79 protein-coding genes and 3 CRISPR repeat arrays (1 of these 82 running past the window's edge) are annotated in these 115343 nt (G+C 68.7%); of the genes, 31 read left to right on the plus strand and 48 right to left on the minus strand.

The window, feature by feature from the left end; genetic code table 11:
- Positions 1-57: 57 nt before the first annotated feature.
- Entirely contained in the window at positions 58-945 is an 888-nt protein-coding gene (locus ACYQ02_RS06515; protein ID WP_460039635.1) for an AAA family ATPase, read from the minus strand.
- Positions 946-1392: 447 nt separating this feature from the next.
- Here ACYQ02_RS06515 and ACYQ02_RS06520 point away from each other — a divergent pair, with 447 nt between their 5' ends.
- From ACYQ02_RS06520 to ACYQ02_RS06545, 6 genes are all read left to right on the plus strand, one after another.
- Positions 1393-2676: an ROK family transcriptional regulator gene (locus tag ACYQ02_RS06520; RefSeq protein WP_460039636.1), complete on the plus strand. Its 1284-nt coding sequence runs from the start codon at positions 1393-1395 to the stop codon at positions 2674-2676.
- Positions 2677-3067: 391 nt separating this feature from the next.
- Positions 3068-4420, plus strand: coding sequence for an ABC transporter substrate-binding protein (locus ACYQ02_RS06525; protein WP_460039637.1), 1353 nt, complete (start codon positions 3068-3070; stop codon positions 4418-4420).
- Positions 4421-4507: 87 nt separating this feature from the next.
- Positions 4508-5611, plus strand: coding sequence for a carbohydrate ABC transporter permease (locus ACYQ02_RS06530; RefSeq protein ID WP_460039638.1), 1104 nt, complete (start codon positions 4508-4510; stop codon positions 5609-5611).
- Entirely contained in the window at positions 5499-6353 is an 855-nt protein-coding gene (locus tag ACYQ02_RS06535) for a carbohydrate ABC transporter permease (RefSeq protein ID WP_460039639.1), read from the plus strand. Before ACYQ02_RS06530 ends, ACYQ02_RS06535 begins: the two co-directional genes overlap by 113 nt.
- A gap of 174 nt (positions 6354-6527) precedes the next feature.
- Positions 6528-7550: a glycoside hydrolase family 130 protein gene (locus tag ACYQ02_RS06540; RefSeq protein ID WP_460039640.1), complete on the plus strand. Its 1023-nt coding sequence runs from the start codon at positions 6528-6530 to the stop codon at positions 7548-7550.
- A gap of 10 nt (positions 7551-7560) precedes the next feature.
- Complete coding sequence (locus ACYQ02_RS06545; protein ID WP_460039641.1) at positions 7561-10704, plus strand: beta-galactosidase trimerization domain-containing protein; 3144 nt, start codon at positions 7561-7563, stop codon at positions 10702-10704.
- An 83-nt stretch (positions 10705-10787) separates the two neighbouring features.
- On the opposite strand, the gene ACYQ02_RS06550 is transcribed toward ACYQ02_RS06545, so the two are convergent.
- Positions 10788-12347: a vWA domain-containing protein gene (locus ACYQ02_RS06550; RefSeq protein WP_460039642.1), complete on the minus strand. Its 1560-nt coding sequence runs from the start codon at positions 12345-12347 to the stop codon at positions 10788-10790.
- A 690-nt stretch (positions 12348-13037) separates the two neighbouring features.
- Positions 13038-15717: a CRISPR direct-repeat array (repeat unit 30 nt; unit sequence GTTTGTAGGGTACCTATGAGGGATCGAAAT).
- A gap of 151 nt (positions 15718-15868) precedes the next feature.
- Here ACYQ02_RS06550 and ACYQ02_RS06555 point away from each other — a divergent pair.
- Positions 15869-17272, plus strand: a complete 1404-nt coding sequence (locus tag ACYQ02_RS06555) for an IS1182 family transposase (protein ID WP_460039643.1) — start codon at positions 15869-15871, stop codon at positions 17270-17272.
- Positions 17273-17444: 172 nt separating this feature from the next.
- A CRISPR array of direct repeats spans positions 17445-24600; the repeat unit is 30 nt; unit sequence GTTTGTAGGGTACCTATGAGGGATCGAAAT.
- 170 nt (positions 24601-24770) lie between these two features.
- Here ACYQ02_RS06555 and ACYQ02_RS06560 read toward each other — a convergent pair.
- Positions 24771-26174, minus strand: a complete 1404-nt coding sequence (locus ACYQ02_RS06560; protein WP_460039644.1) for an IS1182 family transposase — start codon at positions 26172-26174, stop codon at positions 24771-24773.
- Positions 26175-26345: 171 nt separating this feature from the next.
- Between ACYQ02_RS06560 and istA the strand changes: the two genes are divergently transcribed.
- Complete coding sequence (gene istA / locus ACYQ02_RS06565) at positions 26346-27581, plus strand: IS21 family transposase (RefSeq protein WP_460039645.1); 1236 nt, start codon at positions 26346-26348, stop codon at positions 27579-27581.
- A gap of 5 nt (positions 27582-27586) precedes the next feature.
- The gene (gene istB / locus ACYQ02_RS06570; RefSeq protein ID WP_460039770.1) at positions 27587-28357 is read left to right on the plus strand and encodes an IS21-like element helper ATPase IstB; all 771 of its coding nucleotides are present in this window, start codon (positions 27587-27589) and stop codon (positions 28355-28357) included.
- 49 nt (positions 28358-28406) lie between these two features.
- Here the strand turns inward: istB and ACYQ02_RS06575 are convergent, their stop codons facing one another.
- From ACYQ02_RS06575 to ACYQ02_RS06650, 16 genes are all read right to left on the minus strand, one after another.
- The gene (locus ACYQ02_RS06575) at positions 28407-29885 is read right to left on the minus strand and encodes a transposase (RefSeq protein ID WP_460039646.1); all 1479 of its coding nucleotides are present in this window, start codon (positions 29883-29885) and stop codon (positions 28407-28409) included.
- Positions 29886-30017: 132 nt separating this feature from the next.
- Positions 30018-30375: a CRISPR direct-repeat array (repeat unit 30 nt; unit sequence GTTTGTAGGGTACCTATGAGGGATCGAAAT).
- Positions 30376-30543: 168 nt separating this feature from the next.
- On the minus strand, positions 30544-31212 hold the full coding sequence (locus tag ACYQ02_RS06580; protein ID WP_460039771.1) for an ATP-binding protein: 669 nt from the start codon (positions 31210-31212) through the stop codon (positions 30544-30546).
- Positions 31098-31658, minus strand: a complete 561-nt coding sequence (locus tag ACYQ02_RS06585; protein ID WP_460039647.1) for a Mu transposase domain-containing protein — start codon at positions 31656-31658, stop codon at positions 31098-31100. Before ACYQ02_RS06585 ends, ACYQ02_RS06580 begins: the two co-directional genes overlap by 115 nt.
- 421 nt (positions 31659-32079) lie before the next feature.
- The gene (cas2, locus tag ACYQ02_RS06590) at positions 32080-32343 is read right to left on the minus strand and encodes a CRISPR-associated endonuclease Cas2 (protein ID WP_460039648.1); all 264 of its coding nucleotides are present in this window, start codon (positions 32341-32343) and stop codon (positions 32080-32082) included.
- Between the two features lie 79 nt (positions 32344-32422).
- Positions 32423-33415 carry a type I-B CRISPR-associated endonuclease Cas1b gene (gene cas1b, locus ACYQ02_RS06595; RefSeq protein ID WP_460039649.1) on the minus strand — a complete coding sequence of 331 codons (993 nt, stop codon included), beginning with the start codon at positions 33413-33415 and terminating at the stop codon, positions 32423-32425.
- A gap of 51 nt (positions 33416-33466) precedes the next feature.
- Entirely contained in the window at positions 33467-34006 is a 540-nt protein-coding gene (cas4, locus tag ACYQ02_RS06600) for a CRISPR-associated protein Cas4 (protein WP_460039650.1), read from the minus strand.
- Positions 34000-36591, minus strand: coding sequence for a CRISPR-associated endonuclease Cas3'' (locus tag ACYQ02_RS06605; protein ID WP_460039651.1), 2592 nt, complete (start codon positions 36589-36591; stop codon positions 34000-34002). Before ACYQ02_RS06605 ends, cas4 begins: the two co-directional genes overlap by 7 nt.
- A gap of 133 nt (positions 36592-36724) precedes the next feature.
- Positions 36725-37453 (minus strand): CRISPR-associated protein Cas5, encoded by a 729-nt coding sequence (gene cas5 / locus ACYQ02_RS06610; protein ID WP_460039652.1) that lies wholly within the window; start codon positions 37451-37453, stop codon positions 36725-36727.
- Between the two features lie 11 nt (positions 37454-37464).
- A complete protein-coding gene (locus ACYQ02_RS06615; protein ID WP_460039653.1) occupies positions 37465-38403 on the minus strand; it encodes a CRISPR-associated protein in 939 nt (312 codons plus the stop codon).
- 58 nt (positions 38404-38461) lie between these two features.
- A complete protein-coding gene (locus ACYQ02_RS06620) occupies positions 38462-40585 on the minus strand; it encodes a hypothetical protein (protein WP_460039654.1) in 2124 nt (707 codons plus the stop codon).
- The gene (cas6, locus tag ACYQ02_RS06625) at positions 40575-41933 is read right to left on the minus strand and encodes a CRISPR-associated endoribonuclease Cas6 (protein WP_460039655.1); all 1359 of its coding nucleotides are present in this window, start codon (positions 41931-41933) and stop codon (positions 40575-40577) included. Before cas6 ends, ACYQ02_RS06620 begins: the two co-directional genes overlap by 11 nt.
- Positions 41934-42538: 605 nt before the next feature.
- On the minus strand, positions 42539-43543 hold the full coding sequence (locus tag ACYQ02_RS06630) for a helix-turn-helix transcriptional regulator (RefSeq protein ID WP_460039656.1): 1005 nt from the start codon (positions 43541-43543) through the stop codon (positions 42539-42541).
- Between the two features lie 439 nt (positions 43544-43982).
- Positions 43983-45575 (minus strand): dipeptidase PepV, encoded by a 1593-nt coding sequence (pepV, locus tag ACYQ02_RS06635; protein ID WP_460039657.1) that lies wholly within the window; start codon positions 45573-45575, stop codon positions 43983-43985.
- A gap of 96 nt (positions 45576-45671) precedes the next feature.
- Entirely contained in the window at positions 45672-46466 is a 795-nt protein-coding gene (locus ACYQ02_RS06640; protein ID WP_460039658.1) for an amino acid ABC transporter ATP-binding protein, read from the minus strand.
- A complete protein-coding gene (locus tag ACYQ02_RS06645; RefSeq protein WP_460039659.1) occupies positions 46459-47136 on the minus strand; it encodes an amino acid ABC transporter permease in 678 nt (225 codons plus the stop codon). The genes ACYQ02_RS06640 and ACYQ02_RS06645 overlap by 8 nt, the downstream gene beginning before the upstream one ends.
- Before the next feature lie 194 nt (positions 47137-47330).
- Positions 47331-48215, minus strand: a complete 885-nt coding sequence (locus ACYQ02_RS06650; protein WP_460039772.1) for a basic amino acid ABC transporter substrate-binding protein — start codon at positions 48213-48215, stop codon at positions 47331-47333.
- A gap of 335 nt (positions 48216-48550) precedes the next feature.
- Here ACYQ02_RS06650 and ACYQ02_RS06655 point away from each other — a divergent pair, with 335 nt between their 5' ends.
- The 6 genes from ACYQ02_RS06655 to ACYQ02_RS06680 all read left to right on the plus strand — a co-directional run bounded on the left by ACYQ02_RS06655 (position 48551) and on the right by ACYQ02_RS06680 (position 58001).
- Positions 48551-49975: an NAD(P)/FAD-dependent oxidoreductase gene (locus ACYQ02_RS06655; RefSeq protein ID WP_460039660.1), complete on the plus strand. Its 1425-nt coding sequence runs from the start codon at positions 48551-48553 to the stop codon at positions 49973-49975.
- Between the two features lie 76 nt (positions 49976-50051).
- Complete coding sequence (locus tag ACYQ02_RS06660) at positions 50052-51371, plus strand: cysteine desulfurase-like protein (RefSeq protein ID WP_460039661.1); 1320 nt, start codon at positions 50052-50054, stop codon at positions 51369-51371.
- Between the two features lie 5 nt (positions 51372-51376).
- A complete protein-coding gene (locus tag ACYQ02_RS06665) occupies positions 51377-52042 on the plus strand; it encodes a metallopeptidase family protein (RefSeq protein ID WP_460039662.1) in 666 nt (221 codons plus the stop codon).
- A 175-nt stretch (positions 52043-52217) separates the two neighbouring features.
- A complete protein-coding gene (locus ACYQ02_RS06670; RefSeq protein WP_460039663.1) occupies positions 52218-53417 on the plus strand; it encodes a CaiB/BaiF CoA transferase family protein in 1200 nt (399 codons plus the stop codon).
- Positions 53418-53546: 129 nt separating this feature from the next.
- Entirely contained in the window at positions 53547-57122 is a 3576-nt protein-coding gene (locus ACYQ02_RS06675; protein ID WP_460039664.1) for a DEAD/DEAH box helicase, read from the plus strand.
- 213 nt (positions 57123-57335) lie between these two features.
- Entirely contained in the window at positions 57336-58001 is a 666-nt protein-coding gene (locus ACYQ02_RS06680; protein WP_006903541.1) for a TlpA family protein disulfide reductase, read from the plus strand.
- Positions 58002-58013: 12 nt separating this feature from the next.
- Here ACYQ02_RS06680 and ACYQ02_RS06685 read toward each other — a convergent pair whose 3' ends face one another.
- Positions 58014-58256, minus strand: coding sequence for a zinc ribbon domain-containing protein (locus ACYQ02_RS06685; protein WP_460039665.1), 243 nt, complete (start codon positions 58254-58256; stop codon positions 58014-58016).
- Positions 58257-58542: 286 nt separating this feature from the next.
- Positions 58543-58746 carry a heavy-metal-associated domain-containing protein gene (locus tag ACYQ02_RS06690; RefSeq protein ID WP_006903539.1) on the minus strand — a complete coding sequence of 68 codons (204 nt, stop codon included), beginning with the start codon at positions 58744-58746 and terminating at the stop codon, positions 58543-58545.
- A 307-nt stretch (positions 58747-59053) separates the two neighbouring features.
- On the opposite strand from ACYQ02_RS06690, the gene ACYQ02_RS06695 reads away from it, so the two are divergent.
- The 4 genes from ACYQ02_RS06695 (at position 59054) to ACYQ02_RS06710 (ending at position 65036) form a co-directional block, all read left to right on the plus strand.
- On the plus strand, positions 59054-59587 hold the full coding sequence (locus ACYQ02_RS06695; RefSeq protein ID WP_460039666.1) for a metal-sensitive transcriptional regulator: 534 nt from the start codon (positions 59054-59056) through the stop codon (positions 59585-59587).
- A gap of 61 nt (positions 59588-59648) precedes the next feature.
- Positions 59649-62483, plus strand: a complete 2835-nt coding sequence (locus ACYQ02_RS06700) for a heavy metal translocating P-type ATPase (protein ID WP_460039667.1) — start codon at positions 59649-59651, stop codon at positions 62481-62483.
- Positions 62484-62632: 149 nt separating this feature from the next.
- Positions 62633-63652 carry a F510_1955 family glycosylhydrolase gene (locus ACYQ02_RS06705; RefSeq protein ID WP_460039668.1) on the plus strand — a complete coding sequence of 340 codons (1020 nt, stop codon included), beginning with the start codon at positions 62633-62635 and terminating at the stop codon, positions 63650-63652.
- Positions 63653-63797: 145 nt separating this feature from the next.
- Positions 63798-65036 (plus strand): cell wall-binding repeat-containing protein, encoded by a 1239-nt coding sequence (locus ACYQ02_RS06710; RefSeq protein WP_460039669.1) that lies wholly within the window; start codon positions 63798-63800, stop codon positions 65034-65036.
- A 103-nt stretch (positions 65037-65139) separates the two neighbouring features.
- On the opposite strand, the gene ACYQ02_RS06715 is transcribed toward ACYQ02_RS06710, so the two are convergent.
- Positions 65140-67074, minus strand: coding sequence for a heavy metal translocating P-type ATPase (locus tag ACYQ02_RS06715; protein WP_460039670.1), 1935 nt, complete (start codon positions 67072-67074; stop codon positions 65140-65142).
- An 18-nt stretch (positions 67075-67092) separates the two neighbouring features.
- On the opposite strand from ACYQ02_RS06715, the gene ACYQ02_RS06720 reads away from it, so the two are divergent.
- Positions 67093-67416, plus strand: coding sequence for a hypothetical protein (locus ACYQ02_RS06720; protein WP_242823239.1), 324 nt, complete (start codon positions 67093-67095; stop codon positions 67414-67416).
- 372 nt (positions 67417-67788) lie between these two features.
- Here ACYQ02_RS06720 and ACYQ02_RS12285 read toward each other — a convergent pair whose 3' ends face one another.
- The 7 genes from ACYQ02_RS12285 to ACYQ02_RS06750 all read right to left on the minus strand — a co-directional run bounded on the left by ACYQ02_RS12285 (position 67789) and on the right by ACYQ02_RS06750 (position 74594).
- Positions 67789-68166 carry a four-helix bundle copper-binding protein gene (locus ACYQ02_RS12285; protein ID WP_487248083.1) on the minus strand — a complete coding sequence of 126 codons (378 nt, stop codon included), beginning with the start codon at positions 68164-68166 and terminating at the stop codon, positions 67789-67791.
- Positions 68087-69487: a sensor histidine kinase gene (locus tag ACYQ02_RS06725; protein ID WP_460039671.1), complete on the minus strand. Its 1401-nt coding sequence runs from the start codon at positions 69485-69487 to the stop codon at positions 68087-68089. Before ACYQ02_RS06725 ends, ACYQ02_RS12285 begins: the two co-directional genes overlap by 80 nt.
- Positions 69484-70191 (minus strand): response regulator transcription factor, encoded by a 708-nt coding sequence (locus ACYQ02_RS06730; RefSeq protein ID WP_135225746.1) that lies wholly within the window; start codon positions 70189-70191, stop codon positions 69484-69486. Before ACYQ02_RS06730 ends, ACYQ02_RS06725 begins: the two co-directional genes overlap by 4 nt.
- A gap of 217 nt (positions 70192-70408) precedes the next feature.
- Entirely contained in the window at positions 70409-72085 is a 1677-nt protein-coding gene (locus ACYQ02_RS06735) for a multicopper oxidase family protein (RefSeq protein WP_460039672.1), read from the minus strand.
- A gap of 267 nt (positions 72086-72352) precedes the next feature.
- Positions 72353-73150, minus strand: a complete 798-nt coding sequence (locus tag ACYQ02_RS06740) for a hypothetical protein (protein WP_006903529.1) — start codon at positions 73148-73150, stop codon at positions 72353-72355.
- Between the two features lie 49 nt (positions 73151-73199).
- Complete coding sequence (locus ACYQ02_RS06745) at positions 73200-73811, minus strand: TlpA family protein disulfide reductase (RefSeq protein ID WP_460039673.1); 612 nt, start codon at positions 73809-73811, stop codon at positions 73200-73202.
- A 162-nt stretch (positions 73812-73973) separates the two neighbouring features.
- Entirely contained in the window at positions 73974-74594 is a 621-nt protein-coding gene (locus ACYQ02_RS06750; RefSeq protein ID WP_460039674.1) for a class I SAM-dependent methyltransferase, read from the minus strand.
- A gap of 402 nt (positions 74595-74996) precedes the next feature.
- Between ACYQ02_RS06750 and ACYQ02_RS06755 the strand changes: the two genes are divergently transcribed.
- Positions 74997-75341 carry a hypothetical protein gene (locus ACYQ02_RS06755; RefSeq protein WP_460039675.1) on the plus strand — a complete coding sequence of 115 codons (345 nt, stop codon included), beginning with the start codon at positions 74997-74999 and terminating at the stop codon, positions 75339-75341.
- Between the two features lie 307 nt (positions 75342-75648).
- On the opposite strand, the gene ACYQ02_RS06760 is transcribed toward ACYQ02_RS06755, so the two are convergent.
- The 7 genes from ACYQ02_RS06760 to ACYQ02_RS06790 form a co-directional block, all read right to left on the minus strand.
- The gene (locus tag ACYQ02_RS06760) at positions 75649-78891 is read right to left on the minus strand and encodes an efflux RND transporter permease subunit (protein WP_460039676.1); all 3243 of its coding nucleotides are present in this window, start codon (positions 78889-78891) and stop codon (positions 75649-75651) included.
- 185 nt (positions 78892-79076) lie between these two features.
- Complete coding sequence (locus tag ACYQ02_RS06765) at positions 79077-79649, minus strand: hypothetical protein (RefSeq protein ID WP_460039677.1); 573 nt, start codon at positions 79647-79649, stop codon at positions 79077-79079.
- Between the two features lie 19 nt (positions 79650-79668).
- Positions 79669-80883: a glycosyltransferase gene (locus ACYQ02_RS06770; RefSeq protein ID WP_460039773.1), complete on the minus strand. Its 1215-nt coding sequence runs from the start codon at positions 80881-80883 to the stop codon at positions 79669-79671.
- 31 nt (positions 80884-80914) lie between these two features.
- Positions 80915-81868, minus strand: coding sequence for a patatin-like phospholipase family protein (locus tag ACYQ02_RS06775; protein ID WP_460039678.1), 954 nt, complete (start codon positions 81866-81868; stop codon positions 80915-80917).
- Positions 81869-82075: 207 nt separating this feature from the next.
- Positions 82076-82774: a LexA family protein gene (locus tag ACYQ02_RS06780; protein ID WP_460039679.1), complete on the minus strand. Its 699-nt coding sequence runs from the start codon at positions 82772-82774 to the stop codon at positions 82076-82078.
- A gap of 479 nt (positions 82775-83253) precedes the next feature.
- On the minus strand, positions 83254-83754 hold the full coding sequence (locus ACYQ02_RS06785) for a luciferase domain-containing protein (protein WP_460039680.1): 501 nt from the start codon (positions 83752-83754) through the stop codon (positions 83254-83256).
- 171 nt (positions 83755-83925) lie between these two features.
- A complete protein-coding gene (locus ACYQ02_RS06790; protein WP_460039681.1) occupies positions 83926-84699 on the minus strand; it encodes a thioredoxin family protein in 774 nt (257 codons plus the stop codon).
- A gap of 538 nt (positions 84700-85237) precedes the next feature.
- Between ACYQ02_RS06790 and ACYQ02_RS06795 the strand changes: the two genes are divergently transcribed.
- Positions 85238-87538: a heavy metal translocating P-type ATPase gene (locus ACYQ02_RS06795; protein WP_460039682.1), complete on the plus strand. Its 2301-nt coding sequence runs from the start codon at positions 85238-85240 to the stop codon at positions 87536-87538.
- Positions 87539-87611: 73 nt separating this feature from the next.
- Here ACYQ02_RS06795 and ACYQ02_RS06800 read toward each other — a convergent pair whose 3' ends face one another.
- The 3 genes from ACYQ02_RS06800 to ACYQ02_RS06810 all read right to left on the minus strand — a co-directional run bounded on the left by ACYQ02_RS06800 (position 87612) and on the right by ACYQ02_RS06810 (position 92183).
- Entirely contained in the window at positions 87612-88220 is a 609-nt protein-coding gene (locus tag ACYQ02_RS06800) for a hypothetical protein (RefSeq protein WP_460039683.1), read from the minus strand.
- Positions 88221-90243: 2023 nt separating this feature from the next.
- Positions 90244-91461, minus strand: coding sequence for an IS110 family RNA-guided transposase (locus ACYQ02_RS06805; protein WP_460039684.1), 1218 nt, complete (start codon positions 91459-91461; stop codon positions 90244-90246).
- A gap of 287 nt (positions 91462-91748) precedes the next feature.
- Positions 91749-92183: a hypothetical protein gene (locus tag ACYQ02_RS06810; protein ID WP_460039685.1), complete on the minus strand. Its 435-nt coding sequence runs from the start codon at positions 92181-92183 to the stop codon at positions 91749-91751.
- Positions 92184-92472: 289 nt separating this feature from the next.
- Here ACYQ02_RS06810 and ACYQ02_RS06815 point away from each other — a divergent pair, with 289 nt between their 5' ends.
- The 3 genes from ACYQ02_RS06815 to merA all read left to right on the plus strand — a co-directional run bounded on the left by ACYQ02_RS06815 (position 92473) and on the right by merA (position 95711).
- On the plus strand, positions 92473-92862 hold the full coding sequence (locus tag ACYQ02_RS06815) for an ArsR/SmtB family transcription factor (protein WP_460039686.1): 390 nt from the start codon (positions 92473-92475) through the stop codon (positions 92860-92862).
- A 54-nt stretch (positions 92863-92916) separates the two neighbouring features.
- Positions 92917-93717 (plus strand): hypothetical protein, encoded by an 801-nt coding sequence (locus tag ACYQ02_RS06820; RefSeq protein ID WP_460039687.1) that lies wholly within the window; start codon positions 92917-92919, stop codon positions 93715-93717.
- 152 nt (positions 93718-93869) lie between these two features.
- Positions 93870-95711: a mercury(II) reductase gene (gene merA / locus ACYQ02_RS06825; protein ID WP_460039688.1), complete on the plus strand. Its 1842-nt coding sequence runs from the start codon at positions 93870-93872 to the stop codon at positions 95709-95711.
- On the opposite strand, the gene ACYQ02_RS06830 is transcribed toward merA, so the two are convergent.
- Both ACYQ02_RS06830 and ACYQ02_RS06835 read right to left on the minus strand, forming a co-directional pair.
- Positions 95708-96331: a class I SAM-dependent methyltransferase gene (locus ACYQ02_RS06830; RefSeq protein ID WP_460039689.1), complete on the minus strand. Its 624-nt coding sequence runs from the start codon at positions 96329-96331 to the stop codon at positions 95708-95710. The two genes, merA and ACYQ02_RS06830, sit on opposite strands and share 4 nt — an antisense overlap.
- A 58-nt stretch (positions 96332-96389) precedes the next feature.
- On the minus strand, positions 96390-96731 hold the full coding sequence (locus tag ACYQ02_RS06835) for a hypothetical protein (RefSeq protein ID WP_460039690.1): 342 nt from the start codon (positions 96729-96731) through the stop codon (positions 96390-96392).
- 369 nt (positions 96732-97100) lie between these two features.
- Here ACYQ02_RS06835 and ACYQ02_RS06840 point away from each other — a divergent pair, with 369 nt between their 5' ends.
- The 3 genes from ACYQ02_RS06840 to ACYQ02_RS06850 are packed head-to-tail and all read left to right on the plus strand — an operon-like array spanning position 97101 to position 99693.
- Positions 97101-98600 (plus strand): sensor histidine kinase, encoded by a 1500-nt coding sequence (locus tag ACYQ02_RS06840; RefSeq protein ID WP_460039691.1) that lies wholly within the window; start codon positions 97101-97103, stop codon positions 98598-98600.
- The gene (locus ACYQ02_RS06845; protein ID WP_460039774.1) at positions 98600-98869 is read left to right on the plus strand and encodes an SHOCT domain-containing protein; all 270 of its coding nucleotides are present in this window, start codon (positions 98600-98602) and stop codon (positions 98867-98869) included. Before ACYQ02_RS06840 ends, ACYQ02_RS06845 begins: the two co-directional genes overlap by 1 nt.
- 47 nt (positions 98870-98916) lie before the next feature.
- Positions 98917-99693 carry a response regulator transcription factor gene (locus tag ACYQ02_RS06850; protein ID WP_460039692.1) on the plus strand — a complete coding sequence of 259 codons (777 nt, stop codon included), beginning with the start codon at positions 98917-98919 and terminating at the stop codon, positions 99691-99693.
- A 226-nt stretch (positions 99694-99919) separates the two neighbouring features.
- On the opposite strand, the gene menE is transcribed toward ACYQ02_RS06850, so the two are convergent.
- A complete protein-coding gene (gene menE, locus ACYQ02_RS06855; RefSeq protein WP_460039693.1) occupies positions 99920-101755 on the minus strand; it encodes an o-succinylbenzoate--CoA ligase in 1836 nt (611 codons plus the stop codon).
- Positions 101756-102102: 347 nt separating this feature from the next.
- Here menE and ACYQ02_RS06860 point away from each other — a divergent pair, with 347 nt between their 5' ends.
- Together ACYQ02_RS06860 and ACYQ02_RS06865 are read left to right on the plus strand one after the other, a co-directional pair.
- Positions 102103-103380, plus strand: coding sequence for an MFS transporter (locus ACYQ02_RS06860; protein ID WP_460039694.1), 1278 nt, complete (start codon positions 102103-102105; stop codon positions 103378-103380).
- Between the two features lie 196 nt (positions 103381-103576).
- Positions 103577-104539: an acetamidase/formamidase family protein gene (locus ACYQ02_RS06865; protein WP_460039695.1), complete on the plus strand. Its 963-nt coding sequence runs from the start codon at positions 103577-103579 to the stop codon at positions 104537-104539.
- 75 nt (positions 104540-104614) lie between these two features.
- Here ACYQ02_RS06865 and ACYQ02_RS06870 read toward each other — a convergent pair whose 3' ends face one another.
- Positions 104615-106000: an MFS transporter gene (locus ACYQ02_RS06870; protein ID WP_460039696.1), complete on the minus strand. Its 1386-nt coding sequence runs from the start codon at positions 105998-106000 to the stop codon at positions 104615-104617.
- Between the two features lie 99 nt (positions 106001-106099).
- Here ACYQ02_RS06870 and ACYQ02_RS06875 point away from each other — a divergent pair, with 99 nt between their 5' ends.
- Positions 106100-106216 carry a histidine kinase gene (locus tag ACYQ02_RS06875; RefSeq protein WP_460039697.1) on the plus strand — a complete coding sequence of 39 codons (117 nt, stop codon included), beginning with the start codon at positions 106100-106102 and terminating at the stop codon, positions 106214-106216.
- 142 nt (positions 106217-106358) lie between these two features.
- On the opposite strand, the gene ACYQ02_RS06880 is transcribed toward ACYQ02_RS06875, so the two are convergent.
- The 5 genes from ACYQ02_RS06880 to menD form a co-directional block, all read right to left on the minus strand.
- A complete protein-coding gene (locus ACYQ02_RS06880; RefSeq protein ID WP_460039698.1) occupies positions 106359-106565 on the minus strand; it encodes a hypothetical protein in 207 nt (68 codons plus the stop codon).
- Positions 106562-108202, minus strand: a complete 1641-nt coding sequence (locus tag ACYQ02_RS06885) for an FAD-binding oxidoreductase (RefSeq protein WP_460039699.1) — start codon at positions 108200-108202, stop codon at positions 106562-106564. The genes ACYQ02_RS06880 and ACYQ02_RS06885 overlap by 4 nt, the downstream gene beginning before the upstream one ends.
- A 766-nt stretch (positions 108203-108968) precedes the next feature.
- Positions 108969-110393: an L-cystine transporter gene (locus tag ACYQ02_RS06890; protein ID WP_460039700.1), complete on the minus strand. Its 1425-nt coding sequence runs from the start codon at positions 110391-110393 to the stop codon at positions 108969-108971.
- Between the two features lie 532 nt (positions 110394-110925).
- Positions 110926-111762, minus strand: coding sequence for a 1,4-dihydroxy-2-naphthoyl-CoA synthase (gene menB / locus ACYQ02_RS06895; RefSeq protein WP_460039701.1), 837 nt, complete (start codon positions 111760-111762; stop codon positions 110926-110928).
- A 140-nt stretch (positions 111763-111902) separates the two neighbouring features.
- Positions 111903-115343: the 3' portion of a 2-succinyl-5-enolpyruvyl-6-hydroxy-3-cyclohexene-1-carboxylic-acid synthase gene (menD, locus tag ACYQ02_RS06900; RefSeq protein WP_460039702.1), read on the minus strand. 120 nt of this gene lie beyond the right edge of the window; 3441 of the gene's 3561 nt are visible here — the last part of the coding sequence; its start codon lies off the right edge, out of view; it ends in the stop codon at positions 111903-111905.

A 115343-nucleotide genomic window follows, 5' to 3' on the forward strand; every position in this document is an offset into this window, starting at 1 on the left:
CCCAGAGCCCCCCGCGGCGTTTTCCCGCGGCTTCCCCGGCCCGCGGTTCCGCGCCCGTCACGCCCCGCCGCGGACGGCGGCCAGGATCCGCTGGAGCTCGCCCCGGCCCAGGCGCTCCACGTCCTCCACGTGCTTGAGGACGCAGCCCATGGTGGCCTCCACCGTCTCCTCGTCCAGCTCGTCCCGGTGCAGGGCAACCAGGGCCCGGGCCCAGTCCAGGGTCTCGGCGACCCCCGGCGGCTTGTTCAGGCCCAGGGTGCGAAGCTGCTGGATGAACCGGACGATCTGCTCCGCCAGCCGCCGGTTGATGCCCGGCAGCCGCGCCTCCACGATCCGCGTCTCCTTGGCGAAGTCGGGGTAGCCGATCCAGAGGTACAGGCACCGCCGCCGCAGGGCTTCGGAGAGCTCCCGCACCCGGTTGGAGGTGAGCACGACGAAGGGCCGGTGGCGGGCCCGAATGGTGCCCAGCTCGGGGATCGTGACCTGGAAGTCGGCCAGCACCTCCAGCAGGAAGGCCTCGAACTCCTCGTCGGCCCGGTCCACCTCGTCGATCAGCAGCACCGGGGCCCGGTCCTCCCGGGTGATGGCATCGAGCAGTGGCCGCTTGAGCAGGAACTCCGGCGAGAAGATCTCCGCCTCCCGCTCCCCCACGTCCCGCCGGTCGCCCTCCTGCATCCGGATCCGCAGCAGCTGGCGGGGATAGTTCCATTCGTAGAGGGCGGCTGCCGCGTCCAGGCCCTCGTAGCACTGCAGGCGGATCAGGTCGGTGCTGAGCACGTCGGCCATCACCCGGGCGATCTCCGTCTTGCCCACGCCGGCGTGCCCTTCGATCAGCAGGGGCTTCTCCAGGCGGATCGCCAGGTGGATCGCCGTGGCGATGGAGCGATCGCCGATGTAGCCGCGTTCTTCCAGCTTGGCCAGGATCTCCTGGACGGCCTCGTGCACCCCCGCGTCCCTCCCGCGATGTCAGCCTTCCCAGACCGCCGCACCTATGGGGAGGCGATTCGCCGCCGGCGGCCGGATTCCCCCCGATCCGGGACCGCCGGTGCGGGACCTCCAGTCCAGGCCCCTCAGTGCGGCACCCTTGGCGGGGAGTCGCCCTGCGGGCCCCCGGGTCGGGGCCTGCGGTGCACGCCCTGGGCGGGGGGCCCCGGTGCGGCCCCCCGGCCGAACACCCCCGATGCCCCCCCTGCCGGGCCACCCCTGGCGCGGAACCGGACGGATCGGGTTCTTCAGCAGGAAACCGGCGCCGGCCGCAATAACTTATTAACTGTAACTAACTATCTTGCCCCATCCCCCACCCGCCGGGCGGGCGGGGACGAGGGCGTCCCGGGAGGCGCCATCCCAGGCACCATGGCACGCAGGCCGGGAAGACAACCCAGGGAGGCGGGGTTGCCGGCCCCTTCGGGCCGGCCGGAGCTTCTGCGCCTGCACAACCGCACCCTGATCCTCTCCTTGCTGCGCCAGCAGTCCCTCTCCCGGGCCGAACTGTCCCGCCAGGCGGGGCTGGCCCTCCCCACCGTGTCGCGCCTGGTCGACCAGCTGATCCAGGACGGGCTGGTGGAGGAAGGCCCCAAGCAGGCCACCGGCGGCCGCCATGCCGTGCGGCTGCGCCTCCGGGCCGAAGCCGGGTTCGTCCTGGGTGCCGAGCTCGGCCGGGACCGCATCGCCGTGGTGCTCAACGACCTCCAGGGGAACGTCCGGGCCCAGGCCGAACGGCCACGGGGCGAGACGGCGGACCACGACGTCAGCCGCCTTGCCGCCATGGCCGACGGGCTGCTGCGGGAAGCGGGGGTCGAGCCCGGGCGCCTGCGCGGGATCGGCGTGGGCGTTCCCGGCCCCCTGGACGTCACCGCAGGCACCGTGATCCAGCCGCCCAACTTCCGCGGCTGGTCCTACGTGCCCCTCCGGGACCTGCTGGCGGAGCGGTTCCACGTTCCCGTGTGGGTCGAGAACGACGCCAACGCCGGGGCCCTGGCGGAGTCGGTGCTGTCCCATCCCCAATGCCGCAACCTGGTCTTCGTCCTGGCCGACGCCGGGGTGGGGGCGGGCCTCATCCTCGATCGCCAGCTCTACCGCGGCGAGGGCGGCGCCGGCGAGCTGGGCCACTGCCCCGTTCAACTGGGCGGCCCTCCCTGTCCCTGCGGGCGCCGGGGGTGCGTGGAGGCCATCGCCTCCACCGACGCCATGGTGGCGTGGTTCCAGGCCCACCGGACGCGGCGGCCGGCGGCACCGCCGGTGGACGACTTTGCTGCCTTGCTGGCGGCCGAAGCCGCCGGCGACCCCCTGGCCCGCCAGGCCCTGGCCCGCGGCGGCCGGGCGCTGGGGGCCGGGCTGGCCATCCTGGCCAATCTCATCAGCCCCGAGGTGGTGGTGCTGGGCGGGCGGTCCATCCAGAGCCCGGCCTTTCTGGCGGCCGCCCGCCGGGAGCTGGCGCGCCGCCGCTTCGGCGCGGGGGAGGTGAGGGTGACCACGACCCAGCTGGGCCGCTCCAGCGTGGCCCGCGGGGCCGCCCTGCTCGCCTTGCAGGGCCTGTTCCAATCGCCTTTCATGACGGGGGCTGAGCCGCCCTTCGCCCCGGGGGCCGTCACGGCCGCCGGCACGCCGGGAGGAACGGCACCCCCCGGCGGGGCGGTGGAAGCCGGCGGGGCCCGTCAAGGGGGTGGAACCGGCTGAGCCGGCGGGACCGGCCGCCGGAAGCCGCCGGGGGGCGCCGGGGGAGGGGTCGGCGAAGCCCGTGCCAGGCCCCGCTTCCCCCGCCCGGCCCGCATCGGAGAGGAGCGGGGCCCCCGCCCCCGCCCGTGCCCAAGAGGGGCGTGGTTCCCGCCCGGCCCCCGCACGGCCCGCACCGGAGAGGCCACGTGGCCCCGACCCGGCCCCTGGCTCAGCGCCACGTGGCCCCGACCCAGCCCTGGCCCGGTGCCGCGTGGCCCCGGCCCCTGGCCCGTCACCGGGTGGCCCCGGTGCCCCGGCCGGGACCAGGCACGAGGTGGCACCAACGACAGATCGCGCAAGCACGCTGAGGCCAGAAGATGCCCCGGGAGGAGAACCGGAAGGAGGAGCCGCGATGGGCATCTTGACCTGGTGGAACCGGCGGGCCCGCAGCCGCTGGGCCCGGACCCTGTCCCTGCTGATCGCCGTGGCCGTGCTGGCCACCGGCTGCTCCTTGCCGTCGGCCGGCGGCGGCCAGCCGGCCGGTTCGTCGGACGCCAGCAACGCCTCCGGTGAGGGCTCCGGCGGCGAGAAGGTGACCATCCGCCTGGCCACCTGGGCCCATGCCGAGGAGGCCAAGGAGCTGCAGGCCATCCTGGACCGGATCAACGCCGAGAGCGACCGCTGGCAGATCGTCCACGAGCCCATCCCCAGCGACTACGCCACCAAGATCCAGACCATGCTGGCGGGCAACACGGCCCCCGACCTCTTCTGGCTCGCCCAGGAGGACGTGATCCCCTTCGCCGCCACGGGCGTGCTGCTGAAGCTGGACGAGCACCTGCAGGGCGATAGCCGCCCGGCCGCCAACCTGGGCGACTACTTCGAACCCATCCTGGGCGCCTTTACCTACGAGGGCGGCGTCTACGGCCTGCCCTGGATCGCCCAGCCGGTGGTCCTCTACTACAACAAGACGCTGTTCGACGAGGCCGGCGTGTCCTACCCCGACGAGACCTGGACCTGGGAGACCTTCAAGGAGGCCGCGGCCAAGCTCACCCGGGACACCAACGGCGACGGCGAGCCCGACGTGTACGGGTTCACGATGAACGGCTGGCCGCCCTTCGCCATGTTCGTCTGGCAGGCCGGCGGCGACATCGTGGGCGAAGACGGCCGGACGGCGCCCATCGACTCGCCGGAGGCCCTGGAGGCCGCCCGCTTCTACCAGGAGCTGATCTACAACCCCAAGTACACCGTCCCGGAGGAGGTCATCGCCGAGCAGGGCTTCGCCGACATGTTCAAGGCCGGCAAGGTGGCCATGTTCATGGGCGGCGCCTCCGACGACCTGGACCGGGTGCCGGACCTGGACGTCGGCGTGGCTCCCGTGCCGAGCGGCCCCAAGGGCCGGGTGACCTTCGCCTGGACGGCGGCCACCGTGGTCAACGCCAAGTCGCCCCACGTGGAGGAAGCCGTCGACGCCCTGGTCGCGCTGACCGAGGGCATCCACCACTGGAAGATCGTCGCCCCGCGCAAGTCCCTGGCGACCCGGGAACACCTGCTGCAGTCCGAGCCGCGCAAGGAGAAGGCGGCCGACGTGATCCTCCAGTCGCTGGAGTTCATGCGCCCGCTGCGCATCGTGCCCCAGTACAAGGCCTTCGATCAGGCCCTGTGGGAGCAGTACCTGGATCCCCTCTTCCACAAGCAGGGGACGCCGGACGAACTGGCCCCCAAGGTGCGGCCCGAGCTGGAGAAGATCCTGCAGCAGTCCTCCTGATGGACGAACCCGGCGGGCGCGGAGCCGGCCCCAACCGGCCGGCTCCGCGCCCCGTTGGGGCGGGCCGCCGGAAAGGAGGGGGTGGCGGTGTGGTCCTGGTATACCGATGCCTTGCGGGATTACGCGGCCACGGTGGTCCTGCTGGGTGCCCTGATGCTCCTGGTGTACGCGGGCCTGCGGGCCCTGGGGCGTAACCGCGACACGGCCCTGGGTTGGACCTTCGTGCTGCCGTGGCTGGTGGGCTTCTTGGCCTTCCAGCTCTTCCCCTTCGTCGCCTCGCTGTATCTGGCCTTCACCGACTACGACGTGCTGACCCCGCCCCGCTGGGTGGGCCTGGCCAACTTCGCCCGGCTCCTCGACGACCCGAAGTTTGCCGCATCGTTGAAGTTCACGGCCCTCTACGCCCTCTTCAGCGTGCCCCTGGGGATCGCCGGGTCCCTGGCCTGTGCCCTTCTGCTCAACCGCAACATCAAGGGCGTCGGGTTCTGGCGGACCCTCTACTACGTGCCGGCCGTGATCCCGGCCGTGGCGACGGCGGTGCTCTGGCGCTGGCTCCTTTCCACCGACGGCCTGGTCAACTCGATCCTGGGGCCGGTCTACGCGCTGCTTGGTCTGGACAAGCCGCGCTGGTTCCTCGACCCCGAGACCGTGTTGCCCGGGTTCGTCCTGATGAGCTTGTGGGGCGTCTTCGGCGCCAACACGGTCATCCTGCTGGCCGGGTTGAAGAACATCCCCCGCGAGCTGTACGACGCCGCGGCGGTGGACGGCGCCTCGGGCTGGGCCCGGTTCCGCCACGTCACGGTGCCGATGCTGAGCCCCACCTTGTTCTACGTCCTGGTGACGGGCTTGATCGGCGCCCTGCAGATGTTCACCCAGGCCTTCTTCGTCGAGATCCCGCGGACGACCCCCACGTTCCTGCAGGTGTACATCTACCAAGAGGCCTTCGGGCTCCGGCACATGGGGTACGCCTCCGCCATGGCCTGGGTCTTCCTGCTGGTGATCCTGGCCCTGACCCTGCTGGTGTTCCGCTCGTCGCCCCTGTGGGTCTACTACGAGAGCGAGGTGCGAGGTGAGGACCGTGCCGCGCGAGGTGCAAAGGCGCCTGGCCGATACCTTGACCTACTTCGTCCTGGCCTTCGGCGGCGCCTTCGTGCTGGTGCCCCTGCTGTGGATGATCAGCACGTCGCTTAAGGGGCGGGACCAGCTCTACGTCTACCCGCCGCAGTGGATCCCCTCGCCGGTGCGGTGGGAGAACTACGTGGAGGTCTGGACGACCCTGCCCTTTGCCCGGTTCTTCCTGAACAGCCTGTTCATCACGATTCTGGCCACGGTGGCCGAAGTGGCCAGCGTGGCCGTGGTCGCCTACGGGTTTGCGCGCTTTAACTTCCGCGGGCGCCACTTCCTCTTCATGCTGATGCTGAGTACCATGATGCTGCCCAGCGTGATCGGGATGATCCCCACGTTCCTGATCTGGCGGGAGCTGGGGCGGCTCGACACCTTCACCCCGCTGACGGCCCCCGCCTGGTTCGCGTGGGGTCCCGCTAGCGTCTTCATGCTGCGGCAGTTTTTGCTCAGCCTGCCGCGGGACTTCGAAGACGCGGCCGTCCTGGACGGCGCCGGGCCGCTGCAGGTGCTGCGCCACGTGGTCCTGCCCATGGTGCGGCCGGCCCTTCTGGTCATCGCCCTGCTGGCCTTCCAGGGCAACTGGACCAACTTCATGGCGCCCTTGCTCTACCTCAACACCCCGGACAAGTTCCCGGTCACCCTGGGACTCAAGTTCCTGGAGACGTCGCTGGGACCCGGTAGCGAGGCGCCCATGTGGAACCTGATGATGGTCGTCTCCCTGCTGGTCGCCCTGCCGATCCTGGTGCTCTACGCCCTGGCCCAGCGGGCCTTCATCGAGGGCATCCGCCTGGGCGGCACCAAGGGCTGAGCAGTGAAACCGCCCCACGGGACGACCCACAGGGGCCAGGGGCCGATCCATGGGGAACCCGGGGGCGGGGGCCGGGGCCGGCCCGGGCCAGCCGGTCCCCCAGCGGGTCCCGAAGGAAAAGCCCGAAGGCGAACGTCAATGGCAACGTCAATGGCAAGGAAAGGAGATCACCCGGTGCTCCGCGTGGCCGATCCGCAGCACGCCACCTCGTATCTGCTGGGGCCCTTCACCAAGCACCCCGGCAACCCGATCCTCGCCCCCCGGGGCGACACCTGGGAGGCGAAGGACGTGTTCAACCCCGCCGCGGTGGTCAAGGACGGGCGGGTCTACCTGCTGTATCGCGCCGAGGACCACACGGGCCCCGGCCAGTGGAACGGCACGTCCCGCATCGGGCTGGCCGTCAGCGACGACGGCATCCACTTCGAGCGCTGGCCCGAGCCGGTGCTGGTGCCCACGGAGCCCTACGAGCTGCCGGGCGGGTGCGAGGACCCGCGCCTGACCTGCATCGACGGGCGCTATTTCCTGACCTATACCGCCTTTGACGGGATCACCGCCCGCCTCTGCCTGGCGACGTCCACGGACCTGGTCCACTGGGAGAAGCACGGCATCCTGTTCCCCGACTGGCAGGGGGACACGGGCCGCATCTGGTCCAAGTCCGGCGCCATCTGCCCCGTGAAGATCGGCGGCCGCTACGTCATGTACTTCGGCGACACGTCCATTTGGATCGCCACCTCCGACGACGGCTTCCGCTGGGTCCCCGAGCCCGAGCCCGTGCTGCGGATCCGGCCCGAGGCGGGGAACTTCGACACCCTGCTGGTGGAACCCGGCCCGGCGCCCCTGGTCACCAACCAGGGCATCCTGCTCATCTACAACGCCGCCCACCGGCTGGCCGAAGCCAGGCGCGGTGGAGGCGGTGACCATGGCGGCGATGTCCCACCGCCGGCCTACGGCGGCCCCGCCGGCTCGGGCTATGTCCGCTACGCCGCCGGGCAGGCCCTGTTCGACCTGCGGGATCCACGCAAGCTGATCTGGCGCTCGACCCACCCCTTCTTCGAGCCCGAGACCGACGACGAGGTCCGCGGCCAGGTGGATCACGTGGTCTTCGTGGAGGGCCTGGTGGAGCACCGGGGGACGTGGTTCCTCTACTACGGCATGGCCGACTCCCGGATCGGCGTGGCCACGTACCGGCCGGCGTGAGGTGACGCCCGTGGAACGCGAAGCCTCGCCCCTTGCCAAGCCGCCGGCCGGCGCCGGGTCCCCGGTGCCGGCCCCCGCCTTTTCCCCCGCCGGCTCGGCCACCGGGACCACCAGCCGTGCCGGCGTACCGTCCGGCCCCGCGGTGCCCGCCATGCCCGCGGGGCGCCCCCGGCCGGCTGGCGCCGTCCGGCCGGCCGGGGTCGGCCAGCAGGCGCGAACCAGCTGGACCTGGCGGGCCGGGCCGGCTTTCCTGCTGGGGGTCAACTACTGGCCCAGCCGCCAGGGCGTCGAGATGTGGCGGGACTGGCAACCCGAGGCCATCGCCGCCGAGCTCCAGGCCCTAGCCGCTACGGGGTGCCGGGTGGTCCGGTTCTTCCTCCGGTGGTCCCACTTCCAGCCGGAGGAGGACCGCGTCGATCCCGTCGCCCTGGCCCGCCTGCGGCAATTCTGCGATCTCGCCCACGGCGCGGGCCTGGGCGTCATCCCCACCTTCTTCACCGGCCACATGAGCGGCGAGAACTGGGACGTCCCGTGGCGCCGGGGCCGCTGCCCCTATACCGACCCCGGCATGCTGCGAGCCCAGGTGCGGCTGGTGCAGGCGGTGGCGGCGGCCATCGGCGACCACCCGGCCCTCGTGGCGTGGGACCTGGCCAACGAGCCCGACATCTTCGTGCGGCCGCCGTCACCCGACGCGGGGTGGCTGTGGTGCCGGCTGCTCTACCGAGAGCTCAAGGCGGCGACCCCCACCGTCCCCGTCACCCTGGGGATCCACGTGGCCTCCCTGGTGGACGACTGCGGCTTCCGGCCGGAGGACGTGGCCGAGGCCGCCGACTTCCTGTGCATGCACCTGTACCCGATCTACTCCCCCTGGTGCCCCGATCCGGTCGGGACGATCCGGCCCAACCTGCTGGTCCCCTTCGGCGACCGGCTGGTGGCCGCCATGGGCCGGCGGCCGGCGCTGGCCGAGGAGTTCGGCGGCACCACCCTGATGATGGCGCCCGAGCGGCACGGCCGGTACGTCAACGCGGTGCTGGGGAGCCTGTTCCTCCACGGCAGCCTGGGCGCCGTGGCCTGGTGCGGGCTGGATTTCACCTGCGCCGAAGACCTGCCCTACGACAGCACGCCCTACGAGGTGGCCTTTGGCATCCTGGACCCCGACGGCCGGCCCAAGCCCGCCGGGGAGGCCTTCGCCCGCTTCGCCCGGCTGCTGGAAAAGTTGCCGACACCGCTCCACCCTCTGCCCCCCCGGGCGGCCATCCTGCTGCCCGAACGCTACTACGACAACGCCGACGCGGACATCACGCCCGAGCGCAACTTCGCCGTCCTGTTCAACGCCTTCGTGCTGGCCCGGCGGGCGGGGCTCGCCGTCAACCTGGTGCGCCCGGACGACGACTGGTCGGGTTACCGGCTCTTGATCGCCCCCTGCGTTCCCCGCCGCAACAGCCTCTCGAATCGCACCTGGAACCGGTTGCGCCGGTGGGTCGAAGCCGGCGGCACCCTGTACCTGTCCTACGACGGGGTTGCCCTGCCCGGCATGGAGGCGGTCTTCGGCGTGGCGATCCAGGATGCCTATCCCCGGGAGGCCGTGGATCCCGCCGGTGGGGCGCCGGGCGCCGGCCTGTGGGAGCTGGTTCTGGACGAACACGGCGCCGCCGGGGGCCTCGGCATAGGCCCCACGCCTGGCGGCTCCGGCAACGTCCCCGGCAACTCGGGCCCTGCCCCTGGGGGATGGCAGGCCACCGGCCCGCAGGCCGCCGGGGCGTGGCAGGCCACCGGCCCGCAGGCCGCTGGGGCGCAGGCCGCCGGGGTGCAGGCCACCGGCGCGCCGGCCGCCGGGGCGTCCCGGATCGCCGCACCCGCCGGCCGCGTCGTGGGTCGCTACCGGCCGGCCTTTACTTCGATTCTCTCTCCGAACGCCGGAACGGCGGGGTCGGGCGTCCGCAAGCGGCTTGTGGCCCAGGCCCGCGGCGCTGCCGTGGTGGGGTGGATCCGGCCCGCCCTGGCGTCCCCCCGGGCCGAGGCCGAACAACCGGCAGCGCCGGAGGCCCGGGCCGCCGGGGCCGAGCCGGCCGTGTTCGTCCACCGTTGGGGCCGCGGGTGGGCCATGCTGGTGACCGACCCCCTGGAGTGGATGCTGGCCGGCATGCCCGGTGTCTACCGGGACGACGCCACCCACCAGCTCTACCGGCTGGCTGCCCGGCTGGCGGGGCTCGACGGCTCGTGGCAGGTGGACCACCCCGACGTGGAGGCCGGAATCCTGATGGCACCGGGGGGCGCGGCCCGGCCTGGCGCCACCGATTCCCCTGCATCCCCCGTGGCCGCCCCCTTCCCCGCAACGACCGGCGACGCCGACGGCGATGCCTACCTGGTGGTCGTCAGCCACCACCCGGCCCCCTTGCGGGTGACCGTGACGACGGCGGCGGCACGGTCCGCCACGGAGCCGGCCACGGCGGCGCCGGCCACGATGGTGCCGGCCGCGGCGCCACCGACCGCGACGGCGCCGGGCACAGCGGCACCTACCGCCACGGCGGCCACGGCGGCATCGGCCACGAGGCCACCGACCGCGACGGCACCGGCCACGGCAGCGCCGGCCACCACGACGCCGGCCACAGCGGCACCGCCCGCGACGGAACCGGCCCTCACGGCACCGGCCATGCCCGCCGCGGCCATGACGGCGCCAGCGCAAGACCGCGGCCACCCTCAGGCGGGTTCGTCCCCCGCGGCCCCCGAAGCCGCCCCCCAGGTCGCCAGCGGCGCCTTGAGGGCGGCCGGCGAAAGCCCGGCGACCCGTGCCGGGACCCTGGCGGCGCGGGCGGAGGGGGAAACCCCTCAAGAGCCCGGTCGGGAGGCGAAGGCCAGTGCGACGCCCCTGGGTACGCCAGCCTCAGGACCGAACGAACCGGCCCCGACCGGGGGGCTTACCGGCATCGCCCTGGTCGACGTGGTCACCGGGGAGCGGTACGTGGTCTCGGGGGAAAGGTCCCTGGGGCACCGGGTCGCCGGGCCGGGAGAGCCGGGAGATCGAGACCCTGCGTGCTGTTCCTCCGGCACCGGTGCCGTGGGTGCCGCAGGTGCCGTGTGGTATTTCGGCCCCATCGATCTTGAACCCGGCGGCTGGCGCGTCTTCCGGCTGGAAGGCATGGCGGCGCCGTGACACCGCGTCCCGGCGCCGCTGGCCCCGCAGGCCCGAGCCGCTCCAGCGCAGGAACGCACCGGCCCCCCAAGGCCGCGGGACGCTCAGGCTCCGCCCGCCGGCCCTGTCGAACGGGGCCGGCGGCGGCCGAGCCGAGGGCGACGCGCCAGCAGGTCGACCAGGCGAACCAAACTGTCGACACTGTGGGCCGGCGCCAGGACGTCGATGTAGGGCAAAGCCACCTGCATCCCTTGCGCCCGCGGCTCGTACCGAGGATCGCCAGCCAGCGGGTTCATCCAGACCAGGCCCCGCACCCGCCGCCGGCACTCCCGCAAGCACCGGCCGAGAAGATCCAAATCCCCCCGGTCCAGCCCGTCGCTGACCACCACCAGTACCGTGTCCCCGTCCAGGAGCCCCCGGTACCGCTGCAGGAGCGTCCAGAGGCAGTCACCCAGCCGCGTTCCTCCCGACCAGTCGGCGGTGACCGCCGCCGCCAGGGCCATGGCCCGGTCGACCCGCGGCAGCCGTAACACGGGCGTCAGCCGCGTCAGCCGCGTCCCCATGGCGAAGGTCTCAACCCGGCCCCCCGCTTGCTGGAGCCCATAGAGGAAGTGGAGGAAGAGCTGGCTGTAGACGTCCATCGAACCCGAGACGTCGAGCAGGCACACCAGGCGCGGCCGGTCGGGCCTGCGCCGGCGGCGTGGCCAGCGGGTGAGGTCCCCCGCCTTGCGGGCCGCCTCGCGGAGGGCCCGGCGCCCGTCGATGGCCCCCTTCCTGGTCCGGACGAACCGGCGGGACGGCCGCGTGGCCAGCCAGCGCCCGAGCCGCCGGGCGGCCCTGAGGACGAGGGTGCGTTCCTGGGGCCTGAGGAGCTGGAGATCCCGGCGGGTCAGGACGGCCAGCGGGCTGTAGCCTCCAGGGCTGCCCCCTGCCCGGGCCAGCCAGGGGCCGGGTTCGTCCGCCGGGGTCGATGGATCGTGGGAACCGTCCCGACGGCCTGAACCCTCCCGGTCTCCCGTCGCCTCACCGGCCGGACCAGCCGGTTGAGCAACCGGCACCCGGTCGAGCCTGGCCGGGCGGGGCATGCTTGGCGTGGCCAAACGGATCAGATCGGTCGGGTCGGCCTCTTCCACCGGGTCGAACAGGCGGAGCCCATCGTCGTCGCCGCCGCCCGCGGGACGGGCCCTGGGATCGATGCCCTCGCGGGGCTCCGCCCGGGCGGCATGTGGCGGTTCGTTGTCGGATTCCGGGGGGGCATGGTCCGGGTCGTCCTGCGGCGGATCGTCTGCCTGGCCGGTTCCGGCGGGACCACCGGCGCCGCCGGGACCGATCGTGGGAAGGGCGTTTGTGTCCAGGAAGGTGTCGCCAGCGGCTTGCCGGTGGAAACGAACCACGTCCCCCCAGAAGAAGGCGTCGAGGGCCCGGTCGACGACCGGGACGTCTTCCGGGTGGCGGGCAAGGACCGCCCGCAACGCCGCCCGCACCTCTGCTGGGTCGGCCAGGTCCACGTGGGTCAGGGCGGCCAGGGCCGTCACCGCGTCGCCCGGACTGGTCTTCAAGCCGGCCCGGCGCAGCCGCCGGACCAGGTCAACGACCCGGTCCCGCAGGTTGGCAGGGGGAGCGTTCTGAACTTTGTTGGTCGTGGTACGGCCCGGTTCGGACACGGATGGTCACCTTCTGCGACGGTCTTATGACGGCGCGTGTCAGCTCCGGCGAGTTCTGTGACGACCCTGCACCGTTCATGAAAGCCCTGCAACGGTCCCTTGACGGTTCTGCGCACCCTCTACGAGCCACCCACCGTGAACGTGTGGCGGCCCTGCAACGGCCCCTTGACGGTTCTGCGCAGCCCGCGGTGGGGCAACGGTGCTTCGAAACGGGCATATCTTCCGTGAGTGCTTCGTCTTTCGATCCCTCGTAGGGACCGACGGGGCGGCGGGCCGGGCAGAGCGGTAGTCTAGGTCGTTCAGCACCTCGCCTCCCCTTTCCTCTGGCTAGGCCGACGCCGAGGGCTTCGGCGAGACGCATGTCGTTCAGCACCCCCAGCCCCGGACCCAGCCCCGGCCTCTGCCCCGCGCTTCGGCGACACGCATGTCGTTCAGCGCCCAGCCGCCCGTTCCTCCCCGAGGTTTCCGTCCACGCTGACCGGCCGCCGTTATATCGTTTTTTTCTGTCGACCTCCGGTTGGCCCAAATCCCCGGGAGGTCGACAGACGCTTCCATTTTACCCCACCCCGTGTCCCACAAGGGTTTCTTGGCCTTGCGCACCCAATCCTGTCCAGATACCCACTTTCCGGATCGACAGCCCACCCGGCCAGGGGGTTAGGAGGGATATGGGTTTGTTGTCGCGAAGGTAGGGTTTGTAGGGTACCTATGAGGGATCGAAATTCGTCGGGCGGTAGGGCGATGGGGTGCGGGTTGTCCGGCCGGTTTGTAGGGTACCTATGAGGGATCGAAATCGTGAAGTGGCGATGGGTCGAGGATGACGGGCGATAGTTTGTAGGGTACCTATGAGGGATCGAAATTGCTCCCGGACACTGCGGATGATCTCCTGCTGCCGCGTTTGTAGGGTACCTATGAGGGATCGAAATTGAAGGGCGGCTTCCAACAACTCGATGGTCTTGTCGTTTGTAGGGTACCTATGAGGGATCGAAATCGTCGAGTAGCGGCCGTGCTCGATAGGGCGCCCGCGCGTTTGTAGGGTACCTATGAGGGATCGAAATCACTACCACCAGTACGGCGGCAGCTGGACCAGCGTGTTTGTAGGGTACCTATGAGGGATCGAAATTCCATCGAAAAAGCGCAGATAACGGGGGTTTGCCCAGTTTGTAGGGTACCTATGAGGGATCGAAATACGAAGGATCGCTTCGTCATGGTCCTGCCACGTATGCGTTTGTAGGGTACCTATGAGGGATCGAAATTGGGCACCAGGTGGGATGCCGCCGCCCGTGGCACCCGGTTTGTAGGGTACCTATGAGGGATCGAAATCCGTGTGAATAGCAGGAGCAACATCATCCCTATCGCGTTTGTAGGGTACCTATGAGGGATCGAAATTCATCCCAGACCTCGCCGTCCAGCACGAGGTCGATGGTTTGTAGGGTACCTATGAGGGATCGAAATCGACGCGGCAGCGGAGATGCTCGCGGATGCGCTGCGTTTGTAGGGTACCTATGAGGGATCGAAATCCTCGCCCCACCCGGCCGGTTGGACCAGCCGGTCGACGTTTGTAGGGTACCTATGAGGGATCGAAATGAAGAGATCGTCTCCGTCGGCAAGGGCACGCTGACGGTTTGTAGGGTACCTATGAGGGATCGAAATCCGCCTCGTTCGCTCATAGACGACCCTCCCGTGGTGTTTGTAGGGTACCTATGAGGGATCGAAATATCCGGGCGCCGGGGCGGCGGCCCTGGCCCTGGCCGTGTTTGTAGGGTACCTATGAGGGATCGAAATGGTGTCCAGCGGCGTTCGTTCAGCGCCGCCTCGATGCGTTTGTAGGGTACCTATGAGGGATCGAAATCATGGGAACCATCCTCCCTATGTGTGATTCCGGCACGGTTTGTAGGGTACCTATGAGGGATCGAAATACGTACGATCAAGCGGTCCAGTTGGTCCGAGCCTAGTTTGTAGGGTACCTATGAGGGATCGAAATTGATACAATTCCAGCGGAGGAGGCGCGGGAACCGTGTTTGTAGGGTACCTATGAGGGATCGAAATATGTCAGCCCCGGGAGGTGAGGGAATGGGGTCCTTGGTTTGTAGGGTACCTATGAGGGATCGAAATCGGGTACTGGGCGGACGTAGACGAGGTGCCGGCGGGTTTGTAGGGTACCTATGAGGGATCGAAATAGCGGACCACCCGCGCCAGCACGGGCCAGACCATTGTTTGTAGGGTACCTATGAGGGATCGAAATTGGCCATCGGCGGAATCGCCGATATCAGGAAGCAGGTTTGTAGGGTACCTATGAGGGATCGAAATGAGGTTTCCGCTGACCGGTCAGAGGAATGCACCGTAGTTTGTAGGGTACCTATGAGGGATCGAAATCCGATACGAGAATAGCCATGGCCACATAATCCGAATCGTTTGTAGGGTACCTATGAGGGATCGAAATCGGCGTACTCTTCTTCGGTCATCCGCAGATCATACACGTTTGTAGGGTACCTATGAGGGATCGAAATCAAACAACGAACCAGTCCAGACAACGAACCAGTCCAGTTTGTAGGGTACCTATGAGGGATCGAAATCGCACTCCACTACTTCGGTATAGACTTCTCCGCATTGTTTGTAGGGTACCTATGAGGGATCGAAATGCAACTTCAACTGCCCAGTGAAGGAATTCCTCTTCGGGTTTGTAGGGTACCTATGAGGGATCGAAATCGTGATCCGGGAGCTGCCGGAGCGGGCGCAGGAGCCGAGTTTGTAGGGTACCTATGAGGGATCGAAATGCAACAGCCTGGGGAGCAACGGCCTGCGTAGCGAGTTTGTAGGGTACCTATGAGGGATCGAAATACCGGTCAGCGGAAATTTCCAGTTCGATCCCTACGGAGTTTGTAGGGTACCTATGAGGGATCGAAATAAGTCCGTGCGCCGCTCATGGTGGCCCGGCAGTGGTGGTTTGTAGGGTACCTATGAGGGATCGAAATCTCTCAAGATGGGCCGGCTCCTAGTTTAGAGCGGCTAGTTTGTAGGGTACCTATGAGGGATCGAAATGATACTTCGCACTCAATGCCTATGGATACGGTCGAAGTTTGTAGGGTACCTATGAGGGATCGAAATTGTGTTGGGTTGCCGGGCCGGTGGCGACATGGTATAGTTTGTAGGGTACCTATGAGGGATCGAAATGTGACGGCTGCCGCTGGTGCGATGGCACCGGCCAGGGTTTGTAGGGTACCTATGAGGGATCGAAATGGACCGAACCTTCCGGATACGTTCGACCAACTCCTGAGTTTGTAGGGTACCTATGAGGGATCGAAATTTCGGCGTCGTCGGGTTCGACCCGCGCCGCCTCCACGTTTGTAGGGTACCTATGAGGGATCGAAATTCGACGGCCACGGTGACGCCCTCTTCCACCAGGTAGGTTTGTAGGGTACCTATGAGCCTGTTTCACGAACCCAGGTATTTCCGCAGGATTGCAGCCACGGGAGGTTAAGTGAAGGCATCGGTTGGAATTCGCCATCGCCTGAGGTGTTCCTATGGCCTACCACTTCCGCCCGGTGAACCGCGACCAACTGTACCTGCTCCCACCGAGTCTCCGCGACTGGCTGCCCGAGGACCATCTGGCCTGGTTTCTAATCGACGCCGTCGAGCAGATGGACCTGCGGGCGTTTCGGAGCAAGTACCGCGCCGACGGATGGGGCGGGGAGAGCTACGACCCCGCCATGATGGTGACGCTCCTGCTGTACGCCTACTGCGTCGGCGAGCGGTCCAGCCGGCGGATCGAGCGACTGTGCCTCGAGGACGTGGCCTTCCGGGTGATCACCGCCAACCAGAAGCCGGATCACGTGACCATTGCCCGCTTCCGCCAGCGCCACGAGCGGGAACTGGCCGAGCTGTTCACGCAGGTGCTGCGGCTGTGCCGCGAGGCGGGGCTCGTGAAGGTCGGCGTGGTGGCACTGGACGGGACGAAAGTCAAGGCCAACGCCTCGCTGGCGGCCAACCGAACCGACGATGCGATTCGCCAGGAAGTGGAGAAGATGCTCCGGGAGGCGGAGGCCACGGACCGGGAAGAAGAGGAGCGGTACGGCCCCGGGCGCCGTGGGGATGAGTTGCCGGAGGAACTGCGCTCCCGCCAGAGCCGGCTGGAGCGGCTGAAGGCATGCAAGCGGTGGCTGGAGGAAGAGGCGGCCCGGGAAGCGGCCCGGCAGCAGGCCCGCATCGAGGAGCGGAAAGCCCAGGAGCAGGCGACCGGCAAGAAGCGGCGGGGGCGGAAGCCGAAGGCGCCGGATGCCTCGGTGGATCCGGCGGCCAAGGCCAACGTGACGGATCCGGACAGCCGGATCCTCAAGACCCGGCAGGGCTTTGTGCAAGGGTACAACGCCCAGGCGGTGGTGAGCGAAGACCAGCTCATCGTGGCCGCGGCGGTGACGCAGGACGCCAACGACGTCGGCCAACTGCACCCGATGCTCCAGCAGGCGCAAGCCAACCTGCGGGCCGCGGGCGTCAACAAGCCCATCCGGGCCGTGGTGGCCGACGCGGGGTACTGGAGCGAGGCGAACGTGAAGCAGGCGCCGGCCGAGGGGCCGGAGCTGTTCCTGGCGACGAGCAAGGAGTGGAAGCATCGTCAGGCGGTGAAGGATGCACCCCCTCCGCGGGGCCGGATCCCCAAGGGGCTGAGCCTGCGGGAGCGGATGGAACGCAAGCTGCGGACCCGGCGAGGGCAGGCGATCTACGCCAAGCGCAGCCAGACCGTGGAGCCGGTGTTCGGGCAGATCAAGGCCGTGCGAGGGGCCGACCGGTTCCTGCGTCGCAGTCTGGCGGCGTGTGACAGCGAGTGGAAGCTGCTCTGCCTGACCCATAACTCGCTGAAGCTCTGGCGAAGGGTCACGGAGGCGTCCTCATCCTCGCCCTTGGGTTGGATGGCGGCGGGGTTGGCGTAGATAGGGTAACGACCGGGCCGCCGGCCTACCCCGTCCTGACCGTCAGCCCACGGGACATAGCCGAATCGACCCGGTACGTTCCCCCAGTTCTGATCTCGTCAGGATCAGTGAAACAGGCTCCTATGAGGGATCGAAATCGTCATCGGTGACCGCCCACCGGCCATCCGCGAGCGTTTGTAGGGTACCTATGAGGGATCGAAATTCGCTTCCACCCACACTTACCCAGAAGTCATCAGAGTTTGTAGGGTACCTATGAGGGATCGAAATCGTCCGCCGTCACTTCCACCGCGCCGACCGCCTGGGTTTGTAGGGTACCTATGAGGGATCGAAATACCCACCGACCCGACCCACCCGCTCGGCACCACCGAGTTTGTAGGGTACCTATGAGGGATCGAAATGCCGAGAACGGGCGGAACGGATGGGGTGCGTAGGGTGTTTGTAGGGTACCTATGAGGGATCGAAATCCAAGGCATGCACTGCACCGGCCCCGGCGGCCGGCCCGTTTGTAGGGTACCTATGAGGGATCGAAATTCTGGCCGCAGTACCGGCACCCTTTGCCAAGGCATGGTTTGTAGGGTACCTATGAGGGATCGAAATGAGCGTCTACAAACAACGAACCAGTCCAAACAAGGAGTTTGTAGGGTACCTATGAGGGATCGAAATGCACCCTTCACCAAGACACGCGCTGCACTGGCCACGGTTTGTAGGGTACCTATGAGGGATCGAAATACCGGCTCAATCTCCTGCTGGCGAGCGAAACATTTTGTTTGTAGGGTACCTATGAGGGATCGAAATCGCCCTAGGAGCGGCGGAACGGATGGGGCGCGTAGGGGTTTGTAGGGTACCTATGAGGGATCGAAATACGATGATCCGGAACCACTCCTTGCGCATTCTGCATTGTTTGTAGGGTACCTATGAGGGATCGAAATCGAATTCGGCGATGACGAAGAGTGCCCAGAATGCCGGGGTTTGTAGGGTACCTATGAGGGATCGAAATCTGGCCAACGTGAATGTGTAACCCACATGCGCCGTCGTTTGTAGGGTACCTATGAGGGATCGAAATACGATGATCCGGAACCACTCCTTGCGCATTCTGCATGTTTGTAGGGTACCTATGAGGGATCGAAATCACCGGGGGCAGAGTTCGTCATGATCTTCGGGGCATTCGTTTGTAGGGTACCTATGAGGGATCGAAATACAACAGAATATCGCGCCAAACCTCCCAAACCTCCCGTTTGTAGGGTACCTATGAGGGATCGAAATCATATCCATGTCGGTCGGCAGGAACGTCCTGGCCAGTTTGTAGGGTACCTATGAGGGATCGAAATTACTGGCACCCTCCGCCAAGGCATGCGCTGCACCGGGTTTGTAGGGTACCTATGAGGGATCGAAATCCTAGCCGTGCCGAATTCGCGGCTGATCGGTGTCTCGGTTTGTAGGGTACCTATGAGGGATCGAAATCTGCTCGAATGCGTACTGCATGGGGAACCACCCTCCCGTTTGTAGGGTACCTATGAGGGATCGAAATGTAAGCGCCGGCCGGTGCAGGACAAACAAAACGGCGGTTTGTAGGGTACCTATGAGGGATCGAAATCTTTCAAAAATAGGGGAGGATTTTTTCGCATAACAGGTTTGTAGGGTACCTATGAGGGATCGAAATAGCGCATTCAGCGCCATCATCATATCATCACGGAAGGTTTGTAGGGTACCTATGAGGGATCGAAATCAGGTCCCGGCCGAGTGGGATAAGTACGGTCGCGCCGGTTTGTAGGGTACCTATGAGGGATCGAAATCTCCCTACCATGCGCCGGAGGTATCTCAGGTGCGCCAGCGCCGTTTGTAGGGTACCTATGAGGGATCGAAATTTCCCCTCCCTTCCTGCGCAGCCTGTTGCGGCCTGCGTTTGTAGGGTACCTATGAGGGATCGAAATACAGAACAGGAGTGTGATTAGCATGGTGGTTCGCAAGTTTGTAGGGTACCTATGAGGGATCGAAATAGCCGGTCAATCGAAAACACTACACAAGGATGCCTGTTTGTAGGGTACCTATGAGGGATCGAAATTCTACACACCGCCTGGACTGGTTCTTTGTCTGGACGTTTGTAGGGTACCTATGAGGGATCGAAATTGTGTTCAGGGTCATGGCCGGTGCCATGGCATCGGGTTTGTAGGGTACCTATGAGGGATCGAAATGCGGCCTGCTCGCAAGGCCGTAGTAGCAAGGCCTGGAGTTTGTAGGGTACCTATGAGGGATCGAAATCTCATGCTCCCTCATGCTCATGGTTCCTCCCTTTTTGTTTGTAGGGTACCTATGAGGGATCGAAATACGGATTCCGGTCGCAGGCGGACGCCAGCGGGAAGGTGTTTGTAGGGTACCTATGAGGGATCGAAATAAAAAGCGGGCTACGAGACACCGATCAGCCGCGAATGTTTGTAGGGTACCTATGAGGGATCGAAATACAACCGACGAAATCCCTCCCAAACCTCCCAACGTGTTTGTAGGGTACCTATGAGGGATCGAAATCCGTGCCGCCATCGCCGGAATGTCCATGTACCACGTGACGTTTGTAGGGTACCTATGAGGGATCGAAATCGTGACAGAGGAGCCGGAGTTCTACGTTCCGAAGGTGTTTGTAGGGTACCTATGAGGGATCGAAATTGCCCAATTATGTGCAAAATTCCCCCAAACGCCGAGTTTGTAGGGTACCTATGAGGGATCGAAATCATGGGCCCGCATGGCCCTTACTCACGCCACCCGAGTTTGTAGGGTACCTATGAGGGATCGAAATTGACCGGCCATCCTGGCGCGGGAGGAATCACCGCGCGTTTGTAGGGTACCTATGAGGGATCGAAATCCGGTGGCGCGCATCCATTCGCGCGCCGCCCGGACGGTTTGTAGGGTACCTATGAGGGATCGAAATCATGAAATCGTCGACCGGTTGAACGAACTGGTCGACGTTTGTAGGGTACCTATGAGGGATCGAAATTTCCGCGGCCTGGGCCCTCCGCCGCTTCGCCTTCGGGTTTGTAGGGTACCTATGAGGGATCGAAATGCGCCTTCGTGGACCGCGCTGGGCGCACCTGGGACAGTTTGTAGGGTACCTATGAGGGATCGAAATCTGGCGATGGGGTTCAACCTGGCCATTGTCAGTGACGTTTGTAGGGTACCTATGAGGGATCGAAATCCAATCAACATTCCCAGTCAATATCGCATTTCCAAGTGTTTGTAGGGTACCTATGAGGGATCGAAATGGTGAGCCGTTCGATGGCGGAGCGCTCCCCCGGCCGGTTTGTAGGGTACCTATGAGGGATCGAAATTCCGTGGGAAATTCTTCCAACCTTTCATGGCGGTCCACCGTTTGTAGGGTACCTATGAGGGATCGAAATGGCGGAAGAAGTCCTCTCCTGCTCCCGCTCCCGCTCGTTTGTAGGGTACCTATGATGGATCGAAATCTTCGCCACGTTCGTCGCGATCTGCTGGGCGAGGAGGTTTGTAGGGTACCTATGAGGGATCGAAATACGCCGTTTTCAAAGATGAACATCCTATGCATCCTCCGTTTGTAGGGTACCTATGAGGGATCGAAATAGGTTCAGCGGGCGGAAGTCCAGGATGGTGCCATCAGTTTGTAGGGTACCTATGAGGGATCGAAATCTCAGTCAATATCGCATTTCACAGTAGACATTTCTGTTTGTAGGGTACCTATGAGGGATCGAAATCCACGAAGGCCACCACGAAGGCCACGTTTGTAGGGTACCTATGAGGGATCGAAATGGCGCAAAATGCGAAAAACCAGAATGTAAAGCAGAAGTTTGTAGGGTACCTATGAGGGATCGAAATCTGTTCCGCGGAAGTGTCCGAAGTGTCCGCGGAAGCAGTTTGTAGGGTACCTATGAGGGATCGAAATGAGAGAGAAAAACTCATTGAGATGCTTAAGGATTTAGAGTTTGTAGGGTACCTATGAGGGATCGAAATCGAATACACGTAGTAGGAGCGCAGAAGTGGGGTTTGTAGGGTACCTATGAGGGATCGAAATTCCTGGGCAGGAGTGTTCCCTACTTCGGGATTCTATGTTTGTAGGGTACCTATGAGGGATCGAAATAAAATGGTGTAAAGGTCGAGGTTCAGAAGGCAGAAGGTTTGTAGGGTACCTATGAGGGATCGAAATCTCCCAGATTTTTCAAATCCGCTAGCAATGCCAGCGTTTGTAGGGTACCTATGAGGGATCGAAATCCGCCCATGGCGAGGCTGAGCCGGGTGATCCCGCCTGGGAGTTTGTAGGGTACCTATGAGGGATCGAAATATAATCTCTATGATGCTGTCGAGGGCCAGGAGAACGGTTTGTAGGGTACCTATGAGGGATCGAAATCGAAGGCTACGAAGGCTACGAAGGTTGCCACGAAGAGTTTGTAGGGTACCTATGAGGGATCGAAATGGGACTTGGAGACCACCTCTTTGGCAATCGAGACGCGTTTGTAGGGTACCTATGAGGGATCGAAATCGGCGGAGCGCCGTCCTCGGCCGACACCGGGAGCGGGGTTTGTAGGGTACCTATGAGGGATCGAAATATGCCATCCCAGATCGCGCCTATGCCGGCCTTGATAGTTTGTAGGGTACCTATGAGGGATCGAAATCTGAAGCCAAGCAGGAGGAAGTCCAGGAGGAAGCCGTGAAGGGTTTGTAGGGTACCTATGAGGGATGGAAATCCACTTCTGGGCCGCCCATGCCTTGATTTGGTCCCAGTGTTTGTAGGGTACCTATGAGGGATCGAAATCGGAACCGCCGCAGGCCGGTCTCGGGATGGACCCAGGTTTGTAGGGTACCTATGAGGGATCGAAATCAAGGAGAGATTGAATAAGGGATCGAAATACATCCACATCCTCCGGGATGTCCCGCCCGTGGAACGTTTGTAGGGTACCTATGAGGGATCGAAATCCCAAAATCATCTGGCCATATCGGAAGAACCTACACGTTTGTAGGGTACCTATGAGGGATCGAAATCCACGCTTTCATGGAAGTCCACCACACACAACGATGAGTTTGTAGGGTACCTATGAGGGATCGAAATTCACGTCGCCGAGGTACCAGCGGTGGTGCTGCCGGTGTTTGTAGGGTACCTATGAGGGATCGAAATGCCCCGCTCGGAGCCCTCGGCTCCCTCGGAGCCCCGTTTGTAGGGTACCTATGAGGGATCGAAATCTGAGTGCGCCCGCGCCCAGTTCGCAGTTCGTAACGGTTTGTAGGGTACCTATGAGGGATCGAAATCGCCCAGGACGCCCTTTCTCCCTGATGACTACTGTGAGTTTGTAGGGTACCTATGAGGGATCGAAATGAGCGATGGGAAGTCTTCCCACCGCTCCAGGCCCTCGTTTGTAGGGTACCTATGAGGGATCGAAATAGGAAGTCGCGAAGGCTCCTGCGAAGGCTACCACCGTTTGTAGGGTACCTATGAGGGATCGAAATCCACGGCTCCAGCTCGATCGGCTGGCCGGCGAGCGGGTTTGTAGGGTACCTATGAGGGATCGAAATATGACGATCACCATCGCCGGCCGGCGGTACCGGTGGGTGTTTGTAGGGTACCTATGAGGGATCGAAATCGGAACCGCCGCAGGCCGGTCTCGGGATGGACCCAGGTTTGTAGGGTACCTATGAGGGATCGAAATCAGGTCACCCGCCAGGACCTTGGTCAGGTAGGTGTAGTTTGTAGGGTACCTATGAGGGATCGAAATCGGGTCGAACACGTAGGGGAAGTCGTCGCTTCCGGCGTTTGTAGGGTACCTATGAGGGATCGAAATCGTGATCTCCACGACGATGTAGCCCCGCCGCTGCGCGCTTGTAGGGTACCTATGAGGGATCGAAATCACGGGCCCCACGCCCTGCACGGGCCCTACACGGGGTTTGTAGGGTACCTATGAGGGATCGAAATGCCTCGTAACGTTCGATCCACCACTGAAGATCGTCTTGTTTGTAGGGTACCTATGAGGGATCGAAATCGGCTCTCTCGCCGCATTCGGCGGGCGCTGGACAGTTTGTAGGGTACCTATGAGGGATCGAAATCTCCCGGAGCGGTTCCCCGTCCGCGTCGGCGTGACGCGGGTTTGTAGGGTACCTATGAGGGATCGAAATCCACATCGCCACCTGCGCCGTGCCGGAGCCTTGACCCGTTTGTAGGGTACCTATGAGGGATCGAAATCTTCTTCCGCGGCCGCGTGTCAATCCAGGCATCGTGCGTTTGTAGGGTACCTATGAGGGATCGAAATCTAAGCCGGTCGGAACAGTTCCTTCGGGAACCGAAAGTTTGTAGGGTACCTATGAGGGATCGAAATCTATGCTGATTATGGACGCTGACTGCCACCACTGCGGGTTTGTAGGGTACCTATGAGGGATCGAAATTCGCCGACACCAGCAGGTCATACATCTCGCGCGTCGGGTTTGTAGGGTACCTATGAGGGATCGAAATCACGATCTCAGGCATGGTATCACGCCGCCCCCTGCTGTTTGTAGGGTACCTATGAGGGATCGAAATGGCGGCGTCCGGCTGGACCGGCTTTCCCGCGCGCAGGTTTGTAGGGTACCTATGAGGGATCGAAATACTGTGAAATGGGATGTTGGTTGGGATGTTGATTGGGTTTGTAGGGTACCTATGAGGGATCGAAATGGAGGAAGAAGTCCACTCCTGCGCCCGCTCCTGCGCGTTTGTAGGGTACCTATGAGGGATCGAAATCCCAAAGGGGCCGTCCCGGTGGAGCTCATCATCAGCGTTTGTAGGGTACCTATGAGGGATCGAAATCTGGACCGCATGACCTTTGACGATGCGGTGCACCCGGGTTTGTAGGGTACCTATGAGGGATCGAAATGCATGTACCGGCTTCGGCTGCGGCCCGGGGACTGGTGGGTTTGTAGGGTACCTATGAGGGATCGAAATCAGCTTCTTCGCCTCCTCCTTCGCGTGCCCGTAATAGGGTTTGTAGGGTACCTATGAGGGATCGAAATCTGGACCGCATGACCTTTGACGATGCGGTGCACCCGGGTTTGTAGGGTACCTATGAGGGATCGAAATGCATGTACCGGCTTCGGCTGCGGCCCGGGGACTGGTGGGTTTGTAGGGTACCTATGAGGGATCGAAATCTGGACCGCATGACCTTTGACGATGCGGTGCACCCGGGTTTGTAGGGTACCTATGAGGGATCGAAATGCATGTACCGGCTTCGGCTGCGGCCCGGGGACTGGTGGGTTTGTAGGGTACCTATGAGGGATCGAAATCAGCTTCTTCGCCTCCTCCTTCGCGTGCCCGTAATAGGGTTTGTAGGGTACCTATGAGGGATCGAAATCTCCTACACCTGCTCCTGCTGTCACGGCCGGTGCAAAAATGACCCTCTAGGAGCCTGTTTCACTGATCCTGACGAGATCAGAACTGGGGGAACGTACCGGGTCGATTCGGCTATGTCCCGTGGGCTGACGGTCAGGACGGGGTAGGCCGGCGGCCCGGTCGTTACCCTATCTACGCCAACCCCGCCGCCATCCAACCCAAGGGCGAGGATGAGGACGCCTCCGTGACCCTTCGCCAGAGCTTCAGCAAGTTATGGGTCAGGCAGAGCAGCTTCCACTCGCTGTCACACGCCGCCAGACCCCGACGCAGGAACCGGTCGGCCCCTCGCACGGCCTTGATCTGCCCGAACACCGGCTCCACGGTCTGGCTGCGCTTGGCGTAGATCGCCTGCCCTCGCCGGGTCCGCAGCTTACGTTCCATCCGCTCCCGCAGGCTCAGCCCTTTGGGGATCCGGCCCCGCGGAGGGGGTGCATCCTTCCAGGCTTGGCGCTGCTTCCACTCCTTGCTCGTCGCCAGGAACAGTTCCGGCCCATCCGCCGGTGCCTGCTTCACGTTCGCCTCGCTCCAGTACCCCGCGTCGGCGACGACGGCCCGGATGGGCTTGTCCACGCCCGCGGCCCGCAGGTTGGCTTGCGCCTGCTGGAGCATCGGGTGGAGTTGGCCCACGTCGTTGGCGTCCTGCGTCACCGCCGCGGCCACGATGAGCTGGTCTTCGGTCACCACCGCCTGGGCGTTGTACCCTTGCACAAAGCCCTGCCGGGTCTTCATGATCCGGCTGTCCGGGTCCGTGACGTTCGCCTTCGCCGCCGGATCCACCGAGGGATCCGGCGCCTTCGGCTTGCGCCCCCGCCGCTTCTTGCCGGTCGCCTGCTCCTGCGCCTTCCGCTCCTCGATGCGGGCCTGCTGCCGGGCGGCTTCCCGGGCCGCCTCGTCCTCCAGCCGCCGCTTGCATGCCTTCAGCCGCTCCAGCCGGCTCGCACGGTGGCGCAGCTCCTCCGGCAACTCGTCCCCACGACGCCCGGAGCCGTACCGCTCATCTTCTTCCCGGTCCGTGGCCTCCGCCTCCCGGAGCATCTTCTCCACTTCCTGGCGAATCGCATCGTCGGTTCGGTTGGCCGCCAGCGAGGCGTTGGCCTTGACTTTCGTCCCGTCCAGTGCCACCACGCCGACCTTCACGAGCCCCGCCTCGCGGCACAGCCGCAGCACCTGCGTGAACAGCTCGGCCAGTTCCCGCTCGTGGCGCTGGCGGAAGCGGGCAATGGTCACGTGATCCGGCTTCTGGTTGGCGGTGATCACCCGGAAGGCCACGTCCTCGAGGCACAGTCGCTCGATCCGCCGGCTGGACCGCTCGCCGACGCAGTAGGCGTACAGCAGGAGCGTCACCATCATGGCGGGGTCGTAGCTCTCCCCGCCCCATCCGTCGGCGCGGTACTTGCTCCGAAACGCCCGCAGGTCCATCTGCTCGACGGCGTCGATTAGAAACCAGGCCAGATGGTCCTCGGGCAGCCAGTCGCGGAGACTCGGTGGGAGCAGGTACAGTTGGTCGCGGTTCACCGGGCGGAAGTGGTAGGCCATAGGAACACCTCAGGCGATGGCGAATTCCAACCGATGCCTTCACTTAACCTCCCGTGGCTGCAATCCTGCGGAAATACCTGGGTTCGTGAAACAGGCTCATAGGGTCGGATGAATTCTGACCCACCCCGCCGAACCGAGTCCCATTCCCTTCCCAGGAATGGAGGCCGGTTCATGCTGAAAGGTGGGTCGTTGATGGATATTCTGCGGCTGAAGGCCGAAGGCCTGTCTGTTCGGGAAATTGCTCGCCGTACGGGGTTGTCCCGGAATACGGTGCGGAAGTACCTGCGCCAGCCGGAGCCACCTCGGTATAAGCCACGGCCCGCAAAGGCGTCGAAATTGGATCCGTTCAAGCCGTACCTTGAACAAAGAGTGGCCCAAGGGGTTTTCAATGCCAATCGTCTCCTGCGGGAGCTCCGGGCCCACGGCTATACCGGCGGAAAGACGATTCTCAAAGAGTTCCTTCGGCCCCATCGTCCGCCCCGCGTCCCACGCGCCGTGGTGCGCTTCGAGACCGCGGCGGGGGCTCAGGCGCAGGTGGACTGGGGGGAGTTCCCTTACACCGACCCCCGGGGACGGCGCCGCAAGGTCTACGGGTTCGTCATGGTCCTCAGTTACTCGCGGGCGATGTACGTGGAGTTTGTTGAGCAGCAGGATCTCAGTACCCTCTTACGGTGCCACCTCCACGCCTTTGCGGCCCTGGGGGGTGTTCCGAAGGAGATCCTTTACGACAACATGAAGACCGTCGTCCTTCGCCGCCATAGGGCCAAGGTGGATTATCACCCAAGGATGCTTGACTTTGCGTTGCTGGCCGGGTTTGTCCTCCAGGCGTGCAGGCCGTACCGGGCCCAGACCAAGGGCCGGGTGGAGCGCGCCATCGGCTACCTCAAGCAGCACTTCTGGCCGGCCGTCCAGTTCACCGACCTAGCCGATCTCAACCGGCAGGTGCGGGCATGGGTGGCCGAGGTCGCGAATCGTCGCATCCACGGGACCACCGGGCAGCGCCCCGCCGATCGGCTCGTGGAAGAGCAAGCCCATCTGACGCCCCTTCGGCCCTTGGCGGCTTTCACGCCGCTGCTGCACGAAGAACGCCAGGTGAGTCGGGATGGCTACGTCCAGTATGCGGGCAGCCGCTACGGGGTGCCCTGGCGCTATAGCGGCCGGTACGTCACGGTGTTCGCGACCGAAACGGAGGTCGAGATCCGCGATGGGGACCGGGTGATTGCCCGGCACCCTCGGGCCTTGCTGCCCGGGCTGACGATCCCCCTTCCTGGGCAGTACCACGGCCTTGCTTTGGGTGGACCCCAACGTCCCGAACCGCCCCAAGGCGAGCAGGTTGTCGGCCCGGTGGTGCAACGCCGCTCGCTCCAGGTCTACGAAGACCTTCTTCGGGCAGGTGAACGCCGGTGATCACGATCGATAAGGCCCGCCAGCACCTGCTGGCCCTCGGACTGAAGGATGCGGCGGAGGTCCTTGACGCGCGCCTGGAACGGGCCGCGAAGCAAGACGTAACCTATGCCGACTTCCTTGTGGATCTACTGGAAACCGAACTCGTGGTCCGGCGCCGGCGTTACCTGGATACACGGACTAAGCTGGCGCGGCTCCCGTTCCGCAAAACGCTGGAGGACTTCGACTTCGAGGCCCAACCCTCCATCGACCCCCGCCAGATTCGGGAGCTGGCCACGCTCCGCTTTTTGAGCAACGCCGAGAACGTGATCTTTCTGGGACCGCCGGGCGTCGGCAAAACCCATTTGGCCGTATCGCTCGGTCTCGCCGCCATCGACCGGGGGTATGGCGTCTACTTCACACCGATGCACCGCCTCATCGAGGATCTACGCAACGCCTACGAGGAGCGCCGGCTCGAACGACGGATGCGGATCTACCTGGCGCCCAAGCTCCTGATCATCGACGAACTGGGCTATCTTCCCCTGGACAAGGTGGGCGCCACGGTGTTCTTCCAGCTCGTGGCGGCCCGGTATGAGCGCGGCAGCATCGTCCTCACATCGAACCAGACCTTCGCCGACTGGGGGGAGGTGTTCGGTGACCCGGTCATCGCCACGGCCATCCTCGACCGGTTGCTGCATCACAGTCACGTGATTAACATCCGGGGCGAGAGCTACCGACTCCGGGAAAAGCGCCGTTCGGGTGTCCTCCGTAGCGCCGTCGAACCGCAGCAGGATGAGTGAACCAGGTTGCCAAGGTCCGGTGGGTCACTTTTCAACCGGCCGCAGTGGGTCAAAATTCAGGGACTGTTGAAAAAGTGGCTGCTCGGCGCGTTGAGATCCTACCGGGAACCCGCCCGTGCACTGTCGTTCTTTCCACTCGGTGGGTCTGGGCTCCGGTCATGGGGCCCCGCCAGTATCGCAGGACCTTCAGCAGGTTGTGTGCGAAGGCTGCCAAGTAACCTTCGCACTGTACGTCGTCCAGTCCAAAGCGCCTCGCTCGGTGGAACCCTAATCGGTCCAGCCGGGCAAAGACTCCCTCGACGACGGTGCGGCGCCTTCGCGCCAACCGACGATACCGTGCCGTTCGCAACCGCCTCTCAGCTTCCTGGAATTCTCGTTCGTAGACGGAAAGTTGAACGAAGCGCCGTTTGGATCGAGGCGGCAGACACGAAGATCGCAGCGGACACCCTTGGCAGTCCAACACCCGAGCCGCATACAGCCACGTCTCGTCCTTGGCGTAATAGGTGGTTCTTCGCAGCACTTTCCCGGCTGGACAGCGCAAGTTGCCTTCCGGCGTAAGGTCAAATCCGACTCGCTTCTGTCGGTGTTCCCGATGTCGCGTGTGGAGGGGAATGTGGGCCTCAATGCCCCGGCGGGCCAGGTGCCGCCGTAAACGGCCCTGGCTGTAACCGGTGTCGGCTGCCAAAAACCGGACGCGAACGGGTGAATCGTCCAACAGTTCGGGAACCGCCTCGGGGTCCGGTGTCGTGGCGTGGGTGATCCGCTGGGCAAGGATGAAACCATGCCGGTCCACCAGGACGTGCTGCTTGTAGCCGAGCACGGCCGGCCGACCCTTGGACACCTTTCGCCACCGCGCGTCCCGATCCCGCGGATGGAGCGGCAGCCGGCCCCGTGCGTCCTGAAACCACCGACGTACCAACCGACGGCGTGCCAACCGCGCGGTTCCCCGCCGCTTCTCGGACAGTGCCTCACAGGTCGAGAAGACGCCGTTCTCCTCAATGGCCACCCTTGCAAAGGCTTCGGGGGAAAGAGTGGTGGGAGAGAGCCCGCTGGCCTGGGAGGAGACTGCCGCCGGTACCAGGGTCGAGTCCACGAAGGTCTCGTCGCTCAACAGCCCGTTGCGCCGGAGTTGCTCGTTGAGTCGCCGGAGCAGGCCGCGAAATCCGCTTCCCCCCACCCTCCGCAAGAACACGCTGATGGTGGAGTGATCGAAGACCTCGTCCTCCAGACCCAAGAAGACGAACCAACGGAAGCTGATGTTCTCGTGGATGGCGGCGCACAGTTTCCGAAAGGAAGCAATGCCGTAGAGGTATCCAATGGTGAGCGCTCGCACGAGCACCTCTGGAGGGACCGCGGGACGGCCGTGATCGGGATGGTAGCCCTTCGCCAACGGGGCAGCGAGGGAACGGAAATCGATGCAGGCCTCGACGCGACGCAGGAGGTGATCTCGCGGAACCAGCTCATCCAACGACTTCGGGACGAACTCGAACATTCGGTGCCGCTTCGCGTAGTCGGGCTCGATCAGCAAAAGATCGGCCTCCTCGCTTCACGTTCTCACCCGTTCCTTTGGACACTTCTGCCACGGACCCTTTCGCGAACATCCCCCTTTTTCAACAGTCCCATTCAACCGGCCTTGACACTGCTTCCGCTTCCGCTGAAGGTTTGTAGGGTACCTATGAGGGATCGAAATGTGCCGACCTCGAGGCCGTGCTCGATGCCGCCGAGGTTTGTAGGGTACCTATGAGGGATCGAAATCGAGGCCATGCTCGACATGGACGAGGCGGGCGTCGTGTTTGTAGGGTACCTATGAGGGATCGAAATCCCTTCCGCAGCATGAGGACAGGGAAGGATGTAGAGTTTGTAGGGTACCTATGAGGGATCGAAATGCACGGTCCCGCTTTTCTAGCGCAAGGATAGCCTGGGTTTGTAGGGTACCTATGAGGGATCGAAATACGGGTACGACGCACCCGCCGGAGTTCGGCACCCGCGTTTGTAGGGTACCTATGAGGGATCGAAATCATCGTCTACTCCCCGCTCATACCCACGTGCCCAGGTTTGTTGTGCGTGCTAATCGAAAAGTTTACCGCTGTGCTAACCTAATTGTTGACCACCCCGGCGTCGGATTCAGGGGTTCTTCAGGCGGAGACTCCCTCCTTTCGCAGGCGTTGCTGGCTTTCGCGGAACCGTTAGGACTCGCCGTTGAAGAGCAGCACGTGGGACCGGTGGGTGAGCCGGTCGAGCAAGACCGAGGTCAAGGCGGCGTCGCCAAAGACCTCGACCCAGCGCGAGAACTCTAGGTTGGTCGTGATGAGCAGGCTGCCGCGCTTGTAGCGGTGTGCGCAGAACTGGAAGCGCAGCGGGCCTGCAGGTCCCAAGCCGAGGTATCCCAGTTCGTCGAGAACGACCAGGTCGAAGCGATCCCACCCCTTGAGGACCTTAGGCAGGCGGGCCTCGTTGTGGGCCTGCAGCAGCTCTTGTCCCAGGGCCACGGCCGTGGTGAACCGGACCCGCCAGCCGGCATGGATGGCGACCACGCCGAGGGCGATGGCCGTGTGGGTCTTCCCCGTCCCCGTCGGGCCCAGGTAAATGTAAAGATCGGAAACCCGGACCCGAACGGTGGCCCACCGGTCCGGAACGGACACGGGCTTGGGGGCCGGACGGGCCAAACGGTTGAGGATCAGCTGGCGAACGGCTTGGGCCTCAAGGAGCCCCTGGGCAGCGGCTTCTTCCAGCGCTTCGGTCACCGCCCTGGCCGGAAATTCCCGGTGAAGAAGGAGGATCTGGGCGAACTCGCCATACCCGTCGGGACGCCGGCTGCACAGGAGGCGCTGAACCTGGGCATAGATCGGCGGCAACTTGGGCACGACGGCCAGGTGGGTGGCGGCCCGCGGCTTGCGGGCCAGGGCCGGAAGGTAATGGGCCAGTTCGAGGGGGTCTCGCCGCGGCCATAGACCCGCGAATGGGCCACCACAAGGCGCTCGCCGTCGGTGACCTCGATCCGGTCCGTATAGGCCCACAGGGTCAGCGTGCGGCCCACCCACTCGCACGGCACCGAGTAGCGGTTCCGGTCGAAGGTGACAAGGCTCAGCTTGTTAACCGTGACGACGTGGGGCCGGGCGGCACGGAAGGGCCGGTCCGGCAGGGGCCGGAGCGCGGCTCGCTCTTGTTCCCATGCCTCCCCGCGCCGCTGGCGCTCCCGCTCACACCAGGCCAGCAGGTGGGCGTTCAGCGCCTCCCAGTCGGAAACGTCGGGCACGGGGACGAGGGCGTTTCGCCGTCCATACCCTACACCATTCTCCACCGCTCCCTTCTCGTGGGCCTCGCCGGGGCGGCAGAAGGCACTGTCGAACAGGTCGTGGGCCCGGAGACTGGCAAAGAGAGTGTGCTCCTCCCGGGCCGGGCCGGCGAGGATCTTGGTGACCGCCGTCTTGGCATTGTCGAAGATGCACTCGTGGGGAACACCGCCGAGCCAGGCAAAGGCGCGGCAGTGGCCTTCGCTCTGTCGGTGATACCAAGGCGAAGATCACGCCGCAGGCCCGCAGGCGAGAAACCAACTGGTGGGCGACGGTCCGGTGGTTCCGAGCCGCACCACCGCTCACCCCATCGCTGTCGGCCGTCTGGTCTCCCCCCAGGAGGTCATCAAAGGTAGGTACCGCCCCACCAGCCGGTCACGAATTTGGGCGACAAACCGCCGGAACCTTACAATCTCACAACATGAAACGTCACAAAATGTCCTGTTCTCCACCCTTACGTATACCAAGACGTTGTTGCCTGCTGTAACGCATCGATTCAAATACGTATGCCAAAATGCTGTCGTGTTCTTTATCGATTATTCCCTCTAGCTTCTTCCATAAGATTTTGAACTTTCCTTCACTGATTTCCCCTTCAAACACTGAGTTCTGAACCCAAGTTAGGTATTCTCGGCATGTTTTAAGGACCTTAGCCACCCGTTTCACATGCACATCATAAACGAGAATAACAAACATCTGCTATGAAGTTCCCCCGTACCGAATTATGTCACTTAGAACTTCCAATTATTTCGGACGCATGATTTAGCATTGTCCGTCACCATTCACTGACATAAGGTTCGTATGGTTCATCGCCTGTAATGTATTTCTGAACCTTGTAAAGCTCCAACCGAATAAGTCGTCGGTAGGAAACGTGCCGCCGCAACTTTCTTGCCTTAATGGTGGTCCTTAATCTCTTTTCATACTCCTCAACAATGCATTTCAATGCCTGCTCTCGCAGGAAGACACCGGCCCCATCCTGTCTGAAATCGGTGGGCTTGATCATTCTGCGTCCGAGCAAGGTAAACAGCAACCGGTCAACAATGATGGGCTTGAAGATCTCAGCGATGTCAAGGTTCAGCGAAAATCTACGAAAGTTCGTTTCGTGAAGGAACCCGATTCTTGGGTCTAGATGCGTTTTATAAATCTCGGAAAGCACAGTCGTATACAGCAGTGAATTAAGAAAGCTCAGGAGCGCATTAATTCGATTTTGCGGAGGTCTCTTGGAGCGCGTATCAAACTTGAAATCATCGTCCGCAATGATATGATCCCAGGTAGCGTAATACCGCAGCCTAACCTTTCCTTCGACCCCCATCAACTCCGGGATCGATGGTGCCGCATCGATCATCGGCTCCATGGCATGGAGCTCGTTCAGCGGTTCAGCTAGGTCAACGCCGCGGCGATTATAGTATGCGACGACCTTTCCCATGTTCTTAAGGCTTCCTCGAACGAATTCCCGTGCCAAGGCCATTCGCGTTGCCTCGTTTAAATACGTCGACGCCTGGCGAAGAATAACATATCCCGAATTATAATGCTCCCTCGGGTAGAACGTGCCCATGTAGTAACCAAAATGGCTAAAATAATGCAGGAGGATCTCGTGCTGAGAAAGAAACTCAACCAGTCGCTTGTTGAATTCAACCTCACCAAAGACCAGGATGTCGCGGACGGCTTCGACTGGGACATACCGCGTTCCGGCCGCCGTTTCAAAGCCTAGGGTGTTTCCTTTTCGTACAAGACGCCCCTTCGAAAAGATATATAATGTGCGTTCCAACCCCGGTGCACTCCCTCGCTGGATTCTAGTCGTCGCCCCTTCAAACTGGCGTTACGCCCAGCAGTATTCTGCGTAGGCACAGCGCCGGCACCAGGAGATTCTCTTTGCTTGAGGCGGTGACGACTGGGTCAAAAGTTCTTGCAGGCCGTGGCGAACCTCTCGCACCCGCCGCCGTAGGCCGTCGTCCAGGACGACTCGTTCCCTTCTCCGCTGTTCGGGAAAGTGAAGTTCCCCTTCCGCTTGGATGCCGAGTTCTTCCAAGGTGAGGAGGTAATGGGCCAATTGGAGCCTCGCGCTCTCCCGAAACCGGTCGGATTTTTTGACCTCAACGACGACCACCCGTCCACCTTCATGGACAACGACGTCGAGGCGGTTTCCAGCGATGAGCACTTCCCGTTGGGTCTTCGTTGAAGGATGCGATGTCCGGTGCCACTGGTGAAGAAAGCGACCATAAACCAGGTTGGGATCATCCTCGTCCGGCAGGACTGCGTGGGCCATCAGCCAGGCCTGGCGCCGGCAAATGGTGTAATACCAGATCAAGGTCCCGCCGAGGGGTACGGGCGATTCCGGTTCTTCGGATCCCTTCACCATATGTCCACACCCCTCCCGCCGAAGGCTTCCTCGTCGCCGTCGCCTGCCACGGTGAGGCGCAACCCCCCAAAGCCCGTTCGCGGGTCGTAGGCATCTCGGTCCACCAAGCGTAAGACCCGTCGCCCCGGCACCACCTCGGCCACCTGCCGGGCAAGGAAAAGGGGCAGCTGGACCACGTACCGCTCAAAGAGCCCCAGGAACCGGCGGCGCTCCTCCCCTTGGCGGCGGCCCGCCAACCAGCCCGGCCGCGCATAGAGCTCGTATAAGCCCTCCAGGCTCGACACTCCCCACTCACTGAGGAGCGGTCGGTCTTCGTCAGCAAGGCAGTCGTCCCGGCTGACGAACACGGGAATCCGGGGAGGGCCTTCGTCATAGGGCATCAGCCCACCGATGGCGGACCATGCCCCGGCAGCCGCTTGGGCCAGCGGTCCCACCACGTCGCTGCCGGGTTTCCGTTCCCACCAGCGCCGGTAGTACGCCTCCACCGCCTCGTCCAGGGCCCGTTCGTCCCACTGCTCGCCCGGCCGTAGGATCTGGTCGGTCTCGTCCCGGGCAATGGCATCCCGGTAGACCCATGGCCGGCTGTCCTTGCCATCGGCCCGCCGGAAGTCGAAGACGACCACCTGGGCAGGTTCTCGGACCCCGTGGCGGTTCGCCCGCCCCGCCGCCTGCACCACCGACGGAAGAACCGGCCGGGCCCGGTACAGCCGGTCGAAGTCGAGGTCAACCCCCGCTTCGAGCACCTGGGTGGAGACGACGATGGGGTAGACCCGCCGCGTCCGCCGCGCTGCCTCGGCTTTCCGTTGATCGCCCGCCGCCGGCCGGTCCTCCGTTGCCCTGCGGACGGCCTCTACCTGCGTCGCCTTGTGGGCCGGCGTCATGAGGCCGTGGACCAGCAAGACGGGCAAACGGCGGCCGCGTTCTTCCAGCAACCGCTGAACCGCGTCGTAGGTGGCTTGGGCATCGGCGATGGTGTTGAGAATGGCAGCCGTCCGGAACCCGGACAGGGCATCTTCGACCAACCGCTCGGCAAGGGCCTCGGGTCCCCACCCCTGTCCGCCCGGGCCGGTTTCGGTCCCATGGTCGACGACCCGCAGGCGGTACCGGCTGGGCAATCGAACCGGTACCGACAGGTCCACGGGTTCGACCGAACGGACTCGCCAGGGCGGCATGGTCGCCGTCATGATCAGGACCTGCATGTTCCAGGCCCTGCACGCCGCGGCCATCATTTCGGTCAAGAGGGCCCAGCTGCCGGGGTCCATGATCTGGGGCTCGTCCAGGATCACAAACGCATCCCGCAGGGCCGGGATGCGGAGGGTGTGCTGGGCCCGCCGGGGGAACAGGGCGCGGAAGAACTGGTGGAAGGTGACGGCCACGACGGGGGCCTGCCAGCTCTCCATGAGGAGAAAGGCCCGCTCGTCGTCCGAGGGCAGGGGGTCGCCGTCGTTGCCGCCGTTGGGAACCTGGCTTTCCGGAATGGCCAGGTGGTGGTGCTGCATGACGGCGAGCCCCGTATGGCGCTGGAACTGGCCGGCCGCCTGTTCGACAACGGTGAGGTAGGGCCCGACATAGACGACCCGCTGGCGGGCTCCGCTGGCACATGCCTCCAGGGCCACCCGGAAGGCGGTCAACGTTTTCCCGCTCCCGGTGGGCAACACCAGCAAATAGAGGGGCGCTTGGGGGTGCCGCCGGAACCGGGCCAGCACCTCCTGTTGCAACCGGCGGCGCTCGCCCGCGATGCCGCCCCGCTGTCCTTCGGCATCGGGCCCCCGGCCCAGCGAGGATGGGCTACCTGAGGAACCGTGAGACATCCCCAGAGACAGCTCGAGTCGGGTGATGGCCTCCTCTGCTTGCTTGGCGTCGAGGTTCTCAGGGACGACGCCCGCCACCGCAAAGCGGTCGGCCTGGATCAGACGTGCCGTGTGATCCCGCAGTAGACCCCGCGGGTCAATGGCCGTCCCTTGGCTCCGCCGCTGCAGCCGGACCACAGCCCGACCCCAAGCGCCCCGTGCATCCCGCACCCACTTTTCCCACTCCCAGCCGTCCCGGGGCCAGACGCCGTTGGCCACCGGGAGACCAGTCTCCCGGACCAGCCGCAAGATCCCCTCCATGTCCATCTCGGCCACGATCTGCGGTGTCCAGAGGGCATGCCAGGGGGTGTCGGTTTCCAGGTCGCCCAAGGTGCCGTGATGATCAGCGATGTCGCGGGCCACGGCCAAGGCCCGCTCCATGAAACCCCCGGTCGAGGGAGGGCCCCCAATGGTACCGGTTCCCCGCGCCATCTCCACCCGGGAACGAGCCGACGTCCCCTGGCTCCATCGCAAGGCCAGGGCCGCGAACAGGGCTGCCCCGACGAAGGCGTGGGGGCCCACAGGGCCCTTCCGTTTCGGGTCGAGCAAGCGCTCCTGCCAGGTTCGGCGAGCCTTGCCCACATCGTGCAGCAACCCGGCCAAAAACAGCAGCTGCTCCTCGGCGGACCCCCGGGGATCTCCCGCCCGGCAGGCCACGTCCAGCAGGTGGTCGATAAGCGGGTGGGCGCGGCCGCCCTCGGGAGGCCGCGCCACACACCGTGCCAATGGAATCACCCGTTGTGCCATGCCCGTTCCCTGACTTCCGTGTCCGAGGACTCGGGTTGGTCCAAGGCCTCGGGGTTCTCCGGGCTGCCGCATCTTCCGTCACCCAAGTGGGTTCCGTCATCCAAAGGGGCCCGACCCACGGTCACCAGAGGCAGACGAGCCCGTCGGAGCACCGCACCCAGCGGAGGGGTGGATCAAAGGGCCCCGTGGCAGGCCGAAACCGCACGAAGCCGCCGTTGGGTTCATAGAGGAAGCTCAGCGAGCGGCGGAACCGGCGCCCGCCCAGGTGGGTGTGGAGAACACCGCCCACCCGGGCATACACCCTGCCGGGAACAGGCTCCACCTCCTCGACCGCGTGGGCAGGCACCACCGCCGGGCTCTCCACCGAACCGTCCTCCCCATCGGCCCAGGTCGAGGGCTCGTCCAGTTCCTCCGCCTCTTCCAACCCCACGAAGCGAGGGACGGTCAAGGCGAAGGCCGACCCCAGATAGGTGGGGTAGACGCTCTGCCGGTTGCGGATGCGTTCGGCCAGCGCGTCGGTGTCCGGCCCGGCATAGTAAATCCGGTAGGCCGGTTCGACCACCAGTTCGATGGCCGTCGGGCGGTTGAAGGTCCCGCTGCCGCCAAGCCAACCCTTACCCAACATGGACAGCTCTTGCGCCCGGGTGCGTACCGGATGGAGGCATCGCACACCGGTCCAGGCCTCCCGGGTCGTCCACTCGGGAAGACCCAGGATGGCGCCCAGCATCCCGCGCAGAGCGGTCCGCGTCGGGAATGGATAGGTGGCATGGGTGACCGCCGTGTCAGGGCGCCGGTAATGGGCCACGGACCCGGCTACGTCGAAGACCAACAGCCGCAAGGATCGCGCCATGGTCATCCCGCCTACATGGAGGGTTGGGGCTCGCCACCCAACTCGCGCAGGGCCGCATCCCCCTCAAGCCGGAACGCCGGGTTGAGCCAGTAACGGACCCGCGCAATCCGGTCCTGGAACTCCAACAGGCGCTGGCCCAAGGCCTGCACGTCCAGGCGGACCTCCGCCACGGAGCTGGGCTTGGTCGGCTGCAGCCATGCCTCCCGTCCCGGTTCAAGCTGCACCAGCCGGTCCAGGTCCCCGATCCGGAAGAACGGATCCTCGTACTCGACGTGCAGCAAGAACAACGGCTCCTGGATGCCGCGCCCCCGGGCCTGGCGGAAGCGGGTCCCCCTCCACAGCCCCTCCAACACCAGATCGACATCATCGGGCGTCAGGCCCGTCTCCCGGGCCAGTGCGGCGTTGATGATGCCGTGCATGGCGAAGACGGCGAAGGGCACGATGTAGGTGGTCCAGATGGTCCCCTGTTCCTTCCCGCGGTCGTCCTCGGAGGCCATCACCACGGTCCCCTGAACGTACCGGCTCTCCACGGGATGCAAGGAGTGGGCCCAGGCGAATTGGACCGGTCCGGTCAGGTGGAACGACACGTCCCGGACGGAATAGACCACCCCGAAGGCCCGGACATCGAAGGCCTTGCGTGGCAACTCGGCCCGAGCCTCACCCGGGGTGATGCCCAGCACCTGTTCGGCCAGGGCGCGCCGCCCCAAAAGCTTCCCGTCGGCCGACCGTGCCTCGCGGACGTAGACGTGCCGGGTACCGTCGCCGCCGTCGGGGTACCGGGCCAGGACGTAGTCCCGGACGTCCCGCTTGATGCTGACGTCGGAGAGGCTGATCCGGCCGTCCTCTTCGTCGAAGAGGCGGCGCGCGTCGCTGTCGTTCAGCGGATCCCGGTTCGGGATCCCATCCTTCACCGACTTGACGAACAACAACTCACCGCTGCGGACTGCCATCGGCTCTCCCCCTCATCTGAAGCGATCTCGGACGGGTGAACTCGGGCGGTGGAACCCATCAAAAGGGCACGGCCGCCTCATCGTCATCGGCGACGGCCGCACCGGCCGGCCCATCAGCGGTCTCCGCAACGTCCTCCTCGGACGAACGGCGGCCGGCATCGGCCAGCAGGTACCCGGCCCAGAACCCCGCCATGAAGCGATCCGCCTGGGCCTGGAGCTCCCGGCCCGCCTGTTGGGCCTGGACCAACAGCACCCCGTTGAGGTGCCGGAACCGCTCCGACAGTTTGATGTCGAGGCGGGCGGCGTACTCCGGGAACCGCGTCAGGGCGCGGGTGACGATGGCCTCCGGTGTGAGGTTGGTACCGAAGGTCATCACCCGGTGCTTGAGGAACTCCTTGCCGCGGGTGGCGGCGTAGTACTGCCGGGCGAACTGCCGGGTCAGGTCGCCAATGGCGAAGCCCAGCTCCTCGACGTCCTGCAGCTCGAGCTCCGACGGGGGAACCGTCCGGAGCTCCGCCTGCAACTCCTGCCAGGGGCGAATGGCCCACACCTCCCCTTCCGGCCATTGGCCGGCGATCTCGCTGTGGTAGCGCTGCCAGAAGTCCCGGAAGACGACGTACAACCGGATCTCCGATTGCATGCGAAAGAGGGCCTGGGCTTCGCCCAGCCGGTGGGAGAGCTCGGCCAGGCGCAGGGCCAGGTTGCGCACGAAGCGCCGGTACGAGATGGGGCGACGGCGCAGCACCGTCTCCATGCCCTGCCAGACGTAGCCCGGACCGTAGGCGTTGATCAGCAGCGAGGGCAGCGAACGCAAGCGCCATCCCGGATCCTCGTCGCCGGGACGGCTCCACCGCCGGATCAACTCGTCTTGGCCGTTGACCACCTCGTGCAGGAGATCCCGTACCGCCGACGCCACAGCCGGGACCACGTCCTCGATCATGGCGCGGAGGTGGATGTCACCCCGATCGGGCGCACCACTGTAGTAGACCAGGGTGATCCGGTACTGGTCGGTGAAGAAGTCGTCGGCCACGGCGAACTCGAACCCCGCGACGGATTCCAGGTGCCGTGTCCAGCCGGCCTCCCCCCGCCGCATATACATGAAGCCCGTGCAGAACTGCTCAACGGCCTCCGGGTCCCGGAAGATCCCGTCGGACAGGGGTAGCACGAAGCCCGTCCCGTAGATCGTGCTCGGGATGCGGCCGCGTTCCACCATCTCCCGGCCACCCGGACTGTCGACGGGGGCGAACAGCTCCCGGGTGAGCCACAGAGGCAGCGGGCGGGTGAGGGCGTTGAAGAGCTGGGCCCCCTGGGTCAGGGCCGCATAGCAGTCGGGGCAGAGGGCCGCTCCCTCGACGAGCTGGTCATCCTTCAGGGTTTCGGGCAGCGGGGCTTCCCAGGTCGGTGCGAACCATGACCACGCCTTCGAATAGATGGAGACGACCTGCCCCTCCCGGTGGCACAGGGTACAGGGCCCCTCCATCTGGCCATGGGTTGCTCCTTCCTCCGCCTTGGCCGCCCAGACCAGGGAGACCAGGGAGGGCAGGTCGGCCACCACCCGCTGCCCCGGCCGCAGTTGACTCGGACCCAGGTCCACCATGGTCTCGGGGTCGACATCCGGGCCGGCCACATACCGGTACGGCCCTTGGTCGGACACGGGAAGAACGAGCAACAGCCCCATGACCTTACGGTTCTTGCCCGCCCGGGACAGGGATGCCCCGGCGACGACCGAAGCGGCGGCCCGGGCCAGGGCCGGCAGGGCAGCCTGCGGCCGCAACAAGGTTCGTTCATGGCGAGGCTGAATGAAACGCTCGACCTCCACGGCATCCCCGAAGACCGCCATGTCCCCCTCGTACACGATGTAGGCGGGAACGGGATACCGCCCCTGCGCCGTGCGCGGATTGCCGCCCCGCGGGACCGTGAAGGGAGCCGCCACGGCGATGTCGGGTTTGACTTCTACCACTTCGTTCCGGCCCTGGACCCGCCGGGTGGTCCAATCCTGGATGCCCCACGCAGCAGGCGGGGTCCCGGGGCGGCCTTCGTCCACCTCCACGACGATGACGTTGCAAAAGAACCCGACCGCCTGGGGACTCAGGACGTCGGTGATCTCCAAAAGGGTCTGGCGGGCCGCCGCGCTTTGCCCCAGAAAAGGCCGTCCCAGGCGAACCAGGTTTTCAATCAGCACCCCATTCCACCTCCCTCGTCGCCGCGACGCTGGAGCCGGCCGCGTCAGCCCGGGCGGGATCGGCGGGCGATGGGGTCGCCGGAGGCGCCATCCGCGGTTGGGGAGTCCGGGCCGCCCGCTGGGGCTCCAAATCGCACAGGCCGAACCCCTGGGCGTTCTTCGAACCGAAGCCGGCCTCTAGGCCCAAGGCGATGAGGGCGGGATCGCCCGACGCCTCGAAGGTGCCGGTGAACCCCTTGATGATCCCGTGGCGGAACCGGGCCACGTGGCCGCGGGCGGCACCGCGCCAGCGGATCTGGATGCCGGGCCCCTCGTAGGTGCGCCCCGTAAAGGCCTCCCACTTGCGGACCAGGTTCTCGGCCACCAGCCGCTCGAACTCACCGCTGCGAGGCTCGAAGAAGTAGGTGAAGCGGCTCCCGTCCGGACGGTTCACCGTGCTGTAGACGGTGATCGGGGTGCGGGCCCGCAAGGTGACGGGCGGCGTGATGGGCGGCAGTTCCTCGAACCGCACGGACTCGACCTCGACCACCTGGCTGCCCAGGCGGAGGCTGCCCAGCTGCAGCGCCCGGGACGCCACCGCGTGGACCACGGGGGCGTAGGGCGAGCTGACGGTCAGCCGGACGCTCCCGGCGAACCGGATGATCTTGGCGGGCGCTCCATCCGGCCCTCCCGGCGCCTTGCCTCCCCGACCCTGCCCCTCCCAGGACCGCCCGCCAGGGGGCGGGGAGCCGGCCAAGGGGCCCTCGCCGGTTCGTCCGTCGATGGACCGTCCGTTTCCGGTCAGGATGCTTGCATCGAGGGGGGTCCCCCCCGGAGAATGCCTTCCATCGCCTTGCCTCTCCGACAGCCCCCCTTCCCTGGCCTGGGTCGCCGCGGCGCTCCCTGCGGCCTCAAGGGAACCGGCGGCTGGCAGGGACTGACCCGGCAGCGCCGCTGCCTTCCCCCCACCGGGTGTTGCCGCGGATGGCGACCCGGCCTGCCCCCTCGCCTGTCCGTCGAGGCCCGACGCTCCGGGCGCGACGTCCCCTGCCGGGCCACGGTTGTGAGGGGCGCGGGACAGGTCGCCAGGGGCCCCGCGACCGTCTTCGCGGCCGTCCCCCCGGCCCGGGGCGATCCCGTTGGTCGCCGGCCCGAAGGACCGCCGCTCGATGGTGTAAAGGCCCTCGAGCCGCGAGAAGGTGAACATCTTGTAGCGCCGGGCACCGCGCGTGAAACCCTGGTCGTGGAGGAAGGCGGCGACGTCCGTCCCCTCCATCAGGTGGTACACCAGGCCTTGCAGGAGGCCGTTATATTGCAGCGGCAGGACCAGCTGGCCGGCTGCCGGCCGGAGCTCCATGATGACCCGCATGAATGACTCCCCCCTGCTCCCCCCGATGGGGACACCCCTCGGTGCCGGATCCACGGGCTGACCGGTGCCATCGCGACAACCGGGCCACCGTGGCCGGCTTGACGTCCGTCGTTGTCAACCGGGCGGCGATGGTCCACCCCCATGTGACCCGCCGCCTGAGCCGTTTGTTTCCCGCGGCATGGGAAGCCTCGAACGCGGTCCGCGGTGTCGGGCTCAACCCTGCCGGGCTCGCCCCCCGCGGACCGCCTTCCCGCCCCAACTCACCTCCCCTCTTCGGGTTGCCGGACCGGCCCGCCCGCAGCCTGTACCTTCACCATAGGGCTGGGGCCCTGACAAAACGTGTCATTGCGCCGTCACGGTGACCCGGACGATGCCATCGCGACGCCCGCGCCGGTGACCGGGCCCCACCCGCCGCGGGAACCGAGCGGCACCCGCCGCAGTGAACCGGCGGCCCTCGGGACGAGGGCCTGGCCATACCTCTCCGCAGCCGAGGCGATCGCCTTGCCGGGCCCGCAACGGGGACCACCCAGCGTCACCCGCAGCCGCGGTCCCGGCTGTCGCCGTCCGGCCGTCGCCTTCCGGCCGGCCCCGTCCGGCCGGCCTCCTCACCCCCCTGCCGTCTGGTACAGCCGGGCGATGGCCTCCGCCTCGGCCGCCATGGCTTGCCGCAGGGAGGCCGGCTCCAGGACCTCGGCGCCGGCGCCGAACTGCAAGAGCCAGCGCATGATCTCGTCGGTGCCGAGGACGCGGAAGGTCAAGACCAGCGAGCCGTCCGGTTCCTCCTGCGACTCCTGGCTGGGGTGCCAGGTGCGGCCCCGGACGTAACGGGCCTGGGGGGGCCGGAAGCGCACCACCACCTTCTGGCGCTCGGCGCCCCGCTGGAGCCGCCAGGCCTCGCCAAAGTAGACCTCGGGGGAAAAGCGGTCCGGGCCGGGAGGGGGAAAGGTTTCGTCCAGCACCTGGATGTCGCGGATGCGGTCGACGGCGAAGGTGCGAACGTCCTTGCGCCACCGGCAGTAGCCCGCCATGTACCAGGCGCCGTCGTAGTAACGCAGGTGGTAGGGTTCGACCAGGCGCGTGGTCTCCTCGTCGCGGGATGCAGTGTAATAGCGCAGCCGGACGACCCGGCACCCCTCGATGGCCTCCCGCAAGGCCGCCAGCCGCTCGCCCACCGCCTCCGGGTCGCCGCGGGTGGGCTCGAAGAAGAAGGACACCCGGTGCGCCAGGGACGAGAGGTCCACCGTCACCTGTTCGGGCAGGAGTTCGGGCAGGCGGGCTAGCAGGGCCTGAAAGGCCTCTTCCAGGCCGTGGGCCCGGACCGCCTCCAGGGCCTGCAGCCCGAAGGCCAGGGCCAGGGCCTCGCCGGCCCCCAGGCGGGACAGCCCCGCCTTGACGGGGGGCTCCCAGCTGGGATCCGTCAGGTAGTAACCGTTGCGGCGCCGGTCGAACTCCAGGGGCGCGTGCCAGTCATCCCGCAAGACGTCCAGATCGCGGTGGACGGTCCGGGTCGTCACCTCCAGGCTTTCCGCCAGGGTGCGGGCATTGGGATAGCGGTTCGCCCGCAGCTCGGCGACGATGCGCACCAGCCGGTGAAGCTGGGCACGGTTCATCCCACTCGGCCCCCCATCCCCAGGGACTCCCCCACAACGACAAAAACCCTCCCGGGTCCCCCCAAGGACAAAGACCCTCCCGGGTAAGGAAGGAATTCCAAGGGATGGGTCAACTTCCTGCCGAACGTTGCCGCGATCTGTCGAGATATGTCCGAAAGGACACAACGAGACTGAATGGACAATCCATTGTCTGCGGCGAGTTTGTTCAAACCAGCTCGAAAACCTCAGGTGGTCCCCTTCAACCGCCCCAGGGTCACCACTTGAAAGCTCAAGGGGCGCCCCCTGGGCGGGAAGGCGCCCCCATGACGATGGCCGGAGCCTGCCCCGGCCGCACCGTGACGGCACCGGCAACCGCGCGCCCCATGACAACACCGGCAACCGCCACCCCGTGACGGCACCGGCCACCGCCCGCCCCGGCCCCGCCGCCTTCGCCGGCCCTTCAGCTGGCGGAGGGCCGGGCCCCAGGGGTAAACATCAGCCGGTACAGCGCCCGGGCATAGATCCGGACGCAGTGCACCAGGTCGTCGATGCCCCAGTACTCGTCGGGCTCGTGGGCCAGCTCCCGCTGTCCGGGGAACAAGGGGCCGAAGGCGACGCCCTTTTCGAGCACCCGCGCGTAGGTCCCGCCGCCGATGGCCAGCGGCCGGGCCCCCCCGTCCCCCGTCTCCTGGCGGTAGACGTCCAGCAACTGGCTGACGATCTCGCTGTCTTCGGGTACGTGATGGGGCGGCATGTCCTCCCGGGACTCGACCCTCCAGCCCGTGCCGGCCAGGGCCCCGGCCACCCGCTGGAGGAGTTCCCGGGTCGAGGCCGTGACCGGGTAGCGCACGTTGCAATCGGCGTACACCGCATCCCCGGCCAGTCGCATCACCCCGAGGTTGACGGTCAGGGGTCCGGACACGTCGTCCGCCACGGCGATGTCGAAGCCGGAGCCGTCGGTGCGCCGGCCCGCCTCCGCCAAAAACGCCAGGTCGGACGAACGCGGCAGGGCCGGCCCCAGCGCCCGGGCCAGGGCGGCCAGCAGGCCGGCGATGGCGTTGATGCCCTTCTCCGGATGCATGGCGTGGGCGGCCGCCCCTCGGGCCTCGACCACCAGCCGGTCGCCTTCCACCCGGGCGGTGATCCGCGCCCGCCCGGGCCCACCGCCGTCCTCCAGGCGCCGGGCCAGTTCGTCCAGGGACGGAGCGCCGGGCCCTGCGACCACCAGCTCGGCGGCGGCGTGCTCGGGGACCACGTTGACCCGGGTGCCGCCCTCGAGCCGCACGAGGCGCGCGGTCCAACCGGGCCCCTCGTCCGGCCCCGCCTCCCGGCCAGGGGCCGGCGTCGCCGCCTCACGGGGCAGTTCCAGGCTGAGGCGGAAGGTCCAGATGCCCTTCTCCGCGTTGACCAGGGGGAACATGGCGTCGGGGCTGAAGCCCAGGGTGGGCTGGGACTCGCGGGCGAAGTAGTACTTCACGCACTCGAAGCCCGATTCCTCGTTGCCGCCCACGATCAGCCGGGCGCGGCGGCGGGGGCGCTGCCCCTGGGCCAGGGCCAGGTCGGCGACCGCCTTGAGCGCGTACAGGGCGGCCACGGTGGGGCCCTTGTCGTCCACGGCCCCGCGGGCGTAGATCTTGCCGTCGTGGATCTCGGCTCCGTAGGGCGGGTGGGTCCAGCCGGAGCCCTCAGGCACCACGTCCACGTGCCCGAGGACGGCGATCCACTCGTCGCCCTCCCCGACCTCGGCGTCGATGGCGTAGCCGTCGATGTTGCGGGTGCGAAAGCCCATGGCCGCGGCATGCTGCCGCACCCACTCCAGGGCCGCGGCGACCCCGGGGCCGAACGGCTGCCCGGGGGCCGGCTCCTCCTGCACGCTGCGGATGCGGCAGAGGGCCTGAACCGCCTCGATCATGGCCTGCCGGTGCTGGTCCAGCCAGCCGTCCAGCTGGGCGAGGAAGCGGGCCTCGCCGGTGCCGTCACCGTCGCCGTCGCGGTCGCCGGTCGCCGGTGGGACGTCCCCGCCCCCCGGGACGGGTGCGTCGTCGGTCGCCATGCCGGACACTCCTTCCTTGGGGCGCTGAGAGGGCGGTGCCGGGGCCGGTCCGGACGGTCCCCGGACGGTCTCCGGACGGCTCGACCCGCAGCGGCCTCAGCCCTCGCTGCCCGGTGCCGCGTGCCAGAGCACCCGGCCCAGGAAGTCCCGCGCCCGCGGGTGGCCGGGGTCGCGGAAGAACCGGTCCGGCGGCGCCTCCACCAGCACCCGCCCCTCGTCCATGAAGACGATCCGGTGGGCCACCTCCCGGGCGAAGCCCATCTCATGGGTGACCACCACCATGGTATACCCCTGCCGGGCCACGTCCAGCATCACGTTGAGCACCTCGCCCGTCAGCTCGGGGTCCAGGGCGGAGGTCGGCTCGTCGAAGAGGATCACCTTGGGCCGCATGGCCAGGGCCCGGGCGATGGCCACCCGCTGCTGCTGGCCGCCCGAAAGCTTGGACGGCCGGTGGTCCATCCGGTCCGCCAGGCCGACCCGGGCCAGCATCTCGCGGGCGATCCGCTCGGCCTCGGCCCGCGGCATCCGCCGCACGGTGACCAGCCCCTCCATGACGTTCTCCAGGGCCGTCATGTGGGGGAACAGGTTGAACTGCTGAAAGACCATGCCGATCTCCTGCCGCTTGCGGTTGAGCTCGGCGGGGGAGTCCTCGACCCAGCGGTTGCCCTGGCGGCGCCGGCCGATGGGCTCGCCGTCCACCAGGATCTCCCCCTCCTGCACCGGCTCCAGGTAGTTGATGGTCCGGAGGAGGGTCGACTTGCCGCTGCCGCTGGGCCCCGCGATGACCACCACCTCGCCGCGGCCGATGGTCAGGTTGATGTCCTTGAGCACGTGCAGGTCGCCGAACCACTTGTTGACCCCGCGGAACTCGATCATCGGCGCCTCACTCATATTCCTTCAGCTTCCTTTCCAGCCAGGAGCCCAGGGTCGTGAACAGGGTCGTCATCACCAGGTAGTAGAAGGCGGCATAGCCGAAGAACCAGACGGACTTCAGGGTCGCCGCGGCGAACTGCCGCGAGTTGAGCATGATCTCCGCCAGGCCGATGACCGACACCAGGGACGAGTCCTTGAGCAAGATGACGAACTCGTTCACCATGGGCGGGATCATCCGCCGGTAGGCCTGGGGCAGGATGACCCGGCGCATGGCCTGGCCGTAGCTCATGCCCAGGGACCGGGCCGCCTCCATCTGGCCGCGGGGGATCGACTCGATCCCCGCGCGGATGATCTCCGCCAGGTAAGCCCCCGAGTTGATGCTGAGGGCGGCCACGCCGGCGGGGAAGGCGTCCAGCACGATCCCGTAGTCCGACAGGCCGAAGTAAATCAAGTAGATCTGGACCAGCAGGGGCGTGCCGCGGATGATCCACGTGTAGGCCGAGCCGATGGTCCGCAGCACCCCGAAGCGGGAGAGCTTCATCAGGGCTACCAGGAGGCCGATGCCCAGGCCCAGCACGATGGACACCACGGTCAGCTTCAAGGTGAGCCAGGCGCCGGCCAGGTAGATGGGGGTCACCCGCGCCAGGGCCCCCCACAGGCCGAGATCGACCAAACCCTCTCGTGGCATCTGCGGTCGCCGTCCTTCCCTTCGCCCGGGTTCCGGCCCGGGACCTGTCCATCCTCCGGAAACCGCACGCCGGCCCGCGGGGGCCGCGCGCCGGCGTGGTGCACGGGATCTACGTCAAGAGAGAGCGGGACGTGACCGGGCGGCTGCCGCGCCGGGCCCCGACCTGGCCCGCCGGCCTGCAGCCGCCCCCACCCTCACTGGCCGCCGAACCACTTGGCGTAGATCTGGTCGTAGGTGCCGTCCGCCTTGAGCTCGTCCAGGGCCTGCTGGATCGCCTGGACCAGCTCGTCGTTGCCCTTGGCGACCGCGATGCCCACCGGGGCCGTCTCGAAGGGCTCGCCGACGAACTGGTACTTGTCACCCTCGATGTTGGCGTAGTAGCGGGCGACCGGTTCGTCCAGGATCGTGGCGTCGGCGCGCCCCACGTAGACCTCCTTCAAGGCGTCGGGGAAGGTCTGGAAGGTCTTGACCGTGGCGCCCTCGATGCCGCGGGCGATCTCCTCGTTGGTCGTGCCGATCTGCACCGCGATGACCTTGCCCTTCAGGTCATCCAGCGACTGGATGCCCTTGGGGTTGCCCTTCTTGACCACGATCATCTGGCCCATCTCGAAGTACTGGACGAAGTCGGCGCTCTTCTGCCGCTCCTCCGTGATGTTCATGGAGCTCATGACCACGTCGTAGCGGCCCGACTCCAGCCCCGCCAGGATGCCGTCCCAGTCGACCACCACGGCCTTGTGCTCGACGCCCAGCTTCTCGGCGATCGCCTTCCCGAGGTCGATGTCAAAGCCGATCAACTGGTTCGGGTTGTTGGGGTCGGGGAACTCCATGGGCGGGTAGGCGCCGTCGGTGGCGAAGGTCATGTAGCCCCGCTCCTTGATCTCGTCGAGCAGGGACTTGGCGCCGCCCGTCTCGCCGGTGCCCGTCCCCGTGCCGCTGCCGGTGCCGCTGCCGCTGGTGGTGCCGCCGCTGCCGCCCGTCGCCGGCTGGCCGGCGCCGCCGCATCCCGCCACGACGACCAGGGCCGCCACCAGCGTGAGGACCGCCCACCACCGGGCGATCCGCCGCTTACGACCGAACATTGCCAACACGTTCTCCCACCTTTCCCTGCGCAAACGCATAAAAATACGAGCAACACGTTTGAAAATAAAGATTCGGGGCGGGCTCGTCAACTCCTTGTGGACAAGGGTGATTTCCTGTCGTTTTTCGTTAGGCGGGTGGTTGCAGGCGGTCGAAGCCGGCAGCCGGGGAGGTTCCGGTGCGGGATTTCAGCCACCGGCGGACACCGACCGGCCTGGGCCCCGCCGCGTCGCCGGGCCCCCTGGCCAAAGGGAACGGCCTCGCCGTGGCGAATCGGTGACAGGTTACGTCGAAGGCCGGCAACGGCCAGGCCGGCCCGTTGGAGGAGGCATGGGCCTTGCAGTTCGAGATCGTCATCGTCGGTGGAGGCATCGTCGGGCTGCAGACCGCGTGGCACCTGCGCGAGGCGGGGATCCGGCGCATCGCGGTGATCGAGCAGGGGGCGGCCGGAAGCGGCGCCACCTCCCATGGCGCCGGGTTCCTCTCCCACTTCACCTGGAACCCGGTGGACGCCCGGCTGGTGCGGCGAAGCGCCGAGCTGTACGCGGCCCAGCAGGCGGAACTGGGCGGCTCGTTCTTCCGGGTCACCGGATCGTACCTCCTGGTCTCTCAGGCGCCGGCGGGCGCATCCGGCACCGGCCCGGCCGGCCCGGCGGGCCGCTTCAACGCCCCGGAGGCAGGCGCCGCCGCCCGCCAAGCGGCCGGCAACCCAAAGGGCCATCGCGCCACCGGCCGCCAGGACCGCCCCGACCAGGACCGTCAGGACCCGCCGGGGGCTGGGCAACCGGAAGGTCCCCTCCCGGATCCCGCCGCCGTCGCGGCCCAGATGGCCGCCCGGGCGGCCATGGTGCGCCGGGAGGGGATCGCCGTCGAGGACGTGGCGCCAGCGGAGGGCGCCGCCCAGCTGCCCGGCTGGAACTGGGCCGACGTGGTGGCCGCCTGGTTCGTCCCGGGCGACGGCACCCTGCTGCCCGGCGAGGTGGCGCGGACCCTGGCCCGCCGCCTGCGCCAGCGGGAGGTGACCGTGCTGGAGGAAACCGCCGTCGAGGAGCTGGGCCTCGGCCATGGCCGGGGAGGACCGGCCGTGGCTGGCGTCCGCACCGCCGCGGGCCCCATCGCCGCCGACGCGGTGGTGGTGGCCACCGGCGTCTGGACCCGGCCCCTGCTGCAGACGGCGGGCCTGGATGCGCCCATCAAGCCCTACCGCACCCAGCTCTCCTTCTGGGCCCTCCCCGAAGGCATGGACCCCGGCGACGTGCCGCCCCTCCACGACGTGACCGGGGAGTACTACTGGCTGCCGCGGGAAGGGCTTTTGGCCGTGGGCGACGGCACCCAGCTGGTCGAGCAGGATCCCCGCGCGTTCAGGCGCGAGCCCGATCCGGCCTTCCTCGAGGCCAGCCGCCGGCGCCTAGAGCACCGCCTGCCGGCGGCCCGGGGCGCCCAGCTGGTGCGGGGCTGGGCTCACCTGTGCGACGCGACCCCCGACCGGCGCCCGCTGCTGGGTCCTTACGGGGGCGTGGACGGCTTGCACCTGGCCGTGGGCTTCAACGGCTTCGGCGTGATGCGGGCGCCGGCCGTGGGCGAGCTGGTGGCCCGGTTCGTCCTGGGGGAGGAACCGGCCCTGGGCGGCCGGCCCCTGGAGGGAGCCGGAACCCTGCGGGCCGCGCGGTTCAGCGGCTTCGTGGACTTCCCGATGGCCCAGGGTTTCAACACCGCCGGTGAATCGCCGGCAGGAACCCCGCCCTCGGTTCCTAAGGAATAAGGATAGCCCGCGGCCCGCCCCGCGGCCCGGCCGGCCGCCGGCCAGGGGCGGTACCGCTCGACGGAGGTAGTGGGGTGTGGACAAGCAATCCCCGGTGCCCGCAAGCCCCGGGACGGGCGCGGTGAGCCCAGGGACGGGCACGGTCGACCTCTCCTGGTGCCGGGCGGAGTTCCCCGCCCTGCAGCTCATGGTCAACGGCCACCCGGCCGCCTTCCTGGACGGGCCGGGCGGCACCCAGGTGCCCCAGCCGGTCGTCGAGGCCATGGCCACCTACCTGATCAAGAAGAACGCCAACACCCACGGCGCCTTCTTGACCAGCCGGGCCACCGACGAGACCATCGCCGAGGCCCGGGCGGCCCTGGCCGACTTCCTGGGCGCCTCGCCCGGCGAGATCGCCTTCGGGGCCAACATGACGACCCTGAACTTCAACCTGGCCCGGGCCATCGGCCGGACCCTGCGGCCGGGCGACGAGATCGTCGTCACCGAGCTGGACCACGACGCCAACGTCAGCCCGTGGCTCGCCCTGGAGGAGCAGGGGGCGATCATCCGCTGGCTGCCGGTCGACCCGGAGACCTGCACCCTCGACCTGGACCAGCTGGCGGGCCTGCTGGGCCGGCGCACCCGGGTGGTGGCCATCGGCTGGGCGTCCAACGCCGTGGGGACGATCAACGACGTGGCCCGGGCGGTGCGCATGGCCCACGACGCCGGCGCTCTGGCGGTGGTCGACGCCGTCCATTACGCCCCCCACGGGCCCATCGACGTGCGGGCCATCGGGTGCGACTTCCTCCTCTGTTCGGTGTACAAGTTCTTCGGTCCCCACGTGGGCGTGCTGTACGGCCGCCGGGCGGCCTTCGAGGCGCTGGCCACCTACCGGGTGCGGCCCCAGTCGCCGTCGGCGCCGGAGAAGATCGAGACGGGCACGCTGAACCACGAGGGGCTGGCCGGGGCCGCGGCGGCCGTCGACTTCATCGCCCGCCTGGGGCGCCGCTACGTGGACGACTTCCGGCCCCTGCTGGGCGCCGCCACCGGGCGGCGGGCCGAGATCCTGGCGGCCATGCATGCCATCGAGGCCCACGAGGCGCCCCTGGCCGCGCGGCTGCGGGAGGGGCTGGCGAGCCTGCCCGGGGTGCGGGTGTACGGCCCGCCCGAGGGTCATCCCCGCACCCCCACGGTGTCCTTCACCGTGGCCGGGCATCATCCGGCCGACGTCGCCCGGTACCTGGCCGAGCGGGGCCTGTTCGTCTGGGACGGCGACTTCTACGCGGTGACCCTGATCGAGCGCCTGGGCCTCAAGGAGTCGGGCGGCCTGGTGCGGGTGGGCCTGGCACCTTACAACACCGCGGAGGAGATCGACCGGCTGCTGGCCGCCGTGGAGGAGCTCACCCGGAAGGGGTGATGGGGATGAACGCCGGGAGCGGGGATCCCGGCAGGCGGCGGGGCCGGCGGCGGCGCCGCCTGCGGCGGTACCGGTTCGTCCCCGTGGACTTCGAGACGTTCACGGCCTGGGCGGAGGAAATCGTCGACGACCTGCCTCCCCGCCTGCTGGAGGATCTGGAAGGCGGGGTGCAGGTCGACCCCGAGGCGCGGCGCAACCCGTCGGACCCGCCCGGGGTCTACCTGCTCGGGGAGTACATCACCGAGCCCTACCTGGGCCGGTTCATCCGGATCTACTACGGTTCCTTCGAGCGGGTCATGGCCGACGAGCCGCCCGCCGTCTGGTACGACGAGCTGGAGGAGACGATCCTCCACGAGCTCCGGCACCACGTGGAGGCGCTGGCCGGAGTCGACTGGCTGGGGCTGGAGGACCTGCGCCAGCTCCAGCAGCTCTGGGAGGAGGCGCGGCGGGGCGCCCGGGAGCGGGGCAAGCCCCCGGGTGCGGATCCCGGCCGGCCGGGTGGCGAGGGCGCACGCGCCGGCACAGGTGCCGAGGAAGCAGGCGGCGGCACGGGTGCTGAGGACGCAGGCGGCGGCACGGATGGCGACGGCAAGGGCCGCGGCAGCCCAGGCGGCCACGGTCCGGCCGGCGGCACGGGCCGCGACTCCGTCAAAGGTGACCGTCAAAGGTGACAAGGGAACGGACTCCGGGGACGAACGCGGCCCCGGGGCGCGCTGAATGCAGGCACGGCGGCGATGCAGGTCCGTGGCCGGCGCCCGCCAGCGTTCCACCCGGGCCCTGCCCTGAGCGGAGGGCCGCGCCGGCGACGCGCCGGTCCGCGTTGCATGCGGGGAGGAGGAAGCCGAGGTGAAGGGCCGTCAGGGACCCCTGCAGGGCATCCGCGTCCTCGACCTTTCGCGCGTGCTCAGCGGGCCGTACTGCACCATGATGCTGGCCGACTTCGGCGCCGACGTGATCAAGATCGAGCGCCCCGGGACGGGGGACGACACCCGGGCCTGGGGGCCGCCCTTCGTCAACGGGGAAGCGGCCTACTTCCTCGCGGTCAACCGCAACAAGCGCAGCGTGGTGGTCGACCTCAAGGCCCCCGAGGGCCGCGACCTGATCCGGCACATGGCGCGGCAGTGCGACGTGGTGGTGGAGAACTTCCGGCCGGGTACGGCCGCCAAGCTGGGCATCGGGCCCGAGGACCTGCTGCGGGAGAACCCGCGCCTGGTCTATGCCTCCATCTCGGGCTTCGGCCAGGACGGGCCGTATCGGGACAAGCCGGGGTACGACGCCATCGCCCAGGCCATGGGGGGCATCATGCACGTCACCGGCGAGCCCGACCGGCCCCCGGTGCGGGCCGGCGTGGCCATCGCCGACATCGGCGCCGGGATGTGGGCCGCCTTCGGCATCCTGGCCGCCCTGTGGGAGCGGGAGCGCTCCGGCCGCGGCCAGGTGGTGGACGTCTCCCTGCTGGAGGGCCAGATCGCCTGGCTGACCTACGTCGCCGGCAATTACTTCGCCACCGGCCAGGTCCCGCGCCGCTACGGCTCGGCCCACCCCAACCTGGTCCCCTACCAGGCCTTCGCGACGGCCGACGGCCACCTGATCGTGGCGGTGGGCAACGACAGCCTCTGGCGGCGCTTCTGCGAGGCGGCGGAACGGCCCGATCTGGCCGCCGACCCGCGCTACGCCACCAACGCCGGGCGCGTGGAGCACCGGGAGGAGCTCTTGCCCGAGCTCGAGGCGCTGATGCGCAGCCGGACCACCGCCGAGTGGCTCCGGCGCCTGGACCGGGCCGGGGTACCGGCGGGTCCCATCCTCAGCATCGCCGACCTGGCCCAGGACCCCCACGTGCAGCACCGGCAGATGATCGTCTCCCTGGAGCACCCGCGGGCCGGGGTCATCCGGGTGACGGGCATCCCCGTCAAGCTCTCGGCCACGCCGGGCGCCATCTACGCCCCGCCCCCCCTGCTGGGCCAGCACACCGACCAGGTGCTGGAAGAACTCGGCCTGCCGGCCGAGGAGCGCCGGCGGCTGCGGGAGGCCGGGGTGATCGGCTGACGACCGCCCTGGCGGCCTCCCCGGCGCAGGGCCGGGCCGGGCGGGGCGGAGGACGGGCCAGCGGAGCCGCCACCACATCTCGGCGAAGCCGGATCGAGGAGAGGTGAGCATCCCCTGCGGCGGGAGCCGGTGACGCGCAACCCTTCCTTCGACGAAGTCCTCGAGTCGCTGGGGGAGGTCCTCGAGGCCGCACCCGAGCGGATCTTCTGGCGGGGTCGCGACTACGCCGACGACGGGCGCGTGCTGGACCTGGCGTGGGGGCCGGGGCTGGCGCTCCGGGCGCAGGTCGAAGGAACCGCCCGCGAGCCGTACCGGGTCGCCGTCTGGTGGGACCCCACCTCCGACTGCTGGCAGGCGACCTGCTCGTGCCCGTATGAGGGGTGGCCCTGCAAGCACGTGGTGGCGGCCATCCTCCGTTTCATGGACCGGTTCGAGGCAGGGGAAGACCTGCCGGACGACCCCGGGACCACCGGGCCCACCGCCGCCGCGGCGGGTGACGGGGCGCCCCCGCCGCCTGGGACCCGGCCTGGGGAACCGGCAGGCGGCCCGGACCGCGCCATGGGTTCGGGCGGGCCGGCCCGATCCGTGGCCGCAAGCGGACGGGACCGGGTCCCGGCCCCCGGCGGACCGGACCGAGCCGTACCCTCTGGCGGATCGGCGCCTGCGCCCGCATCGTCTCCCCCGCCTGGACCGCCGGCATCGGCACCGCCAGCGGGCTCGGCGCCGGCCGGCCGGCCCGGTTCCGCCGGGTGGCGTGCCGAGGTGGACCGGTGGCTCGAGCGGGCGGGGTCGGATGCTCCGGCCGGCCGCGGCCCGCAGTCCGGCCGTGACGGCCACCCCGGTGCCGGGCCGCAGCCCGGGACCGACCAGGTGGTGGTCCGCCTCTATTTCTACCCCGACGGCCTGCGGATCGCCATCCACCGCGCCCGCTGGGGCAAGCAGGGGCTTGGCAAGGAGCGGCCGCTGCACTTCGACCCCCTGTCGCCGTGGCTGCCCTCGCCGGCCGGGCCCCTGCACCGCCTGCTCTTCCGGATGCTGGAGCATCCCGTCCCCCACCCGGGACGGCCGGGGGCCGCCACCTACGACCCCCTCTACGAGATCCCGCCCGGGATGGTCGACCTCTGCCTGGAGCTCCTCGGCCGGTTGCCCTTCGTGTTCGCCGGGGACGGGCGCGAGCCGTTGCGCATCGAGCACGAGCCCTACCGGGTCGAGGTCGTCGCCGTCCCTGCGGGGGACGATCTGACCCTCACCACCCGCTGGTTCACCGGCGACGGTCGGCCGTGGTCGCCGCCCGCCGGCAGCGTCGGCATCCCGGGCGAGCGCTACCTGTGGGTCCAATGGGGGCCGGTCCTGCGGCCCGTGCTCACCGCTGGCGACGTGGCCCTCCACCTGGCCGTGGGCGCCCGGCCGGTGACCGTCCCGGCCGCCGAGGTGCCCGACTTCATCGGCCGGTACCTGCCCCGGCTCCAGCGGCGGGCGCGGATCCAGCTGCCGGGCGTCTTGCAGCAGCAGATCCGCGACGGGGCGCCCCGCCCCGTGATCCTGCTGTCCGAGCAGGAAGGCGCCCTGGTGGTCGAGCTGGCCTTTGCCTACGGCGACGGCGAGCCCTCGATCCACGCCGGCGACGACGAGCCGGCCCTGGTGCCGGGAGGCGTCCGGGTCTGGTACCGCCGCCGCCCTGACCTGGAGCGCGCGGCGTGGGACGAGTTCGCCGCCGCCATGGCGGCCGTCAACGCCCCGCCCGGGCCCGACGGCCGGGCCCTGCTCTTCGGCGACCAGGCCCTCGACTTCCTGGCCGAGACGCTGCCTCGCCTGGCCGAGCGCTGGGAGGTCCGGGGGCAGGAACGGCTGGTCCGCTTCCGGGTGAGCCGCAGCCCCCTGCGATCCCAGGTCCGGATCGCCACCGGCATCGACTGGCTGGATCTGGACGTGACCTTGGCATCCCCGGAGGGCGCGGCCGGTTGGGAGGCGCTGCTCGACGCGCTGCAGCGGCACTCCCGGTACGTGCGTCTGGATTCGGGGGTCATGGCGCGCCTGCCCGAGGCGTGGCTGCAGCGGCTGGGCGTCCTGGCCGAGCACGCCCGCCATCACCGGCGGCGCCGGGGGGCGGGCGGCGAGCCGCGTTCGTCCGGGGAGGAACCGCTGCGCCTCAGCCGCTGGGCATTCGGCGTAGCCGCCCACCTGCTGGAGGCCGCCGACCGCCGCGAGGCGGACGAGGGCTTCCGCCACCTGGCCCGGCTGCTGGACGGCTTCGAGGGCATCCCCGAGATGCCGCTGCCCCGGGATCTCAAGGCGCGGCTGCGGCCGTACCAGGTCCGGGGTTACCACTGGCTGTGCTTTTTGCGTGACCACGGCCTGCACGGCATCCTGGCCGACGACATGGGGCTCGGCAAGACCGTCCAGGTCCTGGCCCTGCTCTTGGCGGAGAAGGAGGCCGGCCGGGCCGCGGCACCCAGCCTGGTGGTGGTGCCCACCTCGCTGGTCTTCAACTGGATCGAGGAAGCCCGGCGGTTCGCGCCCAACTTGCGGGTGCTGGCTTTGACGGGACCGCGGCGGGCGCCCCTGTTCCGCCAGGCCGGGGAATACGACCTGCTGATCACCACCTACCCCCTGATCTGGCGGGACATCGCGCACCTGGAAGCGCGCGACTACCACTACCTGATCCTCGACGAGGCCCAGCACGTGAAGAACCCGGACACCCAGACCTGGCAGGCCCTGCGGCGGCTTCGCGCCCGCCACCGGCTGGCCCTGACCGGAACGCCCGTGGAGAACCACGTCCTGGACCTGTGGGCCCTGTTCGAGATCCTGATGCCGGGGTACCTGGGCCGGCAGGAGGCCTTCGTGCGCCGGTACGCGGGGGCTGCCGCGGAGCCGGCCCCGGTGGACGGTCGCCCCGACCCGCGGGTGGCGGAGCTCCGGCGCCGGGTCTTCCCCTTCATCCTGCGCCGGGTCAAGGACGAGGTGGCCCGCGACCTGCCGCCCCGCACCGAGGTGGTGCAGTACTGCGAGATGCTGCCCGCCCAGCGAAAGCTCTACCGCGAGCTGCTGGCCGCCTACCGCGCCCGCGTCCTGGCCGAGGTCGACCGGGCGGGCATCGCCCGCAGCCGCATGACCATCCTGGAAGCCCTGCTGCGCCTCCGGCAGGCCTGCTGCCACCCGGCGCTGCTGGACCTTCCGGGCTGCCGCAACGCGGGCTCCGCCAAGCTGGAAGCCTTCCGGGAGCTGGTCCATCATGTGGCCGGCGGCGGCGGCAAGGTGCTGGTCTTCAGCCAGTTCACCAGCATGCTGGACATCCTGCAGCGGGAGCTGGACCGGCTGGGGCTGGGCTGGGAGCGCCTGGACGGGCGGGTCCGCAACCGCGAGGAGCGGGTGCGGCGGTTCCAGGAAGGCGACGTGCCGGTCTTCCTCATCAGCCTCAAGGCCGGCGGCACCGGCCTCAACCTGACCGCCGCCTCCTACGTGATCCACTACGACCCGTGGTGGAACCCGGCCGCGGAGGAACAGGCTACGGGCCGTGCCCACCGCATCGGCCAGGACCGGCCGGTGTTCAGCTACAAGCTGATCACCCGGGGCACGGTGGAGGAGAAGATCCTGCAGCTCCAGGAGCAGAAGCGGGCGCTGGCCGGCGCCCTGCTGGCGGGCGACGGCCAACTGGGCAAGGACCTGACCCGCGAAGACCTGGAGTTCCTGCTGGCGCCGGATTGATTTCCGGCGGGCCGTTCCGGCATGGTGGGACAGGACGGGCGCGGGACGGGAGCGGTGGGATCGGCACGTCCCCGCCCACGGACCCGGAAGAACCGGACGGTGGTACGCCCAGCCGGACGGACCGGCTCTGCCGGCGCGGCCGGACGCGCCGGCTCACGGCGGGGACGACGGGAAGAACCGGCCCGCAGCGTGCGAGGGAGGGAGCCCGGCGGCATGAGCAAGCGCGATGACGGAATCCACCAGGCAGAAGCGGCGGCCGCAGCGGCATCCCCGGCCGCGTCGAGGACGGGCGAACCCGGTTCGGATGCCTTCCCGGTGCCGCCTGACGTCCGGCGGCGTCGGCGGCGCATCGCCCTGGCCGTGGCCCTGGTGCTGGCCGCCGCCTTCCTGGTGGGGGTCCGGTCCATGGGGCACATCCTGGCCTCGGCACCGGCACCGGGCAAGCCTGCGCCCGACTTCACCCTGCCCCAGCTGGACGGCCCGCCGGTGCGGCTCTCCGACCTGCGCGGCCGGGTGGTGGTCCTCAACTTCTGGGCCTCCTGGTGCATTCCGTGCCGCGAAGAGACGCCGGCCCTCAAGGCCTTCTACCAGCAGTACGGCGACCGGGTGGCCTTCTACGCCATCAACGTCGCCGAACCCGTGGACACCGTGCGCGCCTTCCTGGCGGAGTTCGGCGCCACCTACCCCGTGCTGCTGGACCGGGACAAGACCGTTTACCGCCAGTATCGGGTCACGGGGTACCCGGAGACCTTCTGGATCGACGAGCAAGGGATCGTGCGGATTCACTGGCGCGGCCCCATGACCCTGGAAGACATGGAGCGCTTCTACCGGGAGACGGCCGCGGCGAGCCGTTCGAGCAACCCGCCGCCGGCCGGGTGAGCGGCGGGCGCGTCACCCGCCGAACAGGCCGTCCAGGATTGTCGAAAGGGTGCCGCGCTTGCCGCCCAGGATGCGGGGGTCGTATACCTCGGTGTAACCGCAGTGGAGGCACGAGACAAAAAGGTAGTGGTTGTGCTGGATGTCGAAGAGCTTGCTGAGCCCCGTACCGGTCATGGCCAATTCCTTGACCCGTGCCTGGTCGTTGCCGCACTTGCTGCACTTGAACCGCTCCTGGATCGACGCCGCCACGTCCACCGGCACCGCCTCCTTCGCTTCGGGCAGGATCCCGACCGGGTCGCGTCGCCATCGGGTCGTCATCAGGGCAAGGATTCGGCCCGGGGTGCGCGGCCTCCTGTAACGTCCACCGGATGGCGAATGGATCGACGAAGGGATAGAAAACGGCCCGGGGCACCGGCATCCGCATGACCCATGCTGGATGCCGGTCGCCGCCGGGCCACATCGGACCGCCAAGCCTGGCGGGTCGCCCGTAGGGGCGCCTGCGCACCAACTCCGGCGCTCTGGTTCCAAGCGCCTTGAGGTGTTACGCCACCTCGTAGCCGGCGTCCTCGACGGCCTCCCGAACCCGGGTGTCGTCCAGGTCGCCCTCGTAGGTCACCGTCACACGGCCGGTGGCCAGGTCGACCTCCACATCCTTCACGCCCGCAATCCCGGAGATCGCCTTCTTGACCGCCGACTTGCAGTGGTCGCAGGACATGCCCTTGACCTGGTAGACCCGCGTCGCCATGGGATCCCCTCCTTGCATGCGACCGGCAGGCCCTGCAGGGCCCGACCGGATGCCCCCGGCGTTTAGGATAGCCCCAGGGGACGACTCCCCTGACGGAGCGGCTCCAAGCGGAACATACCCCGTAGGGGTATTCTGCATTCATGGTAGACCAGGGTCTCCTGCCCTGTCAAACCCACCTATCGCCACCAGCCTGGGCCAATGTTTGCACCCACCGTTGACTCGATATACCCCATGGGGGTATGATCGTGGCGAACGTCGCGTGAGTCCACGTCGAAGGCGCACCGCGGAACCAACGGGAGGGAACCACTTGACCGGCCGAAACGAGAGTGTGGCGACCGAAGACGCACGCCGGCAACCCGCGGGGGCAGCCGGTCATCCTATCCGTGAACACTGCCATCCCGTGGTGCAGGCCGGGCTCCACGATGATCGCGGTCCCGATGAACCCGGCACCGGCGGCACCGGACGGAACGCGACCGGTGCCGCCGGCGGGAGTGGAACGGACGCCGCCGGAAGGGGCGACGACGGCGCGGGCGGGGTGCAGGCGGGCGGGAACCGGCAGCGCCGGATGACGCCCTACGCCGACCGCAAGAAGCTGCTGGACCGCCTCCGCCGCATCGAGGGCCAGGTCCGCGGCCTGCAGCGCATGGTGGAAGAGGAGCGCTACTGCGTGGACGTGCTGGTCCAGGTGGCGGCGGTACGGGCCGCCCTGGACGCCGTCGCCCTGCAGCTCCTCGAGCAGCACACCCACCACTGCGTCCAGGAGGCCGTGCGCAGCGGCGACGGCGACGCCGCCATCGACGAGGTCATGGCGGTAGTACAGCGGCTGCTCCGGACCCCGTAGCCACGCCGTCTTCAGCCCGCTGGCCTGTTCACAGCAAGACAGCCTGTAAGGAGGTTCCCCCATGGCCGATACCAGCTTGCTTCACCAGCGCGCCGGCGCCGGGACCGGCCCCACGCCTCGCCCCGGCCCGGGTACCGGCACCGGCGACCGAACCGGCGACGGCGTCAGCCACCACACCGGCCACGGTACCGGCGGCCCCACCGGTCCCGGCAACGGCACGGTGGGCAACGGCACGGTGGACGGCGCCCGGAACCCGCGTGCCAGCGCCGACGGTGCAAGCGCCGCGACACCCTCCGCCTCCACGGCCGAGGTCACCCTGCCCATCGAGGGCATGACCTGCGCCGCCTGCGCCAACCGCATCGAGCGGGGGCTGAAGAAGATGGACGGCGTCGCCGACGCCGCCGTCAACCTGGCGCTGGCCCGGGCGCGGGTCCGGTTCGACCCCAGCCGGGTGACGGTGACCGACATGGCGGCGCGGGTGCGTGACCTGGGCTACGATGTGCCCCTGCAGCAGGTGCGCCTGGCCATCAGCGGCATGACCTGCGCGGCCTGCGTCAACCGGGTGGAACGGGCCCTGCGCCGCGTCCCCGGTGTGGCCGAAGCCGCGGTGAACCTGGCCACAGGCACCGGCACCGTGCGCCTGCTCCCCGGCACGGCCTCGGTGGCCGACCTGGTGGGCGCCGTCCGCGACGCCGGCTACGAGGCGGAGCCAGTCGGCGAGGCCGGCGACGAGGCCGAGGCGGCGCGCCAGCGCGAGATCCGCGGGTGGTGGAACCGGTTCGTCCTGGGGGCCGTGCTGTCGCTGCCGCTGCTGGTAGCCATGGCCGCCCACTTCTTCACGTGGCACGGGCCGGTGTTCGACCTTCTTCAGAACGGATGGCTGCAGCTGGCCCTGGCCACGCCCGTGCAGTTCTACGTGGGCTGGATCTTCTACCGTGACAGCTACTTCAACCTGAAGAACCGGAACGCCAACATGTCGGTGCTGGTGGCCCTGGGCACCACGGCGGCCTACGCGTACAGCGTCGTGGCCCTGCTCTGGCCGGGCCTGGGCATCACGGGGCTGTACTTCGAGATCAGCGCCATCCTCATCACCCTGGTGGCGCTGGGCAAGTACCTCGAGGCCGTGGCCAAGGGGCGCACGTCGGCGGCCATCAAGAAGCTCCTCGGCCTGCAGGCGCGGACGGCCCGCGTGATCCGCGACGGGCGCGAGGTGGACGTCCCCGTGGAGGAGGTGGCCGTCGGCGACGTGGTGGTGGTGCGGCCCGGCGAGAAGATCCCCGTGGACGGGGTGGTGCTGGAAGGCCGCTCCGCGGTGGACGAGTCGATGCTCACGGGCGAGAGCCTGCCCGTGGAGAAGGGCCCCGGCGACGAGGTGATCGGCGCCACCGTCAACACCACGGGCACCTTCAAGTTCCGCGCCACCAAGGTCGGGCGGGACACGGCCCTGGCCCAGATCGTGCGCATCGTGGAGGAGGCCCAGGCCTCCAAAGCGCCCATCCAGGCCTTTGCCGACCGGGTGTCCAACGTCTTCGTCCCGGCGGTGATGGCGCTGGCCGGCGTGACCTTTGTGGGGTGGCTGGTGGCGACGGGCGACCTCACCCGGGCGCTGCTGGCGGCCACGGCGGTGCTGGTCATCGCCTGCCCGTGCGCGCTGGGCCTCGCCACGCCGACGGCAGTGATGGTGGGGACGGGGCGCGGCGCGGAGAACGGCATCCTCTTCCGCGGCGGCGAGCACCTGGAGGCGACGGCCACCCTGGACGCCATCCTGCTGGACAAGACGGGAACGCTCACCGTGGGCAAGCCGTCGGTGACGGACGTAGTGGTGCTGGAGGCGCTGGAGGCGCTGGATGCCGGTCCGGGCGTTGACGGCGACGTGGTCGAGGATGCGGCCGAGGATGCCGGCGAGGCCCCAACCGGTGCCGGCGCCAGCGGGAACGCCGCCCCGGGCGGTGACGCAGCCCCCGGCCGCGGTGGGGCCGGTTCCTCCGACCTGGATGCCGCCCAGCGGGCCCTGTTGCGGCTCGTGGCGTCGGTGGAACGGGCCTCCGAGCACCCGCTGGCCGCCGCCATCGTGCAGCGGGCCCGGGAAGCCGGCCTCGACCTGGACGAACCGGAATCCTTCGAGGCCATCCCCGGCCACGGGGTGCAGGCGCGGTTGGCCGGCCGCGACGTGATGGTGGGCAACCGGCGGCTGATGGAGGCGCGGGGCGTCGCCGTGGACGCCGCGGCGGACCGGCTGGCCGCCCTGGAGGAACAGGGCAAGACGGTCATGCTGGTGGCGGTGGACGGCCGCCTGGCGGGCCTCATCGCCGTGGCCGACACCCTCAAGGAGACGGCCCCCGAGGCGGTGGCCGCCTTGCACGAGATGGGCCTCGAAGTCTGGATGATCACCGGCGACAACGCCCGCACCGCCCGCGCCGTGGCCCGGCAGGCGGGGATCCCCGAAGAGCGCGTCCTGGCCGAGGTGCTGCCGGCCGACAAGGCCGCCAAGGTACGGGAGCTGCAGGAGCGGGGCCTCAAGGTCGCCATGGTGGGCGACGGGATCAACGACGCCCCCGCCCTGGCGGCGGCCGACGTGGGCATCGCCATCGGCACGGGGACCGACGTGGCCATCGAGGCGGCCGACGTCACCCTGATGCGGGGCGACCTGCGCACCCTGGCCGCCGCCATCGACCTCAGCCGCGCCACCCTGGCCAAGATCCGGCAGAACCTGTTCTGGGCACTGATCTACAACACCCTGGGCATTCCGGTGGCCGCCCTCGGCTATCTCAGCCCGGTGCTGGCCGGCGCGGCCATGGCCCTGAGCTCCGTCTCGGTGACGACCAACTCCACCCTGCTCAAGCGTTTCGATCCCATGCGGCGCTTCCGCCGCCAGGAAAGGGGCCGCCCAGCATGAGCCCGCACGGTAGCATGAAGCGCCAGGGCGGTTCGGGGAACCAGGGCCCCCGGCGCCAGAGGCAACCGGGTCGAGGAGCGCCGGAGCAGGAGGCCTCACGCCAGGTAGCTTCCGCCCGCCAGGCAGGGCGCCGGCCGCGGGGACGGCGCTTGTCCCGCACGGGCGCCGGCCGCGCCCGGGGGCTGCGGATTGCGTGGATGGTGGCGGTTCTGGCCGTCCTGGTGACCGCCGGGGTGCTGGCCTGGAGCAGGGCCGCTTCCTCCCCCGCCATCCGCCATGTCCACGGCATGACCTTCGACCCCCGGGATCCCGGCAGGCTCTGGGTCGCCACCCATGACGGTCTACTGGTCTGGGAGGAACCCGGCCGCTGGCGCGGGCGCGTGGGGCCGGTGGTCGACCTCATGGGCTTTTCGGCCGCTCCCGACGGGACCCTCTATGCCAGCGGCCATCCGGGACCGGGGCTCGACCTGGCCAACCCCCTGGGGCTGGCCCGCAGCGCCGACGGCGGGCGGACCTGGGAGCCCCTCAGCCTGGAGGGCGTCGTCGACTTCCACGCCATGGTGGCCAGCCCCGCCCGCTCCGGGCTGATCTACGGCTACTTCTACGGCGACGGCCAGTTCTACCGCAGCGAGGACGGTGGGCGGACGTGGACCCGCACCCCCGCTCCGGACCTGGCCGGGCCCCGGGGTCTGGGTCCGCTGCAGCTGGTGGCCCATCCGACCGATCCCGCAACGCTGCTGGCAGCCGGGGAGAACGGGCTGCTCCTGAGCACGGACGGCGGGCGAACGTGGGAACCGCTGCGGAACGGGGTGGTGACGGCGGCGGCCTTCGTTCCCGGAACGGACCGTGGGACGGGAGCCGGAACCGGCACCGGAACGGGCGGCAACTCGGACGCCGGAACGGGCGGAAACCCGGACGCCGGGCCCGCCCCCATTCTGGCCTATGAGCTGTCCACCGGCCTGCTGCGTTCCGACGACGGCGGGCGCACCTGGCAACCGGCGGCGCCGGGGGGCGGTGCCGGCCTGCTGGCCGATCCCAACGATCCCCTGGCCGCTCTGGCGGTTCATCCCAGCCAGCCGCAGGGCCTCTACGCCATCTCCATGACGGGCAGTCTCTGGCGCAGCACCGACGGCGGCGGAACGTGGGAGAGGGTCTGGGCACCGGAATGACGCGTCACGCGCCCAATATCGGCTCCCATCGCACCCTTCTTGCGCTCAGGCCATAGGTTGCGGACAGGTGGGCCACGTCCCGCGTGGCCCCACCTGTTATCGCCAACGATCCCTGGCAGACCTGTGGCGAAAGGAGCGGTGTGCGATGCCCATGCCGGACGTGGCGGCGCAAAAGGGTCACCTCGGGCATGCCACGGCGCCCCCCTGCCTACCGCTGGCCGCGGACACCCACCACACCACCCGGGTGGCGGGCCGGCACCCCATCGCGACCAGCGTGGCCGCGTCGCAGACGGCGTTCCCCGATCCGTCCGTCCCCGAACTTCGTCCCGGTGTCGCCATCCTGGCACGCGGCGACGAGGACCACTTTCAGGACGCCCTGGTCGCGTCCCCTCTGATGCATCACCCGCGCAACGGGCCGATTCTGCTGACCCTCCCTGACGAACTGGACCCGCTCGTCCGCGACGAGCTCCTCCGGCTGCGCCCTCCGGGTGTGGGCGCGCAGCCAGGGCACGGCACGGCGCCCGGTGCGGCGGAACAGGCCGGAACACCGGCGGGTATGGTTGCGGAGGGGACGGACTCCGGTCCCCTGCCGGAACCCGGGCCGGCGCCCGCCCCCGGTCCGGCGGAAGGCACGCACCAGGGTCCCGTCCAGGTGTTCCTGGTCGGCGACTTGTCGCACGCCGTCGAGCACCAGGTCCGGCGGCTCGGCTTCCGGTCCCTGCGCCTGCGAGGCCGCAACGTCTTCGAGACGGCCGCCCAGGTGGCGCAATTCGTCGGTGTAGGCAGGACCGTCGTCGTCGTATCCGGCGAAGAGTTCGCCGAGGGGCTGGCGGCGGCGGCGTGGTCGGCCCACACGGGTCAGCCCATCCTGTTGACGCGCCGTGACACGCTACCCCTGGCCACGGCACGGGTCATCGCCCTCGCCCGCAATCCCAACGTCTACATCGTGGGCAGCGAGCGGACCGTATCTCGAGAAGTGGAGCGAGCCATCCGAGGTCTGACGACCGGTCTGGTCCACCGGATCAGCGGGGCGTCACCCTTCGCCATCTCCGTGGAACTGTCCCGCTTCCTCAGCCCGGCGGGCGACTTCGGCTGGGGCAAAACCGAACCCGCGGGTCACTTCTTCCGTTTCTCCGCCGTCGACGCCTGGCAGTCCGCCATCGCCGGCAACCTTTTCTCGCACCTCGCCTCCCACGCGCCGCTGCTGCTGGTTGAACGCGGGCAGGTCCCCGACGTGGTCCGCACCTATATCCTGAGCGTCAACCCTCGCCACACGGAGCCCGCCCCTCCGTTCATGCACGGCTACATCGTCGGCCCGCCCGGCGAGGTGGCCTGCCGGGTCCAATTCGAGCTGGAGGTGCTCCTCCGCACGGTCATCGAATGAAGCAGGCCGGCCGCATCAGGCCGGCCCGTCCGCCAAGGAGAGGCATGGCGCCCGCCGCCGGCGGCCCATGCCTCTCCCCTTGCTCAGCCCGCTCTCCCGCCGCTCACTCGAGCCGCAGTCGCCGCAGCAGCATCGCGTTGACCGCCACCGCGACCGTCGACAGGCTCATGAACACCGCGCCCATGGCCGGTGAGAGCAGGAGTCCCCACGCGGCGCCGGCGCCTGCCGCCAGTGGCAGGGCGACGGTGTTGTACCCGGTCGCCCAGAACAGGTTCTGGACCATCTTCCGGTAGGTGGCTCGCGATACTTGCAGCGCACCCGCCACGTCCAGCGGATCGTCTTCGATCAGGACCAGGTCCGCCGACTCGATGGCGACGTTGGTACCGGCTCCGATGGCCACGCCCAGATCGGCTTCCAGCAGCGCCGGGGCATCGTTGATGCCGTCGCCCACAAAGGCCGTCGGACCTTCCTGCTTGAGCTGGCGAACGATCTTCGCCTTTTCTTCCGGCAATACCCGGGCGTGGTACCGCTGGATCCCCAGTTCCGAGGCGACCGAGCGGGCCACCGCCTCCGCGTCGCCGGTGATCATCACGACCTGGATGCCCATCTGCCGCAGCCTGTGCACGGCCTCCCGGGCCCGCCCCCGCACTTTGTCGGCCAGGGCGAACAAGGCCAGTGCGCCCTGCTCGTCCATCAGGGCGATGACGCTCTCGCCGCGAGCTTCCGCTTCATCCAGACCCCGGCGCAATGCGACGGGCAGTTCCAGCCCGAGCTCGGCGATCCACTCGGGGCGACCGATTCGATAGACCTTCCCGCCCACCGAACCGACCACCCCCTTGCCGGCGACCACCCGGAAGTCCTCCACCGCCGGGACTTGCAGATTCCGCTGGTCCGCCAGTTCGACCACCGCCCGGGCGAGGGGGTGCTCAGAACGCCGTTCCAGCGCCGCGCCGATGCGCAAGGCTTCCTCTTCCGGCAAGCCGGCTGTGTAGATGCCGCGCACGCCGAACTTGCCTTCCGTCAGCGTGCCCGTCTTGTCGAAGGCGACGATCTTCAGGTCCCGTGCCCGCTCGAAAGCTTCCCGGTTCCGCACGAGGATGCCCGCGCGCGCCGCCATCGACGTGGCGTTGACCGTCACCAGCGGAATCGCCAATCCGAGGGCGTGGGGGCAGGCGATGACCAGCACGGCCACCGCCCGCGTCAGCGCGAAGTCCAGGGGCTCCCCGGACGCCCACCAGGCCAGGAAGGTCAGGGCGCCGGCGCCGATGGCGATGTAGGTCAACCAGCCCGCCGCCCGGTCGGCCAGGTTCTGAAAGCGGCTGCGGGACGCCTGGGCTTCCCGCACCAGGCGCTGGATCTGGCTCAGGGTCGTGTCGTCGCCGGTGCGCGTGACCCGGACCGTCAGGGCGCCTTCGCCGTTGACCGACCCGGCGACCACCTCGTCGCCCGGTTCCTTGGGAACCGGCCGCGATTCCCCGGTCAGGAACGCCTCGTTGACACTGGAGCTGCCTTCCTCGACCACACCGTCCACCGGTACCTGCTCGCCGGGCCGGATCAGAATGCGATCCCCTTCCTTCAGCTGTTCCACCGGCACGTCGGTCACCGTACCGCCTTCCAGCTTGTGGGCCCGGGAGGGTACCAGCGCCGCCAGGTGCTCCAGCGCCCGGCTGGCTCCCTGGACCGACGACATCTCGATCCAGTGGCCGAGCAGCATGATGGTCACCAGTGTGGCCAGCTCCCAGTACAGCGGCATCCCCTTGAAGCCAAAGGTCACCGCCACGCTGTAGACGAAGGCCACCGTGATGGCCAGCGAGATGAGGGTCATCATGCCCGGGGCGCGCGCCCGCAGCTCGTGAGCCGCGCCTTTGATGAACACCAGTCCGCCGTACACGTAAATGGCAGTGGCCAGGAGGGCTTGGACCCATTCCGCCCCGGGAAGTTGGACCGCCCGGTAGCCCAGCCATTCCTGGGTGAGGGGTGCGAAGTAGAGGATCGGCACGGTGAGAGCAAGACAGACCCAGAACCGGTCCCGGAACATCTCCGGGCTGTGACCCGCGTGCTTGTCGTGGGCGCCGTGGTGGTCATGGGCACCGTGATGATGGTCTACACTTTGCGCGTCGCGGAGGTCACGGCCGTGGACACCTTTCTCAAGCCCTTGGGCTTCGGATGCAGAGACGGCCCTTTGAAGTGGAGATCGACCACCGTCGCTCCGGGAAGGCTTGTCCTCCGGCGAAACACTCTTCGCCGCAGGATGGGAAGGGTGGTGATGGTGGTGATGCGGGTGATGGGGTGGATGGGAGTGCACCGGATCGTGCGGGGCGTGCTCACCGCGATGGCGGTGTGGGCTCGATTCATCCATGTCATCGACGACCTCCTATGACCCTATGACCGGCCCGGCCACCTGGGGGATGACGGCTGTCGACGACACGATACCCCTACGGGGTATCACAGCCATGAATAACTTACCATCCGACGAGTGGGGAAGCAAGACGAGAGCCGGCCATCCCACGCCGACCCCGCGGCGGTCGGCCGTGGGGCACCGGCCGCTGTAGCGCGGCCTTCCGACGCCGATCGAGGAGGAGCGGCGAAGGAAAGCCCCGTCCTCCCGCACCCGGGATACGGGGCCGCACCGGGCGTTGATCGAGCATGGCGGGGGTGGAACAACCCCGGCGCGAGAGCGGAAGGCCGCTGGAGGATCCAGCGGCCTTCCGCTGCGCTGTCCCAGTCCCGTCCCGCCACGCGGCGAACGCGGTCACGCGGCCATCCGCCGGCACTCCTCGGCGCACGCGCGGCACTCGCGCGCGCACTCCTGGCAGTGCTCGTCTTGGAACCGGCCGCATTCCTGGGCGCAGGCTTCACAGATCTCGGCACAGACCCGGCAAATGGCCCCGGCAAAGTCGCTGCCTCGGGACATCACCCGGGAAGCCAGGGCACAAATGTCTGCACAATCGCGCAACAGCTGCACGCACCGGCCGCGCTGCGCGGCGTCCGGCTCCTTCAGGCAGGCCGTCAGGCATTGCTCGCAGGCCTGCATGCAGCTGTTGCAGGCGTCAATGTACTTTTTGTACTGCTGGACGCAGAGGCAGCCAAACGCGGAACGTCGCCCCTTGACCGCATCTGCTTTCCGCATGGACCCGGCCACCGTGCAGCTCGACGATGCGCCTGACGATGGCCAAGCCGAGCCCCGCCCCTCCGCCGGCGCGGGAGCGCGACTTGTCGACCCGGTAGAGGCGCTCCCAGATATGCGGCAAGTCGTCGGGTGGAATGCCTTCCCCCGTGTCCCGCACGGTCACCACCGCCTCCCTCCCCTCGCGGCCGATGCTAACCGTCACCTCTCCTCCGGAAGGGGTGTGCCGGCGCGCATTGTCCAGCAGGTTGATCCACACTTGTTCCAGCCGTTCGCCGTCACCGTCCACCCAAAGATCCTCCGGCGCATCCACCCGGAGGTTCACACCCTTTTCCGCAAAGGCCGGCAACAGGCGCGCCACCACCGCTTTGACGGTCTGGCCCACTTCCACCGGCTGGCGACGGAGGGAGAAGGTCGGCTCCTCCAGCCGCACCAGGGTGAACAGGTCCTGAAGGAGGCGGGTCAACCGGCCCGCCTCCTGGTGAATGGTGGCCGCCATCACCCGGCGCTGGGCTTCGTCCCCGTAACCTTTGACGAGGGCATCGCTGTAACCCTGGATGTACGTCAGCGGAGTCCGCAGTTCGTGCGATACGTCGGCCAGGAACGCCGACTGCTGGGCGCGGTACGTTTGCAGGCTTTCGGCCATCCGGTTGATGGAAGCGGCCAGGCGAGCGATCTCGTCGTTGCCACGAATCGCCACGCGCTGCGTGTAGTCCCCTGCGGCAATGGCGGACGTGACGGCCGTCATCTGCCGCAACGGTCGGGTCAATCGTCTCGACAACACGACCGTCACCGCCGTTGCCAAGACCGCCATGATGCCGAGGGCGATCCAGCTGGCGACCTTGAACGCCTCCAGGTCACGTCGGAAGGGTTCCGTGGGTTCGAAGAGGACCACCGTGGCCACCCACTCACCGTTTCTGAACACGGGCGACCATACAACGAGGTAGGGTTCCTCTCGCCAGTCGCCACTGACGACGGCCCCTTCCGGCGTGGCGAGGGCACGGCCGTCTACCTGGAGGTAGCGCGCCTGCTCGGGGCCCAGCGGTTCCGAGGACGCCAGGACCGTTCCCCCACGATCCACGACGGCTGCGATCAGGGGGGTCTGTCGCTCCATGGCGACCACGTGGTTCAGGGCCTCCGGCCCCCACCGGCCGCTGAGCGCTTCGGCATGCCCGTGGCCGCGGTGCAATAGATCCGCCGCCGCCTGGGCCACCAGGGAGCGGCTGAAGACCACGTAGAGGACGGCGAGCAGGATCAGGCAGAGCGAGCTGAACAGGGCGAACAACAATAGCCCCAGTTTGGTCGACAGTTGCAGACGACTCATGGGATGGTCCCACCACGTCCGTCGTGGTGCGGGTTCAAACGGTACCCGATGCTGCGCACGGTCTCGATCAGGTGCCGGGAACAGCCGGCTGCGACCAATTTGGCGCGCAACGTCTTGACGTGGGTGTCGACGGTGCGCACGTCGCCGTCGTAATCCCAGCCCCATACCCGCTCGATGATCCGCGCGCGGTCCAGCACCTGCCCCGGATGCCGTGCCAACAAGGCCAGGAGATCGAACTCCTTAGGCGTCAGATTCAAACGGCGTCCATGGCAGTATGCCTCCCGGGCCGGCACGTCGATGAGCAGGGGCCCGGCGATCACCCGGTCGGCCGGTCGCCCCTCGACCCTTGGGGTGCGGCGCAGGACCGCTCGAATGCGGGCCAACAGTTCTTCTTCTGCAAAGGGTTTGACGAGGTAGTCGTCCGCCCCGGCTTCGAGACCGGAGACCCGGTCCCGGACGTCGTCCCGGGCCGTCAGCATGATGACCGGAACATCACTCTCCCTCCGGAGGATCCGGCACACCGCCCAGCCGTCGATGCCCGGCAGCATGATGTCCAGCAGAACCAGATCCGGTCGCTCGGTCCGGACGCGCTCCAATGCCTCATACCCGTCTTCCGCCTCGGAGACCGCAAACCCGTGCTGCTCGAGGAACAGCCGGAGCAAGGCGCGCATCGGAGCCTCGTCGTCGACCACCAGGATGCGCATGGTCTGCCCTCCCCGCCGCCTGGAGGATGCAGCGGCCCCGTTCCCCGGAACGCACCACCGGCCGCTGATCCCCGATCCGCTCCCCTTCAGCTTGACAACGGCGGCATCGACGGACAACCCGGCCTTGGCCGGCGCGCATCGTTTCCGTCCCAACAACAAACGGAAGACCAGAAGGGAGGCACCCCTTCTGGTCTTCCGCGTCCCGCAACGGCCGGCGTCATTCCGGCCTGGCGTCGGGTTCCGGCTGCACGTTGCTGACGTACCCGTCGTAGAGCACCTGTGTCACCATGCCGCCCGCGGCGTGATGCAACTCGTGGCAATGGAACACCCAGTTGCCCGGGTTGTCCGCACGGAAGGCAATCACGTATTCTTCGCCGGGCTTGACGTTCAGCGTGTCCTTGATCACCGGGGCACCCGTCAACGGCTTTCCGTTTCTGCTCAGAACCTGGAAGAAGTGTCCATGGAGGTGCATCGGGTGCTCATCCGTCGGGGAGCGGTTCACGATGCGTACCTGTACCAGATCGCCCTCCTTAACGCGGATGGGCGGCGTGTCCGGGAACGTCTTGCCGTTGATGGTGTAGATGACCCCGTTCTCGCCCATGCCCGTGCCCAGCTCCATCGTGTACTGGACGTCATATTCCTGGTCCAGGGTGAAGGGCCCCTGCTCATCCTGCCCATAATTCAGCAAATCGACCACCGGAAGCTGTGCCGTCTCGTTGGGCTGGCCCGTCTGCTGCGAGGCGCCGTCGTAGGCGATGGCCACCTTCATCCCCGAAGCGGCCGCAGCGCCCGCGTCGTGGGCCTCAAGGTACCACGTACCCGGATTGTCCGCCGCAAAGGCGATGTCGACACGCTCACCGGGCGCGATCGAGATCAGTTGATCCTTCAACGGTCGGCCCCCGGCCACGGGCTGACCGTCACGGGCCACCACGGTGAAGGAATGCCCGTGGAGATGCAGGTCATGCCGGAGGTATCCCATGTTGATCAGGCGGATCCGAACCCGTTCCCCTTCCGTCACCGTCAGGGGCTGCACCAGGGAACCCGACTTGCCGTTGATGGTGAAGATGTCGTACTGCATCGTGTGCATGGGCATCGACATATCCTGCGGGCTACCCATCCCGTCGTGGTTCGTGTCCCCGGACATGCCCGGCATGTCGCCCATACCCTGCATGCCCTGCATGCCCTGCATGCCCTGCATGCCTTGCGCTTCCGTTCCCTGGCTCGATTGGCCGGACATGCCCCCCATGCTCCCGTGATCCATATCGGTCCCGGCCGGCTCTGCGTTGCTTTCTCCCGCCTTGGTCCACTCGTCGAGAATCAGCGTGAAATCACGATCGTACGCGGACTCGGGTTCCTCCACCACCAGCGCACCGTAGAGTCCCCTGTCGACCTGTTCGGCGCTCTCCTGGTGGGAATGGTACATGTACGTCCCCGCAACGGTCGCCTTGAACTCGTATACGAACTCCTCGCCCGGCTTGACCAGGTTTTGCGTCACACCCGGTACACCATCCATTTCATTGGGGACCGGATACCCGTGCCAGTGGATCGTCGTCGGGACCGGAAGCTCGTTCTTGAACCGCACGCGAATCGTCTCTCCCTGCTTGACCCGGATTTCCGGTCCCGGGACGCTGCCGTTGTAGGCCCAGACTTCCTTCTCGACGCCCGGGGCGACTTCCAGCCTCGCCGGCTTGGCCACCAGGCGGATCTCACCGGTTTCATCGGGACGCAAGATCGCCGGCGCCGTCGCCATCTCGCTGCCGGCGGTGTCGACCGGTGCCGCGCCGTCGCCGCCGCCCGCTGTGGGGCCGGCCGGTCCGACGCTCGAGCAGCCGGCCAGCAAGGCCAGCCCCGCGGCAAGCAACGCCGCGGTCCATCTCCTCCGCAACACGCGCATCGCTGGCTCCTCCTCGATGAGAGTGGAACTCTGAACCCGCCTCGACGGGTTCGACCACCCCGCTTGGCCGCTCGGGCCGCCACTGCGCGCTCCGATGCGGCCCGATGCGGCCCGCGCCGGCGATTTTAGGCCAGTCGTGTGAGAAGCGTGTGAAGAACGAGGGGAGAGCGTGCGCCCCACGGTGGCGAGGCGCCCTGCCTCGCCGGGGCGCGGCGCTGCACGCCACCTTGCCGTGCGCCGCGTCTGGCGCTTCCTTGCTGAGGAGGGTCACGGTTCCTTGACGACGGGGTGCTGCGGTTCCCCGCGCTCCGCTCTCCCGCGGGCCCGTGCGATGGCCACGGCGGCCCCATAGGCCAGCAGGCCGGTGATCGCGGCCATGACCTGGAAACGGCTGATGCCGCCAAGCATGACCGCTGCCGGGCGGAAGAAATCCGCTCCGACAGCCGCCACGCTGGCCAGAACGACGCCAGCCAAAGCGGCATGGCCCGGGAACGAAGCCAGTGGACGCAAGCGGGCGAGGATCCCTGCCGCCAGCACGAGACCCGTCGCCAGGGGAAATGCGCGCGGGTCGCGCAGCCCCAGCGCGACGACGCCCAGGCCCAGAAGCAACGGCGTCGCGACCACGTCAAGAACGGCCGGGATCTCGCGCCACCGCCGCGCCAAGGGACCGGCCAACAGCAAGGCTCCGATCAAGGCCCCGATCGCGGCGGTGGAACCGCCGGGCCAGGCGATCAGCAGGCGGGGGTTGTGGATGTAACTGGACGGCGAGCCCAGGATGTCGGCTGCCTTGGCGCCCAGCAAGAGACCGATGGCCACCCGTGTGAACAGCCGGTCGACGAGGGCCGGATCGGCAACCGGGGAAGGGGCCTGCGGGGAATGCGGCACCGTGGCCGGGGACGGTGCGGGCGCCGCCGGTCCCGCCGGGCCGGCGCGCGCGTCCGCTCGCTCGGCGAGCTTGACCGCGAGGACGTACGCCACCAGCGTACCGGCCACAGTGGCCAGGGGCCCGGTCGGGAAAGCCAGCGGGCCGAGGCCGATCACGTCAGGTAGAACCGGCAGCGACAAGCACCGTCCCTCCCTTGTCGACCATGCAGCGCGGGGCACCCGCCGGGGCTCACCCTCCCTGGCGCGCCCGTTCTACGTAGCTTTCCATGACCGGCAGGCTCATCGGCCCGATATACTTTGCCCAGACGATGCCATCCGGCCCGATGAAGTAGCTGGTCGGCAGGTAGACCACCCTGTAGATGCGGGCCACACGGCTGCCCGCATCGTAAGGAACGCGCCAGGTGAAGCCGTTCCGCTCCATGAAGGCCTTGACCTCGGCGGGCGTGGCCGGATCGCTGGTGTTCACGCCCAGCACCACCAGGTCCGGGACGCCCTTGTCGACCAGCCGCTGGATCTCCGGCATCTCCTCGCGGCAGGGCGGGCACCAGGTGGCCCAGAAGTTCAGGAAGACCACCTTGCCGCGGTAATCCGAAAGCCGCACCGTGCGACCCGTGACGTCCTGCAGTTCGAAGTCGGGTGCGGGCATGCCGACGGCGATCACCGGCGGGGACGGTTCCTGCGCCGTCCCGCCCTGCCCGGCGGGCGGCGGCGTCCCTTCGGGCGCCGGTGCCGGGCGCATGTCCCCCGGCGGAGGGGCCGCAGGCACCTCCGGCCTCAGGCTTCCGCCGGCAAGCAACATGGCCACGAGCAGCAGGACAGCTCCCCCGAGAATCCGGTTCATCGAGACCCTCCCAGTACCGGCGCGGCCGCGGCCCGAGGGGGCGCAGCGGCGGATCGACTATGAACGGCCGCCTCCCGGAGAACGCCCGCCTCCCGGAACGCGAAACAGGCGCAACGCACCGTCCCCGGATGTCACCACTATGCATGCTCCCTTCCTCGTGTCCTACACCGGGCGCCGCGCCACACCGAAAGCCTGCGGTCTGACGGGACCGCCCACCGGCAGGTCGAACCGTTCCAGTTCCTCCAGGACGAAGCCCGCAGCCTGGATTACCTCCGTCGTCCGCCGGTTGGGGTGGCATCCGGCGGCAACGAGACGCCATACCGGCGTCAGCCGGTCCTGCCAGCGGGCCGCCCGTTCATCCTTGGCCCGAACGTGTTCGAGGAACCGGAAGGTCCCGCCCGGCCGGAGCACCCGGAAGACCTCGCGCAACGCCCGCTCCAGGTCGCTGACGCTGCAGAATACATGGGTGGCCACCGCGGTATCGAAGGATTGATCCGCAAAGGGCATGTTCTCCGCGGGTGCGGCGACCAGTTCCATGGGGATGCCGAGTTGCCCGGCCCGCGCCGCCGCCCGCCGGCGCATGTGGGGGTCGGGCTCAAGCCCGACCAGGCGCGTGATCCGCTCCATCCGGTAAAACGGCAGGTTGAGGCCCGTGCCGACACCGATCTCCAGCACGCGGCCGGTCGCCCCACCCGCCACGCGCCGGCGCCAGGGATCGATCACGGGCGCCGCCGGGCGCTGGAACAGGTCGTACACGGCCGCGAAGAATGGGTGGCCTGCCAAGGTGCCTCCTCCCGTCGTCGTGGTCGTACCGGGTTCGGGAGTTCCCGGCCGCGATGCCGAAGGCCCGCCCGTAACCCGCAACCGTACCGGCGGCCCGGCGTCGGGGTAGGGTTCTCGCTCCCACCCGACCCCTCCTACCTCTTCACCGGACACCCTTCATTTCATTGTACCCTCCGGTGCGGCGTTCCCCGGGGACGCCGGGTTGCCGCTTCGGAGCCCCCCGGGAGGCCGTTGGACGGCAACCACTGGATGGGATCGAAAGCCCCTGCCGCGCATACGGCATAAGTGACGGCCCGAGCGGAAGGCCACCCGCAGGCACCACCGCCCTTCTCCGCGCCTGACAGTGGCCTGTGCAGCCCGCTCACGGCCCGCCGCACCTCGGCATCACGGGGAGGTGGCGCGGTGCTTGGTGACGCCCTGTTCCAGCGTTCGGCCTGGGCCGGGCTGATCGGGAGCTTCCTCGACCACAGCTTGTCGCTGCACGGGTTGCTGGCGACCCTGCTCGCCCTGGCCGCGCCGCTGACGGTGCGGCCCGCGGCGGAGGAGGAACATGCGGCCATGACCCTGGCCGGGCTTGGCGCTCTCGCCGGCAGCGCCCTGGCGGCGGCATCGACGACGTTCATGGACCTCTGGTCCGGCATGGCGGCGCACGGGCTCTCCGCCAGCGTGACGATCACCATGGGCGCGTCCATGGGCGGCATGCTGGGTGGCGGCTGGCACCTCTGGCGGTGGCGACGTCACCGCTGATCCCAGGCTCCGGGCAAGAGGTCTCAAGCGGCCGGCAACCGCCCGGCAAACCCGGGTTCCACCCAGACAAGCCATGCCCGCCCGCTTTCCAGCCAGGACTGCACCCGCCGCCGTGGCCGCCAGCACGTCCTGGTTGAGAATTTCCTGCGCCGGGTAACGCGCCAGGTGGCCGAAGCCCGGGCCATGAAGCCGGGCATCCTGCGCCTGGCGGACCGGGTGTTCCTGGTCTACGTACCCGGTGATCTTCGCGCCCTCCGTCCCGCTAGGGTACAGAGGACTTCCTGAGGCCGGGTAGAAGGACGGTCGCCTAACTCCCAAAGTAACGCCGGTAGAGCTCAAGAACCTCTTCAGGCGTCAGATCGGGGAGCTCCCGCGACTGGCTCCTCGGTTGACGCCGCCGCCGGTGCTGCTCGCGGCGGTAGGCCGGGTCGAGCAGGGTGTACATGACCGGCACCACCACCAGGGTCAGCAGTGTCGAGGTGAAGAGCCCGCCCACCACCGTGACGCCCAGCGGCGCCATCAGCTTCACCCCGCTGCCCCCGATGCCGAGGGCGATGGGCAGCATCCCGACTGCCGCCGCGATGGCAGTCATCAAGACCGGTCGCACCCGCACGGCGGCACCGATGAGCACGGCCTCCCCTACGGGCATCCCCTGCTCGCGCAGTTGCTTGATGTAGTCGATCATGATGATGCCGTTTCGCACCACGATGCCCACCAGGAGGATCGCGCCGAGGAACGCCGTGATCCCGAAGTGGTGGCCGCTCACCCACAGGCCCGCCAGCACGCCGGCCGCGGCCAGGGGGAGGGAGAAGAGGATCACGAAGGGGTGCAGGTAGGACTCGAACTCCGCCGCCATGATCAGGATCACCATGGCCACGGCCAGCACCAGGGCGAGGCTCAGCCCCGAAAAGCTGTCGTTCATCAGGTCCACGACCCCGCCGTACGAGACTTCCACGTCATCGGGAAGGTCCAAGTCCACGATGGCGGCCCCGACGTCGGCGGCGACGCTGCCCAGATCGCGGCCCTCATAGAAACCGGTGACGGTCGCCGATGGGCGCTGGTCGAAGCGCACGATGCTGACGGGACCGTTGCCCCGCTTGATCGCGGCCACATCGCCCAGCCGCACCGGTGAGCCGTCGGGCGCCCGCGCGACCGGGATCGCCTCCAGCTTTTCGACGGTGTTGCGGTCCTCCTCGCGCAGCTGCAGCCAGATGTCATACAACTGGTCGCCCGCCTCCAGGCGCCCGACCGTGACCCCCTTGACGGCCGGTTCCAGCAAGATGCCGATCTGGGCCGGGGTCAGCCCGTAGGCCGTGGCCCGGTCCCGGTCCACGGTGAGCTGCAGCTCCGGCTGGCTGAGGGAGAGGTTGTCTTCCACGCCCGTGATGCCGTCCACGCCGGCCACCGCGTCCCGGATGCGCGGCACCCAGCGCTCGAGCTCTTCACGATTGGCGGCGCTGATGTTGACCTGGATGCCGGTCCCCTGGGCGCCGACGGTGTGCACGATGGTCGAGAGGACACTGACGGTGACGTCGCCTGGGGCGGCCGCCCTCTCGATCGGTTCCCGCAACTCCTGGATGACTTCCTCGGTGTCCCGGTCGCCGTCATGGGTGACGATGAAGGTCGCCGTCCGCGGGCCGCCGTTCACCTCACCCAAGATGGCGAGCCCCTGGTTGCCACCCACCTGAACGGTGTACCCTTCGATGTGTTCGTCCTCGCGTAAAACCTCTTCCACAGCGCGCGCGGCCTGACTCGTCTCCTCCAGCGAACTCCCCGCCGGCATGCGCAGCTGGATCTGGAACTGTCCCTCGTCGGTGGTGGGGATGAACTCGGCGCCGATGTGCGGCACCAGGAACAAGGAACCACCGAGGATGGCGGCGGCGACCAGCAGGGCGACCCAGCGGTAGCCCAGCACCGCCGACATGAAGCTGTAATAACGCCGGGCCAGCCAGCTGTCCGGCATCACGTCGCCGGACGTAACCGGCCCCCCGCGCGGACTCGCTTCCTGCGGATCCTCCTCGCCTTGGCGCTGGCGCCGGTCGTGCCGGCCGGGCTTGAGCAGGCGCGCGGCCAGCATGGGCACCACGGTCAATGACACTGCCAGCGACACCAGCACCGCGGCGCTGACCGTGGCCGCCAGCTCGCGAAAGATCTCGCCGGCCACGCCCGGCACGAAGATGATCGGCAGGAACACGGCCACGATGGTCGCCGTGGCGGCCAGGACGGGGACGGCCACCTCCATGGTGCCGTCCAGGGCGGCTTGCGCCGGCGTCTTCCCCCGTTCCAGGTGCCGGTGGACCGCCTCGATGACCACGATGGCATCGTCGATGATCAGGCCCACGGCCAGGGAGAGACCGCCCAGGGTCAGGATGTTCAGGCTGAGCCCGGAAACATACAACACGACGAACGTGGCCAGGATCGAAACGGGGATGGAGATGGCACTGATCAGCGATGTGTGAAGCTGCCGGAGGAACAGCAGGATCACCAGCACGGCCAGCACGCCACCGATGACCAGGTCCCGGCCCAGGTCTTCCATGGAACCGCGAACGATCTCGGCGGCATCGAGCACCTCGCGGAAGGTCAGGTCCAGGTCGTCCTCGATGGACGCGATCTCCGCCTCCACCCGATCGGCGACCTCGACGGTGTTGGCGTCGGCCTGCTTGAAGATCAGCAGACTCAGGGTGCGGCGGCCATCGGACCGGACGATGGACGTCGCCTCGGCCGGGGCGATGCGCACATCAGCCACATCGGACAGGCGGACGGGGCGCGGCCGGGACGGCTCGCCTCCGGTTGCGACGGGAGCTTGCCCCACGACGAGATTCTTCAGGTGATCGACAGCATCAAGCCGCCCCGTCAGGCGAAAGCTGACCCGGCCGCCGTTTTCCGGTACCTCTCCGAGAGGATAGTTGAGGTTCGCGGCGGCGACGGCCTGGCGGACCTGCAACGCGCTGATTCCGTAACGAGCCAGGTCTTCCTGCCTTAGGTGAACCTTCACCTGGTCAGCGGCGGCGCCCACCAGTTCCACGTCCGCCACGCCGTCCACGGCGCGCAGGCGCGGCAGGACCTCCTGTTCCACCCGTTTCGCCATCTCGTTGAGATCGGCCTCGGAATCGGCCTCGGATTCGACCACATACTGAAGAATCGGCATCGAGGCCGGGTCGAACTTGCTGATGACCGGCCGTTCCGCCCCTTCGGGGAGCTCCACCTGGTCGATGTGGGTGCGCAGTTCCTCGACGTCGCGGTTGACGTTGGAACCCCACGCGAATTGCACGACCAGGATCGAAACGTTTTCCTGGGAAAACGCCTGGAGGTTCTCGACGCCCGGGGTGACGGCCGCCGCTTCCTCGAGGGGCTCGGAAACCAAGTCCGCCACCTCGGCGGCGGAGGCCCCCGGCCAGGGCGTGATCACGGTGACCAGGGGCGGGTTGATGTCCGGCAGCAGTTCGTTGGGCAGCCGGGTCACGGAGATGGTACCCAGGAGCGCCACGATCAGGACGAGGATCGTCACGAAAACCGGGCGCTTGATGGACTCCTGAACCAAGCGGTACAACAGGGTTCCCTCCCAAACGGTGCCGGGGGGCGTCGCCGCGCCGATGGACCAAGAGGCAGCTGGCCACCCAAAAGACCCATTTCACACAAAACACCAGTCCGCACGATAGCATAGCCAGCGCCGTGTGGCAACTAGCAGAACACGTGAAGGTGCAGTTGGCAGAGGCGCCAGCAGTGGACCGCGCTTCAAGAAGCGCCGCCCGATCTGCGGAGATACCGGACGACTCCCCAGGCCCCGGCCACCAGGGAGAATACCACCAGGGCGGCGGCACCCGGCACCAGCCACTCACCGGCGCCAGGAACTGTCCTCACCAGACCCGCCGCCATGTACGTCCAGATCAGCGCCCACAACCAGTCGTTGAGGAACAACAAGCCCAACCAGGACGGCCGGCCAATGCCCGCCGTCGCCAGGAGCCAGAACACCTGGGTATAGCCGAGGCCGACCCACCGCAGCGCCAGCAATGCCAACAACGGTCGATCCTGGGCCAGCAACAGCCGCAAGCGGTGCACGGCCACACCCAGGTGGGGAATCTTCGTACTCAACGCCGACAGCACCGGCTGACCAAAGTGGGCGAAGAACAGATAGCTCGCGCCGTGACCCATCACCGTGGCGGCTCCGGCCATGGCACCTGCCACCCACCAGGGGACTCCCTTCTGCTCCGCCACGTCCGCCAACAGGCCGAAGAGGCCTAATGAAGACCCAGGGACGCCGGCGGCTAGAAGAGCGAATCCCATGGCGAGGGCAGACCAGGTCCACACGCACGTATCCGTTCCCGAGTCAGGCGGCGCCACATCGGTTCACCTCGTGGCCACCGGGGGAAAGGCCAACGACCCGGCCGTACAACGCGACGATCTGGGCAAGGACCCGGCCGGCCTCGTGCTCCGCGGCGACGGCGCGGGCACCCTCTCCCAATCGACGGCGCAGCTCGGGATCCCGCGCCAGGTGTAACACGGCGCCTGCCAGGGCTTCCGCCTCACCGGCCGGGACCGTGATCCCGCTCTCGCCGTCGCGGACGAGTTCGGGCAGGGCGCCGGCCCGGACGGCCACCACGGGGAGTCCCGTCGCCATGGCTTCCAGCACCACCAGCCCCTGCGTCTCCGCAGGGGACGGAAAGAGGAACAAGTCCGCCCGGTGGTACTCCCCGGGCATGGCATCCCACGGCACGTGCCCGAGGAGGCGCACGCGACCGGCGGCGATGTGGGGGGCCAGGACCCGCCGCAGAACACCGGCCAGCGGGCCGTCGCCAGCAATGCGAGCCCGTAGCCGCGGTTCCTCGGGAAGGACCGCGGCCAGCGCCTCCGCGAGGACTTCCACGCCTTTCTCCGGGCTGAGGCGGCCCGCGAAAAGGACGGTGACGGGGCGGTCCTGCCCGCCGGACCCCGTGGCTCCACCGGCCGGCGGGGACACCCCGGCTTCCTCTCGAACTGAGCGGTCGAGCGGAACAAAGCGGTCGAGATCGACGCCGTTCGAGATCACCGTGACGGGCTGCCCCACACCCATCGCCTGCAGTTCCCTGGCCGCGAACCGGCTGGGGGCGATCACGACATCGCAACGGTTGTACATGGCGCGGCTGAGAAAGCTCGCGGCCGCGGATACGGCCTTGCCACCGGGAAGAAGCACCGCCGCCGACCGCACGTTCGCATGGTAAGTCGCCACCACCGGGATCCCGAGGGATCGCGCCGCCCATAGACCGAGCCAGCTCACGGGAAAGACGGTGTGGAGATGGACGATGTCCGGCCGCCAGGCGGCCAATTCGCGCCGGATCTCCCGGTAGTCCCAAGCCAGATGGGAGTCCGGCGGTATGCCGGGCACGGGCCGCAGGGGAATGGAGCGCACGAGGCGGACATCCCCCGGATGGAGGGGACCACCCGTTTGGGGCAACGTGAAAACGCGGACCGAGTGGCCCGCCGCCACGAGCCGATCGTGGAGAGTGATGACGGCCCGGGTGAGTCCACCCGTATTTTCCCGAAAGGAGTCGGTGAAGAATGCCACCTTCAACCCGCCACCCTCCTTCCGCCGCGGGTCACGACGCGAACGCCGTTCCCGGCGATGCCACCGAACCGGAAGCGGGAGCCGGATTGGTGAGCCAGGGCAGGGCCTTCCTCGCAGCGGCTCGCCCGGCGGCGATGATCTCCGCGGCCCGGTCGAACTGGTGCCCGTGGAATCGACGGACGTCCGGGCAGATCACCACATCGGCCGGGATCTCGTCGGTATGCTGCTGCAGGCGGGCTTCCGTGATGTCGAAGGCGGTGAGCACCGTCCGTACCAGGCCCCACCCCCGGTCACGCGACCGGTCGTGGCGGGTTCGTGCCGCCGGCAACCGCACCAGTAAACGATCGGCCCCTGCCGCGCCCAGACGGCGCCAGTGGGCGCGCACGCCGTTGACGGACCACCGCGCGCGGTTGACGGCCCGGGTCCAGACATCGCAGGGACTGGAGACGTCCACGGCCACGACGCGAGGTGGCCGGAGTTCTCGCAGGACGCTCACCGGCACCAGTTCCACAAGGCCCCCATCCACCAGGGCTCTACCGTCCACAACGGCGGGCGCGAACAACCCGGGGATCGAAATGCTGGCCCGTACGGCCTCGGCAATGGGCCCCCTGCGGATGACGACCGGGGCGCCCGTTTCCAGGTCTGTCGCCAGCACCGCGAAGGACACCGACAGTTCCTCGAAATGGAGCCCGCGGGTCAGGCAACGGAGTTCTTCGAGGAGCGCATCACCGCGGAGTACGCCGCCGGCAAAGACCGTATCCGCATAGCGGACGAGGTGGGCACGACTGAGATTTCGAACGCGCTCTTCCAGCAAGTCCAGGGTGCCGCACACGTAAGCCGCGCCCACGATGGACCCGAAGCTGCACCCCGCCATGTGGGTTACAACCACTCCTGCCTCGTGTAATTCCCGCAGGACACCGATGTGCGCCAGGCCGCGGGCTGCTCCGCCACCCAGAGCCAGGCCCACTTCCGTCCTTCCCTGCATGGAATCAACACCCCGCTCTCACGGCGCCGACCGCCCCACCTTCGGGCGCCAGCCCCCCGTCACTCCGTTCGTGCCCCCCACCTCGCGGCGGGGACAGGGTGCGGCTGCGGCGCAAGGAACACGAAAGACCATAAAGACCCAAAAAGTTCACACAAACTTAGAATAGGAAGTGGCCGGTGTACGGGCCCGTGCCACGCAACGAGCGGGTCAACTTGGCTCGCGCAAGGCGCTCTCGAGGAGCTGGCCCAACATCTCTTGCTCGCGCGGCTCAAGGTCCTGAAAGTACTTAAGGAAGCGGCCCACAAGATCCACCAATTCGAGGCTCAGGTTCTGGCTCAGCGTCTGGATTACGGTGCCCGTCACAACCCCAATGAAGATGGATAACCGTTTCTCAGCATCCGGGGCGGCGGCGGTCACCAGCCGTGTCACCAACCGCCGTGTCCGCTCTCCCAGTTGCCGGGCGTAAACGATGAATAGGCCGAGGAGATGCGCGCAGAACCCGACCCTCGACTCCAGCCGAGGCAGTTTCTGAAGCAGCGCCTCCACGGCCTCACCCGGCCGCATTTCCTTCAGTCGTGAAATCAGTTCCCCAACCTGATCCCGTACCAAGTCCCACTCGTCGGGTTCGGATGGGCGGCGTACGGTGGCCGCCAGCAACCTTTCCGCCTCGGGTGTGGGGCTGAAGACGATAAGCGAACGCCCGCCCTCACCGCGTTGCAAGGCATAGTCTCGCCGCAGGTAGCCCATCTGTTCCAGGGTTTTCAACATGTCGTATGCCGTCCATTTGCTGACCCCGAGGGCGCGGGCGACGCTCTCGTAATGAACAGGCAGGTTCGTTCGCCGGTACAGGTCGACCAGTTTTTCGAGGAACTGCTTGCGACGGCCAGTCAAACCGGCCTTACCCACCGCAAACCACCCCAAAAAACCAAAATTCTCGGGCCCAATATACCCAATGCGGCCTGGCCATGTCAAATGGCCGCAATCACTCAGGCAAAATGTAACCGAAGGGGTCCCGGATCACTCACGGAGAAATCTTACCGAAGGGACGTGCTGTGCCAATATCGCTCCCCAGCCGCCGCGAGGATCTCGCCACCATGCGAGAACGGTATGGGCGTCCCGAACCCGTGGGGAACGCTCCCAGATCCTCGACGAGGTCCAGCAAGCCTGCGGGTATCACTGCAAGTACACGATTCAGCTCCTCCGCCAGGCCACGCCCCCGGCCCCGACCCAGCGCATCGCAAGCGGGCCCTGCGCTACCTGGAGGCCTTGCCGGTGATCGCGCGGGCCCAGACCACGGGCGCGGGACCAGCCCCTGCGGCGGTCACAGCAAGCGGGGTGGTCGTCGCTGCCGCGCCATCTCCCAACGTGGCGAACGCCCCCACACCTCAACCACGGCCGCCCGGTTGCGCGCCGCGGGCGAAGGCATAGGACGCCTGCAGGATGGTCCACACCACCTCCAGCTCATCGTCGTCGCGGGGACCGTAGACCATCATCGCCGTGGGCGGCAGCCAGCCCCGGCGGGCGACCGGATGCAACTCGCCCCAACCCTTGGCGGCCACCACGCGGGCCGTGGCTTCGGGCAGCATGAGATGCAGGCTCCCGTCGTAGGGCGGGTGCAGGTGGGCGAACTCCCGGCCGATCATGAACGCCTCCGGCGCCCCCGCCGCCAGCTCCTCATCGAGGATGAAGGCCCGGGCTCCCGGAACGGAGATCCCGCTAGGCCCCACGCGCACCCCGGGCAGAGCCCGGGCCCGCTCAAACAGCGCCTCCTGCAGCCCGGGGGGAGCGTTCTGGTCCAGCTGCTGGTGGGGGTTCGCCGGGGTCGTCCGGGGCCGTGGACCCCGTCGTTCGGGCAAGGAATCGATTGCCGGCATGGATACCGCCATCACCAGGCCCCCTTGTCCATGCCTACTCTACCTCGATACAGGTGACCGGAGAGGGCAAGCCCGCGATCCGGCGAGAGCCCTCTCCGGTGGCTGCGGTTCGGCCCCTACGGGCCGGTCTAGCGGCAGCACCTACAGGTCGATCCAGCGGCAGGGCGGGCCCCTGCCGGAAGGTTACTTCCCCGGCCCGGCCGGTTCTTCCGTGCTTCCCGGCTGCCCGGGGTGCAGATCCAGCGCCCGCCAGATGGCCGACCAGAGATAGTCCTCCGGCACCGCGCCCTCGAATGAGACACGGTCGTTGATCACCGTCTTGGGCACGGCGAATACCTGGTACTGCTGGGCCAGCTGCGGGTAGGAGGTGGCCTCCACGGCCTCGGCGGTCACCAGCGGGCTCTGCATGGCCAGGTTGATCGCGGAGCGCACGGCCCGCGGGCAATGCGGTCAGGTGGGGGTGAAGAAGACCCGCAGGTGAACGGGCCGGCCCGCCTCGCCAAGCAGGGCCAGAGCTTCGGCCTGGTGACCGGCCTGGCTCCCCGCCCCGCCGGCAGCGGGTGCGTCGCCCCCGGCACCTTCACCGCCGGCGGGCACTGGCGCCGAGGCCTCGATCAGCGCTTCGACCAGCGTCGCGAACTCGTAGCCGAGGGGCGGTCCGACGAACCGCACCCGGCCGCCGGCCCGGCCGTGGATCACCACCGTGGGCGGCCGCTCGACGCCCAGTTCCCTCGCCCGCTGGCTCTCCCGGTCGATGTCCCTGACCTGGAGGCGGATCGAAGGATGAAGCTGGGCCAGCTCCTTCATCAGCTCGACCGTTTCCTCGCAGCCGGGACACTCGCGGCCGGGAACGAACAGCCGCATGTCACGGGTGAAGACCTCCACATCGACGGGGCCCGCCAGGTCCTGGAGCCGTTCCTGCAGCACCTTCCGGTCTTGCTCGCGAATCAGCGCCATGCCATCGCCTCCGCTGCGGGGGCCAGCCCGAGCCCCGTCCCTGTCGGCGACGGGGCTCGTAGCCGGGTGTTTGCTTCCCCCGGCACGGCCCACCTTTCCACCAAGGACACCGGCGCATGTGGGCGCCGTCATGGCCGCGGCCGCCCGCACCTTCTTGTGACTCCCGCGCGTAACTTCCAGCCCCAGCATAGCCTGGGCGCGGAGGCGGCTCAAGGCACCACCGGCACCGGGGAGGCGACCGCGACCCGGGCCCGGGAGTGCGCCCGGCTGCAACCGGATCCGCTACACGGTCAAGGTTGGTGCAGGCGCCGATCCGGCGGGTACATGGCGTTCCGGTCGAGGGGCGTGTCGAGGTCGTCAGCTCCCATGACACGCCGGCCTGATTGACGCAACAGAATGACTCGCAGCCGTCCTGTGGAGTCCAGGCGGCCCCCACCTCGCACCTGTGGTGGGGACCTAGCTGTGTGGGTCGAACCGCCCGCCCCGTCTTGACCTTCGAGTGGGCTCAAGGGTGTACATTGGCGGCGAGGTGGTTCCCATGGCGACGCTCCACGTCCGGGTCGGGGGCATGCACTGCTCCCTTTGCACCCGGTCGATCCAGCAGGCGCTGCGCCGCCTGGACGGCGTCGACGACGTCCGCGTCAGCCTGGCCCACGAAGAGGTCCTCGTGCGCTACGATCCCGTTCGGGTGCCGGTGGCGACCCTCACGGACACCTTGCGCGACCTGGGTTTTACCGTACGCGATCCCGACCGCAGCGACGTGTTCGCCGAGGAAGAACGAGAGCTGGCGCGAGCCCGGCGCATCGCGGCCGCCACGGGCAGCCTAGTCATCGCGGCCACGATGGTCATGGTCGCGAGCCGTTGGGGTGAAGTTGCTCCCGGCCTTCGTGCCGTGATCCCGGGGGCCCAGGCGGTCCTGGCCCTGCTGGCTTCCGTAGGCCCGGCGCGCTTCGTGTACCGCAACGCGTGGCAGTCGCTGCGGCGGCGGATTCTCAACCAGGACGTGCTGGCGGCCGCTGCGGCCCTGGCCGGGTTGGCCGGCGGAGTCGCCGGGCTGGCCGACCCGCGCTTGCCGGGCGGTGCCTTCTTCGCCGCCACCACCTACATCCTAGCCTTCCACGCCGTGGGGGGTTATGCCTCGGTCCTAGTCCACGTGCGGGCGTCCCAGTCGGTCCGCCGGCTGCTGTCGCTACAGCCCGCAACGGCCCGGCGCCTGGATGAACGAGGCAACGAGGAAGAGGTGCCGGTGGACGAACTCCGCCCGGGGGACCGGGTGCGCATCCGGCCGGGGGAGCGGATCCCCGTCGACGGGCGTATCCTCCACGGCTCCACCGCCATTGACGAACGCCTGGTCACCGGCGAGCCGGTCCCCCGCGACTGCCGGCCAGGCGACGAAGTCGTCGGGGGCTCCATCAACCTGACGGGCGGGATCGAGGTGGAGGTGACCCGCACCGGCGACGACTCGTTCCTGCACCGGGTCGCGCGCCAAGTGGCCGAAGCCCGTGCCATGAAGCCGGGAATCCTGCGCCTGGTGGACCGGGTGCTCCTGGTCTACGTGCCGGTGGTCTTCGCCCTGGCCGCCGCCGGCACGCTGTTCTGGTTGCTCGCACCGTGGCTGGCCGGCGGGCGGCCGGACGGGGTACGGGCCGCCTATGCCGCCCTGGGCGTGCTGGTCATGGGCTATCCGTGTGCCCTGGGCATGGCGACGCTCCTGGCCATCGTCCGGGCGAGCGGCGAAGCCGCGGCGCGCGGCATCCTCATGCGCTCCGGCGAGGCCTTTCAGGTCTTCCGCCTGGTGGACACGGTGGTGTTCGACAAGACGGGAACCTTGACGGAAGGCAAACCCCAGGTGGTGGCCGTGGCGGCGGCAAAGCGGTTCATGCTGGTCAAACCCGGAGCCTCTGCGCCGGGTGACCCCGAAGCGCAGGTGCTCACCCTGGCCGCTGCCGCCGAGCGTCTCTCCGAGCATCCTTTGGGCCGGGCCATCGTCGACGCCGCGCTCGGGCGGGGGTCGGAACTTCCCGAGGCCGAGGCCCTCCGGGCCGAACCGGGGCGGGGCATCGTCGCCCGGGTGGACGGACACCAGATCGTGGTCGGCAACCAGCGACTCCTGCATGAGCAAGGGATCCGGCAGGATGAGGCCATGGCGCGTTGGGTAGACCGCCAGCACGAGCTCGGGCGCACCGTGGTGTACGTGGCCGTTGACGGAGACCTGGCCGGCGCGATCGCCCTGGCCGACCGGCCCAGGGAAGACGCGGCTGCGGCGGTTACGGCCCTGCGACGACACGGCCTGCGGACCGTCATCGCCAGCGGTGACCACGAAGGCGCCGTCGCCGCAGCGGCACGCGAGCTCGGCGTCGACACATTCCACGCCCGCCTCCTGCCGGAAGACAAACGGCGGCTCGTCCGGCAGCTGCAACGAGAGGGCCGGAAGGTGGCCTTCGTCGGAGACGGGATCAACGACGCCCCGTCCCTGATGCAGGCTGACGTGGGCATCACCGTCGGGGCGGGAACGGACATCGCCATCGAATCGGCCGACGTCATGCTCCCGGCGCGCTGGGGCCTGGGGGTCGGCGCGAAGGACACCCGGCAGGCGGTGCGGGACGCCGAGCGGCTGGGGGTGACGGTGATCGGCGTCAGCATTGGCCCGACCTGGGGGTACATGGAGGAGATCTACCCCCGGTGGATCTGCTGCACCGACATCCGCGAGCTCCCCGACGCGCTGGCACGTATCCTCGGCCAGGTCATGGTGGCGGCTGAAGGCTCAAGGCCGGGCGGGAAACCGCCCGGCCTTAAATTCTGTAGGCCCGGAATCGGAGAAGGCTACGCTGAATCATAATGAAAAGGGTGGACCAAGATAGTTGGCGCACCCCTTCCCTTGACCCGCCTACAGGCATGTCGCCACTCGAATATCATCGTTGGTCCCAGTCGGGAAATGTCCAGAATAGGTGCGGCGGAAGCTTGGACCTGCCCTGACTGCTGAGATTATCGTCTCCCCGCACGTCTATGAGAAAGATGCGATCATCGCTTTCCGCACTACGTGCCTTGTTGACGCTCACGTTACCATAAAGTGCTACAATTCGAAAGTCGTCCACGGTGACTTGCTGTCCTGTCCCAGCTTCAACGCGCCTTATCGCATCCTCTAAATCTTTCTCCAGGTCACCACTAGACTTATGGTGGTAGGTACCGTCTGCGACTTTGGCATCCCAAGCTAGCAGTTGCATTTCCAACTTGTCAACTAGCGCTTTTGCCTCAGCTGGACGCACAGATCTCCGAAGTGTTACAGTGGCATCTGCACGATCAATACCCCTTGCCTGTGCATCCGCCAGTGTGCGCCATACATCCTCCACCATGTTCTGAAACGCGTCTCGATCACTTCGTGCTAAAGCATACGGATCTTGCTTTAGAAGACTCGACCCTTCAACTCCCCGTGGAGCTTCACTCAACATAAGCACCATTCCGGCCAAGATGCCAATTGCAATAGCCAGCATACTTGACCGACGAGCCCACCGAATTTCCATGATCACACCCCCGTAACCAGACTGAGTTATCTCTATAAAGCCTCGCCATTACCACCACGGGAAGTATCGTGTATGATGATACTCATATGTGTACGTGTCGTACTCTGGGTAATAGAGTACGCTGAGCTGACTGTTCCATTCTATAGCCACTGGGCTTGACGGCACTGTCCTGACGGTCCAGTATGAAATAAACGAGTACTTCTGACCAACGTTTATATATTGATCTGGCTTGCAAGTAGTGACAACTTCAGTTTCGTCATAATAGCCGTTTACTGGTTTGTCGTCGTCAACGTCAAATACGGGACAAGGAAGATTCGTGTAGAATCCTGAAGTCCAGGCCGACAGGTACGTTTGCCCCTTGTTTGTTAATGCAATATCTGCTGTGTAGTACCTACCAAAGTTCCATTCAAGCAGGAGTGCGTTGCGTGCGTAGGTGTCCCAATAGAAATCAAAGAACTTGGTCATTAACTCATTGTGTGCACTATCGTACCCCATTTGCGAGCTCATTTGCCTCGGCGTCCAGTTCCGCTGGGGAGCCGCGTCTACGGTTATCTTACTGTAAGTGTAAGCAGCATGGACGGACTGGAAGGGAAGAATTATACTGACTGAAAGCGCTGTAATAAGACACGTGAGGCGCAAAAACCGATTTCTCATTGTGGGTGACACCTCCCGAAACGTCATGAATCGACGTGGTGGTTGACGACAAATCGAGCCGAACGTGTTAAGTTCTGCGTGGTCGCGTGTCCTGTTCACCCCCTAGCAATCGGAAAGGGGATCTCCGTGATTGCCGTCCAACTCCCTGCTCTGCGCCGCTGCGTTCCACCTCCTCGCTACCCCGGCATGGAGACTCGTGGCGACGATACGTACGGGTGGGGCCGGAGGGCGTTTGACAAGGTTGTTGCCCGCGTTCGTATTACGGATAGTTGGGGGGACTGTTAACGCACAACATGACGGAACGTTGCGGCTAATGCAGCGGCGAGGGTTGTGACAAGGGGTGAGACAAGTAAGCCTACGATGATGTACGTCGGTGTGAAGTAAGGTGCAGCCTCCGCTTGGATAAAGCCAAGCACGTCTGGGCTCGTGGGCCTCACTACGTCCGCAAGAAAGGTGAGATAACCGCCTCCCAAGATAATGGCCCGCTCTATGAGGGCGGCGGCAAAACCGAGCAGAGCGGGCTGCCACAAGGTGCGGTGCCTCCAGGCCGAGATGGCATAGACACCCCCAACCGCGTAGGGGATAGTGCTCAGGGCTACTGCCAGGGGTTGTGCCCATGCTGAGGGCAATCCTTCAGGTGTGGGACGGTTGATGTTTAGTATAAGGGCAGCGACGATGTAGGTTGCTACGTAAGTTACGGCGATTACCGCGGTTCCCAGTATTTCGCGCAACGTCAATGTGCCCCCTCGAAACGCGTTGCTCATCCAAATGGAATCCTTATGTAATCAGGTTCGACGGGGAAGGGCAGACCTTTTTATGACGGCAAGCGTCTGCCCCACGAGATAGTGTATATCACCATTTCTGGCATGTCAATCTGCCTAGGTTAGAAATTGGCTGTATGGAGGCAAACACCTGCAGCAGGGTGCCAAGAAAGTTTCGACAAAAGGCGACGCGGAACGGCAGGAAACGAGGGAAGCAGGCGTTTCGTTGTGATGTTTATGTCGATCGGCTTCCCCAGCAGCACCACCTAGCACGATTTGGGTGCCTATGGCACCCAGGCTCTTTTGCGCCAGGTCGGTTCGTCCTGCCACTTTGCCAGTCGGCCGATCTCCCCCAAAAATCATCGCCGTTTTGTCCGCTTCGGCCACGGGCCCGCCGCGACGCGGCTACGCTGGCGGTAGGCGGACCTTGACAATCCAGATTGCACTCCTTTCCCGAGCTTGGCTTTCCCGACGGCCGGCCTTCGGGCCGCCGTCTTGGCCGCGGCCGCGGCCGGGAAAGCACGCCGGAAGACGCCCTAGGGTCAAGTCGCCGTAGTCGGGGATGTGATCTTTGACAAAGCGGCTGCTGAGGAACGTGCCCGTGGGCGCTACGCGGCCTTGGGCTGTTGCCGCTGACGACGCGCCGCCTTGAACCGGGTGGGGTCGTAGGGCTGACGATCTCGCCACATCGCAAAAAGGACCCGAAGGGCGTGGTGGGCCACGATGCGCAAGGCTTCATGATGGTGACGCCCTCGGTCGCGGTGGGTCTGATAAATCTCCCGGGCCCAGTCGTGGTGTAGCACGAGTTGCTGCGCCAGCAGTTGCACCGTATTGCGAGCCTGTTTGTTGCAAGCGTGTAAACGCACCCGGACGGTCTTGCCACTGCGAACGGTCACGGGGGCTGTCCCCGATCGGCATTGGATCGGGCGGACGCTGGGGACCGCCTGGCGGTCCTCCCCGAAGACGGTGATCAGGCCGGCAGCCAGCACCGTGCCGATGCCTTTCATGGAGCGAAACAAATCCCCGTCCGGGTGCGCCTGCACCAGGGTCTCAAGTTGCTCATGACAGGCCTCAAGCTCGCGGCAGACGGCTTCGAGCTGATCCACCAGAAAGCGCATACGGCGTGCCCAGAGGGCCACCGTGGCCGGATCGGCCGGGAGCTGGGGCTCGCGCGCAAGCTCAAGGAGTTCGGCCGTCTTGGCGGCCACGCCGGGGTACCGATGCTGGCGCAACAGCTTCTCGATCCGGGACCGGCGGGCGCGGGCGAGGTGGGCCGGGGTCGGGAAGGCGCGTAAAAGGGTCCAGGCCACCGGCCGGCCCAAGTCCGCAAACAGCTCGAGGGCCCGCGGATAGTAAGCACGCAGGCAGGCGGTGAGCTGATTCAGAAGCCGCGTGCGTTCTTCCACCAGGGTCTGGTGGTGGCTGTAGACCACCCGGAGCGGGCGCAGGGTGTCGCTCTCCAGGCGCAGGGGCTGGAGGCGATGGCGGTCCGTGCGGAGGATCTCGGCCAGGACCAGGGCATCGCGGCGGTCGTCCTTGCTGCCGGCCGGGGAGAGGCGGTCCCGGTCGCGGTCCACCGCCTTGGGATTGACGGGATCGACCCGAAAGCCCGCGGCGAGGAGCGCCGCCACGAAGAGCCCCTGTCCCGAGCCTTCGATGGCCACGTGAACCTGTGCTGGGTCCGGTTCTCGACGCCGGATCGCGGCGAGCAGTTCCTGCAGGCCGTCGGCATCGTTGGGGACCCGGAGGTAGGAAGGAGCCTGCCCCTCGGACGCCAGGCAGACGTCGTGATGCTGGCTGCCCTGGTCGATTCCGACGTGCAACATGATGCCACCTCCGCGTGGGGCGATCCCCGCCACCCACGGTGCCCTCGTGGAATCGGTGCTCGCGGCACGACGCCCTAGCGACCGTTGAGCAGCAGATTCGCCAGGTGCCGGAGGGGTCGGTCTGCCTAAGGCCGTCGCACGGCGAGGAGGCAGTGGACCTCCTCCGGCCCTGACGAAACTTGGCGAAGGCGGGAGTCAAAACCTGCTTGGACTATAACCCACGAGGAGGCAGGTGAGGTGCGGCCAGCGCCCCTCCTGCCCCCTGCACCGCACCGTGGCCGGCCCTTCTACCGCAAGGTGCCCGTCTCACCGGGGTCGAGGTTCGGCCGCAGGACGACGAACCGGCCCTGGTATTCCGCCGCGACGGCTTCCGCCACGTCCACACCTTGCAGCGCGTAGATGGGCGTCCCTGCGTCAAGGAAGTTGGAATCGCCATCTTGCACGTCCTGCTCGTGGTCCAACTTGCGCTCGACGCGGGCGATCACGCCGGCCAGCCGCTCCTCCGTGACCGGCGGCTCGTCGCTCAGCAGGTAGATGGTGCCCTGGATCTTGACCAGAGGGCCGATCCAGCTGGCGCTCGAAACCGCCGCCGTTCCTTCCTCCCCAGCGCCCTGCCCGGCACCCGGCGTCCCACCGCCTCTCCCATCCCCACCGACCTGGGCCCCGCCGCACCCTGCAAGGACAAGGGACAGGGCGACGGCAGCCAGCACGACGGCAGCCACCAAAGAGCGGCCCCCTCGCCCCGGCTGGTGTCGCCGCCCCTGGCGCCCCGTTGGCATGCGCTCACCTCCCAGACTCCCGGCACGACCCGCGCTTCCCGAGTAAGGACCCGAGAAAGGACAGGCTACAGCCTGATGGGTGGACCACTGCCCTTTCGACGTCGATACAGAGCCGCAAGTTCCGGATTGACGGGGCCCCGCCGGCCTGGTACCGTCGAATTGATACATCCTATTTTTTTTAATACTTCGATTTGTGGACACAGTCGTTGGGCCCCATGGAGGTGCTAACAACATGACCAACATGCCCAGGTCCACCAGTACTTCGGCGGCCGCCGTCACGGCCCAAGAGGCCGAACAGCGCCAGCTGGAGATCCGGGCGAAGTTCTTCGACGGGCTGGCCAATCCCACCCGCCTGCGGATCGTGGAGCTTCTCCTGGAACACGGCGAGCTGAACGTCGGCCAGATCGTCGAAGCCCTCGGCGTGTCCCAGAGCCAGGTGTCCAACCAGCTGGCGTGCCTCAAGTGGTGCGGTTACGTGACCTCGCGCAGCGAAGGCCGGTTCGTCTACTACCGGGTCACCGACCCCCGCATCCGCGCCCTGGTGGAGCTGGCCCGGCAGATCGTGGCGGACAATGTGGAGCACATCCGTGCCTGCACGCGGCTCGGCGGCACGCGGGAATGACGTCGATGCGGGGCCCGTTCGCCGGGCGATGTCACCACCTGGAGGGGACGCACCATGAACTCCACCACGTCCCGGCACGCCAGTGCCATGGGGGCGAGTAGAACGGAAGCGGCCCGCCGGGATCCGGCGACCTGGGGCCAGACCGGGCTGGAACTGGTCAGGGTTGTTTGGCAAACGGCGTGGTTGCAGCGCCGGTCGAAGACCATCATCTGGACCGTCGCCGTCTTCTTGCTCCAGTTTGCCTTGCAGGGCGGGTTCTCCCTGGCCCCCGCGGGGGTGGCGTGGCCCTACCCACCGGGCACCGTCATCACCGGAACCGCGCCCGAGCCCTACCTCTTCGCGGTGGTGACACCCCGCGTCGCCATCACCCTGGCCCTCTGGAGCATGGTGAAGTGGCTGCTCCTGGCGGCCTCCATCGGCTTTGCCGTCGCGATGATGCAGGAGGCGGCCTGTTGCCCACGGCCCGTCAAGGCAGGCGCCGTTGGCGGAACGGCCTGCTGTGCCAGCGAGCCGTCTCCATCGGATCCACGCCGCCAGCGCATCGGGACCGCCGGCACCTCCGGCATGTTCGGCCTCGTTGGGGGGCTCGTGGCCGTCGCCGGAGCGGCTGCGAGCTGCTGTGGCCTGTTGGCGGTGGCCGCGCCGGCCGTTGCCGGGCTTCTGGGTGCGAGCCTGGTTTCGATCTCGCCCGTGTTGGACGCCGTCGTGATGGTTGCCATGGCCGCCGCGATCTTGATCAAGGCGCGGGCCATCCGGGCAGCGCAGTCCTCCGGCCCGGCATGGGCGGGGACCCAGGCTCCGGACGCCGGTCAACCTGCTCCCGTCGCAGCGGAGTCCGGGCACCGGCGCCGCTGAGGTCCATCACCGGGGCCCACTTCAACCCGTCGCGCAACGCGGAGACAATCGGCAGCGCGCCACGATGGGGTGCTGCAAAACGATGGGGTAACATCCTTTGCGGATGTTGCTGACGGATGCGCCGAATGCTGCTGATAAGGAGGCAGCCACCCGTGACCGAGCCCAAGGACCAGCGGCCGGGTCGCCCCGCGCGGCTGGTCGTCCGCGGCATGACGTGCACCCACTGCGAGGTCACCGTGCGCCGCGCGCTGGAGGAGGCCGGGGCCCAGGGGGTCCACGCGGACTTCCGCCGCGGTGAGGCGCGCTTCACCCTGCCCGCGGACGTCGCCCCGGAATCCTTGCAGGAGGCCGTGCGCCGCGCAGGATACGAACCCGGCCCGCTGGATCTCCTCAACCCGGATGACCCCGCACCGGCCGCACCGGCCGGCACGGCCCCGACGCCGGCGCCCGCCACGCCGGCCTCCCCCGCCCCGGCAGCCGCGGCCGCGCCCGCCCCGGCCGTCATGCCGGTCCTCGGGGCGCTCCCGTCCACCCGGGGGGCCACCCGGGGCGCGGATGAATACGACCTGGGGATCGTCGGCTCGGGCGCCGCCGCCTTCGCCGCCGCCATCGAGGCCAGCCAGCGGGGCGCCCGGGTCGCGATGGTCGAACGGGGCGTGGTGGGCGGCACCTGCGTGAACGTCGGCTGCGTGCCGTCGAAGACGCTGCTGCGGGCGGCGGAGGTCCACTTCCGGGCGCGCCATCATCCCTTCGCCGGCCTGCAGACCCAGGCCGGGCCCGTCGACATGGGCCTTCTGGTCGGCCAGAAGAACGAGCTGGTGACGCGGCTGCGCCGGGAGAAGTACGAGCGGCTGGTGGATGAGTACGGGTTCGACCTGATCCGGGGCGAGGGCCGGTTCGTCGACGCCCACACCCTGGAGGTGGTCGAACCGGGTGACGGTTCCGCCGCCCCCGCCCGCGCCGCTGCCCCGACCCGCACCCTGCGGGCCCGCGCCTGGATCGTCGCCACCGGCGCCTCGCCGGCCGTCCCCGACATCCCCGGGCTGGAAGCGGTGGACTACCTCACCAGCACCACGGCGCTGGAGCTCCGCCGGGTCCCGGAGCACCTGGCGGTCATCGGTGCGGGTTACATCGCCCTGGAGCTGGGCCAGCTCTTCCGGCACCTGGGCAGCCGGGTCACCTTGATGCAGCGGAGCCCCCGGCTGCTCAAGGGGTATGACCCCGAGATCGCCGCGGCCGTGCACCAGATGCTGGACGAAGAGGGCATCGAGGTGCTGACCGGCGTCCGTTACGTCCGGGTCGAGGGCTCCCCCGGCGGGGCGCGGGTGGTGCTGGAGGTGGCGGGGGCGCGACGGGTCGTGGAGGCGGACGCCCTGCTGGTCGCCACGGGGCGGCAGCCCAACACCCGCTCCCTCCGGCTCGACCGGGCAGGGGTCGAACTCGGCCCCCGCGGCGAGATCCGCGTCGACGACCGCCTGCAGACGACGGCGCCGTCCATCTACGCCGCCGGGGACGTGACCTTGGGGCCCCAGTTCGTCTACGTGGCCGCCTACGAGGGGGCGCTGGCCGCCGTCAACGCCCTGGGTGCAGGCGACCGCCGGGTCGACCTTGGGGTAGTGCCCCGCGTCACCTTCACCACCCCGTCCATCGCCAGCGTCGGCATGACGGAGGAACAGGCCCGGGCGGCAGGCCATGCGGTCCGCACGTCGGTGCTGCCCCTGGAGGCGGTGCCCCGCGCCCTGGCCAACCGGGAGACCCGTGGGGTCATCAAGCTGGTCGCCGACGGCGGGTCGGGGCGGTTGCTCGGCGCCCACGTGGTGGCGGACCAGGCGGGCGAGGTGATCTACGAGGCCACCCTGGCCGTCAAGGCCGGTCTGACCATCCAGGACCTGCGGGAGACCCTGGCCCCCTACCTGACCATGGCCGAGGGGCTCAAGCTGGCCGCCCTCGCCTTCGACGTCGACGTGTCCCGGCTGTCGTGCTGCGCAGGCTAACCCCCGGGCCGGCGGGCCACCCCGAAGGCCTGGGGGCGGACGGGCCCGCCGGCCGGCAGTTCGAAGCGTTCCAGTTCCTCCAGGACGAACCCGGCCGCTGCGATCGCCTCCACCGTCCGGCGGTTCGGATGGCAGCCGGCGGCCACCAGGCGCCACACGGGGGTCCACCGGTCCTGCCGGCGGGCGGCCCGCTCCTCGCCGGCCCGGACGTGTTCCAGGAAGCGAAAGGTCCCGCCAGGCCGCAGCACCCGGAAGACCTCGCGCAGGGCCCGGTCGGGGTCCTGGACGCTGCAGAACACGTGGGTGGCCACCACCGTATCGAAGGATGCATCCGCAAAGGGCATGGCCTCCGCCGGGGCGGCGACCAGCTCCAGGGCGATGCCCAGCCGGCGGGCCCGGGCCGCGGCCCGCCGGCCCATGTGGGGGTCGGGCTCGAGCCCCACCAGGCGTTCCACCTGCGCCAGCCGGTAGAACGGCAGGTTGAGGCCCGTCCCGACCCCGACCTCCAGGACCTGGCCGGCCGCTCCGGCCACCACCCGGCGGCGCCACGGGTCGATCAACGGTGACGCGGGTCGCAGCACCAGATCGTAGAAGGCTGCAAAGATTGGATGGCCGGTCATCCCCATCGCCCCCGGGCGCCGCGGGTTCGCCCGCCGCGGGTTCGGGTTGGGGGCGGCGCTATTTCGCCGCCCCTGCGCCGTCCTTGACCGCCTGTCCATGATGGGCCTGGCAGAGGCGCACCATGTCGTCGAAGGACATGTTCATCATGCTCTGGTGCATCGCCTCCATGGCTGCAGGGTCCATCATGGCCTGGCCCATGGCCGGCATCGCCGCCGGCATGGCCGCCATCGTCGTACCGTGATGGGCCGCGTGGAGGTCCGTCACCCCGCCGGACGCCCCGCCGCCCGGCGGGGTGTTCCCGCTGGGGCCACCGGCGGCGAAGACCACGCCATACAGGCCCAGCACCAGCACGAGCCCGATCGCCACCCATCCGCCTTTGCGCAGCCAGCCTTTGCGCATCGTCCCCACCTCCCTCGGCGTCGTCCTGGCCTTCTCTGCGGCCTTCGCGGCAGCCAGGGGCGCGGCCTGCCCGCCGGCCGGTGTGGTCACCCCGTGCGCCGAACCGGTGCCACCCGCCCTGTACACCGGACCGATGCCGCCGCCCTTGGCCCGGGCCTCCTTCGGGGAGAGGCGCGCGAGCGCGGGCTCGCGGTCCCGCCCGTTTCCAACCTACCGTCCGGGCGTGAAGACGCCGTGAAGCGCTGAGGGAGAATCGGTGGAGATCGGGCGCCGCGCCTGCACAGTTTCTGCACAAAGCCTGCACACGGCCGCCACGGCCGGGCGGTACACTGGCGTTGGACGGGTGGAGGCAGGAGGTGCGGACCGCGGGTGCGTCCGAAGCCGCTGTTCCTCAGCCTGTGGGCCTTCGGCGCCGGGCTCAGCCTGCTGACCATCGTGATCCTGGGCTTCGTCTTCGTCCCCCTGGCGGGACAGGCGAGTCGCGGTGGCGAAGCGGCCCTGCGCGCCTTCATGGCCATCCTGGCCCTGGCCTCGGCCGGTGCCCTGTCGGTCGCCACCGGCCTGGCCTGGTTCGTCTCGCGGCGCCTGGCCCGGCCTCTGGAACGGTTGAGCGCCGTCGCCCGGACCATCGCCCGCCACCCGCGGGGCAGGATCCGGGGACGGGTCCCGGCCGCCTACCGGGAGGCGACGGACCTGGCCCGGGCCCTGGACGCGCTGGCGGACGAACTGGCCCGGGAAGAGGCCCAGCGGGAGGCGTTCCTGGCAGCCGTGGCCCACGAGTTGCGCACCCCGCTGACCTACCTCCAGGGCTACGCCCGGTCCCTTCTCGACGGCATGGTGACGCGGCCGGAGGATGTGCAGGACCATCTGGCCGTGATCCACCGGGAGGCGCGCCGGCTCGGGCGGATGGTGGCCGACCTCCTGGACCGGGAGGCCCTGGCCTCCGGGCAGGTGTCCCTGCGGGTGGGCCGGGTGGATCCGGCCGTCGTGGTGGCCGAGGCGGTGGAGGACGTGGCCCCCGCGGCGCGGGACCAAGGCATTCGCCTCGACGTGGAGGTGGCGCCGGGCGTACCGGCCATCACGGCCGACGGCGACCGGCTCCGCCAGGTCCTGTGGAACCTCCTGGACAACGCCCTGGCCCATACCCCGGCCGGCGGGCGGGTGTGGGTGGAGGTCCGGCCGCAGGGCGATGCCGTCGAGGTGACGGTTCACGATACCGGCTCCGGGTTCGACCCGGCCGAGGGCGCAAACCTCTGGCGCCCCTTCTACCGCCTCCCCGAGGCCCCCTCGGCCCGGGCCAGCAAGGGGCGGCGCGGTTACGGCCTCGGCCTGGCCATAGTGCGGCAGATCGTCGAAGCCCACGGCGGCACGGTCCACGCCGAGGGCCGGCCGGGGCAGGGAGCCTCGGTGGGATTCCGCCTGCCGGTGAACGGGGTCGCGAACCGGCAGGCCGCTGCCAGCCGGGAGCCGCAACGGCGAACCGCCGGGGCACCGGCCGGCTCTGCCCCGGGGTCGCAACGGCCGGACCCCCGGGCACCGGACGGCGCCGCCGGCCGGGACGCACCCGCTCCCGCCGGTGCCGCCCCGGCGGGGACGGCACCGGCCGCCGGGCGCGGGCCGGTTCGTCCGGCGCTGGAGGCCGCTCCGGCCCGCGTGGCGGAAGAAGGCGAAACCCTGGTCGCCGCCCTGCTGGTCGTTCTCGGGCTGCTGGCGCTGGGGGTGGCTGCCTGGCCCCCGATGATGACATCCTTGTCGGGCGGTGGCCCGGCTAGCCTGCTGGTCATCGCGGCGACCGGGGCCGTCAGCACCGTGATGTTCGCCGGGGTCGTCGCCCTCGTGTATCGAGGGTGGAAGGGAGGTCGGTCGTGATGATGATGCACCCGGGATGGAGCAACGGCTGGGGCATGTGGGCGATGTGGCTGGCGATGGTCGCCTTCTGGCTGGTCCCCCTGCTGGCCGCCGTCGGCATCTTCTGGCTGATCCTGCGGCGGGACCGGAGCCCCGCCGAGCGTTCCGCCGGCCTGCCGGAACTGGACGAGAACCGGCGGGCGCTGGCCATCTTGAAGGAGCGGTATGCCCGGGGCGAGATCAGCCGGGAGGAGTTCGAGCGGATCAAGGACGACATCCTGTCGTCCTGACGGCGGCTCATCCTCGGATCCTGTTGTCGGAACGGAGGCGACGGGCGATGGGGGAGCGCAGGAACCAGCCCGGTTCCATGGAGCCACCGCACCCGGAGCCCCCCGCGGGCGCCGATGCCCCCGCGGTGCTGGTGGTCGACGACGAGGCCGACATCCGCCGCCTGCTCCGCCTCTACCTCGAACGGGCCGGCTTCGCCGTGATCGAGGCGGGCGACGGGGCCTCCGCGCTGGCTGCCTTCGACGCCCTTGCCAGTCGGGGCCGGCCGGTGGCGGCGGTGGTCCTCGACCTCATGCTGCCCGGTGTGGACGGCTGGGAGGTCTGCGAGCGCCTGCGGGAACGGAGCCAGGTGCCCATCCTGATGCTGACGGCCCGGGGTGAGATCCACGAGCGGCTGCACGGCTTCGCCCTGGGTGCCGACGACTACGTCGTCAAGCCCTTCGATCCGCGGGAGGTGGTGGCGCGCCTCCGCGCCCTGGTCCGGCGGGCTTCGCCGGCGGCGCCGGGCGGCGGGCCGCCGGCGGGCGAGCCGCCCCTCCACGCTGGCCGCCTGACCATCGACCCGGCCGCCCGCACGGTGAGCGTGGACGGCCGGCCGGTCAGCCTCACCCGCAGCGAATTCGACCTGCTCCACACCCTGGCCCGGCACCGTGGCCAAACCCTGACCCGCCAGCAACTCCTGGACCATCTCCGGGGCGGGGACTACTTCGGCGACGAGCGGGTCATCGACAGCCATATCCGCAACCTGCGGGAGAAACTCGAGCCCTTCGGCCTCCGGCACCTCATCGCCACCGTCTGGGGCGTGGGATACCGGTTCGAGGGGTGATCCCGCCGGGGCGCCACCCGGTAAGGACGGTGGCGCCGCGCCGCCGGGATGCTGGCACCGCCCCCCTGCGAAGGTGGTGCCACACCACCGGGACGCTGGGACCGCCCCGCTGCGAAGGTGGCGCCAGGCCGCCGGGATGCCGGGACCGCCGCACTCCGCAGGCGGCGGCCGCACCGGGCGGGGCCACGGCACCCTGCCGGCGCCCGGCCGGCACCCTGGGGCACGACTACTCCCCCGGCCGGCCCGCCCCGTCCACCAGGGGCCGCAACCGGTGCCGCTGGAGCTTGCCGCTGGCCGTGCGAGGCAGGGGCTGGGTCGTGAACAGCACCCGCCGCGGGACCTTGTACCGCGCCAGCCGCTCGGCGCAGAACCGGAGCAGCGCCTCCTCCAGCGACGCCCTGCCGGCCGCCTCCCCCTGGTCCGGACCGGCCGTGCTGCCCCCGGTGGTGGCGGGCGACCGCAGCCGCACCACCGCCACCGGCACCTGCCCCCACTCCGGATCCGGCACGCCCACGACCCCCGCCTCCTCCACCGCCGGATGGGCCATCAGGACCGACTCGATCTCCGCCGGGTAGACGTTCTCGCCCCCAGAGATGATGAGGTCGTGGCGGCGGTCGGCCACGTAGAGGTAGCCCTCTTCGTCCACATAGCCCAGGTCGCCCGTGTGGAACCAGCCGTCCCGCCAGGCGCGGGCGGTGGCATCGGGGCGGTGGTGGTACCCCGGGCTGACCGTCGGTCCCTGGACGACGATCTCCCCCACCTGGCGCGGCGGCAGGTCGCGGCCGCGTTCGTCCACGATCCGCAGGCGGTTGAAGAACAGCGGCTTGCCCGCCGACCCCAGCTTGCGCAGGGCGTCGGCCGGCGCCAGGGTGGCGAACTGGGAGGCGGTCTCCGTCATCCCGTAGGTCTGCACCACGGGGATGCCGCGGGCGGCGCAGGCTTCCAAGAGCGGCCGCGGGGCCGGCCCGCCCCCCAGCAGCACGCAGCGCAGGTGGTCCGGATAGGGCCGGGGGCCGCGTTCGTCCAGCATGCGCTGCAGCATGGTGGCGACCACCGAGATCACGGTCACCCGGTCCCGCTCGATGGACCCGTTGACCGCCGCCGGGTCGAACCGCGGGTGCAGCACCATAGGGATCCCGTAGATCACCGACCGGAAGACGATGGACAGCCCGCTGACGTGGAAGAGGGGCACGCAGCAGAGCCAGCGGTCGTCCCGGTGCAGGCCCAGGTTGAGGGCCGACTGGACGGCGCTCCAGAAGTGGTTGCCGTAGGTCAGGACGGCGCCCTTGGGCCGGCCGGTGGTCCCCGAGGTGTAGATGATGCAGTGGGGCGCGGCGAGGTCGATGCCCCGGCCGGTTCCCGCCGGAGGCGCGGACCCCGGGACCCCTACCGACCCGGACGAACCGGCCTCCCCGGCGGCCGGGACGGCGCGTCCCTGGGGCGATGCCGCCGGCGGGGGCGGGAGCAGGTCGCCGGCCAGGTCCGCCAGGGCGAGCACGCGGGGAGGCTGGCCGGTGGGTGACGGCGAGCGGGCCGGTTGCCCGGTGGCCGGTTCGTCCGTCGCCATGGGCCCAACCGTTGCCATGGGCTCCGCCGTCGCCGCGGGCCCCGCCGTCGCCGCGGCTGCCCCCGCGGCAGTGGCCACCGCCGCGGCCGCCTCGCCATAGCCCCGGCCGGCGATGAGCCAGGCAGCGCCGCTGTCGGCCACCTGCCAGGCCAGCTCGGCCGGCGTCAGGCGCACGTTCAGCGGCACCAGCACGGCGCCCGCCCGGATCAGGGCGTGGATCAGCACCACGTACCCGGGCTCGTTGCCGGCCAGCACCGCGACCCGGTCGCCCGGCCCGATGCCGGCCGCCCGCAGCCGCTCGGCCAGCGCCGTCGCCGCGGCGTCCAGGGCCGCGAAGGTCCAGGGGTGCTCGCCATGGCTGGGAGCCGGATCGCCGGCGACCAGCAAGGCCAGCCCGCCGGGTTGCAGCTCCGCCTGCCGGTGAAGCCAGTCGGGCATCAGCAAGGTCCATGCCCAGGCATCCGGCGCCGCGGCCGTGCCCGGTCGACCTGGCACACCGTGCGCCGGCCGTCCGGTCTGATCGGGAAGGGGGGGTTGGGGCGTGGTCACCTTTCGACCTCCACCTGCCTCTTCGGCGTCATAGCCGGGCAGCTGTCACGGCCGCCCTGCGCACCACCACCATCATAGACGACCATCGCGGCGGCACGACGGCACTCCCCCGAACGATCCGGGCACCCGGTCCGATCCTCCGCCCCGATGATGTGGATGGGCGTGGTGGTGGGAGAGGGGTTGCCGGACTTCATGCGAATGTTCCGCGACAGGGGCTCGCGATTCCCCTCCCGGCGCGGGGTGGGGGGTGGACGGCCTCGATCCGGCTCCTTGGCCAATGGGAGGGCGGTCCGGTGCAGGTTGGGTTGAGCCGGATACGATGGGGCGGCGTGTGGAAAAACAAGGATTTCCTCAAGTTGTGGGCCGGCGAGACCGTTTCCCTGTTTGGCTCGCAGGTCACCACCCTTGCTCTGCCACTTACCGCCATCCAGTCGTTTGCTGCGACACCGGCTCAGATGGGCATCCTCTCCGCCGCGCGCTTCCTTCCCTTTCTGCTGCTAACCCTCGTCGCGGGGGTATGGGTCGATGTCTACCGGCGCCGCCCGATCCTCGTGGGGGCGAACATAGGACGCGCCTTCGTCCTGGCCCTGATTCCCCTGGGTGCCGTCATGGGGTGGCTTCGCATGTGGCACCTTTACGGGGTGGCCTTTGTGGTCGGGGCGCTGACGGTGCTCTTTGATCTGGCATACCAGTCGTACGTACCCAGCTTGGTTGAGCGGGAAGACCTAGTGGAGGCAAACAGCAAGCTACAGACGAGTGCTTCAGCCGCCGAGGTGGGCGGGCCCGCCCTCGGCGGCCTCCTTGTGGAGTGGCTGACCGCTCCGGTGGCGGTGGCCGCCGACGCGCTCTCCTTCCTGGTCTCGGCGGTACTGCTCGGTACCATTCGCCGGCGGGAGCCCCGGACGGACGCGCCTGCATGGCGAATGCCCTTGTTCCGCCAGATTGGGGAGGGCTTGCGAATCACCTTCAGCAACCCCTATCTGCGCAGCCTGGCGGGCGAGGCCGCCACATATAACTTCTTCGAAACGGCGATCCTCGCTCTCTTTACGCTCTATGCCACCCGGGAGTTGGGCCTCAGCCCCGCCCAACTGGGAACCGTAATGGGTACGGGCGCGGTCGGTACCCTTCTAGGCGCTCTGATGGCTGAGAGAGCGGCCCGAGGGCTCGGGCTTGGTCGAGCGATCCTGGCGTCGATGACCTTGGCCTGCGTCGCACCGCTGCTGATCCCCCTTGTCAGGGGTCCGCTGCCCGTCGTGATCGCCCTGCTGGTGGTCGCCTTTTTCGTCAATGGCATCGGGCTGGCCATGTCAAACGTGCATGTGGTCAGCCTGCGCCAGGCCGTGACGGCACCCCATCTGCTCGGTCGAATAAACGGGTCGTACCGGTTTTTCGTTTACGGAGCCATCCCACTGGGCTCGCTCTTCGGTGGCTTGCTGGGTGAACACCTGGGTGTGCGTTCGACCCTCTTGGTGGCCGCCGGCGGCTTGTGCGCCGCCCTCTTGTGGGTCGTGTCGTCACCCGTGCCGCGCTTGCGCCGTCTTCCCGAACAAGCCGGCCCAGCGTCCGGCTAGGATTGCGTCCGGCTGGGATCCAGGCGGCAGGCCCTTCGATCCTCTTCAGGTCGATCGGGCGTCGCCGCGGCCTCTCGTTGCCGGGACCCAGCGTCGTCGCGGCCCGCCGCCCGTCGCCGCGCAAGACAGGCCTTTTCCCGGTCGCCACCGAAATGGCATTCAGGGACACCAGGCCGTCGGCAAGGGAGGGAACCCCATGGCCCACACCATCCATTCCCGTCATGTCCACTACGGCTGGGACAACAGCCTCGAGCCCGTGGTGGAGGTCGAACCCGGCGAGACGGTGGAGTTCGAGGTGGTCGATGCGTCAGGCGGGCAGCTGAACCCCGGTTCGACCGCCGCCGATGTGGCGCGGCTCGACTTCGAGCGGGTCAACCCGGTCACCGGACCCGTGTTCATCAAGGGGGCCCGGCCGGGGGACGTGCTGGAGGTCGAGATCCTGGAGTTCGGGCCCGCCCGCTGGGGCTGGACGGCCATCATTCCCGGGTTTGGCCTGCTGGCTGACGAGTTCCCGGAGCCCTACCTGAAGATCTGGGACCTGTCGGCAAGCCAAGAGGCCGGCACGGGTGGGGCCGGAACCGCCGCCCGGGCCTGGTTCAACGAGCGCATCGCCGTGCCCCTCAACCCCTTCCCCGGCACCATCGGCGTCGCCCTGCCCGAGCCCGGGCGGCACAGCATCGTCCCGCCCCGGAAGAACGGCGGCAACATGGACATCCGGCATCTGACGGCCGGGACGCGCCTGCTGCTGCCGGTATGGGTGGAAGGCGCCCTCTTCTCCGTGGGGGACACCCACGCCGCCCAGGGGGACGGCGAGGTGTGCGGCACGGCCATCGAGGCGGCCATGCAGGTGGCCTGCCGCTTCCGCATCCGCCGCGACCTCGCCCTGGACGAACCGGCCTTCATCGTGCCGGGCCCGCTGGCCTCGGGCCAGGACCCGCGGGGCTACTTCGTGACCACCGGGATCAGCGACGACCTGATGGAGGCCACCCGCAAGGCCGTGCGGGCGATGATCCGCTACCTGGGCGAGACCTACCGGCTGGAACCCGCCGAGGCCTACGCCCTGGCCAGCGTGGCCGTCGACCTCAAGATCAGTGAGGTGGTCGACGCGCCCAACTGGGTGGTCTCGGCGTTCCTCCCCCAGTCCCTGTTCGTCCGCTGAGGAAGGGCAGGCGGCGGGACCCCGGCAGCGCCGGCACAGTGGCGCGGGGCGGTGCGGGCGGAACCTGCACCGCCTTTATGCTGAGCCCGCGACCCCACTTTCGACGCCGTCTGCAAACGCCAATGGGGTCAGTTGCCGGGCCGGCGGCATGGCGCGCAGATCCCGCATCACAATCCACAGCACCGCGATGGTGAACGGCGTGAGACACGTCAAGCCGAAGACGGTGCGGACGCTCGCCACCCCGGCAAGCAGGCCGCCCACCAGGGCCCCCAGGGGCATCGCCATGGTGCTGATGCTTTGGACCGCCGAACCGACCCGCCCGATGACGCTCACCGGCGTCAGCACCATGATGGCCGATCCGACGACCACATTCATCACGCCGACGGGCAGCCAGGCGATGCCAAACAGCGCCACCGCCGCCTGCGGGAGCCCCAGGATGAACCCGGCTGCCAGCGCCCCCGCCCACGCGACCGTGCTGACCACCATGCATCCGATCACCAGAACGCCCACATTCCATGCCGTGAGCAGGGGTGCGACAAGGGTCCCGGCCATGATCCCGGCGCTTTCGGCCGCGACCAGCAATCCGTAGTACTCCGCCCCTCCAAGCGCCTCTCCCACCCGGGGCAGGATCGGCAAGAGCATCCCGTTCAGCCCGTTGGCGACGACGGCCGTCAGCGCGATCTTACCGACCACCGTGCCGTGGACGAAGCGCAACCCTTGCACCAGATCGCGGGCGAAGCGTCGAACCGACCATCCGCCCGCCCGAACCCCGTTCACCCCACGGGCGACGGCGATCAGCCCGAACAAGGCTGCGGCCACCGCGAAGGTCGACACGTCGAACCACAACGAACCGGCGACGCCCACCGCCGCGATCATGACACCCGACAAGGCGTTGAAGATCAGGTCGGCCGTTTCGCTGGCGAACCCCATGACGGAGTTGGCATGAACCATTAGCGAATCGGGCACGATGATCCGCATCCACTTTCCGTAAGCGGGCCTCGCCGCTGTCGCCACCAGGTGGATGGCGAAGACCACCGGCAGCACGACCCAGAGGGACACGCCGTGCATGACCAGGGCCAGCAGGAGGATGACGAAGAGCCCCTGGACGACCTGGGATCCGATGACGACGGGCTTCACCGGGAGCCGGTCGACCAGGGGGCCGAAGATGAATTGAAACACCTGGGGAACCGTCACCAAGAACCCCGCCACGCCTGCCAGGACACCGGACGCATCGGCCTGGCTGACGTACCAAAGGGTGGCCACGAGATAGACGCTGTCACCGGCATTGGTGATCAAGCGGCCCAATGCCAGGAGCAAGAAGGCCTTGTTGGCAAATAACGCCCGATACAACCCGGTTCGTCCCTGCCTTCGCCGTGGCGCACGGGGCCTGACCCGGCTGTGCGGGATCCCCGCGAGCTGGTTTTCCTTCTTCTTCCTTCGCTTGATTTCCTTTTCCTTCACCCTCTTCCCTGCGCGAGCCCCTGTCTGTGCATCCTATCGGACGAACCGCCGGCTCGCCGGGCACCATGGCGGGCGCCGGCGCGAGGGAGGATCATCGCCATGCCGACCCTCTGGCCCTGGGTGATCACCTGGGCGTTGATCATCGCCAGCGGCATCGCCCTGTGGGCGTTCCTGCGCCGCGCCCACTACCAGCGCCACCGGCGGGACAAGATCTGACCGCCGGACCTGACCGGGACCGGGACCGGCGGCAGCCTGCGAAGCCCGCGGCCGCGCCGCGGCGTCAGCCGTGCGGCTGGCGTGGGGGGCGCGGCGGGCCGGTGTGACGGGCGCCCACGGGCCCCCGCGGGCCCCCGCGGGCTTACGGGCGCTCGCCCAGGACACGGGCGATCCAGCCGGTGATGATCACCGACAACGGGATCAACCCGAACACGACGATGAAGAGGCCGGCGACGTCGGTGACCGGGTGAACGGGGACGGGCAACCGCGTGACCAGGAAATCGAAGGCCTTCACCAGATCGCCAAAGATCATGGCCGCCAGCACCCAAAATACGACCCGCTGCTTCAAGGCATCATCCCCTCGCCCTTGGGGAAAAACACCCCCGGGTTGAGCACCCCCGCCGGGTCCAGGTGGGCCTTCAGGGCCCGCAAGGCGGCCACGTGGGCGGGGCCGTGTTCCTCCGCGAAGTAGGGCGCGAAGTCGCGGCCGGTGCCGTGGTGGTGGCTCAGGGTGCCGCCTCCGGCCAGGAACGCCTCCAGGCCCGCCCGCTGCACGTCCCGCCATGCCTCCCCCATCGCCTCCCGCGGCGGCTTGAGGATGAAGGTGAAATAGAGCGAGCAGCCGTCGGGGTAGGCATGGGTCACGCGGCAGAGCACCATGGCCACCGCCGACCACCGCTCCATGCGCCGGAACAGCGCTTCCCGCACCGCCTCCCGCAGGGCCGCCGCCCGGGACCACACCGTGGCCGTCTCGATGGTGTCGACCACCAGGCCGTGGTCGATCATCACGTCCCGCCAGTAGGGCTGCTGGACGAACCCCTCCCGCCAGGCCTGCACGCCAGACGGCGGCACCTCCCGCCCCCCGGCGGCGCGGCAAAGGTCGACCGCGGCCGCGTAGGCCGCCTCCACCGCCCCCTCGGCCTCCCGGTCCGTCACCTCGAAGCCCAAGTGCAGGAAGGCGCCGGGCTCCATCCCCGCCCGGCCCCAAAAGGCCACCATCGCCTCGTACTCGTCCAGCAGGCGCAACACCGGCGGGTAGATCCCGGCCTGGACGATCCGGCGCACCGCCTCCAGCCCCTCGGCGAAACCGGCGAAGCGGAACCCCGTGGCCAGCTTCCGGACGGGAGGAACCTGCAACCGCAGCACCGCCTCGGTGATCACGCCCAGGGCGCCCTCGGAGCCGATGAACCACGCCTTGCCGTCGGGGCCCGAGGCCGACTGGGGCACCTCCCGGGTCTCGACGTGCCCCCGGGGCGTCACCACCCGCAGGCTCTCCACCGCGGCGTCGATCTTCCCGTAGAGCGTGGCGAAGTGGCCGCCGGCGCGGGCGGCGATCCAGCCGCCCACGGTGGAGCAGGCGTAGGACTGGGGGTAGTGGCGGAAGGCCAGGCCCTCCCGGCGCAGGGTCTCTTCCTGGTCCGGCCCCAGGGTACCCGCCCGCACCCGGGCCCGCCGGCTCGTCCGGTCGACCTCCACGACCCCGGCGAGGTCGCGCAGGTCGACGCTGAGGACGCCCTGATAACCCGGGGGCACGTCGGGCTCGATGCCGCCCACCACCGAGCTGCCGCCGCCGGTGGGAATGAGGGCCACCCGCCGGGCCGCGGCGAACTCCAGCAGGCGCAGGAGGTCCGCTTCATCGGCGGGATAGGCGACGGCGTCGGGAAAGCGCAGGTTCGTCCCGGTGCGCAGGCGGATCAGGTCGCCGGTGCTCCGGCCCGCCGCGTGAAGGGCCCGCTCGTAGGGGGTTGCGACGATGCGGCCGTTGAAGCCGGAAAGGCCCGGCAGGCGGCCGCCCGGCTCGGGTGCCAGCCGCGGTTCGGGCAGCCGCAGGTGTTCCAGGGCCACCGGCGGCCGGTAGTCGTCCCCCCGCACCCCGGCCAGGACACCGGTGGTCTGCCGCCAGCGCTCGATGGCGGCGGGGCCGGGTTCTTCCCCGACGTAGCCCCACCCGTTCCAGTGCCGCACCTTCGCCGCCCCCATGGCCATGGGCCATCCCCTCCCCCGGGTCGTGACACCACACCCTCCGCCGCGCCCCCCACGCCGGCCGCCTCCCGCCCCCTCCCGCCGGAGGAACCGGCGCCAGCGGGCCGCGCCCTGGCCGCACCTCCGGGGCGCCCGCCTCCTCCCGCGGCCACCCCGTTCTGGCGCCGCCCGCCTCCAGCGTGGCCATCCGCCGAGGCGGCGCGGACCGGCACGCCTGGGCTTCTCTTCTCCCTCTCTTTCGCGCTCCCCGGCCCAGCCCCTGGTGCCGGCACCGGCCCGGGCACCCCCCACGGGAAGGGCCCCCGGACGCGGGAAGGGGGTGAGGGGCGCAGCCCGGTCGGAGGCGGTGCTCCGGGAAGCCCCGCGGGAAGGGATGGCGGCCCGGTTGTTACGCAAGGGGGCGACCGGCCCGGGCGGGGCGGGCTGCTCGGGAGCGGGCTGCTCGGGAGCGGCCCCCTTGCGAAGGGCTGCCCCGGGACGTCTCTCGAGAAAAGGCGACCCGGGACGCCCGGCGCCCAGCGGTGTGACGCCGCAGCAAAAAGCGGCCGCGGGGTCCGTTGCCGGAACCCGCGGCCGCCGGCCGCGTTCGTCCCATGTCTTTGTCGCCGGGATCCCCGCGGGGCCGCCCAGCGTGGTCACCCCGCGGGGCCACCCCCGTGGCTGACCGGCGTGGCCACCCCGCGTGGCCGCCCCCGTGCCTGACCCGCGTGGCCACGCCGTGTGACCGCTCCGCGGAGCCGCCGCTTTTGGACCCCGGGGCTGCAGCCCCTCAGGCTCCGACCCGTACGCCGGCCTCCCTGCCGGCGCCCTCCGCCGAGCCTGCCGCGCCTCGCCCGCGGTACACGGCAACGTCCAGGCGGCCCGCCAGGCGGCTCGTCAGGATGCCGGCCGTCATGGCGCCGCTGACGTTGAGGGCCGTGCGGCCCATGTCGATCAAGGGCTCCACCGAGATCAGCAGGCCCGCCAGCCCCACGGGCAGGTTCAGCATGGACAGCACCAGCAGCGAGGCGAAGGTGGCACCGCCGCCCACGCCGGCCACACCGAAGGAGCTGAGGGCCACCACGCCGACCACGGTCAGCAAAAAGCCCGGCGTCCAGGGGTCGATGCCCACCAGCGGCGCCGCCATCACCGCCAGCATGGCGGGGTAGACGCCGGCGCAACCGTTCTGGCCGATGGACAGGCCCAGCGAGCCGGCCAGGTTGGCGATGCCCTGCGGAACGCCCAGCTCCTCCACCTGGGTACGGACGTTGAGCGGCAAGGTGGCCGCGCTGGAGCGGGAGGAGAAGGCGAAGGTCAGCACGGGCAGCGCCTTGCGCACGTAGGCGGCAGGGCTGAGGCCGGCCGCGCCCAGGAACAGAAGGTGCAGGAGGAACATGGCCACCAGCGCCGCGTAGGAGGCGACGACGAACTTGCCCAGCTGCCAGATGGCGGCATAGTCGCTGGTGGCCGCCACCCGGGTCATGATGGCCAGGATGCCGTAGGGCGTGAGGCGGATCACCTGGCGCACCATGCTCATGACCACGCCCTCCAGCGCCCGGACGATCCCGGCGAAGGTCTCGGCCGCCTGGGCGTCCCGCCGCCGCAGGCCCAGGTACGCGGATCCCACGAAGGCCGCGAAGATCACCACGGCGATGGTCGACGCCCGCCGCTGCCCGGTGAAGTCCAGGAAGGGGTTGGCCGGCAGCAGCTCCAGCAGCCGCTCGGGGGTCGACATTTGCTGCAGCTCGCCGAAGGTCTGCTCCAGCTCCTGGATGCGCTGGGCCTCCGCCTGGCCCTGGTGGAACTGGCTGGCGTCCAGGCCGAACAGGTTGACGGCCCCGATGCCCAGGACGGCGGCGATGGCCGTGGTCGCCACCAGGATCGCCACCACGGTCAGCGCCAGCTTGCCGGTGTTGTCCGCCAGCTCCATCCGCGTGAAGGCGGAGACGATGGCGACGAACACCAGGGGGATCGTCACCATCTGGAGCAGCTTGACGTAGCCCGTCCCCACCAGGTTGAACCAGTCCACCGAGGCGGGGATGACGTCGGGCTGCCCCTGGTAGATCCCGTGCAGGATGAGTCCGTAGGCCACGCCTAGCCCCAGGCCCGCGAAGACCCGGCCGGAGAAGCCGACGCCGCGCGCCTTCAGCCCGTAGAGAAGGCCAATGAGGACGAACAGGCCCGCGACGTTCAGCGCCACGGGAAGCCAAGCCATCGAGGCATCCTCCTCACGCCACCCGGTTCCTCCACCCGACTGGCCGCACCGAACCCCAGTGTGCCGGTCGACAAACTCATTAAAAGCCAGGGGGCGGGGAGACGCAAGTGACGGGGATCACGGAGATGCCCGGGATCCCGACCGGCCGGAAGACACGGCGGGCGCCTGCGGGCGAAACCGTCACCGCAGGCGCCCGGTATCAGCCCCGCCGGCGCAGCCCCGGCGCCGGACCTGCCCCCCACCCCGCAGCGCGGCCCGTCGGCCCTTGCGGGCATCCCGGCTGGACGGCCGGACAGGCCGCGGGGTGCCCCCGGCGGCGGGGTGCCTGCCCGGGTGGCGGGGTGTCCACCCTGGTGGCGGCGTACCCGCCCGGGCGGCGTGGGCGCCCGTCCAGGCGGCGGGGTGCCCACTCCGGCGGCGGGGTGCCGCGACCGGCAGGGTCCCCGGCCGGTGCCGGTTCCTCCCGGGCGGCACCGGGCCCCGGGTTGGCGGGCGCGGCGCGGCCAGGGGGCGGCCCGCCGTGGGCAGGCGATCAAGGAAACCGGGGGAACTTGCTCCAGTCGGGCTTGCGCTTCTCCAGGAAGGCCCGCTGGCCCTCCTTCGCCTCGTCGGTCAGGTAGTAGATCAGGGTGGCGTCGCCGGCCAGCTGCTGCAGGCCGGCCAGGCCGTCGGTGTCGGCGTTGAAGGCCGCCTTCAGCATGCGGATGGCGATGGGGCTCTTATCCAGGATCTCCCGGGCCCACTTCACGCCCTCGGCCTCCAGCTGGTCGGCGGGGACGACGGCGTTGACCAGCCCCATCTCCAGGGCCTCCTGGGCGGAGTACTGGCGGCAGAGGTACCAGATCTCCCGGGCCTTCTTGTGCCCGACGATCCGGGCCAGGAGCCCCGCCCCGTAGCCGCCGTCGAAGCTGCCCACCCGCGGGCCGGCCTGGCCGAAGCGGGCGTTGTCCGCCGCGATGGTCAGGTCGCAGACCACGTGGAGCACGTGGCCGCCGCCGATGGCGTAGCCCGCCACCAGGGCGATCACCGGCTTGGGCAGGGTGCGGATCTGCCGCTGCAGGTCCAGCACGTTGAGCCGCGCCGTGCCCCCTTCGTCCACGTAGCCGCCGTGGCCGCGGACCTTCTGGTCGCCGCCGCTGCAGAAGTTGCCCCCGGCCCCCGTCAGCAGGACGACGCCGATCCGCGGGTCGTTGCGGGCATCGGTGAAGGCGTCCTGCATCTCCATCACCGTCTCGGGCCGGAAGGCGTTGAGCACGTGGGGCCGGTTGATGGTGATCTTGGCGATGCCCTCGCCGTCGGCCTTCTCGTAGATGATGTCCTCGTAGTCCTTGACCTTGATCCAGCGCGGCAGTTCCGTTGCCGTCGCCATCGGCGTCCCTCCCCGTTCCAATGCCGGTTGGTTTGCCTAGAAACCGTTCGTTTGCGTTGCACGGATCGTTTGCCTGGACCGGGCGCGGCCCGGGCGCCGGGCCGGGCCGGTGCGGCCTTGCGGCCAGGGTCGCCCGGGCTTCACCGGTGCTCGCTCCAGAAGGCTCTCACCTCCTTGACGAACGCGGCCGGTTCCTCCAGGTGGACGGTGTGACCGGCCCCCGGTACGACGACCGCCCGGCCCCGCGGCAGCCGCTCCGCCATGGCCTGGGCCAGGGCGACGTATTTGGCGTCGTCCCCGCCCGCCAGGCAGAGGACGGGCACCCGCAGCCCGGCCAGCCGGTCCCAGAGGGGCGGCTGGACTCCCGCCCCCATGCCCCGCAGGCTGTTGGCCAGGCCCCGGGGCCGCTGGGCCCGGCGGGTGGCCCGGACGGCCGCCTGGGCGGCCGGCGGCAGCTGCCGCAAGCCGGCGAAGAGGGGCAGCGCCTCCCAGGAGCGGGCAAAGGCCTCGAGGCCCTCCTCCTCGATGCGGCGGGCCAGGTCCTCGTCGCTGCGGCGCCGCGCCTCCCGCTCGGCGGGATCGGCCAGGCCGGGTGACGCGGACTCCAGCACCAGGGAGGCCACCCGCTGGGGCGCCGCCACCGCCAAGCTCAGGGCCACCCGGCCGCCCATGGAGTAGCCCACCAGGTGAACCCGCTCGACGGCCAGCCGGTCCAGCAGGTCCAGGAGGTCGGCCACCTGCTCCTCCATGCGGTAACGGCGGGGATCGGCCGGCGCCGCCGAGCGGCCGTGGCCCAGGAGGTCGACGGCCAGCAGCGGCCCCGCCTCCGCCAGGGCCTCCCAGACCCCCGCCCAGGTGGCGACGCTGCCGGTGAAGCCGTGGAGCAGGAGCGCCGGTTCGGGGTGACCCACCGGCCGGGGGCGGGCGACCCCTGCGCCCCCCGGCCCGACGCCGGGACCGCCCGACGCCACCACGTGGTAGCGGGCGCCGCGCACCCGGACGAACGCGGCCGTGAAGGATCCGGTCCCGACGGATGCCTCCGGCACCGGAGTCCCCGCCACCGGCCCCTTGGGGCCAGGTCCCCGGGCCGGCCCTTCGCCGCCGTCCGCCCCGGCGGCAGCCCGGGCGGCGTCAACCCTGGCCCTGCCGGTCCGTGCGGACGGCTCGCCCGGTTCCCGCCGGGCGGCCCCGGCGGCCCCTTGGGGCGGCTCGCCCGGTTCCGGCCGCCCGGCCCCGCCGATCCCTGTGGGCGGCGCGCCCGGGTCCCACCGGCCGGCCTCGCCGGTCCCTGCGGCCGGCCCGCCCGGCACCCGCCGCCCCACCCCGGCGGCCCCGGGCCGATCGCCGGGCTCCCCGCCCCCATGGGGAACATCCCGGGGCCCGGGTGGCGTAAGGGCGGCCCCTGCCAGCACCGTCTTCGCGGCGCGGGCCACCGCCTCCCAGACCTGGCGGTGGTGCTCCACGTTGCGCGGCCGGTTCGTCCGGATCTCGACGATGGCCGGCATCCCCCCCGCCAGGGCCTCCTCCACCGCGGCAGCGAAGTCCGGCCAGGTCTCCACCCGGCGGTAGGCGAAGCCGTACAGGGCGGCGGCATGGCGGAAGTCCAGGCCGTGGGGCGTCCCCCAGAGGGGCTCGAACTCCGCCGGGTCCAGGCGGGCCTGGGGCAGGAAGGAGAAGATCCCCCCGCCGTCGTTGTTCACCACCACCGCCAGCAGGGGCAGGTGATACCGCGCCGCCGCCCACAACCCGTTCAGGTCGTGGTAGAAGGACAGGTCGCCGATCAGCAGGACCACCGGCCCTTCCCCGCTGGCAGCCACCCCGGCGGCCGTGGACACCACGCCGTCGATGCCGGCGGCGCCCCGGTTGGCCAGGATGCGGACCCGGCGCGGGGTCGCGGGGTAGAAGGTGTCCACGTCCCGGACCGGCATGCTGTTGCCGGCGAACAGCACCGCCCCCTCCGGCAGGCGGCGGGCCAGCTCGTCCACCACCCGCGGCTCGGCGGGTTCGTCCCAGCGCGCCAGCTGGCGGGCGATGGCGTCCCGGGCCGCAGCGTTGAGGCGCTGCCACAGGGCCAGCCAGGACCGGGACGAACCAGCCACCCCAGCTCCAGCACCCACCGCCTCCTCGGCCCGCCGGGCCAGCTGGGCCGTGGCCCGGACCGGGTCGGCCCGCACCACCTGGACGGCGACGTGGCCGGGGTCGGGCCAGCCGCCCTCGTCGACGATCACCTGGACGGCATCCCGGTGGCGCTCCAGGAACTGGGCCAGGGGCTTGGACACCGGCGCCCCGCCCAGCCGGAGGACCACGTCGGGCTCCAGGGCCGCGGCGACGTCCGGATCCCGCAAGAAGGCGTCGTAGGCGTCGATGAGGGGCGAGCCGGGAACCGGCGCGGCCGCGGGCGGGCGGCCCGTGGCGCCGCCCGCGGGTGCGCCAGCGACCGGTGCATCTGCATCGGCCGCCTCGGCCGCCGGGGTCCCGGCGACCGGCAGCGTCCCAGCCGGCCTGACCGCGACCGCGGTGCCGCCCGCCGGCGTGGTGCCGGCCGGCGGCGTGGCGCGGCCCTGTCCGCCGGTCGCGGGCCCCATGGCCTCAGCGGCCGGATGCCCGCCCCGCAGGCCCGACAGGGGGTCGGCCAGCACGGGCAGGCCGAGGCGCGCCGCCAGCCGCAGCACCGACGCGGCCAGGGGCGGCTCCTCCCGGGCGCTGGCAGGCGCCCCGCCGCCGCCACCGAGCCCCGCTCCCGGCTCCAGCGGCAGCACCGGTGACATGGGGCCGCAGACGATGAGCCCCCGCCGCGCCCCGGCCAGAAGGGCAAAGAGCTCGTCGGCCTGGCCCTCCGTCAGGGCCGCGGGGGCCAGGCGCGGCTCGACGGCGGCCCGCGGAGCCGGGACGGCACCGCCCGGCGGCGCGGCCGCCGGCCCCCTCCGGGCCGGTTCGTCCCCCTCTGCGGCCGGCACCAGGGGCTCCCGGAAGGGCACGTTCAGGTGCACGGGACCCGCGGGGGCGGCCAGCGCCTCGGCCACCGCCCGGGTAGCCAGCCGGGCGACGTAGGCCTGGACGGCCGGGTCGTCCTCGGGCAGGGGCAGGTCCGCGAACCACTTGGCGTGCCGGCCGTAGAGGTGGGTCTGGTCGACGGTCTGGGAGGCACCCAACTCCCGCAGCTCGTGGGGCCGGTCGGCCGACAGGACCACCAGCGGCACCCGGCCGTAGCGCGCCTCGATGACCGCCGGGTAGAAGTTGGCGGGCGCCGTGCCCGACGTGGCGACGACGGCGGCCGGCCGGCCCGTGGCGCGCCCGAGGCCCAGGGCGAAGAAGCCGGCCGAGCGCTCGTCCAGCTGCACCCAAAGCCGCACCCCCGGATGGCGCGCCGCGGCCAGGGCCAGCGGCGTCGACCGCGACCCCGGGCAGACGACCACGTGCTCGACGCCCGCTCGGACCAGGCCGTCCAGGAGGGCCAGGGCCCAGGCCAGGTTCGTCCGTCCCCGGTCGGGCGCCGCGGCGCCGCCGGCCCCGCCCAGGCTGCCACCCCCGGCGGGGCTGCCCTGCCCGGCAAGGTCACCGGCCCCGGCGCGGGCCGTGAT

The sequence above is a fragment of the Thermaerobacter litoralis genome, assembly GCF_054654595.1.

What these genes read in the sequence shown, in the direction of transcription:
- ACYQ02_RS06525 (WP_460039637.1), top strand. Translation starts at nt 3,068, where the DNA reads ATGGGCATCTTGACCTGGTGGAACCGGCGGGCCCGCAGCCGCTGGGCC.
- ACYQ02_RS06555 (WP_460039643.1), top strand. Translation starts at nt 15,869, where the DNA reads ATGGCCTACCACTTCCGCCCGGTGAACCGCGACCAACTGTACCTGCTC.
- ACYQ02_RS06560 (WP_460039644.1), bottom strand. Translation starts at nt 26,174, where the DNA reads ATGGCCTACCACTTCCGCCCGGTGAACCGCGACCAACTGTACCTGCTC.
- istA (WP_460039645.1), top strand. Translation starts at nt 26,346, where the DNA reads ATGCTGAAAGGTGGGTCGTTGATGGATATTCTGCGGCTGAAGGCCGAA.
- cas2 (WP_460039648.1), bottom strand. Translation starts at nt 32,343, where the DNA reads ATGTTTGTTATTCTCGTTTATGATGTGCATGTGAAACGGGTGGCTAAG.
- cas4 (WP_460039650.1), bottom strand. Translation starts at nt 34,006, where the DNA reads ATGGTGAAGGGATCCGAAGAACCGGAATCGCCCGTACCCCTCGGCGGG.
- cas5 (WP_460039652.1), bottom strand. Translation starts at nt 37,453, where the DNA reads ATGGCGCGATCCTTGCGGCTGTTGGTCTTCGACGTAGCCGGGTCCGTG.
- ACYQ02_RS06615 (WP_460039653.1), bottom strand. Translation starts at nt 38,403, where the DNA reads ATGGCAGTCCGCAGCGGTGAGTTGTTGTTCGTCAAGTCGGTGAAGGAT.
- cas6 (WP_460039655.1), bottom strand. Translation starts at nt 41,933, where the DNA reads ATGCGGGTCATCATGGAGCTCCGGCCGGCAGCCGGCCAGCTGGTCCTG.
- ACYQ02_RS06630 (WP_460039656.1), bottom strand. Translation starts at nt 43,543, where the DNA reads ATGAACCGTGCCCAGCTTCACCGGCTGGTGCGCATCGTCGCCGAGCTG.
- pepV (WP_460039657.1), bottom strand. Translation starts at nt 45,575, where the DNA reads ATGGCGACCGACGACGCACCCGTCCCGGGGGGCGGGGACGTCCCACCG.
- ACYQ02_RS06640 (WP_460039658.1), bottom strand. Translation starts at nt 46,466, where the DNA reads ATGAGTGAGGCGCCGATGATCGAGTTCCGCGGGGTCAACAAGTGGTTC.
- ACYQ02_RS06645 (WP_460039659.1), bottom strand. Translation starts at nt 47,136, where the DNA reads ATGCCACGAGAGGGTTTGGTCGATCTCGGCCTGTGGGGGGCCCTGGCG.
- ACYQ02_RS06650 (WP_460039772.1), bottom strand. Translation starts at nt 48,215, where the DNA reads ATGTTCGGTCGTAAGCGGCGGATCGCCCGGTGGTGGGCGGTCCTCACG.
- ACYQ02_RS06665 (WP_460039662.1), top strand. Translation starts at nt 51,377, where the DNA reads ATGAACGCCGGGAGCGGGGATCCCGGCAGGCGGCGGGGCCGGCGGCGG.
- ACYQ02_RS06680 (WP_006903541.1), top strand. Translation starts at nt 57,336, where the DNA reads ATGAGCAAGCGCGATGACGGAATCCACCAGGCAGAAGCGGCGGCCGCA.
- ACYQ02_RS06690 (WP_006903539.1), bottom strand. Translation starts at nt 58,746, where the DNA reads ATGGCGACGCGGGTCTACCAGGTCAAGGGCATGTCCTGCGACCACTGC.
- ACYQ02_RS06700 (WP_460039667.1), top strand. Translation starts at nt 59,649, where the DNA reads ATGGCCGATACCAGCTTGCTTCACCAGCGCGCCGGCGCCGGGACCGGC.
- ACYQ02_RS06710 (WP_460039669.1), top strand. Translation starts at nt 63,798, where the DNA reads ATGCCCATGCCGGACGTGGCGGCGCAAAAGGGTCACCTCGGGCATGCC.
- ACYQ02_RS06715 (WP_460039670.1), bottom strand. Translation starts at nt 67,074, where the DNA reads ATGTTCCGGGACCGGTTCTGGGTCTGTCTTGCTCTCACCGTGCCGATC.
- ACYQ02_RS12285 (WP_487248083.1), bottom strand. Translation starts at nt 68,166, where the DNA reads ATGCGGAAAGCAGATGCGGTCAAGGGGCGACGTTCCGCGTTTGGCTGC.
- ACYQ02_RS06725 (WP_460039671.1), bottom strand. Translation starts at nt 69,487, where the DNA reads ATGAGTCGTCTGCAACTGTCGACCAAACTGGGGCTATTGTTGTTCGCC.
- ACYQ02_RS06730 (WP_135225746.1), bottom strand. Translation starts at nt 70,191, where the DNA reads ATGCGCATCCTGGTGGTCGACGACGAGGCTCCGATGCGCGCCTTGCTC.
- ACYQ02_RS06735 (WP_460039672.1), bottom strand. Translation starts at nt 72,085, where the DNA reads ATGCGCGTGTTGCGGAGGAGATGGACCGCGGCGTTGCTTGCCGCGGGG.
- ACYQ02_RS06745 (WP_460039673.1), bottom strand. Translation starts at nt 73,811, where the DNA reads ATGAACCGGATTCTCGGGGGAGCTGTCCTGCTGCTCGTGGCCATGTTG.
- ACYQ02_RS06775 (WP_460039678.1), bottom strand. Translation starts at nt 81,868, where the DNA reads ATGCAGGGAAGGACGGAAGTGGGCCTGGCTCTGGGTGGCGGAGCAGCC.
- ACYQ02_RS06785 (WP_460039680.1), bottom strand. Translation starts at nt 83,754, where the DNA reads ATGGCGGTATCCATGCCGGCAATCGATTCCTTGCCCGAACGACGGGGT.
- ACYQ02_RS06795 (WP_460039682.1), top strand. Translation starts at nt 85,238, where the DNA reads ATGGCGACGCTCCACGTCCGGGTCGGGGGCATGCACTGCTCCCTTTGC.
- ACYQ02_RS06800 (WP_460039683.1), bottom strand. Translation starts at nt 88,220, where the DNA reads ATGGAAATTCGGTGGGCTCGTCGGTCAAGTATGCTGGCTATTGCAATT.
- ACYQ02_RS06805 (WP_460039684.1), bottom strand. Translation starts at nt 91,461, where the DNA reads ATGTTGCACGTCGGAATCGACCAGGGCAGCCAGCATCACGACGTCTGC.
- ACYQ02_RS06815 (WP_460039686.1), top strand. Translation starts at nt 92,473, where the DNA reads ATGACCAACATGCCCAGGTCCACCAGTACTTCGGCGGCCGCCGTCACG.
- ACYQ02_RS06820 (WP_460039687.1), top strand. Translation starts at nt 92,917, where the DNA reads ATGAACTCCACCACGTCCCGGCACGCCAGTGCCATGGGGGCGAGTAGA.
- ACYQ02_RS06830 (WP_460039689.1), bottom strand. Translation starts at nt 96,331, where the DNA reads ATGACCGGCCATCCAATCTTTGCAGCCTTCTACGATCTGGTGCTGCGA.
- ACYQ02_RS06835 (WP_460039690.1), bottom strand. Translation starts at nt 96,731, where the DNA reads ATGCGCAAAGGCTGGCTGCGCAAAGGCGGATGGGTGGCGATCGGGCTC.
- ACYQ02_RS06845 (WP_460039774.1), top strand. Translation starts at nt 98,600, where the DNA reads ATGATGATGCACCCGGGATGGAGCAACGGCTGGGGCATGTGGGCGATG.
- ACYQ02_RS06850 (WP_460039692.1), top strand. Translation starts at nt 98,917, where the DNA reads ATGGGGGAGCGCAGGAACCAGCCCGGTTCCATGGAGCCACCGCACCCG.
- ACYQ02_RS06865 (WP_460039695.1), top strand. Translation starts at nt 103,577, where the DNA reads ATGGCCCACACCATCCATTCCCGTCATGTCCACTACGGCTGGGACAAC.
- ACYQ02_RS06875 (WP_460039697.1), top strand. Translation starts at nt 106,100, where the DNA reads ATGCCGACCCTCTGGCCCTGGGTGATCACCTGGGCGTTGATCATCGCC.
- ACYQ02_RS06885 (WP_460039699.1), bottom strand. Translation starts at nt 108,202, where the DNA reads ATGGCCATGGGGGCGGCGAAGGTGCGGCACTGGAACGGGTGGGGCTAC.
- ACYQ02_RS06890 (WP_460039700.1), bottom strand. Translation starts at nt 110,393, where the DNA reads ATGGCTTGGCTTCCCGTGGCGCTGAACGTCGCGGGCCTGTTCGTCCTC.
- menB (WP_460039701.1), bottom strand. Translation starts at nt 111,762, where the DNA reads ATGGCGACGGCAACGGAACTGCCGCGCTGGATCAAGGTCAAGGACTAC.